Annotated in this window: 94 protein-coding genes and 2 pseudogenes (1 of these 96 only partly in view); 41 read left to right on the top strand and 55 right to left on the bottom strand. The window is 72.5% G+C overall.

Annotated features, from left to right (window positions below; translation table 11 throughout):
* Positions 1-52, top strand: partial view of a helix-turn-helix transcriptional regulator gene (locus tag ACIRQH_RS14460; protein WP_404226159.1) — the end only. The gene continues 758 nt to the left of window position 1, outside the view; the window shows 52 of its 810 coding nt (coding positions 759-810); the start codon falls outside the window, past its left edge; its stop codon occupies positions 50-52.
* Positions 49-267: a DUF397 domain-containing protein gene (locus ACIRQH_RS14455; protein WP_404225940.1), complete on the top strand. Its 219-nt coding sequence runs from the start codon at positions 49-51 to the stop codon at positions 265-267. Before ACIRQH_RS14460 ends, ACIRQH_RS14455 begins: the two co-directional genes overlap by 4 nt.
* Positions 268-270: 3 nt before the next feature.
* On the opposite strand, the gene ACIRQH_RS14450 is transcribed toward ACIRQH_RS14455, so the two are convergent.
* The 3 genes from ACIRQH_RS14450 to ACIRQH_RS14440 form a co-directional block, all read right to left on the bottom strand.
* Positions 271-2,664 carry a tetratricopeptide repeat protein gene (locus ACIRQH_RS14450; protein WP_404225938.1) on the bottom strand — a complete coding sequence of 798 codons (2,394 nt, stop codon included), beginning with the start codon at positions 2,662-2,664 and terminating at the stop codon, positions 271-273.
* A gap of 161 nt (positions 2,665-2,825) precedes the next feature.
* The gene (locus ACIRQH_RS14445) at positions 2,826-4,925 is read right to left on the bottom strand and encodes a LamG-like jellyroll fold domain-containing protein (protein WP_404226156.1); all 2,100 of its coding nucleotides are present in this window, start codon (positions 4,923-4,925) and stop codon (positions 2,826-2,828) included.
* Between the two features lie 131 nt (positions 4,926-5,056).
* Positions 5,057-7,651 carry a bifunctional FO biosynthesis protein CofGH gene (locus ACIRQH_RS14440; RefSeq protein WP_388930691.1) on the bottom strand — a complete coding sequence of 865 codons (2,595 nt, stop codon included), beginning with the start codon at positions 7,649-7,651 and terminating at the stop codon, positions 5,057-5,059.
* 198 nt (positions 7,652-7,849) lie between these two features.
* Here ACIRQH_RS14440 and ACIRQH_RS14435 point away from each other — a divergent pair, with 198 nt between their 5' ends.
* The gene (locus ACIRQH_RS14435) at positions 7,850-9,391 is read left to right on the top strand and encodes a CehA/McbA family metallohydrolase (RefSeq protein ID WP_388930689.1); all 1,542 of its coding nucleotides are present in this window, start codon (positions 7,850-7,852) and stop codon (positions 9,389-9,391) included.
* Positions 9,392-9,524: 133 nt separating this feature from the next.
* On the opposite strand, the gene ACIRQH_RS14430 is transcribed toward ACIRQH_RS14435, so the two are convergent.
* The 6 genes from ACIRQH_RS14430 to ACIRQH_RS14405 form a co-directional block, all read right to left on the bottom strand.
* Positions 9,525-10,994 carry an aldehyde dehydrogenase family protein gene (locus ACIRQH_RS14430; RefSeq protein WP_388872500.1) on the bottom strand — a complete coding sequence of 490 codons (1,470 nt, stop codon included), beginning with the start codon at positions 10,992-10,994 and terminating at the stop codon, positions 9,525-9,527.
* On the bottom strand, positions 10,991-12,721 hold the full coding sequence (locus tag ACIRQH_RS14425; protein ID WP_358817989.1) for a D-aminoacylase: 1,731 nt from the start codon (positions 12,719-12,721) through the stop codon (positions 10,991-10,993). The genes ACIRQH_RS14430 and ACIRQH_RS14425 overlap by 4 nt, the downstream gene beginning before the upstream one ends.
* Before the next feature lie 14 nt (positions 12,722-12,735).
* A complete protein-coding gene (locus tag ACIRQH_RS14420; protein ID WP_358817988.1) occupies positions 12,736-13,854 on the bottom strand; it encodes an LLM class flavin-dependent oxidoreductase in 1,119 nt (372 codons plus the stop codon).
* A 98-nt stretch (positions 13,855-13,952) separates the two neighbouring features.
* Entirely contained in the window at positions 13,953-14,729 is a 777-nt protein-coding gene (locus ACIRQH_RS14415) for an SDR family NAD(P)-dependent oxidoreductase (RefSeq protein WP_404225934.1), read from the bottom strand.
* Between the two features lie 10 nt (positions 14,730-14,739).
* Complete coding sequence (locus tag ACIRQH_RS14410) at positions 14,740-15,681, bottom strand: TIGR03619 family F420-dependent LLM class oxidoreductase (RefSeq protein ID WP_388930682.1); 942 nt, start codon at positions 15,679-15,681, stop codon at positions 14,740-14,742.
* A 110-nt stretch (positions 15,682-15,791) separates the two neighbouring features.
* Complete coding sequence (locus ACIRQH_RS14405; protein ID WP_404225932.1) at positions 15,792-17,051, bottom strand: amidohydrolase family protein; 1,260 nt, start codon at positions 17,049-17,051, stop codon at positions 15,792-15,794.
* Positions 17,052-17,298: 247 nt separating this feature from the next.
* Between ACIRQH_RS14405 and ACIRQH_RS14400 the strand changes: the two genes are divergently transcribed.
* On the top strand, positions 17,299-20,256 hold the full coding sequence (locus ACIRQH_RS14400; RefSeq protein ID WP_358817984.1) for a BTAD domain-containing putative transcriptional regulator: 2,958 nt from the start codon (positions 17,299-17,301) through the stop codon (positions 20,254-20,256).
* A 207-nt stretch (positions 20,257-20,463) separates the two neighbouring features.
* On the top strand, positions 20,464-20,643 hold the full coding sequence (locus tag ACIRQH_RS14395; protein ID WP_358817983.1) for a hypothetical protein: 180 nt from the start codon (positions 20,464-20,466) through the stop codon (positions 20,641-20,643).
* Between the two features lie 101 nt (positions 20,644-20,744).
* Here the strand turns inward: ACIRQH_RS14395 and ACIRQH_RS14390 are convergent, their stop codons facing one another.
* On the bottom strand, positions 20,745-22,343 hold the full coding sequence (locus ACIRQH_RS14390) for a FadD3 family acyl-CoA ligase (protein WP_404225929.1): 1,599 nt from the start codon (positions 22,341-22,343) through the stop codon (positions 20,745-20,747).
* A gap of 99 nt (positions 22,344-22,442) precedes the next feature.
* Here ACIRQH_RS14390 and ACIRQH_RS14385 point away from each other — a divergent pair, with 99 nt between their 5' ends.
* The 3 genes from ACIRQH_RS14385 to ACIRQH_RS14375 are packed head-to-tail and all read left to right on the top strand — an operon-like array spanning position 22,443 to position 24,860.
* A complete protein-coding gene (locus ACIRQH_RS14385) occupies positions 22,443-23,591 on the top strand; it encodes a lipid-transfer protein (RefSeq protein ID WP_358817981.1) in 1,149 nt (382 codons plus the stop codon).
* A gap of 1 nt (position 23,592) precedes the next feature.
* Positions 23,593-24,030: a zinc ribbon domain-containing protein gene (locus ACIRQH_RS14380; protein ID WP_358817980.1), complete on the top strand. Its 438-nt coding sequence runs from the start codon at positions 23,593-23,595 to the stop codon at positions 24,028-24,030.
* Complete coding sequence (locus ACIRQH_RS14375) at positions 24,027-24,860, top strand: enoyl-CoA hydratase/isomerase family protein (RefSeq protein ID WP_388872481.1); 834 nt, start codon at positions 24,027-24,029, stop codon at positions 24,858-24,860. Before ACIRQH_RS14380 ends, ACIRQH_RS14375 begins: the two co-directional genes overlap by 4 nt.
* A gap of 13 nt (positions 24,861-24,873) precedes the next feature.
* On the opposite strand, the gene ACIRQH_RS14370 is transcribed toward ACIRQH_RS14375, so the two are convergent.
* From ACIRQH_RS14370 to ACIRQH_RS14360, 3 genes are all read right to left on the bottom strand, one after another.
* Positions 24,874-25,485: a hypothetical protein gene (locus ACIRQH_RS14370; RefSeq protein ID WP_388872478.1), complete on the bottom strand. Its 612-nt coding sequence runs from the start codon at positions 25,483-25,485 to the stop codon at positions 24,874-24,876.
* 61 nt (positions 25,486-25,546) lie between these two features.
* On the bottom strand, positions 25,547-27,874 hold the full coding sequence (locus ACIRQH_RS14365; protein ID WP_358817977.1) for a serine/threonine-protein kinase: 2,328 nt from the start codon (positions 27,872-27,874) through the stop codon (positions 25,547-25,549).
* A 264-nt stretch (positions 27,875-28,138) separates the two neighbouring features.
* Positions 28,139-28,894 carry a VOC family protein gene (locus ACIRQH_RS14360; protein WP_358817976.1) on the bottom strand — a complete coding sequence of 252 codons (756 nt, stop codon included), beginning with the start codon at positions 28,892-28,894 and terminating at the stop codon, positions 28,139-28,141.
* 169 nt (positions 28,895-29,063) lie between these two features.
* On the opposite strand from ACIRQH_RS14360, the gene ACIRQH_RS14355 reads away from it, so the two are divergent.
* Positions 29,064-29,699: a TetR family transcriptional regulator gene (locus tag ACIRQH_RS14355; RefSeq protein WP_358818043.1), complete on the top strand. Its 636-nt coding sequence runs from the start codon at positions 29,064-29,066 to the stop codon at positions 29,697-29,699.
* A 141-nt stretch (positions 29,700-29,840) separates the two neighbouring features.
* On the opposite strand, the gene ACIRQH_RS14350 is transcribed toward ACIRQH_RS14355, so the two are convergent.
* Positions 29,841-30,407: a nitroreductase/quinone reductase family protein gene (locus ACIRQH_RS14350; RefSeq protein WP_404225925.1), complete on the bottom strand. Its 567-nt coding sequence runs from the start codon at positions 30,405-30,407 to the stop codon at positions 29,841-29,843.
* A 410-nt stretch (positions 30,408-30,817) separates the two neighbouring features.
* Positions 30,818-32,005 carry an acyl-CoA dehydrogenase family protein gene (locus tag ACIRQH_RS14345; protein WP_388872469.1) on the bottom strand — a complete coding sequence of 396 codons (1,188 nt, stop codon included), beginning with the start codon at positions 32,003-32,005 and terminating at the stop codon, positions 30,818-30,820.
* A gap of 141 nt (positions 32,006-32,146) precedes the next feature.
* Between ACIRQH_RS14345 and ACIRQH_RS14340 the strand changes: the two genes are divergently transcribed.
* Both ACIRQH_RS14340 and ACIRQH_RS14335 read left to right on the top strand, forming a co-directional pair.
* Positions 32,147-33,340: a thiolase C-terminal domain-containing protein gene (locus tag ACIRQH_RS14340; RefSeq protein WP_388872465.1), complete on the top strand. Its 1,194-nt coding sequence runs from the start codon at positions 32,147-32,149 to the stop codon at positions 33,338-33,340.
* A 54-nt stretch (positions 33,341-33,394) separates the two neighbouring features.
* Complete coding sequence (locus tag ACIRQH_RS14335; protein ID WP_388872462.1) at positions 33,395-34,051, top strand: pyridoxal 5'-phosphate synthase; 657 nt, start codon at positions 33,395-33,397, stop codon at positions 34,049-34,051.
* On the opposite strand, the gene ACIRQH_RS14330 is transcribed toward ACIRQH_RS14335, so the two are convergent.
* The 4 genes from ACIRQH_RS14330 to ACIRQH_RS14315 form a co-directional block, all read right to left on the bottom strand.
* Positions 33,999-34,991 carry a GNAT family N-acetyltransferase gene (locus ACIRQH_RS14330; RefSeq protein ID WP_388872459.1) on the bottom strand — a complete coding sequence of 331 codons (993 nt, stop codon included), beginning with the start codon at positions 34,989-34,991 and terminating at the stop codon, positions 33,999-34,001. The genes ACIRQH_RS14335 and ACIRQH_RS14330 overlap by 53 nt on opposite strands.
* Before the next feature lie 103 nt (positions 34,992-35,094).
* Positions 35,095-35,700 carry a GNAT family N-acetyltransferase gene (locus ACIRQH_RS14325; protein WP_388872456.1) on the bottom strand — a complete coding sequence of 202 codons (606 nt, stop codon included), beginning with the start codon at positions 35,698-35,700 and terminating at the stop codon, positions 35,095-35,097.
* 31 nt (positions 35,701-35,731) lie between these two features.
* Positions 35,732-36,133, bottom strand: coding sequence for a Zn-ribbon domain-containing OB-fold protein (locus ACIRQH_RS14320; RefSeq protein ID WP_358818042.1), 402 nt, complete (start codon positions 36,131-36,133; stop codon positions 35,732-35,734).
* A gap of 179 nt (positions 36,134-36,312) precedes the next feature.
* The gene (locus ACIRQH_RS14315) at positions 36,313-36,765 is read right to left on the bottom strand and encodes a DoxX family protein (protein ID WP_404225922.1); all 453 of its coding nucleotides are present in this window, start codon (positions 36,763-36,765) and stop codon (positions 36,313-36,315) included.
* 401 nt (positions 36,766-37,166) lie between these two features.
* On the opposite strand from ACIRQH_RS14315, the gene ACIRQH_RS14310 reads away from it, so the two are divergent.
* Both ACIRQH_RS14310 and ACIRQH_RS14305 read left to right on the top strand, forming a co-directional pair.
* Entirely contained in the window at positions 37,167-38,378 is a 1,212-nt protein-coding gene (locus ACIRQH_RS14310; protein ID WP_358817968.1) for an NAD(P)/FAD-dependent oxidoreductase, read from the top strand.
* Positions 38,379-38,484: 106 nt separating this feature from the next.
* Positions 38,485-38,619: pseudogene (locus tag ACIRQH_RS14305) on the top strand (FAD-dependent oxidoreductase); the annotation flags it as partial.
* Positions 38,620-38,677: 58 nt separating this feature from the next.
* On the opposite strand, the gene ACIRQH_RS14300 reads toward ACIRQH_RS14305, so the two are convergent.
* A complete protein-coding gene (locus tag ACIRQH_RS14300) occupies positions 38,678-39,103 on the bottom strand; it encodes an SRPBCC family protein (RefSeq protein ID WP_358817967.1) in 426 nt (141 codons plus the stop codon).
* Between the two features lie 516 nt (positions 39,104-39,619).
* On the opposite strand from ACIRQH_RS14300, the gene ACIRQH_RS14295 reads away from it, so the two are divergent.
* Positions 39,620-40,609, top strand: a complete 990-nt coding sequence (locus tag ACIRQH_RS14295; protein ID WP_388872451.1) for an alpha/beta fold hydrolase — start codon at positions 39,620-39,622, stop codon at positions 40,607-40,609.
* 52 nt (positions 40,610-40,661) lie between these two features.
* Complete coding sequence (locus ACIRQH_RS14290) at positions 40,662-40,841, top strand: Rieske 2Fe-2S domain-containing protein (protein ID WP_388872448.1); 180 nt, start codon at positions 40,662-40,664, stop codon at positions 40,839-40,841.
* A gap of 206 nt (positions 40,842-41,047) precedes the next feature.
* On the opposite strand, the gene ACIRQH_RS14285 is transcribed toward ACIRQH_RS14290, so the two are convergent.
* Positions 41,048-41,656, bottom strand: coding sequence for a DJ-1/PfpI family protein (locus ACIRQH_RS14285; protein ID WP_388872445.1), 609 nt, complete (start codon positions 41,654-41,656; stop codon positions 41,048-41,050).
* Between the two features lie 220 nt (positions 41,657-41,876).
* Between ACIRQH_RS14285 and ACIRQH_RS14280 the strand changes: the two genes are divergently transcribed.
* Positions 41,877-42,701 carry an MBL fold metallo-hydrolase gene (locus ACIRQH_RS14280; RefSeq protein ID WP_388930667.1) on the top strand — a complete coding sequence of 275 codons (825 nt, stop codon included), beginning with the start codon at positions 41,877-41,879 and terminating at the stop codon, positions 42,699-42,701.
* A gap of 19 nt (positions 42,702-42,720) precedes the next feature.
* Here the strand turns inward: ACIRQH_RS14280 and ACIRQH_RS14275 are convergent, their stop codons facing one another.
* The 3 genes from ACIRQH_RS14275 to ACIRQH_RS14265 all read right to left on the bottom strand — a co-directional run bounded on the left by ACIRQH_RS14275 (position 42,721) and on the right by ACIRQH_RS14265 (position 45,974).
* The gene (locus ACIRQH_RS14275) at positions 42,721-43,554 is read right to left on the bottom strand and encodes an enoyl-CoA hydratase/isomerase family protein (protein ID WP_388872439.1); all 834 of its coding nucleotides are present in this window, start codon (positions 43,552-43,554) and stop codon (positions 42,721-42,723) included.
* A 404-nt stretch (positions 43,555-43,958) separates the two neighbouring features.
* Positions 43,959-44,762: a hypothetical protein gene (locus ACIRQH_RS14270; protein ID WP_388872436.1), complete on the bottom strand. Its 804-nt coding sequence runs from the start codon at positions 44,760-44,762 to the stop codon at positions 43,959-43,961.
* A 615-nt stretch (positions 44,763-45,377) separates the two neighbouring features.
* Positions 45,378-45,974: a TetR family transcriptional regulator gene (locus ACIRQH_RS14265; RefSeq protein ID WP_388872434.1), complete on the bottom strand. Its 597-nt coding sequence runs from the start codon at positions 45,972-45,974 to the stop codon at positions 45,378-45,380.
* 247 nt (positions 45,975-46,221) lie between these two features.
* Here ACIRQH_RS14265 and ACIRQH_RS14260 point away from each other — a divergent pair, with 247 nt between their 5' ends.
* The 4 genes from ACIRQH_RS14260 to ACIRQH_RS14245 all read left to right on the top strand — a co-directional run bounded on the left by ACIRQH_RS14260 (position 46,222) and on the right by ACIRQH_RS14245 (position 49,722).
* Entirely contained in the window at positions 46,222-47,874 is a 1,653-nt protein-coding gene (locus tag ACIRQH_RS14260; protein WP_404225917.1) for an MFS transporter, read from the top strand.
* Positions 47,875-47,923: 49 nt separating this feature from the next.
* Positions 47,924-48,826 carry an NmrA family NAD(P)-binding protein gene (locus ACIRQH_RS14255; RefSeq protein ID WP_388872427.1) on the top strand — a complete coding sequence of 301 codons (903 nt, stop codon included), beginning with the start codon at positions 47,924-47,926 and terminating at the stop codon, positions 48,824-48,826.
* Between the two features lie 177 nt (positions 48,827-49,003).
* Positions 49,004-49,432: a hypothetical protein gene (locus tag ACIRQH_RS14250; protein ID WP_388872424.1), complete on the top strand. Its 429-nt coding sequence runs from the start codon at positions 49,004-49,006 to the stop codon at positions 49,430-49,432.
* 56 nt (positions 49,433-49,488) lie between these two features.
* Positions 49,489-49,722, top strand: coding sequence for a hypothetical protein (locus ACIRQH_RS14245; RefSeq protein WP_388872421.1), 234 nt, complete (start codon positions 49,489-49,491; stop codon positions 49,720-49,722).
* A gap of 158 nt (positions 49,723-49,880) precedes the next feature.
* Here ACIRQH_RS14245 and ACIRQH_RS14240 read toward each other — a convergent pair.
* Positions 49,881-50,030, bottom strand: a pseudogene (locus tag ACIRQH_RS14240) (PucR family transcriptional regulator); the annotation flags it as partial.
* A 243-nt stretch (positions 50,031-50,273) separates the two neighbouring features.
* On the opposite strand from ACIRQH_RS14240, the gene ACIRQH_RS14235 reads away from it, so the two are divergent.
* Together ACIRQH_RS14235 and ACIRQH_RS14230 are read left to right on the top strand one after the other, a co-directional pair.
* On the top strand, positions 50,274-52,499 hold the full coding sequence (locus ACIRQH_RS14235; RefSeq protein WP_404225914.1) for an acetate--CoA ligase family protein: 2,226 nt from the start codon (positions 50,274-50,276) through the stop codon (positions 52,497-52,499).
* Positions 52,500-53,035: 536 nt separating this feature from the next.
* Positions 53,036-53,926: an enoyl-CoA hydratase/isomerase family protein gene (locus tag ACIRQH_RS14230; RefSeq protein ID WP_388872632.1), complete on the top strand. Its 891-nt coding sequence runs from the start codon at positions 53,036-53,038 to the stop codon at positions 53,924-53,926.
* A gap of 47 nt (positions 53,927-53,973) precedes the next feature.
* Here ACIRQH_RS14230 and ACIRQH_RS14225 read toward each other — a convergent pair whose 3' ends face one another.
* Positions 53,974-54,942, bottom strand: a complete 969-nt coding sequence (locus ACIRQH_RS14225; RefSeq protein WP_388872415.1) for a hypothetical protein — start codon at positions 54,940-54,942, stop codon at positions 53,974-53,976.
* A 138-nt stretch (positions 54,943-55,080) separates the two neighbouring features.
* Here ACIRQH_RS14225 and ACIRQH_RS14220 point away from each other — a divergent pair, with 138 nt between their 5' ends.
* Complete coding sequence (locus ACIRQH_RS14220) at positions 55,081-55,692, top strand: flavin reductase family protein (RefSeq protein WP_388872412.1); 612 nt, start codon at positions 55,081-55,083, stop codon at positions 55,690-55,692.
* Positions 55,693-55,708: 16 nt separating this feature from the next.
* Here ACIRQH_RS14220 and ACIRQH_RS14215 read toward each other — a convergent pair whose 3' ends face one another.
* Positions 55,709-57,043, bottom strand: coding sequence for an MFS transporter (locus tag ACIRQH_RS14215; RefSeq protein WP_388872409.1), 1,335 nt, complete (start codon positions 57,041-57,043; stop codon positions 55,709-55,711).
* Between the two features lie 71 nt (positions 57,044-57,114).
* Between ACIRQH_RS14215 and ACIRQH_RS14210 the strand changes: the two genes are divergently transcribed.
* Positions 57,115-58,158, top strand: a complete 1,044-nt coding sequence (locus ACIRQH_RS14210; protein ID WP_388872406.1) for a GlxA family transcriptional regulator — start codon at positions 57,115-57,117, stop codon at positions 58,156-58,158.
* 81 nt (positions 58,159-58,239) lie between these two features.
* Here ACIRQH_RS14210 and ACIRQH_RS14205 read toward each other — a convergent pair whose 3' ends face one another.
* From ACIRQH_RS14205 to ACIRQH_RS14195, 3 genes are all read right to left on the bottom strand, one after another.
* The gene (locus ACIRQH_RS14205) at positions 58,240-59,289 is read right to left on the bottom strand and encodes a Zn-dependent alcohol dehydrogenase (RefSeq protein WP_358817962.1); all 1,050 of its coding nucleotides are present in this window, start codon (positions 59,287-59,289) and stop codon (positions 58,240-58,242) included.
* Positions 59,290-59,360: 71 nt separating this feature from the next.
* The gene (locus tag ACIRQH_RS14200; RefSeq protein ID WP_388872402.1) at positions 59,361-60,596 is read right to left on the bottom strand and encodes an acyl-CoA dehydrogenase family protein; all 1,236 of its coding nucleotides are present in this window, start codon (positions 60,594-60,596) and stop codon (positions 59,361-59,363) included.
* A 44-nt stretch (positions 60,597-60,640) separates the two neighbouring features.
* Positions 60,641-61,552: an SDR family NAD(P)-dependent oxidoreductase gene (locus ACIRQH_RS14195; RefSeq protein WP_388872399.1), complete on the bottom strand. Its 912-nt coding sequence runs from the start codon at positions 61,550-61,552 to the stop codon at positions 60,641-60,643.
* Positions 61,553-61,648: 96 nt separating this feature from the next.
* Here ACIRQH_RS14195 and ACIRQH_RS14190 point away from each other — a divergent pair, with 96 nt between their 5' ends.
* Positions 61,649-62,575, top strand: a complete 927-nt coding sequence (locus ACIRQH_RS14190) for a cyclase family protein (RefSeq protein WP_388872396.1) — start codon at positions 61,649-61,651, stop codon at positions 62,573-62,575.
* A gap of 586 nt (positions 62,576-63,161) precedes the next feature.
* Here the strand turns inward: ACIRQH_RS14190 and ACIRQH_RS14185 are convergent.
* The 4 genes from ACIRQH_RS14185 to ACIRQH_RS14170 form a co-directional block, all read right to left on the bottom strand.
* Entirely contained in the window at positions 63,162-63,623 is a 462-nt protein-coding gene (locus ACIRQH_RS14185) for an ATP-binding protein (protein ID WP_358817958.1), read from the bottom strand.
* 479 nt (positions 63,624-64,102) lie between these two features.
* Complete coding sequence (locus ACIRQH_RS14180; RefSeq protein WP_388872393.1) at positions 64,103-65,005, bottom strand: acyl-CoA dehydrogenase family protein; 903 nt, start codon at positions 65,003-65,005, stop codon at positions 64,103-64,105.
* An 8-nt stretch (positions 65,006-65,013) separates the two neighbouring features.
* A complete protein-coding gene (locus tag ACIRQH_RS14175; RefSeq protein ID WP_388872390.1) occupies positions 65,014-66,168 on the bottom strand; it encodes an acyl-CoA dehydrogenase family protein in 1,155 nt (384 codons plus the stop codon).
* On the bottom strand, positions 66,168-67,355 hold the full coding sequence (locus ACIRQH_RS14170) for an amidohydrolase family protein (RefSeq protein WP_358817955.1): 1,188 nt from the start codon (positions 67,353-67,355) through the stop codon (positions 66,168-66,170). The genes ACIRQH_RS14175 and ACIRQH_RS14170 overlap by 1 nt, the downstream gene beginning before the upstream one ends.
* 211 nt (positions 67,356-67,566) lie before the next feature.
* Between ACIRQH_RS14170 and ACIRQH_RS14165 the strand changes: the two genes are divergently transcribed.
* A complete protein-coding gene (locus ACIRQH_RS14165; protein WP_388872386.1) occupies positions 67,567-69,099 on the top strand; it encodes a class I adenylate-forming enzyme family protein in 1,533 nt (510 codons plus the stop codon).
* 138 nt (positions 69,100-69,237) lie between these two features.
* On the opposite strand, the gene ACIRQH_RS14160 is transcribed toward ACIRQH_RS14165, so the two are convergent.
* Together ACIRQH_RS14160 and ACIRQH_RS14155 are read right to left on the bottom strand one after the other, a co-directional pair.
* Positions 69,238-69,750, bottom strand: a complete 513-nt coding sequence (locus ACIRQH_RS14160) for an EF-hand domain-containing protein (protein WP_404225907.1) — start codon at positions 69,748-69,750, stop codon at positions 69,238-69,240.
* 224 nt (positions 69,751-69,974) lie between these two features.
* A complete protein-coding gene (locus ACIRQH_RS14155) occupies positions 69,975-70,343 on the bottom strand; it encodes an STAS domain-containing protein (protein WP_358818039.1) in 369 nt (122 codons plus the stop codon).
* Positions 70,344-70,883: 540 nt separating this feature from the next.
* On the opposite strand from ACIRQH_RS14155, the gene ACIRQH_RS14150 reads away from it, so the two are divergent.
* Positions 70,884-71,465, top strand: a complete 582-nt coding sequence (locus ACIRQH_RS14150; protein ID WP_358817952.1) for a sigma-70 family RNA polymerase sigma factor — start codon at positions 70,884-70,886, stop codon at positions 71,463-71,465.
* Complete coding sequence (locus ACIRQH_RS14145; protein WP_358817951.1) at positions 71,462-72,811, top strand: zf-HC2 domain-containing protein; 1,350 nt, start codon at positions 71,462-71,464, stop codon at positions 72,809-72,811. The genes ACIRQH_RS14150 and ACIRQH_RS14145 overlap by 4 nt, the downstream gene beginning before the upstream one ends.
* Positions 72,812-72,975: 164 nt before the next feature.
* On the opposite strand, the gene purU is transcribed toward ACIRQH_RS14145, so the two are convergent.
* Together purU and ACIRQH_RS14135 are read right to left on the bottom strand one after the other, a co-directional pair.
* Positions 72,976-73,860, bottom strand: coding sequence for a formyltetrahydrofolate deformylase (gene purU / locus ACIRQH_RS14140; RefSeq protein ID WP_358817950.1), 885 nt, complete (start codon positions 73,858-73,860; stop codon positions 72,976-72,978).
* 104 nt (positions 73,861-73,964) lie between these two features.
* A complete protein-coding gene (locus ACIRQH_RS14135) occupies positions 73,965-74,465 on the bottom strand; it encodes a hypothetical protein (protein WP_358817949.1) in 501 nt (166 codons plus the stop codon).
* A 117-nt stretch (positions 74,466-74,582) separates the two neighbouring features.
* Here ACIRQH_RS14135 and ACIRQH_RS14130 point away from each other — a divergent pair, with 117 nt between their 5' ends.
* Entirely contained in the window at positions 74,583-75,884 is a 1,302-nt protein-coding gene (locus ACIRQH_RS14130) for an ABC transporter substrate-binding protein (protein ID WP_358817948.1), read from the top strand.
* A gap of 133 nt (positions 75,885-76,017) precedes the next feature.
* Here ACIRQH_RS14130 and ACIRQH_RS14125 read toward each other — a convergent pair whose 3' ends face one another.
* Together ACIRQH_RS14125 and ACIRQH_RS14120 are read right to left on the bottom strand one after the other, a co-directional pair.
* Positions 76,018-77,742, bottom strand: a complete 1,725-nt coding sequence (locus tag ACIRQH_RS14125; protein WP_404225904.1) for a hypothetical protein — start codon at positions 77,740-77,742, stop codon at positions 76,018-76,020.
* Between the two features lie 368 nt (positions 77,743-78,110).
* The gene (locus ACIRQH_RS14120; RefSeq protein ID WP_358822585.1) at positions 78,111-79,496 is read right to left on the bottom strand and encodes a transcriptional regulator; all 1,386 of its coding nucleotides are present in this window, start codon (positions 79,494-79,496) and stop codon (positions 78,111-78,113) included.
* A gap of 305 nt (positions 79,497-79,801) precedes the next feature.
* Between ACIRQH_RS14120 and ACIRQH_RS14115 the strand changes: the two genes are divergently transcribed.
* From ACIRQH_RS14115 to ACIRQH_RS14105, 3 genes are all read left to right on the top strand, one after another.
* The gene (locus ACIRQH_RS14115) at positions 79,802-80,455 is read left to right on the top strand and encodes a bifunctional DNA primase/polymerase (RefSeq protein ID WP_358822586.1); all 654 of its coding nucleotides are present in this window, start codon (positions 79,802-79,804) and stop codon (positions 80,453-80,455) included.
* A 98-nt stretch (positions 80,456-80,553) separates the two neighbouring features.
* Positions 80,554-81,351 carry an ABC transporter ATP-binding protein gene (locus tag ACIRQH_RS14110; RefSeq protein ID WP_358822587.1) on the top strand — a complete coding sequence of 266 codons (798 nt, stop codon included), beginning with the start codon at positions 80,554-80,556 and terminating at the stop codon, positions 81,349-81,351.
* Positions 81,348-82,961, top strand: a complete 1,614-nt coding sequence (locus ACIRQH_RS14105) for a transporter (protein WP_388930643.1) — start codon at positions 81,348-81,350, stop codon at positions 82,959-82,961. Before ACIRQH_RS14110 ends, ACIRQH_RS14105 begins: the two co-directional genes overlap by 4 nt.
* Positions 82,962-83,050: 89 nt before the next feature.
* Here the strand turns inward: ACIRQH_RS14105 and ACIRQH_RS14100 are convergent, their stop codons facing one another.
* Both ACIRQH_RS14100 and ACIRQH_RS14095 read right to left on the bottom strand, forming a co-directional pair.
* Positions 83,051-83,917 carry an alpha/beta hydrolase gene (locus ACIRQH_RS14100; RefSeq protein WP_358822589.1) on the bottom strand — a complete coding sequence of 289 codons (867 nt, stop codon included), beginning with the start codon at positions 83,915-83,917 and terminating at the stop codon, positions 83,051-83,053.
* 770 nt (positions 83,918-84,687) lie between these two features.
* On the bottom strand, positions 84,688-85,380 hold the full coding sequence (locus ACIRQH_RS14095) for a metal-dependent transcriptional regulator (protein ID WP_358822590.1): 693 nt from the start codon (positions 85,378-85,380) through the stop codon (positions 84,688-84,690).
* 404 nt (positions 85,381-85,784) lie between these two features.
* On the opposite strand from ACIRQH_RS14095, the gene ACIRQH_RS14090 reads away from it, so the two are divergent.
* Entirely contained in the window at positions 85,785-86,540 is a 756-nt protein-coding gene (locus tag ACIRQH_RS14090; RefSeq protein WP_404225900.1) for an SIS domain-containing protein, read from the top strand.
* A gap of 54 nt (positions 86,541-86,594) precedes the next feature.
* Here ACIRQH_RS14090 and ACIRQH_RS14085 read toward each other — a convergent pair whose 3' ends face one another.
* The gene (locus ACIRQH_RS14085) at positions 86,595-87,977 is read right to left on the bottom strand and encodes a PAS domain-containing protein (protein ID WP_404225898.1); all 1,383 of its coding nucleotides are present in this window, start codon (positions 87,975-87,977) and stop codon (positions 86,595-86,597) included.
* A gap of 893 nt (positions 87,978-88,870) precedes the next feature.
* Here ACIRQH_RS14085 and ACIRQH_RS14080 point away from each other — a divergent pair.
* Entirely contained in the window at positions 88,871-89,935 is a 1,065-nt protein-coding gene (locus tag ACIRQH_RS14080; protein WP_388930640.1) for an isopenicillin N synthase family dioxygenase, read from the top strand.
* Between the two features lie 40 nt (positions 89,936-89,975).
* On the opposite strand, the gene ACIRQH_RS14075 is transcribed toward ACIRQH_RS14080, so the two are convergent.
* On the bottom strand, positions 89,976-91,076 hold the full coding sequence (locus ACIRQH_RS14075; protein WP_358819116.1) for a citrate synthase 2: 1,101 nt from the start codon (positions 91,074-91,076) through the stop codon (positions 89,976-89,978).
* Between the two features lie 435 nt (positions 91,077-91,511).
* Here ACIRQH_RS14075 and pdxH point away from each other — a divergent pair, with 435 nt between their 5' ends.
* Positions 91,512-92,150, top strand: coding sequence for a pyridoxamine 5'-phosphate oxidase (gene pdxH / locus ACIRQH_RS14070; protein WP_388872629.1), 639 nt, complete (start codon positions 91,512-91,514; stop codon positions 92,148-92,150).
* 65 nt (positions 92,151-92,215) lie between these two features.
* On the opposite strand, the gene ACIRQH_RS14065 is transcribed toward pdxH, so the two are convergent.
* The 11 genes from ACIRQH_RS14065 to ACIRQH_RS14015 form a co-directional block, all read right to left on the bottom strand.
* On the bottom strand, positions 92,216-92,833 hold the full coding sequence (locus ACIRQH_RS14065; protein WP_358819115.1) for a TetR/AcrR family transcriptional regulator: 618 nt from the start codon (positions 92,831-92,833) through the stop codon (positions 92,216-92,218).
* On the bottom strand, positions 92,821-93,555 hold the full coding sequence (locus tag ACIRQH_RS14060; RefSeq protein WP_404225894.1) for an enoyl-CoA hydratase family protein: 735 nt from the start codon (positions 93,553-93,555) through the stop codon (positions 92,821-92,823). The genes ACIRQH_RS14065 and ACIRQH_RS14060 overlap by 13 nt, the downstream gene beginning before the upstream one ends.
* Positions 93,552-95,117 carry a 4-coumarate--CoA ligase family protein gene (locus ACIRQH_RS14055; protein ID WP_388872353.1) on the bottom strand — a complete coding sequence of 522 codons (1,566 nt, stop codon included), beginning with the start codon at positions 95,115-95,117 and terminating at the stop codon, positions 93,552-93,554. Before ACIRQH_RS14055 ends, ACIRQH_RS14060 begins: the two co-directional genes overlap by 4 nt.
* Before the next feature lie 17 nt (positions 95,118-95,134).
* Positions 95,135-96,295, bottom strand: coding sequence for an acyl-CoA dehydrogenase family protein (locus tag ACIRQH_RS14050; protein WP_404225892.1), 1,161 nt, complete (start codon positions 96,293-96,295; stop codon positions 95,135-95,137).
* An 83-nt stretch (positions 96,296-96,378) separates the two neighbouring features.
* Positions 96,379-98,256: a biotin carboxylase N-terminal domain-containing protein gene (locus ACIRQH_RS14045; RefSeq protein ID WP_404225890.1), complete on the bottom strand. Its 1,878-nt coding sequence runs from the start codon at positions 98,254-98,256 to the stop codon at positions 96,379-96,381.
* A gap of 8 nt (positions 98,257-98,264) precedes the next feature.
* Positions 98,265-99,863 (bottom strand): carboxyl transferase domain-containing protein, encoded by a 1,599-nt coding sequence (locus ACIRQH_RS14040; protein ID WP_358819110.1) that lies wholly within the window; start codon positions 99,861-99,863, stop codon positions 98,265-98,267.
* Entirely contained in the window at positions 99,860-101,569 is a 1,710-nt protein-coding gene (locus ACIRQH_RS14035; protein WP_404225888.1) for an acyclic terpene utilization AtuA family protein, read from the bottom strand. Before ACIRQH_RS14035 ends, ACIRQH_RS14040 begins: the two co-directional genes overlap by 4 nt.
* Positions 101,566-102,369 carry a TIGR03084 family metal-binding protein gene (locus ACIRQH_RS14030; RefSeq protein ID WP_404225886.1) on the bottom strand — a complete coding sequence of 268 codons (804 nt, stop codon included), beginning with the start codon at positions 102,367-102,369 and terminating at the stop codon, positions 101,566-101,568. The genes ACIRQH_RS14035 and ACIRQH_RS14030 overlap by 4 nt, the downstream gene beginning before the upstream one ends.
* Before the next feature lie 348 nt (positions 102,370-102,717).
* Positions 102,718-103,683, bottom strand: a complete 966-nt coding sequence (locus ACIRQH_RS14025) for a DMT family transporter (RefSeq protein WP_388872335.1) — start codon at positions 103,681-103,683, stop codon at positions 102,718-102,720.
* A 185-nt stretch (positions 103,684-103,868) separates the two neighbouring features.
* Complete coding sequence (locus ACIRQH_RS14020; protein ID WP_388930632.1) at positions 103,869-104,993, bottom strand: lipid II:glycine glycyltransferase FemX; 1,125 nt, start codon at positions 104,991-104,993, stop codon at positions 103,869-103,871.
* A gap of 62 nt (positions 104,994-105,055) precedes the next feature.
* On the bottom strand, positions 105,056-107,965 hold the full coding sequence (locus ACIRQH_RS14015) for an FAD-binding and (Fe-S)-binding domain-containing protein (RefSeq protein ID WP_404226151.1): 2,910 nt from the start codon (positions 107,963-107,965) through the stop codon (positions 105,056-105,058).
* A gap of 655 nt (positions 107,966-108,620) precedes the next feature.
* Between ACIRQH_RS14015 and ACIRQH_RS14010 the strand changes: the two genes are divergently transcribed.
* From ACIRQH_RS14010 to ACIRQH_RS13985, 6 genes are all read left to right on the top strand, one after another.
* Positions 108,621-110,564 (top strand): ATP-binding protein, encoded by a 1,944-nt coding sequence (locus tag ACIRQH_RS14010; protein ID WP_404225884.1) that lies wholly within the window; start codon positions 108,621-108,623, stop codon positions 110,562-110,564.
* A complete protein-coding gene (locus ACIRQH_RS14005; protein ID WP_358819104.1) occupies positions 110,561-110,968 on the top strand; it encodes a roadblock/LC7 domain-containing protein in 408 nt (135 codons plus the stop codon). Before ACIRQH_RS14010 ends, ACIRQH_RS14005 begins: the two co-directional genes overlap by 4 nt.
* Complete coding sequence (locus ACIRQH_RS14000; RefSeq protein ID WP_358819103.1) at positions 110,965-111,321, top strand: DUF742 domain-containing protein; 357 nt, start codon at positions 110,965-110,967, stop codon at positions 111,319-111,321. The genes ACIRQH_RS14005 and ACIRQH_RS14000 overlap by 4 nt, the downstream gene beginning before the upstream one ends.
* The gene (locus ACIRQH_RS13995) at positions 111,302-111,940 is read left to right on the top strand and encodes an ATP/GTP-binding protein (RefSeq protein ID WP_355873809.1); all 639 of its coding nucleotides are present in this window, start codon (positions 111,302-111,304) and stop codon (positions 111,938-111,940) included. Before ACIRQH_RS14000 ends, ACIRQH_RS13995 begins: the two co-directional genes overlap by 20 nt.
* The gene (locus tag ACIRQH_RS13990) at positions 111,937-113,151 is read left to right on the top strand and encodes a cytochrome P450 (protein WP_388872324.1); all 1,215 of its coding nucleotides are present in this window, start codon (positions 111,937-111,939) and stop codon (positions 113,149-113,151) included. The genes ACIRQH_RS13995 and ACIRQH_RS13990 overlap by 4 nt, the downstream gene beginning before the upstream one ends.
* 101 nt (positions 113,152-113,252) lie before the next feature.
* Complete coding sequence (locus tag ACIRQH_RS13985) at positions 113,253-114,473, top strand: cytochrome P450 (RefSeq protein ID WP_358819101.1); 1,221 nt, start codon at positions 113,253-113,255, stop codon at positions 114,471-114,473.
* Positions 114,474-114,615 lie beyond the last annotated feature (142 nt).

Below are 114,615 nucleotides of genomic sequence, written 5' to 3'. Positions count from 1 at the left end.
CTCGCCCCGGGAGTCAACGACCCTCATCGAGAAGGCACTTGGAGAGACATGACCTTCGCGCATGCCAACGATCACGACTCCAACCTGGAGTGGTTCAAGAGCAGCTACAGCAGTAACGAGGGTCCGGACTGCGTCGAGGTCGCGATCACCGGCGAGACGGTCGGGGCCAACGTCCACGTCCGTGACTCCAAGGACGCACACCGCGCCCGCCTCACGTTCTCCGACGGCACCTGGTCGGACTTCCTGGCGTTCACCGCCGGGCACTGAGGCTCACTCCGCCGCGGCGGAACGGGCCAGGATCACCGTCCGCCGGCTCAGCGCCCACGCGTACCCGGGCCGCAGGCCGATGGCCCGGTCCAGGTCCGCGAGCGCCTCGGCATGGTGGCCCAGTTCGCTGCGGGAGACGGCCCGGCTCGCGTACGCCGACGCGTACTCCGGGTCGAGGGCGACGGCCCGGTCGTACTCGGCCAGCGCCTCCGCGTGCCGTCCCGCGACGCGCAGCGCGTCCCCCCGTTCGCACGCGCCCCACGCCCAGTCGGGCTGGAGGGCCACGGCCCGGTCGAGGTCCGCCATCTGCCGGGCCTCCTCGCCGAGCGCGCGCCACACCCGGGCCCGGCGGGCCAGCGCCCACCCGTACTCGGGCTTCAGCTCCACCGCCCGGCCCAGATCGGCGAGGGCCTCGTCGAGTTCGCCGCGGCTCAGCCGGGTGGCGCCGCGGGACGCCCAGGCGAAGTCGCGGGCGGGGTCGAGGGCGATGCCCCGGTCCAGGTCGGCGAGTGCCGCGTCGTAGTCGCCGAGGGCGCGGTGGTACTCGCCCCTGACGGACAGCGCCCGTCCGTCGTCGGGGGCCAGGGCGAGCGCCCGGTCCAGGTCGGCGATCCCGCCCGCGTAGTCCCCCGACTCGGCCCGCGTCATGGCTCTGCCGCGATAGGCGCGGACCAGCCCGGCATCGAGCGTGAGCGCCCGGTCGTACTCCGCCGTCGCCGCCTCGTACGCCCCGTCGTGCCGCAGGACACTGCCGCGCACCGAGCGCGCGACGGCCTCGGTGTCCGGGCCGAACCCTGCACGGTTCAGGAGGAGTTCGAGGGCGGCGGCCTGCCCTCCGTCGTCCAGGGCCCGCGACAGGTCGCTCCCCCAGCGGGCCGGCGCCTCGGCGTCGGCGTCCCGTCCGGCCTCCGCCAGCGCCCGCGCCCACTGCCGGGCGGGCACCTCACCGGCGTCGCAGGCGTGCACGACGTCGCGCAGCACCGCCGGCAGCGCGGGCCGGGGGGCGGCGCACAGCAGGTGGTACGACTCGGCGAGCCGCAGCTCGCGCCACCCGTCCCGGGTCCACAACTCGTCCTCGTTCTCGCCCGTCTCGGCCTCCTGCCGCCATCGGCCGAAGGTCTCCGCGAGCCTCCTGTGCCGGCCGGTCCAGCCGCGCGGCGACCGGAGCCGCTGGGAGCGGAGCATCGGGGCGCGGACGACGTCGTGGTACTGGATGCCGCCGCCGCGCTCGGTGACGAAGGGCAGGCCGCGCAGCCAGTCGTACAGGGCGTCGGCCTCGTCGTCGGGGCGTTCCGCGGCGGCCCGGAAGACGTCGGCGTCCAGGCGCCGGGGGAAGGCGCAGGTCAGGGCGACGGCGCGGTGCACGGGGTCGTGCTCCCACTTGAGGAAGCTGTCGACGGCGGTGGCGCTCGGGTCGCCGACGTCGTCGGGGTCGGCCGGACGGGTCTCGGCGAGGGTCGAGACGAGGACCGGCAGGCGCCCGGTGAGGCGGAGGATCTCCTCGACGACAGGCTCCGCGACCACGCCCCGGCCGGCGAGCACCTCGCGCGCCTCCTGCTCCGTGAACGGCAGCAGGGGCATCTCGGCCACCGAGTCCGAGCAGCCTCCCCAGCGGTCGAGGTCCAGCGGGTTACGGCCCGCCGTCACGACGACCACGTTCCCGGGCATGGCGCCGTGGCGTTCCAGGGCCATCGTCGCGTGCAGCCAGGCGTCGAGGAACGGACCGGTCCGCTCGTACGTGTCGAAGAACAGGACCTGGCGGGGGAACCGCCCGGCGGCGCGGGCCAGTTCCTCCAGCAGCACCGGGGTGAGGACCTCCTCGGGCGACATGACGAGCCGTACGTCGTCACGGCTGCGGAAGTGCGCGCTCAGCCCGGCCCGCATCCGGTCGGCGGCGCCCGCGAGCTGGCCCGGATCGACGGCCCCGGCGAAGGGCCCGGCACCGGGGACCATGCCGATGCCGACGAGGCCGGCCCGCGCCAGGGCCGTCCCGACGGCGGAGGGCTCGCCCGGGGCCGCCTCCCGGGTCAGTGAGTCGGCCTCGTGGCGCCGCTCGCGGTACCGGTCCAGCAGCCGCTCCAACTCCTTGAGCCGGCGTCCCTGGCGGGCGAACCCGGCGCAGACCGTCTCCAGGGCCGCGGGCACGCTGCCGGTGCTCTCGTCGACGTACGCGGTCAGCGCCCCGGCCTCCCGGGCGAGCTGCTCCAGCTCACGGACGAGGAACGTCTTCCCGACACCCGCGTTGCCGTGCACGTGGAACAGGAACCGCCGCCCCGGATCGCGCACCGGCACGTCGAAGTTCCGCAGGAACGCGGCCCGTTCGCCGCCCCGCCCGACGAACGAGAGCCGCCTGCGTTCCTCGATCAGCTCCTGCATCGACGGCTGCGCGCCCACCATGCGTCCCTTCTCTCCCCCGTCGGCCCGCCCGGGCCACCTCTCCAGTCTCGCCCAACTCGGCCACGCGGAGGGGTGATCGGCCGGTTCCGGAGGGGCGAAGGCCCGCCGGAACGGGGGTTCCGGCGGGCCGTCGTGAGGTCAGCAGTCCGTGATCGGTGGCATCAGGGGTCGATGCCCGCTCCCCAGCCCAGCTGGGCGATCTGCGGGCCGCTCAGAACCCCCGCGTACGCCTGCACCTCGTCCACGTCTCCGTGCAGGTACTCGCCCCAGCCGTCACCGGCCCCGCCCCGCCCGACCTGGAGCGCCCCGGCGCTGTGCCAGCCGTTCGGGAACTCGGTTGCCGCCTCGGCGCCGGCGCTGCCGTCCACGTACAGCTTGATCGTGTCGGACGCGTCGTCGTACACCACGGCGAGGCGGTGGCCCTGCCCTTCGCCGCCGTCCGCGCTCTCGACCTGGGACACCACCTTCTCCGGTGCTCCGGCCTCGTCCCGCACCGGCATCACCAGCTGCCAGGTGTGGTCGGCGGGCTGGTAACGCACCTTGAAGGCATCGGTGTGCTCACCGGCCTGCGAGAGCACGGTCATCGGGTGGGCGGGCTCGGAGTCCGCCAGGCGCGCGATCACTCCGAGGGTGAAGCTGTCGCCGGTGTCCACGACGGGCCCGTCCATGGCGGCGTAACCCGTCTCGCCGTCCAGACTCAGGTGTCCCTCACCGACCAGCGGCTCGGGCGCCGGCGGGCAGTCGGGGTCCAGCTCCGGGAGGCACGAACCGTCGGAGCCCCGGTAGACGGTCGCGCCGCCGCCGATCCGCAGGGGCGCACCACCCGTACCCTCGGAGCTCACCCCGTCCGTCGCGTCGTCCAGCGACCAGTGACCGAGCCGCTTCGGCGTGCGCTGCGCCAGTTCGGTCACCTCACCCGGCACCACGACCCGGTCGTGGACCTGGACGTCACCGACGTCGCCGTGCCAGCGGTCGCGGTAGCCGTCGGCCCCGCGGGCGCGGCCGATCTGGAAGGCCCCGGACGCCTCGGTGGGCGTCGCTTCCACCGCGGTGCCCACCTCGCGGCCGTTGACGTAGAGCCGTGCCTTGCCGGTCTCCGCGTCGTACAGGCCCAGCACGTGAGCCCATTCACCGGTCTCGGGCGCTCCGCCCGTGATCCGAGTGCCGCCGATCGCGAAGGACCAGGCGGGGCCGGAGTCCTGGGCCCGGAGGCCGAGGGTGAAGCCCGGCTTGCCGGCCGCGTCCTGGCTGGCGACCGTCATCGTCCGGCCGGTCTCGGCGGGGCGTACCCAGGCGCTCACCGCGAAGGACTTGCGGAGGTCGGCGGCCGGGGCGTCCGGGGTGAGGAAGCCGTGGCCGGTGCCGTCGAGGGCGACCGTGGCGGTGGCTCCGGTTCCCGTCGGGGACGGTCCGCCGAAGGTCGCACCAGTGCCGGCGCGGGCTGCGGACCCCGTCTCGGCGGCGGCGGACCGGGAGCCGGCCGGGTCGTCGAGCTTCCAGTGGGCGACGGGGGCGCGCCCGGACCGCACACGGATCCAGTACGTGGTCGTGGTGCTGACCCGGTCTGACCGGTCGATCGACTGAACGGTCAGGTAGTCCGTGCCGCTCCTCGCCGGCAGGAAGCGGATGGTGGCGGGGCCGCCCATCTCGTCCGGGCGGGCGGTCGCGTACGGCTGACCGATGAAGTTGTAGCGGTACGCGACCACGTCCGGGGAGGGGGAGTCCAGGGTGAACGAGCCGTAGACACCCACGCCGTCCTGGATCTGCTCCTCCGGATAGTCCGACGAGGTGACGACGGGCCGCTCCGGACTCACGTCGTCGTACACGAACGAGCAGACCGAGCCGTCCCCCTCGTCGCTCCACGCGGACGTCGCCTGGCCGTCGTTCGCGCGGACGTGCCAGGAGATGGTCGTGTCCGCCGGGATGTCGGCCGGCATCGGCCAGCTCCGCCGTGCCCCGGAAGAGGCCTCGTTCGTGGTGAGCGTCCGACGCTGCTCGACCCCGGCCGAGTCGGTCCACCAGGCCTCGAACTCCCCCTTGACCCGGTTCACCTCACCGGGCCGGTTGTCCTCCTCCGGGTCGTACAGCACCGCGGTGAGTGTCGGGGCCGACGCGACGTACACCGTGTCGTCCCCCGAAGCGCAGGCCTTGCCTCCCGTCTGGAGATCCTTCACCAGCGGCTGCTTCGGCGGCAGGTTGTCCACCGCGTTGGCCGTGCCGGCGGCGCCCGCCAGCAGCGCCGCGGCGCAGCAACCCACCAGCAGCCGTCTGCGTCTGCCGGTCCTTCGGAATCCGTTCAAGTGGCCCTCCCCTGTCGGCGCTTGCCGCCCGTGGATCACACGGGCGGCATGAAGCTAACAGGGGACACTGACAGCGCCGAAAGGGTTTTCTGTCACTCCAGTACCGGCAGCAGCTCCGGCAGGTGGCCGTCCGAGGCGGCCGCCGCGCGTTGCCGTTCCTCCGGGACGTCGCCGTAGGTCGTCGTGCGGGGCTTGGCCGGGCGGCCCGCCGCCTCGGCCACCGCGATCAGGTCCTTGACCGACTTGTAGGAGCCGTAACTGGAGCCCGCCATGCGGGAGATGGTCTCCTCCATGAGGGTGCCGCCGAGGTCGTTCGCGCCGGAGCGGAGCATCTCGGCCGCGCCCTCGGTGCCCAGCTTGACCCAGCTGGTCTGGATGTTGGGGATGTGCGGGTGCAGCAGGAGGCGGGCCATCGCCATGACCGCGCGGTTGTCGCGGGTCGTCGGGCCGGGGCGGGCGATGCCGGCCAGGTAGACGGGGGCGTTGGTGTGGATGAAGGGGAGCGTCACGAACTCCGTGAAACCGCCGGTCTGCTGCTGGATGCGGGAGAGCGTGCGGAAGTGGCCGAGCCAGTGCCGGGGCTGGTCGACATGGCCGTACATCATCGTGGAGGACGAGCGGATGCCGAGTTCGTGGGCCGTGGTGACGACCTCGATCCAGGTCGCCGCGGGCAGCTTGCCCTTGGTCAGGACCCAGCGCACCTCGTCGTCGAGGATCTCCGCGGCGGTGCCGGGGATGGTGTCGAGGCCGGCTTCCTTGGCGGCGGTCAGCCACTCGCGGATGGACAGGCCGGTGCGGGTCGCGCCGTTCACCACCTCCATCGGGGAGAAGGCGTGGACGTGCATGCCGGGGACCCGCTCCTTGACCGCCTTCGCGATGTCGAAGTAGGCGGTGCCGGGCAGGTCCGGGTGGATGCCGCCCTGCATGCACACCTCGACCGCGCCCACGTCCCACGCCTGGGCGGCACGGTCCGCGACCTGGTCCAGGGAGAGCGTGTACGCGTCTGCGTCGGTGCGGCGCTGGGCGAACGCGCAGAAACGGCAGCCGGTGTAGCAGACATTGGTGAAGTTGATGTTGCGGGTCACGATGTACGTGACGTCGTCGCCGACCGCCGCCCGGCGGACGTCGTCGGCGATGCCGCACAGGGCGTCCAGCGCGGGCCCGTCGGCGTGCAGCAGGGCGAGCGCCTCGTCGTCGGTCAGCTTCGTCGGGTCGTCGGCGGCGGTCGCCAGCGCGGCCCGTACGTCGGTGTCGATGCGGGACGGCACCATGCCGGGGGCCGCGGCCTCCCGCAGCGCCTCCCAGTCGCCGTACACCGCGTCGAAGTCGTCGCGGCGGTCGCCGGTGCGGCCCTCGGTGTCGATGGTGTGGTGCAGGTCGGTGCGGCCGGAGGACGTGAAGGCCTCCTCGGGCTCCTGCCAGGGGTGGCCCTCGACGACCGCGTCCGGGAGCGCGAGGCCCGTCTCGGGGTCCGCCAGCGCCCGGACGTGCGGCAGCAGACGCGGATCCAGCCAGGGCTCCCCGCGCTGTACGAACTCGGGGTAGACGCAGAGTCGTTCGCGCAGTTCGAAGCCCGCCTCGGCCGACTGCTCGCGCAGCAGCTCGATCTGCGGCCAGGGGCGTTCCGGGTTGACGTGGTCGATGGTCAGCGGCGAGACCCCGCCCCAGTCGTCGATGCCGGCGCCGATCAGCCGTCCGTACTCGCTGTCGACGAGGTTGGGCGGCGCCTGGAGGCAGGCGGCCGGGCCCATGATGTGCCGGGCGACGGCGACGGTGGCGATCAGTTCGTCCAGCTCCGCGTCCGGCATCCCGCGCATCGCGGTGTCCGGCTTGGCGCGGAAGTTCTGGATGATCAGTTCCTGGATGCCGTGGTAGGCGCGGGAGATCCGGCGCAGCGCGAACAGGGAGTCGGCGCGCTCCTCGTACGTCTCCCCGATGCCGATGAGCAGTCCGCTGGTGAAGGGGACGGAGGAGCGGCCGGCGTCCTCCAGGACCCGCAGCCGGACGGCGGGCTCCTTGTCCGGGGAGCCGTGGTGGGGGCCGCCGGGCTCGGACCACAACCGGGTCGCGGTGGTCTCCAGCATCATGCCCATCGACGGCGCGACGGGCTTCAGCCGCTGGAAGTCGGTCCACGACATGACACCCGGGTTGAGGTGCGGCAGCAGGCCGGTCTCCTCCAGGATGCGGATCGAGATGGCCCGTACGTAGGCGATCGTGTCGTCGTACCCGTGCGCGTCCAGCCACTCGCGGGCCTCGGGCCAGCGGTCCTCCGGCTTGTCGCCGAGGGTGATCAGGGCTTCCTTGCAGCCGAGTTCGGCGCCCCGGCGGGCGATGTCGAGGACCTCGTCGGGGGACATGAACATCCCGTGGCCGGCCCGGCGCAGTTTGCCGGGGACGGTGACGAAGGTGCAGTAGTGGCACTTGTCCCGGCACAGCCGGGTGAGCGGGATGAAGACGCTCTTGGAGTAGGTGATGACGCCGGCGCGGCCGGCCGCGTCCAGGCCCGCGTCACGCACCCGGGCGGCGGAGGCCGTCAGGTCGTCGAGGTCCGTGCCGCGGGCCTGGAGCAGCACCGCGGCCTCGGTCACGTCGAGCGCGACGCCGTCCCTTGCGCGCTTGAGCGCACGCCGCATGGAGTTCGCCGTCGGCCCGGATCCGGGAGTCGCGCCCGTCGCGGAGGTCGTCATCCTTCGAGCATACGATCGCGTTGATCAGGCGTTACAGGGCATGGCCGATTCCGTGCGCGCCGCACCTCGTTACGGAGGGGCACCGGTGCCGCTCACCTTCCCGTGCCCCGGCGTTCACGGCCCGGCATCAGTCTTGCCGGTGTCACCCCCCTGCCCCAAGATGTCATGTCACTGTCACGCTGATCCCGGGAGCGGCTCATGTGCGAGGACGACCACGGAAACGGTATGGCACGACGTGCCCTGTTCGTGACGGGAGCGGCCGCGGCCCTTACGTTGGGAAGCGTGACCTTCGCGAGCGGCGCCGACGCGGCCGGCGGATCCGGGACCCCGGCCTCCGGGACGGAGACCCGGACGGTGCGCGGCACCCTGCCCCCCGGTTCGCCGGACTTCGTGTACCTGCCGGTCGAAGTCCCGCGCGGGGTACGGGAGATCAAGGTCGCCTACACCTACGAGAAACCGCCGGTCCCGGCCGGCACCGCGGGCAACGCCCTGGACATCGGCGTCTTCGACGAGCGCGGCACCGACCTGGGCGGCCGGGGCTTCCGCGGCTGGTCGGGCGGCGCGCGCTCCGAGTTCTTCCTGCGCGGCGACGACGCGACGCCCGGCTACATCCCCGGCCCCGTCCGGCCCGGCACCTGGCACATCGCGCTCGGCCCGTACACGGTGGCCCCGCAGGGACTCACGTACGAGGTCACGGTCACCCTGACGTACGGGGAGCAGGCCGCGACGCCGAAGCCGGTGTACCCGCCCGCCCGGGCCGGGGGCCGTGGCCGCGCCTGGTACCGCGGCGACTGCCATCTGCACTCCTGGTACTCCGACGGCCGCCGCACCCCGGCGGAGATCGCCGCGCTGGCGCGCGCCGCGGGCCTGGACTTCATCAACTCCTCGGACCACAACACCCACTCCTCGCACCCGCACTGGGCGGACCAGGCCGGTGACGACCTGCTGATCCTGCTCGGTGAGGAGATCACCACCCGCAACGGCCACGTGCTGGCGCTCGGCACGGACCCGGGCACCTTCGTCGACTGGCGCTACCGGGCCCGCGACAACCGGTTCGGGAAGTTCGCCCGCCGTGTCCGGGAGGCGGGCGGACTCGTCGTGCCGGCCCATCCGCACGCCACGTGCATCGGCTGCGGCTGGAAGTTCGGCTTCGGGGAGGCGGACGCGGTCGAGGTGTGGAACGGCCCGTACACCCCCGACGACGAGATCGCCCTCGCCGACTGGGACAACATGCTCGTCGCCGCCGTCCGCGGCGGCCGCGGCTGGCTCCCGGCGATGGGCAACAGCGACGCCCACCGCGACCCGGACCAGGTCGGCACCCCGCAGACCGTCGTCCTCGCCGACGACCTGACCCGCGAGGCCGTCCAGGCGGGCCTGCGCGCGGGCCGCTCCTACGTCGCCGAGTCGAAGCTGGTGTCCCTCGCGTTCACCGCGTCCGGCGCCCGGGGAGAACACGCGGGCATCGGGGAGCGGCTGAAGGTGGCCGCGGACACCCCGGTCACCGTCCGCGTGGAGGCCGCCGGCGCCCCGCGCTGCACGGTCCGCCTCGTCACCGACGAGGGGCTGCTGTTCACCTCCGAGCCACTGCCGGTGTCCGGCTCGGGCACGGTGGAGTGGCGCACGACGGCGGCCTACGCGGCGTACGTACGCGCGGAACTGCGCCACGAGGCGGCGGCGGGCCCGCTGCCGGGTGCGCTGGCGGCGTTCACCAACCCGATCTTCCTGGGAGAGGCCCGGTAGAGGTCGTCCGGGGAACCGGCGGGCCCCTCGGACGCCTTCCGCCGAAGGGCCGGCGCACTCCCCCCGGTGCGGCGGCCGGTGCCGCCGTGCCGGGTGTCGCCGCACCCCGGGGAGGACCGCGGGCCCGGCCCCCTCACCCCGGCCAGACGATCGCCTGGGTCTCGCTGTACGCGTGCAGGGCGTAGGACCCCACGTCCCGGCCGACGCCGCTCCTCTTGAAGCCGCCGAAGGGGGCCTCCATGTTGCGGCCGACGGTGTTGACGCCGACACCTCCCGCGCGCAGCCGGCGGGCCACCCGGAAGGCGCGGGCCACGTCACCGGACCAGACGTAGTCGATCAGGCCGTAGTCCGAGTCGTTGGCGAGGGCGACCGCCTCGTCCTCGTCGTCGAAGGGCACGACCACGACGACCGGCCCGAAGATCTCCTCGCGGACCACCCGCATGTCGGGGGTGCAGTCGGCGAGCAGCGTCGGGGCGACATAGAACCCGGTGTCCAGAGGCGGCCGTTCGCCGCCCGCGACCACCCGGGCGCCCTCCTTGCGGCCGAGTTCGACGTAGGCCTCGACCCGGTCGCGGTGGGCCGCCGAGATGACCGGGCCGACCACCGTGGCCCTGTCCCGCGGATCGCCCACCTTCACGTGAGCGGCGTAGGCGGCCAATTGCTGCACGAGGAGGTCGTGCACACCGCGCTGGGCCAGGACCCGGGTCGGCGCGGTGCAGATCTGTCCGCTGTAGAAGGAGAAGGTCGTGCCGATGCCCGCGACCGCCGAGGCCAGGTCGGCGTCGTCGAAGACGACCGCTGCGCCCTTGCCGCCCAGCTCCATCAGCTGGCGCTTCATGCCGCGCCCGCACACCTCGGCGATCCGCTGTCCGACCGCGGTGGAGCCGGTGAAGCTGACCATGTCGACGTCCGGGGAGTCGACCGCGGCCTCGCCGGACTCGGGTGTGGAGCCGCTCACCACGTTCACCACGCCCGGCGGCACCCCCGCCGCCTCCAGCGCCTCCGCCATCCGGAAGACGGACAGCGGGTCCTGCGGCGCCGGTTTCACCACCACGGTGTTGCCCATCGCGAGCGCGGGGGCGATCTTGCCGGCCGGGTTGGCCCAGGGGTTGTTGTACGAGGTGATGCAGGTGACCACGCCGACGGGCTGGCGTACGGCGAGCGCGCCCATGACGGCGGCCGCGCCGAACGGCCCGGCCTCGTTGATCTGCGGCGGCAGGGGCTGCTCGACCGGTTCGGGCCGCGCGTAGCGCCGGAACCGGGCCGCCCCGACCCCGACCTGCATCCCGCGCGCCGTCCCCGTGGTGGCGCCGCTCTCGGCCTGCGCGAGGTCCGCGTACGGGACCAGGTGGCGCCCGATGTGGTCCGCCGCGCGGGCGAGGACGGCGCCCCGCTCCTCGGCGGGTGTGCGCGACCACGCCCCGAACGCCTCGCGGGCCGCCGCCGCGGCCGCGTGCACCTGGGCCCGGCTGGCCTCGGGGGCGAGCCCGACGACCCGCTCGGTCGCCGGGTCGGTCACCTCGTAGAACCCGAGCTCCGGTGTCACCCAGGAGCCGCCGATGAACAGGCGCTGCTCCCCGGGCCCTCTCCCGCCGCCCGTCACCGGGTACTCACCGTGCGGGTGTCGCGGCCCGACCGCAGCACCGTGCCGGGCACGGCGCCCGTCACGACGTCGTCCCGGATCGACTCGACACCGTTGACCCACACGGCCCGTACGCCGATCGCCCGGGAGTCGAGCCGGGGGCTGTCACCCGGCAGGTCGTGCACGAGGGTGGCCTTGCCTGCGTCGATGCGCTCCGGGTCGAACAGCACCAGGTCGGCGTGGAAGCCGACCTCGACGCGTCCGCGCTCGCGCAGTCCGAACAGCCGCGCCGGGTCGTCCGTCAGCATCTTCACCGCCTGTTCCAGGGAGGCGAGCCTGCGGCCGCGCAGACAGTCGCCGAGGAACCGGGTGGTGTACGGGGCCCCGCACATGCGGTCCAGATGGGCGCCGGCGTCGGACCCGCCGAGCAGGACGTCGGGGTGCTGCCAGGTCTCGGCCCGCAGCGCCCAGGAGTCGGGGTCGTTGTCGGTCGGCATCGGCCACAGGACCGTGCGCAGTTCGTCGGCCGCGCAGATCTCCACGAGGCAGGCGAAGGGCTCCTGGCCGCGTTCGGCGGCGATGTCGCGGACCACCCGCCCGGTCAGGCCCTCGTTGGCGGCGCTGTAGGTGTCGCCGACGACGTAGCGGCCGAAGTCGGCGAGCCGCCGGAAGACGCCCGCCTCCTTGCTGTTCGCGCGCCGCAGCATCTCCGCGCGGACCTCCGGGTCGCGGAGCCGCCCGATGCGTTCCGGGACGGGCAGTCCGAGGACCGGTCCCCAGCCGGGGATCAGGTTCAGCGCGCAGAAGGTGCCGAGCGACATGTTCATCGGGGTGAGGATCGGCATGGTGAGCGCGACGACCCGGCCGCCGGACTTGCGGGCGCGCTCGCTCGCCTCCAGCTGGCGCGGTACGCGCTCGGGGACGGCGGCGTCGATGGTCAGGACGTTCCAGTTGAGCGGACGGCCCGCCGCCGCGCTCATCTCCGCGAACAGGTCGATCTCGGCGTCGCTGAACTGGTCGAGGCAGCCCGCCACGATCGCCTCGATCTGCGTGCCCTCGTGCTCCCCCACGGCCCGGGCCAGGGCGATGAGTTCCTCCGGGCCCGCGTGCCGGGAGGCGACCGGGTGGCCGTCGCCGTCGGAGTGGGTGGAGGACTGGGTGGTGGACAGGCCCCAGGCGCCGGCGTCCATGGCCTGGTGGAACAGGCCGATCATGGCGTCGAGTTGCTCCGCCGTCGGCTGTCCGCCCACCGCTTCGGGGCCCATCACGTACCGGCGCAGCGCGCAGTGCCCCACCATGAAGCCGGCGTTGACGGCGATCCGGCCCTCCAGGGCGTCGAGGTACTCGCCGAACCCGTGCCACGTCCAGGGGGCGCCCTCCTCCAGGGCGACCAGGGACATGCCCTCGACCTTGGACATCATGCGGCGGGTGTAGTCGGCGTCCTCGGGGCGGTCGGGGTGCAGCGGGGCGAGGGTGAACCCGCAGTTGCCGCCCGCGACGGTGGTGACCCCGTGGTTGAGGGACGGGGTGGCGTAGGGGTCCCAGAAGAGCTGGGCGTCGTAGTGCGTGTGCGGGTCGACGAAGCCGGGGGCGAGGACGAGTCCGTGCGCGTCCTCGCTGGTCCGGGACGGCTCGGTGACCGAGCCGATCACGGCGATGCGGCCGTCCCGGATCCCGACGTCCGCCGTGTGGGCGGGCGCGCCCGTACCGTCCACGACGGTCGCGCCCTTGATCAGGTGGTCGAGCATCGCGGAAGTACCCCCTAGACGGCCTGACGGAACCGCGTCGTGCGGTGCACCGGGTCCGTGTCGATCTTCGGAATGACGTGTTCGCCGATCAGCCGGATCGTCTGGAGGGTCTCCTCCTTGGGGACGCCGACGGGCAGTCCGAAGCTGAGCTGGTCGGCGCCGGCCTGCTCCCAGCGCTTGCACTGGGTGAGCACCTCGCCGGGGTCGCCGCAGATCAACAGCTCCTCCTGGATGAGGAGTTCGACGAACTCGGCGTTGTACTCCGGGAGGGTCTCCGGCCAGACGGGGAAGCCCTCGGGGCGCGGGAAGGTGTCGTGGTACCGGAAGACGAGGGAGGGCAGGTAGTGCAGCCCGCCGGCGACCGCGATGCGGATCGCCTCGTCGTGGGTGGGGGCGCAGATCGCGGTGGTGGTGACCATCACGTTGTCGTTGACGAAGTCGCCGATGGGCTCGGCGTTCACGACGGCGGTCTTGTACTGCTCCAGGACCCACTCCATGTCGGAGACCTTCTGCACGCTGAAGCCCAGTACACCGAGCCCCTTGCGGGCGGCCATGGAGTACGAGGGCGGCGACCCTGCGGCGTACCACATGGCGGGGTGCGACTTCCCGTACGGCTTCGGCAGGATCTTGCGCGGCGGGAGCTGCCAGTGCTTGCCCTGGAAGCCGACGTACTCGTCCTGGAGCCACATCTTCGGGAACTCCGCGATGGTCTCCTCCCAGATCTCCTTCGTGTAGTTCATGTCGGTGATGCCGGGGAGGAAGCCGAGGATCTCGTGCGAGCCGGCGCCGCGCCCGGACCCGAACTCGAAGCGGTTGCCGGTGAGATGGTCGAGCATGGCGACCTTCTCGGCCACCTTCACCGGGTGGTTGACCTGGGCGAGCGGATTGAAGATGCCCGAGCCGAGGTGGATGCGGTCCGTGGCGTGTGCCAGATAGCCCAGGTAGACGTCGTTGGCCGAGAGGTGCGAGTACTCCTCCAGGAAGTGGTGCTCGGACGCCCAGGCGTACTTGAAGCCGGACTTGTCCGCCTGGATGACGTACTCGGTCTCCTCCATCAGCGCCTTGTGCTCCGCGAGCGGATCGGTCAAGGCCCGCTTGCCCACGTATCCCTGTACAAAGAGCCCGAATTCCAAGGAGGTTCACCGTCCCCATCCAGTTATCTGACGTACCGTCAGATTCTTTGAGCCGACTGTTCCACCGCGCGCATGGACCGTCAATAGCTGATACAGCGTCAGAGGACGCTGACGCCCGCGAGCCAGCCGCCGTCGACCACGAACGGCTGCCCGGTGATGTACGAGGAGTCCTCGCCCGTCAGGAACAGGGCGAGCCGTGCCACGTCCTCGGGCCTGCCGATCCGGCCGAGCGGCACGAGCTTGCCGTAGAACGCGTCCAGGGCCTGCGAGGCCTCCTCGGTGTCCGCGCCGGGCGAGAGCTGCGCCGGGTTGCTCATGGCCGTGTCGACGGCGCCCGGACAGACCGCGTTGACGCGGATCCCCTTCTCGGCGAGTTCGAGCGCCGCCACCCGCGTGAGGCCCACGATGGCGTGCTTGGTCGCCGCGTACGCGCCCACGTACGCCATGCCCGTGAGCCCGGTGAAGGACGCCGTGTTCACGATCGTGCCGCCGCCCGCGGCGGTGATCTCGGGCGCGAGGGTCTTGATGCCGAGGAACACCCCGATCTGGTTGACCTGCACGATCTGCACGAACTCGGCCAGCGGGGTGTCGACGAGCGCGTTGAAGCGCAGGATGCCGGCGTTGTTGACCAGCCCGTCGATCCGTCCGTACGCGGCCTTCGCCGAGCGCACCGCCTCCGCCCAGTCGGCCTCCTGGCTCACGTCCAGGTGGACGTAGTGCGCGCCGATCTCCTCGGCGAGCGCCTCCCCCTGCTCGTCGAGCACGTCCGCGACGACGACGCGCGCGCCCTCCGCCACGAAGAGCCGCGCCTCCTGTTCGCCCTGCCCGCGCGCCGCGCCGGTGATCACGACGACGCGGCCGTCCAGCTTGCCCATGACCGACTCCCTAGCTGAGGTGGGGTGCGACGTCCGAGCCGAACGCCGCCATCTGATCGAGGAGTTCGGCGCGGTCCCGGCTGCGGAACCGCACCTGGATCTGGTGCACGCCCATCGCGCCGTACGCCCGCAGCGACTCGGCGAGCGCCTCGGGCGCGCCGTGCAGCGTGCGGCGCCCGACCTCCCAGCCGGGCTCGCCGACGTAGAGCGGTTCGGTGATGGCGCCGACCGTGAGGGGTCCCTCGACGCCCGCCCCCTCGCGCAGCTCCTTCAGCCGGGCGATCTGGCCGGGCAGCCGGTCGCGCGGATCGCCCTGCGGCAGCCAGCCGTCGCCGCGCAGGGCGGCCCGGCGGACGGCGGCGGGCGAGGATCCGCCCACCCACAGGGGCACCCGCTCCTGGGCGGGCCGGGGCCGCTGGCCGAGCCCCTCGAAGTCGTACGTCTTGCCGTGGTGGACGGGGAACTCGTCCGGCCCGAGCGCGGCGCGCAGCGCGTCGATCGTCTCGTCGAGGACGGCTCCCCGGTGGGTGAAGTCCGCCCCGACCGCGGTGAACTCCTCCTCCACGTGACCGGCTCCGACCCCGAGGACGAGACGGCCGCCGGACAGGTGGTCGAGGGTCGCGTACTGCTTGGCGGTCACCAGCGGATGCCGGAGCCCGACGATCGCGACGTGACTGAGCAGCCGGACCCGTTCGGTCACCGCCGCGAGGTGGGCGAGGGTGGCGACCGGGTCGTACCAGACGGTGCTCATGGCGTCCGCGAGCCGGTGCGGGATGGCGACGTGGTCGCAGGCCGCCACGTAGGCGAAGCCGGCGCGGTCGGCGGCCCGGGCGATCTCGACGAGGTCCGCGGGACCGGCGCCCGCCTCCCACCGCTCCGCGTACATGGTGCTCTGCGACTGGACGGGGAGCTGCATCCCGTACGCCAGTCGCCCCTCGGGCAGTACCTGCATGGGCCCGCACCCCTTATCTGACGGTCCGTCACATGGCGGCTGTCGCCATCGTCGTAGCTGACGGCCCGTCAGACAAGGGGTCGGTGGACACCGGCCCGCCCAAGGGCGCCTCAGCCGGCCCAGAGTCCTTCGGGGGTGAGCCCGAGGAGGTCGATCGCGTTGCGCCGTACGATCCGGTCGACCACGTCGGCGTCCAGGTGGCCCATCTGGGCCTCGCCGACCTCCCGGGACTTCGGCCAGGTCGAGTCGGAGTGCGGGTAGTCGGTCTCGTAGAGGACGTTGCCGACGCCGATCGCGTCCAGGTTCTTCAGGCCGAAGGCGTCGTCGAAGAAGCAGCCGTAGACGTGCTCGGTGAAGAGTTCGGACGGCGGACGGTGGACCTTGTCCGCGACGCCGCCCCAGCCGCGGTTCTCCTCCCACACCACGTCGGCGCGTTCGAGGATGTAGGGGATCCAGCCGATCTGCCCCTCGGCGTACATCACCCTCAGGTTCGGGAAGCGCTCGAACTTGCCGCTCATCAGCCAGTCGACCATCGAGAAACAGCAGTTGGCGAAGGTGATGGTGGAGCCGACGGCGGGCGGCGCGTCGGCAGAGGTCGACGGCATCCTGCTGCTGGAACCGATGTGCATGGCGATGACGGTGCCCGTCTCGTCGCAGGCGGCGAGGAAGGGGTCCCAGTCGTCGGTGTGCACGGAGGGCAGCCCGAGGTGGGGCGGGATCTCGGAGAACGCGACCGCCCGGACGCCGCGCGCGGCGTTGCGACGCACCTCCTCCGCCGCGAGCCGGGCGTCCCAGAGCGGGACGAGCGTCAGGGGTATCAGGCGCCCCCGGGCCTTCGGCCCGCACCACTCCTCCACCATCCAGTCGTTGTACGCCTTCACCCCGAGAAGGCCCAACTCGCGGTCGGCCGCCTCGGTGAACGTCTGACCGCAGAAACGCGGAAAGGTGGGAAAACACAAGGCGGACTGGACGTGATTGACGTCCATGTCGGCGAGCCGCTCGGGCACGTCGTAGGAGCCGGGGCGCATCTGCTCGTAGGTGATGATCTCCAGCTTGATCTCGTCGCGGTCGTAGCCGACCGCCGTGTCGAGGCGGGTGAGGGGACGGTGCAGGTCCTCGTAGACCCACCAGTCGCCCACGGGCCCGTCGTCGCCCGGGGCGCCCATGACGGGCGCGAACTTCCCTCCCAGGAACGTCATTTCCTTCAGGGGCGCCCGGACGACGCGCGGCCCCGTGTCCTGGTACTTCGCGGGCAGCCTGTCCCGCCAGACGTGGGGCGGTTCGACCGTGTGGTCGTCCACCGAGATGATCCTCGGAAAGGCGGTCCCGTCGTCCGCCGAGGGGCTCTGCGGGGTTTCCGTGGTCTCCATACCGGCCACGGTAGCGCCGATCTGACGGCCCGTCAGCTCCTCGTCGGGCACGCTGTGGACGGACGCGGCCCGGCGCGTGATCGCGCGCGGAACAGCACGGATGACCGCGGGCGGGTGCGGAGGCCGTGTGAGGACCCTGTGGGGTACCCGTGCCCCGCCCTGTGACCGCTGTCTCGCACGGCTGACGCATCCCCTGAGAACAAGGCAAACTGGCCTCGTTGTACTGACGTTCGGCAGGGGGACAGCGATGGACGGTGTGCCGCGGGTACCGGAGCAGCGGCGCCCGGGCTCGGAGGAGCCCGCCGCGTTGCGCTTCAGCGTGCTCGGACCGGTGCGCGCCTGGCTCGGCGAGGACGCGTTGCCGGCCGGGTCCCCGCAGCAACGCGCGCTGCTCGCCGCGCTGCTGCTCCGCGACGGCCGCACGGCCACGGCCGCGGAACTGATCGACGCCCTGTGGGGCGACGAGCCGCCCTCCCAGGCCCTGGCCGCCGTCCGGACGTACGCCTCCCGGCTGCGCAAGGCGCTCGGCCCCGAGGTCCTGGTCAGCGAGTCCGGCGGGTACGCGATCCGCTCCCTCGGCGAGGGAGCCCTCGACCACACCCGCGCCCAGGAACTCGCCGGCCTCGCGGAGAAGGCACGCGCCGAGGGCGATCTGCCCCGGGCCCGCGAACTGCTCCGGAACACCCTCGCCCTGTGGGACGGCGAACCCCTCGCGAGCATCCCCGGCCCCTACGCGGAGACCCAGCGCGCGCGGCTGGAGGAGTGGCGGCTGCAACTCCTGGAATCCCGGCTCGACATGGACCTGGAGCAGGGCTGCCACGCGGAGGCCGTCTCCGAGCTCACCGCGCTGACCGCCGCGCACCCGCTGCGCGAGCGGCTGCGGGAGCTGCTGATGCTGGCCCTGTACCGCTCCGGCCGGCAGGCCGAGGCGCTCGCGGTGTTCGCCGACACCCGGCGGCTGCTCGCCGACGAACTCGGGGTGGACCCGCGGGCGGGCCTGCGGGAACTCCAGCAGCGCATCCTCCAGGCCGACCCCGGCCTCGCGGAACCCTCCGCCCCGGCCCCGGAACCCGCCGCCGCGCCCGTGCGCCCCGCGCAGCTCCCCGCCACGGTCCCCGACTTCACCGGACGCGCCTCCTTCGTCCAGGAACTGAGCGACGTCCTCGCCGCCGCCTCCTCCGAGGAGGGCCGCGTCATGGCCGTCTCCGCGCTGGCGGGCATCGGCGGCGTCGGCAAGACGACCCTCGCCGTGCACGTGGCGCACCGGTCGCGCGGCACCTTCCCCGACGGGCAGCTGTACGTCGATCTCCAGGGCGCCGGATCGCGGGCCGCCGAACCCGAGGCGGTGCTCGGCGCCTTCCTGCGGGCCCTCGGCACGGCGGACTCCGCCATCCCCGACTCGCTGGAGGAGCGCTCGGCGCTGTACCGCTCGGCCCTCGACGGCCGCCGCGTCCTCGTGCTGCTCGACAACGCCCGGGACGCCGCCCAGGTGCGCCCGCTGCTGCCCGGCACCGAGGGCTGCGCCGCGCTGGTGACCTCCCGGATAAGGATGGTGGACCTCGCGGGCGCCCATCTCGTCGACCTCGACGTGATGTCCCCCGAGGAGGCGCTCCAGCTCTTCACGAAGATCGTCGGCCGGGAGCGGGTGGCCTCCGAGCGGGAGGCGGCGCTCGACGTGGTCGCCGCGTGCGGGTTCCTGCCGCTGGCGATCCGCATCGCGGCGTCCCGGCTCGCCGCGCGGCGCACCTGGACGGTGTCGGTGCTCGCGGCGAAGCTCGCCGACGAGCGGCGCCGGCTGGACGAGCTCCAGGCCGGCGACCTGGCCGTCAAGGCCACCTTCGAACTCGGCTACGGCCAGCTGGAGCCCGCCCAGGCCCGCGCCTTCCGCCTGCTGGGCCTGGCCGACGGCCCCGACATCTCCCTCGCCGCCGCGGCGGCGGTGCTCGACCTCCCCGCCGAGGCCACCGAGGACCTCCTGGAGTCCCTCGTCGACACCTCCCTCCTGGAGTCCGCCGCCCCCGGCCGCTACCGCTACCACGACCTCGTCCGCCTCTACGCCCGTTCCTGCGCGGAACGCGACGAACAGCCCCCGACGGAAAGGGCGGCGGCACTGTCCCGCCTGCTGGACTTCTACCTGGCCACGGCGGCGGGCGTGTACGCCCTCGAACGCCCGGGAGACCGCCTGGTGGACCACCTGGAGCCCACGGAGTATCCGGGCCTCGTGTTCGACGACCGGCATCCGGCGCACGACTGGCTCTACGCGGAGGCCAACGCCCTTCTCTCCTGCGTCCGTCAGTCCGTCGCGGACGGCCGGCTCCCCCGAGCCGTCGATCTCCTCTGGGCGGCCAAGGACCTCGCCGAGTCGGGAGCCAACTCGCGTGAGTACGAGGTCGCCGCGAACACGGCGCTCGACCAGGCGCGCGCCGTGGGTGACGCGCGTGCCGCCGGGCGCGCGCTGACGACGCTCACCGACGTCCACCTGGTCGCGGGACGATTCGACCAGGCCGACGCGGCGGCGGTCGAGGCCATGGGCATGGCACAGAAGGCGGACGACCCCGTCGCCCGCTGCTGGGCCCCGAACACGCGCGGCATCATCGCGATCTACCAGGGCAGGCACGCCGACGGCGAGCAGTACCTGAACTCGGCCATCGAGAACTTCCGCAGTGACAGGAACAGGCCCGGCGAAGCCAGCGCCCTGTGCAACCTGTCCCGCATCCATCTGGCCATGGGGCGGATCGACAGCGCCGTCGCGCTCGCGCGGCAGGGCATCGACATCTACGACTCCATGGACAACGCCCTCCGGGGCGCGAACGGGCGCTACGCCTTGGGCCTGGCCCTCACCCGCAACGGCGACCTGGGCGCCGCGGCCAACAGCCTCGCCGAAGCCCTGGAGACCTTCCAGGACAGCCGTCAGCGGCTCTGGGAGGGGATGACCCTCTTCCGCCTGGCCGAAGTCGATCTCGCCGCCCGCCGGCCGGCCCAGGCCGCCTCGAACGCGGAGATGGCGCTGACGGTGCTGCGGGGCATCGGGGGCGAGTGGCGGCGCGGCCTGGTGCTCACCGTCCTCGGCCGCGCGCTCAGCGGTATCGGGCAGACCGGGCGCGCGCAGGTCTGCTGGCGCGACGCCCTCGCCATCCACGAGGAGTTGGGCTCGCCCGAAGCCGACGAGGTGCGCGGTCTGCTGACCCCGGCCGCCGCGGCGTAGGGAGTTCGGCGGGCCGTTCATCGAACGTTTATCGCCGCCCGACATGCTCACTCCTGTCGTTCCGTCGCGTCGGGGGGCAGGCGGATCGGTGACAGGGCCGTGGGGTTAGTCTGAGCGGCCGATCAGGGCCTGTCCGGCGTCCATCGGGGGAGCTGCCGGGCAGGCCCCCAGCCTCTTGCCTGCAACGAACATGGGGAGTTGAACGCTATGAGCGACAAGAAGAAGGAACCCGTCGTCAAGCCGCTGGACCAGCACGCGACCGGCGAAGAGGCCGTCGTCCTGGACCAGCACGCCACGGACGAAGAGGTCATCGCGCTGGACCAGCACGCCACCGGCGGCACGATCAAGCCGCTGGACCAGCACGCGACCACCGAACCGGCCAACTGACCGAACACAACGGGGAACGGCCGCGGCGGCGCGGAGGGGGAGCCGCCGCGGCCGACGCGTGTCCGGGCGTCGCCGCTGCCGCGGTGTCGCCCGCCGGCTCGTCACCGGCCCCGCAACTCCCCCTTCACCACCTTCCCGCTCGCGTTGCGCGGGAGTTCGTGGACGAAGTCGATCGTGCGGGGGACCTTGTAGTTGGCCATCTCCCGGCGGGACCAGGCGATCAGGTCGTCGGCTGTGAGGGTCGAGTGGGGGCGGCGGACGACGTAGGCGCGGCCGACCTCGCCGAGGCGGGTGTCCGGGGTGCCGACGACCGCGACGTCGGCGACGTCGGGGTGCAGGCCGAGGAGTTGTTCTATCTCGGCGGGATAGGCGTTGAAGCCGCCGACGATGAACATGTCCTTGATGCGGTCGGTGATGCGGAGATTCCCGCCGGAGTCCAGGACACCCACGTCGCCGGTGCGCAGCCAGCCGTCCGGTGACAGGACCTCCGCCGTCGCCGCCGCGTCCTCGAAGTAGCCGCTCATCACGTTGAATCCGCGCACCAGCACCTCGCCGGGCGCGCCCACCGGGGCGTCGGCGCCCGCGGAGTCCACCACCCGCACCTCGGTGTCCGGGACGGCGCGGCCCGAGGTCGTGGCGATCACCTCCGGCCGGTCGCCCCTGCGGCACATGGTGACGATCCCGCTCGCCTCGGAGAGGCCGTACGCCGTCAGGACCGTGGCCACGCCCAGTTCCGTCCGCAGGCGTTCCACCAGGCGCAGCGGCACCACCGCGGCGCCGGTGACGACCAGGCGCAGCGCGGAGAGGTCGTGCGCGTCCCGGGAGGGGTGGTCGAGCAGCGACTGGTGGAGGGTGGGCGGACCGGGCAGGACCGAGACGCGTTCCGCCGCCACGTTCGCGAGGACCGTGTCCACGTTGAACACCGGCTGCGGGATCATCGTCGCCCCGCGCATCAGGCAGGCGATGATCCCGGCCTTGTAGCCGAAGGTGTGGAAGAACGGGTTCACGATCAGGTAGCGGTCGCCCTCGCGCAGGCCGGCGAGGTCGCTCCAAATCTCGTAGCCGCGCAGGGTCTGGGCGTGGGTGATCAGGGCGCCCTTGGGGCGGCCGGTGGTGCCGGAGGTGAAGATGATGTCCGAGGGTTCGGCACCGGACACGGCGGCGGCCCTGCGGCGGGCGGCGTCGTCCCCCACTCCCTCCCCCGCCGCCAGGAAGTCCTTCCAGGAAAGGAAGTCGGCGGGGGCGTCGTCCGCGAGGACCACGACCCGTTCCAGGTGCGGGAGTCCGGGCAGTGGGCCGGGACCGGGACCCTCGCCGGCCGCCCGCCGCAGCGAGGCCACGTACGAGGTGCCGAGGAACGTGCCGGTGACGAAGAGCAGCTTCGCCCGGCTCCGGTCCAGTACGTACGCCGCCTCGGCGCCCTTGAACCGGGTGTTGAGCGGCACGAGGACCGCGCCCGCCGACACCGCGCCGAGGGCGGAGACGATCCAGTCGAGCGTGTTCGGGGCCCAGATGGCCACCCGGTCGCCGAGCCGGACCCCGCTCGCCATACAGGCCGCCGCCGCCCGCTCCACCCGGGCGCCCAGCTCCTCGTAGGAGACACGGGTCCGGCCCTCGACGACCGCCTCGCGGCCGGCGAAGCGTGTGGCCGCCGACCGCACCAGCCCCGGGACGCTTCCCCACTCCAGGTCACCGCGCATCGCGCACCTCCCGCTGCAGCACCACTAGCTGACTGACCGTCAGATTAGCTGTAGCCTGACGACCTGTCAGCAGCCGGGACCGTGCGCGGAGGTGCACCCATGCCAGGGATCAAGGACGCCACAGCCGTCGTCGGCATCGGTCAGACCCCTTTCGCGAAGCAACTGCCCGACTCCGAGAAGACCTTGGCCTGCCGCGCGATCCTCGCCGCGCTCGACGACGCGGGCATCGCACCCGCCGAGGTCGACGGCCTCGCCTCGTACACCATGGAGGAGACCGACGAGGTGGAGGTCGCCAAGGCCGTCGGGTTCGGCGACCTCTCCTTCTTCAGCAAGGTCGGCTACGGCGGCGGCGGTTCGTGCGCCACCGTCGCGCACTTGGCCGGCGCGATAGCCGCCGGTCAGGCGACGGTGGGGGTGGCCTGGCGGTCACGGAAGCGGGGTTCGGGGCCCCGGCCGTGGAAGAACACGGCCGTGCAGCTCCCCACCCCGGCCCAGTGGACCCGGCCCTTCGGACTGCTGCGGCCCGCCGACGAGATCGGGATGCTCGCCCGCCGCTACCTGCACGAGTTCGGCGCGACCCGCGACCACCTGTTCAACGTGGCACTGGCCTGCCGCAACCGCGCCAACCAGAACCCTGCCGCGATGATGTACGAGCGCCCGCTGACCCGCGAGATGTACATGACCTCCCGCTGGATCAGCGAGCCCCTCTGCCTCTTCGACAACTGCCTGGAGACGGACGGCGCGCTGGCCTGTGTGATCGTCTCCGCCGAGCGCGCCCGCGACTGCCGGCAGCGTCCCGTGTACGTCCACTCCGCCGCCCAGGGCCTGCCCGCCCAGCACCACGGCATGGTCAACTACTGGAACGACGACCCGCTCACCGGCCCCGCCTGGACCGCCGCCCGACACCTGTGGAAGAACGCGGACTTCACGCCCGAGGACGTGGACGTGGCCCAGATCTACGACGCGTTCACCCCCCTCATCCCGCTCTCCCTGGAGGGCTACGGCTTCTGCGGGCGGGGCGAGGGCGCGGCCTTCACGGAGGGCGGCGCCCTGGAGATCGGCGGCCGGCTGCCCCTGAACACCGGGGGCGGCGGCCTCAGTGAGGCCTACGTGCACGGCTTCAACCTCATCAACGAGGGCGTGAAGCAGTTGCGCGGCACGAGCACGGCGCAGGTGCCGGGTGCGGCGACCTGCCTGGTCACAGCGGGGGAAGGGGTCCCCACCTCCGCACTCCTGCTGAGGAGCTGAGATGGACGAGTCCCTGCTCTCCCCCGTCCTCGACGACGACGGCGCGCCTTTCTGGGAGTACGCCGCCCAGGGCGAACTGCGCGTCCAGGGCTGCGCCGACTGCGGTGAACTGCGCTTCCCGCCCCGGCCCTGCTGCCCGCACTGCCACTCCTTCGCGAGCGCGTGGCGCAGGATGAACGGGCGGGGCAGGATCTGGTCGTACGTGGTCCCGCATCCGCCGCTGCTGCCCGCCTACGCGGAACTGGCCGGCTACAACGCGATCGTGGTGGAACTGGCCGACGCGCCACGGATCCGGCTGGTCGGGAACCTGGTGAGCGGTCCGGACGCGGCCCTCAACTCCGTTTCCCCGGACCGGATCCGCATCGGGGCGCGGGTGCAGGCGGTGTTCGCCGAGGTGAACGGCGTGACCGTGCCGCGCTGGGTCCTGGAGCGGGCGTGAGCGGGGACGGGGCCGGGCCCACCGGCGCCGAGCGCCCGGAGGCCGCCGGGAACGGAGGGGGTCTCGAAGTCGTCGTCGACAAGGACACCGGTGTCGCCGTCCTCACCCTCGACCGGCCGCACCGGCTGAACGCGATCGACCTCGGCACCGCCGCCGGACTGGCGGCCGCCTGGCGGGCGTTGCGGCACGACGACACCGTACGGGCGGTGGTCGTCACCGGCTCGGGACCGCGGGCCTTCTGCACCGGCATCGACCGGGACGCCGAGGTGCCGCAGCCCTCCTCGCCGTACATGGTGGACGACCCGCTCGCCACGATCGGCCCGAAGGCCAACGACCTGTGGAAACCGGTGATCGCCGCCGTGAACGGGATGGCCTGCGGCGGCGCCTTCTACCTGCTCGGCGAGGCGGAGTTCGTCATCGCCGACGAGGAGGCGTCCTTCTTCGACCCGCACACGACGTACGGGATGGTGAGCGCGTACGAGTCGGTCTACCTCGCCCAGCGCATGCCGTTCGGGGAGGTGGCCCGGATGGCGCTGATGGGCACGGCCGAACGGATCTCCGCCCGGCGCGCGTACGAGGTCGGCCTGGTCTCCGAAGTCACGCCCCCGGGAGGTGCGTCGGCGGCGGCCGTGGCGTGCGCGACCGTCATCGCGTCCTATCCGGCCGCCGCCGTCCAGGGAACCGTGCGGGCGCTCTGGCAGGCCCAGGAGGCGACCCGGGCCGCAGCCCTCGCGCACGCCCCGCAACTGGTCTCCCTCGGCAACCTGCCCGGCGACCGTCAGGCGGAACTGTTCGCGGGGCGGCGCCCGGGCGGATTCCGGACGCGGTGAGTCCCGCGCGGGGTCACCGGTCCGCGGTGGCCCGCGGATCGACCGTGCAGTGATCGATCCGGTCCACGACCCCCGTGCCGGCGGCGGCCACCCGGAGGGTCGCCTTGTCCTTGGCGGGCACCGACACCTGACCGGTGGTGTCGGCCAGCGTGAAGCCGGTCCCGTCCTTGTAGCCGACCTTCACGGTGAAGAGGGCTTCGCGCCCGTTCGGATTCCTGACCTCGACGGTCGTGTACGGGTCCGCCGAGCTCGCGCAGTGCACCAGCACCGCGGTGCCGTCCTTCAGGGACCGGGCCGTGCCGGAGGAGGTCGCGGCGGGAGTGGAACGGTGGGTGGGCCGCGAACGGTAGGTGCCGCCCGTGCTGCCGTTGGTGCTGCTCGTCCCGGAGTCGTACGTGTCGTCGGACGAACCGCCGTACGGGTCGCTGCTGGACGAACCGCCGGCGTACGAACCGCCGCCCGACGTCGACGACGAACTGTCGTGGTCCTGGCGGGAACTGCTGCAGCCCCCGCCACCGCTGTGATGGCTGCGGCTCCCGTGACGTCCGGTCGAGAAGCCGGTCAGAGCCAGCACCACCATCGCCGACACCGCTGTGAACCTGAGTGTGCGCCCCCGCGTGTACATGACGTCACCCTACCCAGGGCGTCCGCACGCACTCCGCCGAGGGACGCACCGGCGGGGGACCTCAGGTCGTACGAGCCGTGCCGGTCCCCTTCTCCGCGTCCAGCGCGTACACGCAGCGGTCCTTGCTGCACGCGTACACCACACCGTCCTTGACGACGGGGGCGCCGGTGATCTCGCCCCCGGTCGCCAGCTTCCAGCGCAGCCGGCCGTCGTCGGCCTTCAGCGTGTACAGCAGGTGGTCCGTCGAGCCGAAGTGGATGCGGCCCTCGGCGACCGCGGGGGCGCCGACCAGGTCGCCGCCGGCCTGGAAGCGCCACTTGGGGGTGCCGGTCACCGCGTCCAGCGTGTACAGACCCTTGCCGCTGCCCACGTGGACGTGGCCCGCGGCGACGAGCACCGGCTCCACGGAGGCGCGGGACTCGGTCGCGATACGCCAGCGGTCGCGGCCGTCGGTGGCGTCGAGGGCGTACACCGTGCCCAGGTAGTCGGCCAGGTAGACCCCGCCGCCCGTCACGGCGGGACCCGGCGCGAAGGTGGGCGGGCTCAGGAAGACGGCCGGGGCCTCGAAGTGCCAGCGGACCCGGCCGCTCGCCACGTCGACGGCGAGGACGCGGGTGCCGGCGGAGATGTACACGTAGCCGTCGGGGGCGTGGGTGATCCGCACCGGTACGCCGCCGCAGGAGGCCGCGTCACCGATGGGGTAGGACCAGCGCTCCTCGCCCGTCCGGGCGTCAACGGCGCGCAGCCGGGCGTCCTTCCAGACGTACACCGTGCCGTCGTGGACCGCCGGGCCGGCCTCCGCCGACTCGAAGTCCGTCTGCGCCCCGCTGATCTCCCAGAGCTTCTGGCCGTTCGAGGCCTCCCAGGCCTGGACACCGCCGCCGCGCGTGCCGGTGACGACCGTTCCGCGATCGGCCTTGAGCGAGTAGACCCAGGCGTCCGTGGACAGCCGCCACAGGTCGGCGCCCTCGCGGGCGTCGAGGGCGAAGAGCGTCGGCCCGTCGGAGGCGTGGATCCGGCCGTCCGCGACGGCCATCGACCAGGCCACGTCCCGCGTCTTGAAGCGGCGGCGGCCGGTCGCCACATCGAGGGCGTGGACCTCGAAGGAGGTGACGTAGACCAGGTCGCCGGCGACCGAGGGGGTGCCCCAGACGTCGTTCGACATGCGGAAACGCCAGGGGCGCCAGCCGGCGGGCGCGTCGGTCGAGAGGGCGGGCGGGGCGGCCGTGGGCGCCGGGTCCGCGCCGTTCACCCCGGCGCGCGGCCGGGACCAGGACGCCGCGAGTCCGGCCTCCGGCGGGGGCGCCTTCACGGCGGCGGCGCGGGCGTCGACGACGCGCGGGCCGGGGCCGATGGGCACCCTGGCGCCCGCGAGGCGCACCGGACCGGTGTCGGGCGCGCCGACGGCGACCGGGGCGTGCGACGGGGGCGGCGGCACCGCGGGGCGTCCGCCGCCGCTGCGCGCGCCGCCGGACGCGGGCTTCACCGGCGGACGGCCGCCGCGGCGCGTCTCGATGAGGCCCACCGCCCGCTCGGGCAGCCACGCCGACGCCGTACCGCTGTCGTCGGAGCCGGAGCCGAAGAGGTGGGGGGCGAGCTGGGCCTGGAGGTCGGCGGGGTTGGGGCGGGCCGTGGCGTCCATCTGCATGCAGGACTCGATGAGCGGGCGCAGCTCGTCGGGGAGGCCTTCGAGGTCCGGTCCCTCGCGGAGCAGCATGAACACCGTCTCGACGGGGTTGGCGCCGTGGAAGGGCGCGTGTCCGGTCGCGGCGAAGACCAGCATCGAGCCGAGCGAGAAGACGTCGCTCGCGCCGGTGACGCTGCGCGAGTCCTTCGCCTGCTCGGGCGACATGTACGCGGGGGTGCCGACCGCGACGTTCGTCATGGTCAGACGGGTGTTCGAAACGCCGGACGCGATGCCGAAGTCGATCACACGAGGGCCGTCCTCGACCACCAGGACGTTCGACGGCTTCAGGTCACGGTGGACGAGTCCCGCGCCGTGGATCGACTGGAGCGCCTCCGCGACGCCCGCCGCGAGCCAGCGCACCGCCTGGGCCGGGAGCGGCCCGCACTCGTTCACTATTTCCTCGAGCGAGGGGGCGGGAACGTAGGCGGTGGCCAGCCAGGGCACCGCGGCGCGCGCGTCGGCGTCGACCACGGCCGCCGTGTAGAACCCCGACACGGCGCGGGCCGCCTCGACCTCGCGCGAGAAGCGGACCCGGAACAGCTGGTCCTCGGCGAGTTCCGTCCTGACCGTCTTGATCGCCACGCGCCGGCCGGAGGCCGAGCGCGCGAGATAGACCAGCCCCATGCCGCCGGCACCCAGCCGTCCCAGCACCTCGAACGGCCCGATCCGCCGCGGATCGTGCTGCGTCAGCTGATCCACCACTTGCCTGCCACCTCCCCGTACGGGTCGCGTCATCCACGTGTGAACGCGGCCCAGTGCAGCGTCTCACCACCGCACCGCCGTGGCGGCACGCACCCCGATTCTTCCTGGCCGAGCCACAGGTTGCGAACCCGGACGCGGATCGGGGTGTCTCGTGACAAAACACCCGCTCCAGGAGGAGTACGGGCGGTCGGGCCCGGCCGTTCACGGCCGAATGACGCCCGTCGTCCCGGATGTACCCCGTCCTCCGGCGCCGGATGTCCCTCCTCAGCGTTCGAGGACGGCGAACGACGCCCCCTGATTGTCCGTGACCACGGCCACCCGTCCGTACGACGCGTCGAAGGGCGGCACCTGGACACGGCCGCCGAGCCGGTTCACCGTCCGGAGCGCCTCGTCGCAGTCGCCGACCCCGAAGTGCACGAGGAAGTGGGGTGGCATCTCGGCGGGGAAGACGCCGGAGACGGGGACACGGCCGAAGTCGGGGGTCGCGTCGGGCCCGAAGAGCGCGTCGTGGAAGAGGGTGCCGTAGAAGCGGTCGACGGTCGTGGTGTCCCTCGCGTACAACTCCGCCCAGCAGAAGGTACGGCGCTCGTGGCGCCGGCCGAATCCGGTGTGGCTGCCGGGCTGCCACAGGCCGAACACGGCGCCCTCCGGGTCCGTGACGAGGGCCGCGCTGCCGAGGTCGCCGGAGGGGCCGGGCAACTCGGTCGGCGCGGTGATGATCTGGCCGCCCGCCGCCATGATGCGCCGGGACAGCGTCCACGCGTCCGGCGTCGCGAAGTACACCGTCCACACCGTGGGCATGCGGCCGTCCCGCTTGGGCGTGAGGCCGGCGACCGGCGCACCGTCCAGCTCCGCCAGGGACATCGGGCCGGCCCCCGCGGTCCCCTCGGACGCCTCCGGGAACGTCCAGCCGAACAGCTCGCCGTAGAAACGCTTGCCCGCCTCGACGTCGGGCAACTGGGCGTCGACCCAGCAGGGCACGCCCTCGGAGAACCCGGCGACAACGTCAGATTCGGCCATGCGATCAAGCTAACGGCGGCGCGCTCATCCCGCAGAGCGGGCGCATCCGCACCGGTGACACCCCATGGAGGACCTCCGGAACCCCTGTGACGGACGGCCGCACCCCATTTGCAGTCGGCCGAATCGCGCTCCGATCACCCCTCGGTAAGCTGACGGCATGACAGGACAAGTGCGTACCGTCGACGGCCGCGTGGCCGGACGGCGTGGGCAGGCGACCCGGCAGAAGCTGCTCGACTGCCTCAGCGAGATGCTCAGCTCGTCGCCCTACCGGGATGTCAAAGTCATCGACGTCGCCAGGAAGGCGGGCACGTCGCCGGCGACCTTCTACCAGTACTTCCCGGACGTCGAAGGCGCCGTCCTGGAGATCGCCGAACACATGGCCGCCGAGGGCGCCGGGCTGACCCAGCTGCTCGACGGGCGGTCCTGGGTCGGCAAGGCCGGCTGGCAGACCGCGCAGGAACTCGTGGACGGTTTCCTGGAGTTCTGGCGGAGGAACGACGCGATCCTGCGCGTGGTCGACCTCGGTGCGGCCGAGGGCGACAAGCGCTTCTACAAGATCCGCATGAAGATCCTGAACTCCGTGAACAACTCGCTCACGGACTCGGTGGCCGACCTCCAGGCCAAGGGCAAGGTCGACAAGGACGTGAACCCGGCGGCCATGGCCGGTTCCCTCGTCGCCATGCTCGCCGCGGTCGCCTCGCACCAGAAGGGCTTCCAGACGTGGGGTGTCAAGCAGGCTGAACTCAAGCCGAACCTTGCGCTGTTGGTGCATCTGGGCGTGACCGGGAAGAAGCCGACGAAGTAACTTATCCGACCTTTTCGCCCCCAACTCCTGTCATGCGGGCGGTAGTTCGTGCCGGAGTCACACTCCGGCGGGCTGCCGCCCGCTGCGCTGTACGGGCGCGGAAGCACCCGGGCCGCGGCCCCGGCACCCGGGCGGGACCTGCTACGCGGGCGGCGGTCCCTCCACGGCGTCCGGGGTCACCGCCGTCCGCCGCCGGACGATCCTGAAGAGCCGGATCTCCCGGTCCACCCGCGCCTGATAGGTGGCGTAGGGCGGCCAGAACGCCAACGCCGTGCGCCACACCGCGGCCCGCTCCTCCCCCGTGAGAAGCCGCGCGATCACGGGGATGTCCTCGCCCCTCCAGCTGATGACCGCGTCGGGATGGGCGAGGAGGTTCGCGGTCCAGGCGGGGTGGCCCGTACGGCCGAAGTTGGAGCCGACGAGGATCCAGCCGCCCTCCTGGGCGCCCGCGACCCCCTCGGCGGCCGCCTCGTCCCGGACCCGGGCCGCACCGGCCTCCGGCATGCAGGCCAGGGGCGTGCGGCGCTCCAGGCCGCTGCGGGCCCCGCGGGCGGTCAGGACGATCCCCGGCAGCATCTGGGCGCTGAGCAGCACCTTGCCGCGGGTCAGCCGGTGCACGGCCCGGTCGAGGGCCGGGATGAGGTGGGGCGCCACCTTGGCGAAGGTCCGCGTCGAGGAGACCCGCTGCACCAGCCGCACACCGGGCATCCTCCGCGCCCCGGTCCCGACCCCGGCCCCGTTCCCGACCCCGACCCCCGCACCGGGCGCCCTTCCGCCCGGGCTCTCGGCACCGCCCACCCCGGGCGACCCTCCGTCCGGACCCCCGTCACCGCCCACCCCGGGCGACCCTCCGCCCGCACCCCCGTCACCACCCACCCCGGGCGACCCTCCGCCCGGGCTGTCGGCGCCGCTCCCCGCGCCCGCTCCGCCATCGGGCCGCCCGCCGTCCCCGCTCCCCGCACCGTCCACTCCGTCGGCCTCCGCCCCGCCACCGCTCATCTTGTCGGCCTCCGCCCCCGCACCGCTCACCCCGTCCGCTCCGGCACCCGTGACACCGCTTCCCTCCCGGCCCGCACCGCTCCCCGGGTCCCCCGGGCGCGGGTGTCCGGCCGCCGCCATCAGACCCTCACCTCTCCGGCGTCGAAGAGGCGGGCGGTGTCGGCCGCATGGGCGCGCAGCCGGTGCACGGGGCCGAAGAGGAGTTCGTCGCCCGCGGCGCGCTTGAAGGAGAGGTGGGCGTCGTGCTCCCAGGTGAAGCCGACGCCGCCGTGCAACTGGATGCCCTCGGACGCGGCGGTGCGCAGCGCCTCCAGCGCCTGGGCCAACGCGAGTCCACCCACGCGCTCGGCGCCGGTTCCCGCGGCCCAGGCCGCGTAGTAGGCCGCCGAGCGGGCCGCCCGCACGCCCACGTACACGTCCGCGAGCCGGTGCTTGACCGCCTGGAAGGAGCCGATCGCGCGGCCGAACTGCTCGCGTGTCCGCACGTGTTCGACGGTGCGCTCCAGCGCGCGGTCGGCGGCGCCCACGGCCTCGACCGCGAGGACGGTGGCGGCGGCGTCCCCGGTGGCGGCGAGCGCGGCGGGCACGTCGGCACCCTCGTCGCCCAGCAACTCGGCCTTCACGTGGCGGAGTTCGATCCTGGCCTGCGGCCGGGTCGCGTCGAGCGCGGTCTGCCGCGCGCGGACCATGCCCGCGGCGTCGGCCCGTACCAGGAAGAGCAGAGTCCGGGACCGGGCGAAGCCGCCGGTGTGCGCGGCCACCACCAGCAGCCCGGCGCTGTGTCCGTCGAGGACCTGCGTCGCCTGCCCGTAGAGCCGCCAGCCGCCGTCCGCGCGGCGCGCCTGGACGCCTCCGGCACGGCCGCCGCCCGCCCAGTCGCCGTGGTTGTCGTCGACCAGCGCGAGGGCGGTGGCCAGGCCCGCGCCCGGTACCGCGAGCGCGGCGGTCAGTTCACCGGAGGCCAGCCGGGGCAGCAGGGCGGCACGCTGGGCCTCGTCGCCGAGGGCCAGGATCAGCGGGGCGGCGAGCGCGGCGGTGGCGAGGAGCGGCGTGGGGGCAAGGAAGCGCCCCGACTCCTCGCAGGCCAGGGCGAGTTCGGTCACCGAGCAGCCGATCCCGCCGTAGCGCTCGGGCAGAGCGAGGCCGGCCAGTCCCAACTGCCGGGACAGGGTCTCCCACAGTGCCCGGTCGTGACCCTCCGGGCCGTGTGCGGCGGCCCGGAGGTCGTCCGGGCCGCACCGTTTGGCCAGCACCTCCCGCAGGGTGCGCCGGATCTCCTCCTGCTCCGCGGTGAGACGGGCGTCCATGGGCGGGCTCCTCCCTGGGGCAGCCTGCGGGATCCGCCGATCCCCTGATCTGACGGGCCGTCATGTTAGGTCGGACGGTTCCAGATGCACAGGGGTGCGGCACCTCCCGGCGGACCGGTTATCTGATGTACCGTCAGATTCATGACGCATGCCACCCCGGGCCGGAACGGTCGCAAGGTCGCCGTGGTCGGCATATCCCTTTCCGACTGCGGTCGCGTGGACGAGGCGACTCCCTACGCGCTGCACGCCCAGGCGGCCCGGCGCGCGCTCGCCGACTCGGGCCTTGACCGCTCGGTGATCGACGGTCTCGCGTCGGCGGGCCTCGGCACCCTCGCCCCCGCCGAGGTGGCCGAGTACCTGGGACTGCGGCCCACCTGGGTCGACTCGACCTCCGTCGGCGGATCCACCTGGGAGGTCATGGCGGCGCACGCGGCCGACGCCATCGCGGCGGGTCACGCCAACGCCGTTCTGCTCGTCTACGGTTCCACCGCCCGCGCCGACATCAAGGCGGGCCGCCGCACCGGAAACCTGTCGTTCGGCGCCCGGGGACCGCTCCAGTTCGAGGTCCCGTACGGGCACACCCTGATCGCCAAGTACGCGATGGCCGCCCGCCGTCACATGCACACGTACGGCACCACGCTCGAACAGCTCGCCTCGGTCGCCGTCCAGGCCCGCGCGAACGCCGCCCACAACCCGGAGGCGATGTTCCGCTCCCCCGTCACCGTCGACGACGTCCTGTCGGGGCCGATGATCGCGGACCCCTTCACCAAGCTGCACTGCTGCCTCCGCTCCGACGGGGGCGCGGCGGTACTGCTGGCCGCCGAGGAGTACGTACGCGACTGCCGCACGGTCCCGGTGTGGGTGCTCGGCGCGGGGGAGCACGTCTCCCACACCACCATGTCCGAGTGGGCGGACTTCACCGTGTCCCCGGCGGCGGTGAGCGGCCGGCTCGCTTTCGAGCGCGCCGGGGTCCGGCCCGCGGAGATCGACGTCGCCGAGATCTACGACGCCTTCACCTACATGACCCTGGTGACCCTGGAGGACCTCGGCTTCTGCGCGAAGGGCGAGGGGGGCGCGTTCGTGGAGGCGGCGAAGGGGCGGCTGCTGGTGGGCGGGGAACTGCCGGTGAACACCGACGGGGGCGGACTGGCGGCCCAACACCCGGGAATGCGGGGCCTGTTCCTCCTGGTGGAGGCCGTACGGCAACTGCGCGGCGAGGTTCCCGAGGCGCGCCAGGTGCGCCGGGCCGACGGCACCCTGCCGCAGTTGGCGGTGGCGTCCGGGACGGGTGGCTGGTTCTGCTCGTCGGGAACGGTGGTGCTGGGCCGGGGGTGAGAGGGGCGCGTCCGGCGCAGGGGGTGTCCGCGCCACGGGGCGATACTCGACGGCATGGAACCGGATCTTCACGAGCTGCTGAGATCGCTGCGGGTGTGGGACACGGAGCTGCCGGTCTTCGAGCCGCTTGAGGCACCGGCGGACCCGCTGACCCTGTTCGCCCGGTGGCTCGCCCAGGCCGCGGCCGCGGGGCAGACCGAGCCGCACACGATGTCGCTGGCGACGACGGACGAGGACGGTCTGCCGGACGTCCGCACGGTGATGCTGCACGGCGCGGACGCCCGGGGCTGGGCGTTCGCCACCCACGCGACCAGCCGCAAGGGCCGCCAGCTCGCCGCCCGCCCGCACGCGGCCCTCGGCTTCTACTGGCCCGCGCAGGGACGCCAGGTCCGTCTCCGGGGCCCGGTCACCCTCGCCTCCGTGGAGGAGAGCCAGGCGGACCTGCACGCCCGCTCCACGGGGGCGCTGGCCGCGGCCCTGGTGGGCCGGCAGAGCGACGTCCTGCCCTCCCTGGCGGACCTGGACCGGGCCTCGGACGCGGCCTGGAAGCAGGCCGAGCGGTCCCCGGACACCCCGGCCCCCACCTGGACCCTCTACCGCCTCCACCCCACGGAGGCGGAGTTCTTCCAGGGCGACTCCCGCCGCCGCCACGTACGCCTCACGTACCACCGCACGGACCCGGGCTGGACGACGGACCTGCTGTGGCCGTGACGCGGCGGGGACGGGTCCCGTGCGCCGCCCCACCGCCCGCCGTGTGAGCCGTCCGTGCCGTTGTCCCGTCCCGGCCGCCCGTGAAGTCGTAGGCGGCGAAGTCCGCGACGGGACGGTAGCCGATGCGCTGGTAGAGGCCGTTGCTCGTCGGATTGGCGAGGTCGGCGAAGAGGAGCACCTCCTGGGCTCCGGCCGCCCGCGCGGCGCGGCTCACCTCGGCGGTGACGGCACCGGCGTAACCGCGCCCGCGCAGGGCGGCCGGGGTGTAGACGGGGGCGACGCGTACCTGGCCGGCGACCGGTGGTGTCGCGCCCGCCATGGCGACCGGGGTCCCGTCGGGCGCCTGCCAGAAGGAGACGCCGCCGTGGGAGATCCGGTCGTCGGCCCACGCCGCGCCGTCGCGGTGTGCGGTTCCGCCGATGGCGTCGGCGAAGTCCCGGTACCAGCGGGCCAGCAGATCCCGGTCGGCCCCGCGCGCGACCCTGGCCCGCCCGGCAGGCACGGGGCCGGGCGTTGTCAGGTCCACGAGCCGGTACAACCGTTCGCTGCGAACCTGTACGGCCGTCGCCCCCGTTCGTCGCCGCCAGGCCTCGGCGAAGGCGCCCGCCGTGTCCGGCTCCGCCATGGCGCCGGGCAGCGCGGTGTCCACGTCCGCGAGCAGTGCGGCGAGGGCGTCCGCGTCCCGCTCGTCCACGGCCGTGAGGTTCAGGCGGTACGGCGGGGTGCGGAAGAACGTCCCGCGGACGGCACCGCCCCGCTCCAGCACGCCGAAGAGCGGTGGCTCCTCGCCGTACCCGCCCATCCCCCGCCTGCGCAGGGCGTCCGTCACGGTCAGCGGAACCGTGTGCCGCACAGGTCCGGCCCGGAGGAAGTCACCGGCCCGGCCGAGGAAGTCGTCGAGGTCACGGGTGAGCTGCCAGGCGTTCGCGGCGGACGTCATGCGCGATGATCCCGCGAGCCCGTGGCAGGACGCCTCCGGTTTTCGGCGGTCGTCCGCCACGGGAGCCCGCACGCGCGGTCTCCGTGAGGCCGGCGTCGGATCCTCACCCCCCGGCCGCGGGCTCCGGGTCCGCCGCGACGCGGCCGTGCAGGTGGACGTCCCGGAACGCGTCGTGTCGGCCCGCCTCGAACATGGCGCCGCGGAGGGTTCCCTCGGCCTGGAAGCCGCAGCGTTCCGCGACGTGGCAGGAGACCTCGTGGCCCACGGCGTGGCCGAGTTCGAGGCGGTTCAGGGCGAGGTCGGTGAAGCCGTAGCGGGCGGCGAGGGTCAGGGCTCGGGTGGCGACCTGGCGGCCCCGCGCCTCCGGGAGGACCCAGTAGCCGACGCGGGCGCAGCTCATGACGTGGTCGATCTCGTTGACGCCGATGTGGCCCAGCGTCCCGCCGCTCTCCGCGTCCGTGACGCGGAACGAGACGTTGGTGCCGTTCGTGGCGCTCGCGATCCGGGACCGCAGCGCCTCCCGGGCGCCGTCGATGTCCCGGATGAACCGGAGCGGGGTGTTCCAGCGCTGGAACTCCGGGTCGGTCAGTCCGCGCAGATACGCCGAGACGTCGGCGTCCGACTCCGCGTCCCAGGGGCGCAGCCGAAGACCGAGCCCGCTCAGCTCGGGGAACGGGTGGACGGCGAACTGTTCGTGGACCTCGGCCATCCAGCCATTGAAACCCTTCCCGCCACCGGGGTCACGTCCGGAGCGGTCCGGACCCGCCCGCCCCGGCCGGCCGGAAGACGGGGATCCCGGACCGGAAGGCGACCTCCAGGTCCATGCCGATCCGCAGGTCCGCCTGCTCGCACCCGACCACCTCGGTCATCATCCGGGGCCCCTCCTCCAGGTCGACGACGGCGGCGACGTACGGCACACGGCTCCCGAAGGGCGGCAGGTCGTTGCGGTGGACGGTGGACCAGGTGTACAGCGCGGCGCGGCCGCTCGCGGGTCGCCAGCCCACGTCCTCGCTCCAGCAGAGCGGGCAGAACTCACGGGGGTAGTGGTGGGCGCGGTCGCAGGCCGCGCAGTGCCGGATCAGCAGCCGTCCCTCGGCCGCCGCGTCCCAGTACGGGCGGGTGAACGCGTCCGCCTCCGGCACGTCGAAGGCGGGGGCGGGGGGAACGGAGGCGGCGGGCGCGGCCGATCCGGCGTCCGCGCCCGGTGCGTACCGGGATCCCGCCGCGCGCCCGGCGCCAGGCGTGGCCGCGGGTGTCGGCGCCGCGGCGGCCGCCGCGGTCCCGCCGGTCCGCGTCCCGCCCTGCTCCGTCCCCGGCCCGCTCACCGGAACAGCCCCAGCGCGTCGTCCAGCGACCAGGTCTGCCAGGCCATCCCGAACAGCGCGACGACCGAGATCAGCGCCATCATCGCGTTCTGCCCCTGCTCCGCCCAGTCGTGGATCATCAGCGTGAAGTAGAGGAGGTTGAGGAACAGGCCCGCGATCAGGGCGACGGGGGTCAGGAGTCCGGCCACCAGCCCGAGGCCCAGGGCCAGTTCGGCGTACACGACGACGTAGGCCATCGTCCGCGGGCGCGGGGCGACGACGGTGTCGAAGCCCGAACGCACCACGTTCCACCGGTGTTTGTGCGCGACGTCCGCCGCCCACGCGATCCCGGTCCCCCGCTCGAACCAGCCCTTCCTGTCCTTGTGCCGCCAGCTCTCCAGCCACCACAGCCCGAGGCCGATCCGCAGCACGGCCAGCCACTCCGCCCCGCCGAGCCAGATCGTGTCCATGGAGCAACCTCCCGCGGAAAGCCGTAGCCGTAGCCGCCTGCAGCCGTATCTGACGGTACGTCAGTTTCGATGTTCCGGGTGCGTGCGCGCAAGAGGCCGGACATGGACGCCGGTACGGGCGGGGGGAGTTCGGCCGTACGGTCCGCCGTCCGGGCGGAGCGGCACACGGACGGACCCGTACTCCGGCGAAGGGACTTCGGACGCGCCCTCTCGCGCCCCGCGGCCGGCCCGTGGACCCCCGCCCCCACCTGCCACGATCGACCGCTCCCGCCCTCCCCCACCGCGATGAGGTGACCTACGCCACCGGCCGCACCCCCTCCTCCACCAGCCGTGATCAGTTCGCAACCGATTCCGGTCTTGACCGAGACCTATCAACCGAAGTCGTGATTACGCTCGCGCACATGGCCGACTCGACTGCTTCCACGACATCCCGCCCGGTGCCGTCCCACGAGGACCGCCCCGTGTACGTGATCGGGGGCGGCCCCGGCGGCCTCGCCGCGGCCCACGCGCTGCGCGCCCGGGGCGTACGGGCCGTCGTGCTGGAGAAGTCGGACCAGGTCGGCGCGTCCTGGCGGCGGCACTACGACCGGCTCCACCTGCACACCACCCGGCGGCTCTCGGCGCTTCCGGGACTCCCGATGCCGCGCAGGTTCGGACGCTGGGTGTCACGCGACAACGTGGTGCGCTACCTGGAGAAGTACGCCGAGCACCACCAGCTGGAGATCGTCACCGGCGTCGAGGTCTCGCGCATCGAGCCCGCCCCGGGCGGCGACGGCTGGCTGCTGCACGCCACCGGCGGCCGGGAGCTGACCGGCAGCGCCGTGGTCGTCGCGACCGGCTACAACCACACGCCGCGCATCCCCGACTGGCCCGGCCGCGACACGTACACCGGCGAGCTGCTGCACGCCGGCGAGTACCGCAACCCCGCGCCGCACGCCGGCCGCGACGTCCTCGTCGTCGGCGCCGGCAACACGGGCGCCGAGATCGCCGTGGACCTCATCGAGGGCGGGGCCTCGCGCGTACGGCTCTCGGTGCGCACCGCGCCGCACATCGTCCGGCGTTCCACCGCCGGCTGGGCGGCGCAGTTCACGGGGATCGCCGTACGGCGCCTCCCGGTGCGCCTGGTGGACGCGCTCGCCGGCCCGATGGCGAAGCTGAGCGTGCCCGACCTGGCCGCGCAGGGCCTGCCCCGGCCCGACACCGGGCTCTACTCCCGGGTCAACGAGGGATCCATCCCCGTGCAGGACGTCGGCCTCATCGACGCCGTCCGCAAGGGGAAGGTCGAGATCGTGGCCGCGGTGGAGGGGTTCGAGGACGGCAAGGTGGTCCTCGCGGACGGCAACCGGATCGGCCCGGACACCGTGATCGCCGCGACCGGCTACGACCGCGCCCTGGAGGGCCTCGTCGGACACCTCGGTGTGCTCGACGGCCGCGGGCGCCCGGCCGTGCACGGCGCGCGCACCCCGAAGAACGCGCCCGGCCTGTACTTCACCGGATTCACCAACCCGATCAGCGGCATGTTCCGCGAACTCGCCCTGGACGCCGAGAAGATCGCCAAGTCGGCCGCCCGGCACGCCTCCGGACGCCGGGACACGGCGGCCACCGAGGGCTGAGCCGCCCGCCCTTCCATCCGCACCCCGGTACGCGCCGCACCGTCCTGCACACCCCGCACGCCGCAGCGCGCCGCCATGGGTCGCGCCGGGCGTCCTCACCGAGTACGGGCCGGCCCCGCGCAGGCCCTGCGCCGGCATCCACTGGGCGGGTACCGCAACCTCCGCCTACCGGAACGGCTCCATGGACGGCGCCGTCAGCTCCGGCGCACGCGTCGCGAAGGAGATCCTGGCCGCCCTGTGACGGCCCACGGCCCCCGCCTGCCGTCGGCAGGCGGGGCGCCACCGGCGCGCGGGCCCGGTCAGGAGGCCGCTGTCAGCTCCGCCAGCTTCTGGAACTCGCCCAGGTCGTAGTTGGCGAGCGCCGAGTCCAGGTTCGTGAGCGCGCCGAGCCGCTCGACGAAGCCCTTGGGGTCGTACTCGATCTGCAGGGCGACGCGACTGGACGTGTCGCTCAGCCGGTGGAACGTGACCACTCCGGCGTGTTCGACGCCCTCCACGGTGCGCCAGGCGATGCGGTCCTCCGGAATCACCTCGGTGAGTTCCGCGACGAAGTTCTTGTCGGCGCCGGGCAGTTTGAGCTGCCAGGCGAAGCGCTGTCCGTCCAGCATGTCGACCCGGCCCACGTGACTCAGGAAGGCCGGCCACCGGGTGACGTCGCTCCAGAGTGCCCACGCGACGGAGACAGGGGCCTGAACATCGACGGTTTCGACCAAAGAGGCGGACAAAGCGACTCCTCACACATTCCGGGCTCCGGACGGAGCGTTCCAGCGGTGGCGAGTACCCGCACGGGAACCACGCATGCGGCCGAGGCCGCGCAGAGACCGGCACCACCGACCGCGAACCGGACACCAGGCCCGCAAGCCCGCCGACGCCTTCGCCCAGCGCGGTGACGCGGCCGTGCGCAGGTGCTGGTCGCGGTGCTGCCGCAGGTCGTCGCCAAGGCGTCCGAGCCGCTGAGCGCCCTCGACAGGATGCCGAGCCCTCCTTCGGGGCCGGGGGCACAGCCGCGAACAACTGAAGCTCCGCCGCGGCGACCGTCCCACGCTGATGGCGGGCGGCCTGTCCGGCCGGGGCCCATCGACCAGTCCGTCGAGGCGGGCCACCGATCACCGAACCGAAAATCCGTCGAGACGACCCGAACGGTCGAGGACATTCGCTCATGTGCTTCGCCGGGAATGCGGGTTCGATGCACGCCGGACACGCTGACGAGCATCCCGCCCGTCCTCCGAAGGAGATCAGCTATGACGTCGTCCCGTGTGGTGCGGCCTCACTCGCGTCGAATACGTGCAGCCATCGCCACGTTGGTGACCGCGACGGCTCTGTCGGTGTCGGCGCCGGCCTTCGCCGACGGGGGGTCCACGGCCCACGACAACGGAACCGATGCTGCCGGGGGCAAACCGACCGTCGTGCTGGTGCACGGAGCATTCGTCGACGCGTCCAGTTGGAACGCAGTTGTGGCACGCCTACAGGCGGATGGCTACCGTGTCATCGCTCCCGCCAATCCGCTCCGTGGCCTGCCCACCGACTCCGCCTACATCGCCAGCGTCCTGCGGAGTGTCAAAGGCCCCATCGTTCTGGTCGGCCAGTCGTACGGCGGCGCAGTGATCAGCGAGGCGGCTACCGGCAACCCCAACGTCAAGGCGCTCGTGTACGTTTCCGCCTTCATGCCGGACAAGGGCGAGGCCCTTGGCCAACTCGCCGCCAAATTCCCCGGCAGCGAGCTCAACCCCGCCCTGGTTCAGGTGCCCTTCAAGAACGCGGACGGCTCCACCGGAACAGATCTCTATGTCTCCCCGGACAAGTTCCGAGCCGTCGCCGCTGCGGACCTCCCGGAGATGGCCACATCGGTGGCGGCCGCGGCCCAGCGCCCCATCTCAGCCACGGCCTTCACCGACAAGGCGACCTCCGCCGCGTGGCGGACCATCCCGTCCTGGGCCGCCGTCGCCACCAACGACAAGGCCATAGCCCCCGACCTGGAGCGCTTCGAAGCCAAGCGCGCCGGCTCCCACACCGTCGAGATCGATTCCTCGCACAGCGTGATGATTTCCCACCCCGACGCCATCACCGATCTCATCCGCGATGCCGCCCGAGGGCAGTCCTCCACACCGGCCCTCGCCGAAACAGGACTCACCACCCTCGGGATCGCCGGCGCTGCCGCCGCCGGCGGCATGCTCATCGCGGGAGCAGGACTCGTCGTGGTCAGTCGGAAACGGTCGACCGGCGCGCGGTGATCGGCAGTGTCCCGGGTACGTCCCCGCGAGCCCGGGAAGTGGGTCTGGCGCGGTGGAGGTCTTCTACTCGTTCGACGATCTCTGCACGTGCGCCGACGACCCGTGCCCGCTCTCAGGAGGCTTGATCACCGAGAGGGTGATCATGTGCCAGTGCCACGGCTCGGAGTTCGACGTCACCACGGGCGTGGTGAAGAGGGGCCGGCTTCCCGGCAGCTCACGGTGTACACGCTGAAGGTCGTCGATGGCGACGTCCGTATCCAGGTATGACGTCGGCGCGAGTCCTGGCGAGTCTTCGGTGTGGACCGGCCTCCGAGCGGTGCGGCGGTAGCCCCTACGTCAGGGCATCCTCCGCGACGCGGCCGCAGGCACAGCCCAGGGCCTTCGCGGCGCGGCGCGCGGCGTCTACCGAGGTCGACCATTGCAGCGATGTGCGGGGCGTCAGCGCAGTGCAACCTCTCCGGCGTGGACGGCGCGCAGGGCGCGCTCGACGGTCTCCTGGCTTTCGCCGACCGGGGCCACGTAGCCGAGGACATCGCGCACGGCGTCCTCGCCGAGCGTGCGGGTCATCACCCACGTGGCGAGGTACTGGGAGGCCAGGCAGCCGCCCGCGGTGGCGATGTTGCCCTCGGCGTGGAACGGCGTGTCCAGCACCGTGACGTCGCAGGCTTCCACAAAGGGCCGGCTCTTCACGTCCGTGCTCACCGGCATGCCGTTCAGCAGTCCGAGCCGGGCGAGGACCAGCGCGCCGGAGCACTGGGCGCCGATCAGCTGTCGTGCCGGGTCGAGCGACAACCGGGAGATCAGCCGGTCGTCGGCGACCACCTCGCGCGCCTTCACCCCGCTGCCGATCAGCACGACGTCCGCCTCGGTCACGAACTCCATCGGGCGCTGCCCGGTCACCTCGACACCGTTCATCGACGTGACCACCGGCGTCGGCGTCGTGATGAAGGCCTCCAGGCCGTCCTTCCGGCACCGGTTGATCAACGCGGAGGCGATGAAGCTGTCCAGCTCGTTGAATCCGTCAAACGTGACCACGGCTACCTGCATGGCGTCTCGTCTCCTCACTGCACGGCACTGGAAATAGAGACTCTCATGCGCTCTGCGCCCGGGTCGCGGGCCAATGGGCGATCGGTGGCTTATCCCTCGGTGCTGCGGTTGTCGAGATCTGCCATGCCATGGAAGGTGGAAGGCGGTGGTGCGCGGCACAGGGGTGAAACGACCGCGAGGCCGGCGCAGGCCCCCTCGTCACGGAGAGGAACCGAGTGGCATGGCGCCCCCATTGAGTGTGAACGTGTTCACGGCACCGGAGAAGGAACTGGTGGCCGAGCGGTCCCGGCCCTTCGGGCCGCCACCGGCCTGGGATCCGATGACCTCGACCCTCGTCTTCGGCGAGCACGACGCTGTCCTGGTCGACGCCCTCACCACGGCCGCCGAGGCTGAGGCCCTGGCGGCCTGGGTAGGCCTGCATCACCGCAACTTGACCACGATCTACATCACCCACGGTCACCTGGACCATTTCGCCGGCCTCGGCGTGCTGTTGCATCACTTCCCCGGCGCCCGCGCCATCGCCACTGCGAAGACGGTCGAGTACGCGCTCAAGCAGGTCGGGCGGCTGCCGGTGTACCGCAAACTGTGGCCCGGACAGCTTCCGGCCGCCACCGCCGTGCCCGAACCCTGGAACGAGGAGACCTTCTCCCTGGAGGGCCACGAGCTGCGGATCATCGAGCAGGGCCAGACAGACGCCGTCGACTCCACCTCCCTGCACGTGCCGGTCCTGGACCTCGTCATCGGCGGAGACGTCCTCTACAACCGGTGCCACATGTTCGTCGCCGCCACCACACCCGAGAGCCGCGAGAACTGGATCGCCGCGCTGGACCGGCTCGCCGCCCTCAACCCGAAGATCGCGGTCGCGGGCCACAAGAAGCCGGGCGCTCCCGACACTCCCGACATCATCACGGCGACCAGGCAGTACCTCACCGACTTCGGCCGCCTCCAGCAGGAGACCAGGAGCGACCAGGAGCTCTACGACGCCATGACCGAGCTGTATCCCGACTGGGTCAGCCACCAGGCGTGGCTGATGTTCGGCTTTTAGCAGGCTTGCGGGTCAGCTGTCATGGGAAGTCCCCCACGGCCTTGCCGAGGTCGCGTTCGAGGTCGCCAGGAGTCTGCAGGCCCCGCCCGGCGAGGTGGTCCAGGCGCTCACGGCTTTCGGGCCGGGCGATCAGGCTCTGGAAGGTGGCGGCGTCGGATCGGATGTGCGCGGGGGACGCCAGGGTCAGGTCGTTGACGGCACGCTTGGCCACCCGCACCCCTTCGGGCGGGAAGCCGGCGATGCGTTTCGCCAGGCGCTCGACGAAGCCGTCCAGTTCGGTGTCGGGCAGGGCGCGGTTGATCCAGCCGTAGCGTTCGGCGGTGTCGGCGTCGAAGTCGTCGGCGCTGACGATGGCCTCGATGGCGCGGGTCCGACCGAGCCGCCGGGCCAGGTGCTGAACGCCACCCGCGCCGGGCAGGGCGCCGGTGCCGGACTCGAACTGCCCGAAGACCGCTTTCTCGCGCGAGGCGAAGATCATGTCGCACGCGAGCGCGAGTTCGTTGCCGCCGCCGCGGGCGCGCCCGCGGACCTTGGCGATGGTGATCACCGGAACTCTCGCCAGTTTGTACAGGAACATGCCGAGCGAGGCATCGCCCGGGCCACCCGCGTTCGCGGCCTCCGCGGTGTACTGCGGGACCGCCGTGAGGTCCACGTGCGCGGAGAAATAGTCCGGCGAAGCGCTGTCGATGACGACGACGCGCACGTCACCCGGGTCGGCGTACAACATGTCGACGAGGGAGACCAGGTCACGGACCAGGTCGACACCGAGGAGGTTCAGGGTGCCGGCGTCGAGGGTGGCGAACAGGACGCCGTCCTCCAGCCGGGTCCGGATCGACGGATGGTCGACGCTCATGATGGCTCCTGGACGTGAGGTGGACGCGAGGACCGAGCCCCTGTCCCAGGGTGCCCCCCTGTGCACCGCGGGCGCCTGCTGGGAGACGGAGAGAAGTCCCTTGCGCGTGGTTGTCGTAGGGGTACTGCGAGGTCCTCGTCCTCGGCCCGGTGTTCCGCAGTTCTTCGAAGGACCCCTGAAAACCACGCAGCTGGTTGCCGGCGACCAGCGGCTCCTGGTACTCCGCCTACGACGATCAAGTCATCCAACTCCGCCAAGTCCGCCTGGAAGCCCACCGCTCTGTCCTCGATGATCGACACCTGCACCAACTGAGAGCATCCCCGTAGGCCTGTCAGTCCACGTCCGCACGGTGTCGCGGGATGCCGCCAGGAGCCGGTCTCTGTTGTCCAGGCGTAGCCCTCAGGTCAGGGTGTGGGCAAGGGGCCCTCCGGGTCGGGCCCCTCCCAGAATTCGGCGCCGAGAGTTTCTTTCAGCAGGGCGTACATCCTCGTTCGGAAGTGGGCGGTCACGAGCCATGGGCGGGTGAAGATGCGGATCTCCTCAACCTCGCCTGCATCGTTGAGGGTGAACATCTCCACGAGTTGCTGTACGTGACCGTCCACGTATTCATCGATCACCACCGCGAATCCCGATCGGCCCTCGATGTCGAGGACGGCACGAACCTTGAGGTCGCTGAAACTTTGCGCCGCTGCTTCGAGGACAGGCCCGACGACAGCCTTCCCCGTCGGCTCTTCGCTCAGGATGGGGGAGTACAGGGTGACATCCTGCGCCAGGGGCGGGACGGCCGGATGGTCGACCCAAACCGGCGTCGGCCCATCCGGGGTATACGGTCCGGATCCGAGACTCGGGTCTGCGAGAGCGTGATCTGTCTTCGCGATCACTTCGCGCAGAGCGGCCATGAATGGCCACGGCCGACCGTAGACGTCGATGGTGGCAATCAGGCCCGCAGCGTTGTATCGGGCGAGGGCCACGATCTCTGTCGGTCGTCCGCCGGGGCTCGCGCTGAACACGACCCCCTCCACCTCGTCTCCCTTGAGCCGGGCTGTAGCTTCAGGCGCGGCGAGCGCCTGCTGGTACGTACCGAGCGCTGCCGAAACAGCGTCGCGACCGGCGATGCGACGCGCGACCAGCGGAGTCGCGAGAGAGACGTCCTCGGCAAGCGCTGTCGGGGCCTCTCCAGAAAGTGCAGCGTTCAACTGATCCGACATCGCGCGCTCCTTGGGGTCACGATCAAGGCGAGCCTCGGGTTTCGGGGAATACGCGCGTACGAGGTCACACGGGCGCGCTCGGCGCCGGCGCCCCAGGCCACCAAGAACCATCTGATGTGCCGCGGCTGTATCCCGAGCGGTGCCACAGAATTTCTGCGCCACAGCCGAGTTCGTCGCCGCCCTTCCAGCATGCGCCTGGAGCTTGACGCGGCGCATGCGGGAGGACACGGGCACTCGTTCACCTGGGAATCCGAGGCCAGGAGGTTCGGGTGCCAAGCCCGGCCGATGGGGAACGCTGCTCTCGCCGTCAACGAACTACGCGGTCATCACGACTACCGGCTTCGCGGGGTCCAGCGCCAGGAGTTCCGCGTGCTCGGCGGTGAGCAGGCGCGTTGATGCGGTGTCGATCCGACGAGTGAGCGGGACCAAGCCATCCTCACCCAGAACACCGAGGCACCGGCTGATCACGCATCTCGGTGGTGACGCACCTCCCCAACTGTGAACCGCCGCGGCCCCCGACCTCAATGCTCGGAGGGACAGCGAGCCTACGTCTCCTACCAGGGTCGGAATGAAGCCGCTCTGCGAGCCCAGGCCTCCACCGTCAACCGGCATTGGTCAGTCCGTGAGCTGCTGTGGTTCGCACTGCCCGGATCCGCTCCTGGTGAGCACCGTGCGCGCGGCCTGCAGCAGTTCTTCGGAGATCGGGTCACCCCGGGTGGCGCGGGCGAGGGCGAGGGCGCCGACCATGGTGCACAGCTGGGCCATGCCGTCGTCCTCGTCGGTGGCCAGCCGGGCGGCTCGGTTGCGTACCCCGTTGATGTAGACCTGCTGGGAGCGAGCGGCCTGGTCGGGCTCGCGCCCGAGATCGGCGGCGAATCCCGAGACGGGGCAGCCGTCCCCGGCGTGATCACGGTGCCAGACCGAGAGGTAGTGCTCGATCAGCGTGCTGCGGGCGGCTTCATGGTCCTCGGTGAGCGCCTCCGGCCCGGCCGGCGAGTGTGCCGCCGGATCCTCGAAGGCGTGGGCGATGGCCTTGTCGACCAGATCGTCCTTGGAGGCGAACTGCTTGTAGAACGCGCCGTGGGTGAGCCCGGACGCTTTCATCAGGTCGGCGATGCTGACCGTGGTGCCCTTCTCGCGGAACATCCGGGAGGCAGTGGCCACGACGTACTGCCGGTTCTCCTGCGCTTGTGCCTTGGACGCGCGGCCCACGGGATCACCCTCCTCCAATAGCTGTCACTTGTCATTTATTCTATCGCGTGTTTAGTCTTATGGCGACATCTATTCTGCTCCGGTGAGGCCATCCGCAGGGGTCAGGAGGGTCATGCGCTGCCTGCCGCCGTCCGAGACGACGGTCCCCTCTGGGTAATCCCAGAACCACCGACAGCACTGGAGACGTCCTGTGGCATCACCACCGATTCCCGCCGGGTCCTCGGCACCTGCGCCGTACACGCCACCCGTGCCGCCGGCGCAGCGGCGAAGGGTTTCCGAGGGGGTCCACCGCCGGCGCTGGGCCATCCTGGCCGTGCTCGCGTTCAGCCTCCTGGTGGTGATGCTGGACAACTCGATCCTCACCGTGGCGATGAAGACCATCGCCCAGCCTGCTCCCACCGGACTCGGCTCCACCCAGAGCCAGTTGGAGTGGGCAGTCAACTCCTACACGCTGGTCTTCGCCGGACTGCTGTTCACCGCGGGTCTGCTGGGTGACCGGCTCGGCCGCAAGAAGGTGCTGCTCTTCGGCATGGCCGTGTTCGGTGTGGCATCCGTGCTGTCCGCGCTGTCGGACTCCTCCGGGCAGCTCATCACCTTCCGCGCCGTGATGGGCTTCGGCGGCGCCTTCATCCTGCCCGCCACCCTCGCGATCATCATGAACGTCTTCGAGCCCGAGGAGCAGCCCAAGGCCATCGGCATCTGGACCGGCGCGGTCGGCTTTGCCATAGCCGCCGGCCCCATCGCCGGCGGCGTTCTGCTGGAGCACTTCTGGTGGGGCTCGGTCTTCCTGGTCAATGTGCCGATCGTGGGCGCAGCGATGGTCGCGATGCTGGTGATCGTCCCCGACTCCAAGGACCCCAGGCCCGGCAGGCTCGACCCGGTCGGCGTGCTGCTGTCGATCGTCGGTCTGGCGGGGCTGGTCTACGGCATCATCAAGGGCGGCCAGCTGGGCGACTTCACCCGGCCCGAGGCGTGGGCGACGATCCTGTGCGGCCTGGCGGTCCTTGCCGGTTTTGTGGTGTACGAGGCCCGCAGCGACCACCCGGCCCTCGATGTCGCCTACTTCCGCAACCGGCGGTTCTCCGCCTCCGTCGCCGCCATCGGCCTCGTCTTCTTCGCGCTCATGGGCGTCACGTTCTTCAGCGTCTTCTACAACCAGAGCGTGCGCGGCTACAGCGTCCTGGAGTCCGGACTGCTCGTGCTGCCGCTGGCCGCCTCCCAGATGTTCTTCGCCCCGCGGGCCCGGCTGGTCGTCAACCGCTTCGGCGCCCGAGCCGTGTGCGCCGCCGGCCTCGTCCTGACCGCCGCGGCCTTCGCCGGCTTCCTGCTGCTCGGCCAGGACACCCCCATCTGGGTACTGGAGGTGCTGTTCTTCCTGATGGGCACGGGGATGGCCCATGTGATGCCACCCGCCACCGTCATGATCATGTCGTCGCTGCCGCGCGAGAAGGCCGGCTCCGGATCCGCGGTCAACAACACCTTCCGGCAGGTCGGCGGGGCCATGGGCGTCGCCGTGCTGGGGTCGCTGCTGTCCACCACCTACCGCAGCGGCATCGACGGCCACCTGGACGTACTGCCCACCTCCGACCGGCACGCCGCAGGTGAATCCCTCCAGGCGACCCTTACCGTCGCCGAGAAGCTGGGGCCGGCCGGCAGGGTCCTGGTGCAGCCCGCGTACGACGCCTTCATCCACGCCATGCACATCACCGCCATAGGATCCGCAGCCGTCGCCCTGGCCGGCGCGGTCGTCGTGCTGGTGTTCCTGCCGGGCAAGGCTCCTGCCGCGGCCGCCGGCGCTACGAATCCCGGCGCCGGACCGTCTGAGCCCGACGGTGATCACGAACCATCCCGCCAGAGCCACGGTGACGCTGCGGGAGCCAACGCCTCACTGACGCTCTGATCACAGCTCAAGACAGATATTTTCCATCCCCTCGAAGGAGATCACCCTGATGACTGCTCACAATCTTGTTCTCATCCCCGGTGCCGGCGGCGTGGGCCGCACGATCTTCGAGCACCTGCGTGCTCAGGACGTGCCGGTGCGCTTCATGGTTCGCCACGATGACGAGAGGGCCGCTGAACTGCGGGCACAGGGCGCAGAGGTCGTCATCGGTGACCTGACCCGGCCTGAGACGGTGGCGGCCGCGCTGCAGGGCGCGACACGCATGTACTTCGGGATGGCCGTTTCACCCCATCACCTGTTGGCGGCCACCACGGTGGCCTCCGTGGCAAGGGAGTACGGACAGCTGGAAGCCCTGGTGGACCTGTCACAGATGACCGTGTCGCAGATGACCGCCACCAGCACCGAGGAGTCCCACCAACAGCGGCTGCACTGGCTGGCAGAGCAGGTGCTGGACTGGTCCGGCCTGCCCGTGGTGCACATCCGGCCGACGGTGTTCCTGAACACCCCGCTGTTCACGGATCTGGCAGCGCAGTCGATCAAGGAAAACGGCACGATCGCCCTGCCGTTCGGCACCGGACGCACCTCACCCGTCGCCGTGGACGATGTCGCCCGGGTCCTCGCCACAGTCCTCCGCGACCCGGCTCCGCACATCGGGCAGGTCTACGAGCTGACTGGGCCACGCTCGGTCGACATGACAGAACTGGCCACGGATTTCTCCCGGGCCCTGGGCCGAGAGGTCTCCTACGTCGACCTGCCCCCGCGGAGGTGGGAAGAGCAGCTCCCCAAATTGGGCCTGTCCCCGCACGTCGTTCAGCACATCATCACCATGGCCAAACTGCATCGCGGCAACCGCTACGACCGCGCGACCGACGGCGTGGAGCGCGTAACGGGCGTCCCTCCTCAGTCGATCGAGGCGTTCGTGGCCGCACGCAGGGATTTCTACCTGGGCTGAACCGCTCCGGACGACCGGCCGCCGACCCCACGCGCACCGAATGCGCATGACTGACCACGATGAGTTCCCGTCCTGCCTTGCGAGAGCTGAGCCGTGGTGGCAGGCGACCGTCGGTCTGCACAACGCTCGCGGGAGGCGCATCCTGAAGGGTGAAGGACGATGAGTAAGGAGCAGGTGATGTCAGTCCTGCGATTCCACATGGACTCCTCGATGAGCCCGTCAGAAGTCATGGGTGTACTGACCGACTTCAGCCCGGCGCGGGCGAAGGCGTGGCCGACGATCGACTCGGAGCACTTCACGGTTCACGAACGAGGCGACACCTGGGCCGAAGTGACCGAGGGCACGGAGAGCAGTTGGGAGCGCGCCCGCTACGAATGGGATCCTGCGGGGGACACGGTCAAGGTCACGACCCATGATTCGAAGGTCTTCGGCCCAGGTGGCGGCTGGGTTTTCCGGATGGCTCCGGAGGACCAGGGCACTCGCGTCGACATTCAGCTCGAACGGGAGCACCCGACGACGTTCAAGGGCAAGATGCTCGGCGCGATCTTGCCCTTCGCAGGACCGGTGTTCAAGAAGTCCTTCAAGGAACCCCTCAAAAGCGCGTAGAGACCTCTCGATGCGAGTCCCTCAACGGTCTTGCCAGCGGTGGACGTCTCGTGGTCGTGGGAGCGTCCGACCAACCGGTCAAGGTCACTCCGATACAGCTCGTCTTCGGCGACGTCCGGATCATGGGGTCCCTCACCGAAACCGCCATCCAGAACGAGAACAACCTGCGATTCGCCACCGACCAGGGAGTCCGGGCGATGATCGAGACCCGGCCGCCGAGCGAGGCGACCGAAGCGTACGAGCGGATGTTCAGCGGAGACGCCCGCGTTCGCATGGTGCTCACCATGTGACCGCACGGTCCGGCAGAAACAGGGGTGGCCATCGGGAGCGGTCCGTTCGGGCGTGCAGATCTCTGACTCGTGCATTTCCGTTCGGTGGTTCGTCGGTCCGGCAAGAGCAGGCTGGATGGACAACGGGCCGTACCGACAGCCACGTTCGAGGCGACTCTGTCCAGCAGCCGCGCGCCTGTCACCGCTGCCTGTAGCACGTGGCGGTGGGCGAGGTCGGTCGGGTTGGCGCCGGTCAGCTTGTGGACGCGTTCCAGACGGTAGGTCAGGGCGCGCACGCTCAGGCTCGGGCGGCGGTCGGACTCCGTCGCGTAGAGCAGGCTTCCATCTCAGCCCACGGCGCCGGATCTCGGCATCACTCACGCGGGTACACCTGACACTGCCGGTGGATCCTGGGCCGCCCGCCCTGAGAGGTGGACGAAGGCGCCGAGAACCTACACCTCGGACCCCGCTCCGAGCCTTTGCCTGCACAACTATTCCTGACACGGCGTCAGTTACGTAATCTGACAGTGCGTCAGTTATCAGTTGGCTGTCACACAGGAGCGGGCGGACCGATGCTTGGATCAACCCACGGCACCCTCACCACCGACTCCCGCCGGGCCCGGGTCATCGCCTGCGGCGAGCAACCTTCACCGGTCGTGCACGGACGGCCGGCCGAGGTCGACGACCTGGACGTCAGCGGGCGCCCGCTGTACGCCGACGCACCCGACCTGGATCGGTTCTTCCGGCCCGGGTCGGTGGCCGTGATCGGCGCCTCCGACGCGGAGGGGCGGCCGAACACCGGGATCACCCGGCAGCTGATCGGCTGGGCCGAGCGGGTCGGCGCCCGGCTGCACCCCGTGCATCCCACCCGCGGGTCCGTCTTCGGCATGCCCTGCCTCCCCTCCGTCGCGGACCTTCCCGAGCAGGTCGACCTGGCCGTACTGCTGGTGGCCGACCCTCTCCCGGTGATCGAGGAACTCGCCGAGGCGAAGGTGCGGTTCGCGGTCGCCTTCGCCTCCGGGTTCGCCGAGACCGGGGACGAGGGCGCCGCGGCGCAGACCCGGCTCGCCGCCGCCGTGCGCCGCTCCGGGATACGGCTGCTCGGGCCGAACACCAACCTCAACGCCTTCGAGCACTTCCGCGACGACCTGGAGGGCCCCGCGGTCGCACTGATCACCCAGTCCGGCCACCAGGGCCGCCCGGTGTTCGCGATGCAGCAGCTCGGCGTCCGCCTCTCCCACTGGGCGCCCACCGGCAACGAGGCCGACCTGGAGACCGCCGACTTCATCTCCTACTTCGCCGAGCGGCCCGAGGTCGGCGCCATCGCCTGTTACGTCGAGGGCCTCAAGGACGGCCGTTCCTTCCTCCTCGCCGCCGACCGTGCGGCCCGGCGCAAGGTGCCCGTCGTCGCCGTCAAGGTCGGCCGCACCGAGACCGGCTCCCGCACCGCCGCCTCGCACACCGGCAAACTGACCGGCGCCGACGCGGTGGTGGACGCGGCGATGCGGCAGTACGGCGTGATCCGCGTCGACGGACTCGACGAACTCCAGGACACCGCAGCCCTGTTGGCCCGCGCGCGGGCTCCGCGGGCCGACGGGGTCGTGGTCTATTCGATCTCCGGCGGCACCGGCGCGCACTTCGCGGACCTGGCCAGCGTGGCGGGCCTCGACCTGCCCGTGCTGTCCGACGCCAAACAGGCCGAACTGCACACGTGGATACCGGACTACCTGAACGTCGCCAACCCGGTCGACAACGGCGGCCACCCCGTCGGCGACTGGCGCGGCCGGAAGATCATCGACGCGATCCTCGCCGACCCGGCCGTCGGCGTGCTGATCTGCCCCATCACCGGGCCCTTCCCGCCGATGAGCGACAAGCTGGCGCAGGACCTGGTGGACGCGGCGGAGCAGACCGACAAGCTGGTGTGCGTGGTGTGGGGGTCGCCGGTGGGCACCGAGGACGCCTACCGCACGACGCTGCTCGGCTCGTCCCGGGTCGCGACGTTCCGCACCTTCGCCAACTGCATCACCGCCGTCCGCGCCCACCTGGACCACGCGCGGTTCACCGCCGCGTACCGCTCGCCCTTCGACGAGGCCCCGCGCACCCCCTCGCCCTCCTTCCGCAAGGCGCAGGCCCTGATGCGCCCGGGTCACCAGCTGAGCGAACACGCGGCGAAGCAGCTGCTGCGCGCGTACGGGATCCGGGTGCCGCGCGAGCAGTTGGTGACCAGCGCGGCGGCGGCCGTGCGCGCGGCGAGCCAGGTCGGCTACCCGGTGGTCATGAAGGCGTCCGGCGCGCAGCTCGCCCACAAGACGGAGCTCGGCCTCGTGAAGATCGGGCTGACCTCCGCCAGCCAGGTCCGTGACACCTATCGCGAGCTGACCGACATCGCCCGCTACGAGGGGCTGCCGCTGGACGGCGTCCTCGTGTGCCAGATGGTGGAGCGGGGAGTCGAGATGGTCGTCGGTGTGACGCACGACCAGCTCTTCGGGCCGACCGTGACCGTCGGGCTCGGCGGGGTGCTCGTCGAGGTGCTGCGCGACGCCGCCGTACGCGTGCCGCCCTTCGGTGACGACCAGGCGCGGGCCATGCTGTCGGAGCTGCGCGGCCGGGCCCTGCTCGACGGGGTGCGCGGAGCGCCGCCGGCGGACGCGGACGCGCTGGTCGAGGTCGTCGTCCGGGTGCAGCGGATGGCGCTCGAACTCGGCGACGAGATCTCCGAACTGGACATCAACCCGCTGATGGTGCTGCCCCGCGGGCAGGGGGCGGTGGCCCTGGACGCCCTGGTGGTGTGCCGCTGAACGCCGCCGGACCCCTCGGCGGCGCGGGAGCCGGGGAGCGTGCGGAAGCCGGGGACGCTCCCCGCCCTCCGCACGGCACCGGAGCCGACGGCGGGACCTGGGCGGCGGCTCGGCCACCGGGCGGGAGCACCCCTGCGGACCCCCCTCACGGCGGGGGCCGCACCCCGGCACCCCTGCCTCTCGGCGCGGAGTCCTCGGCCGTCCGGCCCGGCGGGCACTCCGCCGGATCGCACGGCGGAGCGGTCCCGGCGGATCGGCCTCCCGACGGGAGCGATCCGGCGGTCCGACTCCGGCGCTGTGGGTGCCCGGCGGCCCCGCCACCCCGCACGAGCCCGCGGGCCGACCGGGTTCCCCTCGCGGGCGCCCGCCCGGTCCCGGCCGACCGCGCGAACACCCTCGCGGCCCGGCTCCGCCCCCCTCGCGGCCCGGCTCCGCCCCCCGCGCGGCCCGGCGCGGCCGCTCCCCGCCCCCGTACGAAACGGAGCAGCCCCATGACCGACTCCCGTACGCCCGACCCCTTTGACCCCGGTTCCCTCATGCCCGTCTCCCCCCGTGCGTCCGACGCCGCGTCCCGTGCCTCCACGGAGTCCGCGGGCGCGCCCGAATCGGCCGATTCCCCCGAACCGGCCGAAAAGCCTCTCGACTCATTGATACGGCACACCACTGACAACGCGGTCTCGTGGATCACCCTGGACCGGCCCGAGGCGATGAACGCGCTCACCTGGGACCAGCGGGAGCGGGTGATCGCACTGCTCGCGGAGGCGTCCGCGGACCCGGGGGTGCGGGCGGTGGTGATCACGGCGACCGGTCGCGGGTTCTGCGCGGGCGCCGACCTGCGCGGCGGACCGCCTTCGGGGGCCCGCGTCCCCGGCGACGTCGCCCGCACCATCCGGCTGGGGGCGCAGCGTCTGATCGGCGCCGTCCTCGACTGCGAGAAGCCGGTGATCGCCGCGGTCAACGGCACGGCCGCCGGGATCGGCGCGCACCTCGCCTTCGCGTGCGACCTCGTTCTGGCGGCCGAACCGGCGCGGTTCATCGAGGTGTTCGTGCGCCGCGGCCTGGTACCGGACGGCGGTGGGGCCTACCTGCTGTCCCGGCTGATCGGTCCGCAGCGGGCCAAGGAGCTGATGTTCTTCGGCGACGCGCTCAGCGCCACGGACGCGGAGCGGATCGGGCTGGTCAACAGGGTCGTACCGGCACAAGAGTTGGAGAAGACCGCGCGCGCGTGGGCCGAGCGGCTCGCCGCCGGGCCGACCCGCGCCCTGGCGCTGACGAAGCAACTGGTCAACGCCTCCCTCGACACCGACCGCGGCGCCGCCTTCGCCGCGGAGGCGGCGGCCCAGGAGATCAACATGACGACGGCGGACGCCATCGAGGGCGTCGCGAGCTTCGTGGAACGGCGCACCCCGCGCTACGAGGGCCGCTGACCGCACCGCCCCCGCGCTCCCGAACCCGAACTGCGGCCCGGCGCCCGTCAGTTGCGTCGCAGGATGCGCAGGTCCCCCGAGTCGGGGTCGCCGAAGAGGACGAAGAGTTCGGGGCGGTCGGCGGTGCCGCCGATCGTCCAGTACGTGTCGTGGCCGCAGTCGGCGACGCGGACGACGACCCCGGCCCGCTGCCCGGAGGTGCCTCCGTCGGCGTACGGGTCGTAGCGGCCCCCGGTGTCGAGGAACCAGCTGCCGGCGCCGTCGCAGCGCGTGAACTCCCTGGTCGTGACGTCCTCGAACTCGGGCTGGGCGGGCACTCCGGTGAGCAGGGCCCGGCCGCCGGGGCGCAGCCGCAGCACGGCCCCGTGGTCGCCGCGCCAGACCCCGGTCAGCCGGTCGGCGCCGAGCTTCGGGGGCTCGTACTCCCGGATGAGTCCGGTGGCCAGGCCCACCGCGCCCGCACCGGCGATCAGGACGCACGCCCCGAGGGCGGCGAACGCGGCGCGGAGCCAGACGCGTCGGCCGCTGGGCGGGCGTCCGGTGCTCCGCTCGCGTCGCCGCACGTGGGCGACGGCCAGAGAGGGCAGGACACCGGACCCGGCGATCAGCAGCACCGGGGCGCGGGTGGGGGAGAGCCCGCCGAGCGCGACGGCGGGCACGGCCCAGAGCGTGCCGAGCGACAGGGCCAGCACCAGGTGCCAGGCGGCCTCGGGGACGGGCGTGCGGCGGGCCGCGAGCCGGGCGGCGGAGGCTGCCGGCATCGTGACGGCCGCGGCGTGCAGGGCGCCCAGGGCGGCGAGGAGCGCGGGGCCGAACACCAGCACGCACAGCAGGCCGACGGCGGCGAGGCCACCGCCCGACCCGGCGCCGTGGTCGTCGTCGTCGAACGTGCCGACCCAGAACACGGCGGTGACGGCCGCGGCCTGCGCCGCACAGACCGCCGCGGCGAGGTTCACCTCGGCGCCGTCCCATCGCGGCCGGGGACGCACGGGCGCCCCGGACTCTGCCCACCCCATGGGGCGAAAGATACGGGGCGGCCGACGTCCCGGCGACGGGCGGGCCTCACCCGCCCGCACCGGCCGGACCGGCCCCTGCGCGCCCCGGCTCCGCACCCCTTCCCATCTGACGCACCGTCAGCTTCAATGGCTGGTGTGATGGGACACGCAGGGATGGCCGCCGCCGCCGTCCGCTACCTCAGGTCGGCCGGGGCCCCCACCGTCGCGGGGCCCGTCGAGGCGTTGCCGCGCCCGGATCTGCGCGCGGTCGGCGACGACGAACGGGCGCCCGTCGACCCGGCGGAGTTCCGGCGGGTCCTCGGCCACTTCGCGACGGGCGTCACGGTGGTGACGGCACCGGCCGCCGGCGACGGGGACCCGGCGGGCTTCGCCTGCCAGTCCTTCGCCTCCCTCTCCCTCGACCCGCCGCTGATCTGCTTCATGGTCGGCCGTACGTCGGCGACCTGGCCGCGTATCGCGCGTGCTGGGGTCTTCTGCGTGAACGTCCTCGGGGCGCACCAGGGGGACCTGTGCCGGGGCTTCGCGGTGAGCGGCGCCGACAAGTTCGCCGGTGTCGCCCATGACGCCGCCCCCGTCTCCGGCTCCCCGCGCCTCGCGGGCGCGGCGGCGTGGATCGACTGCACGGTCCACGCGGTGCACACCGGCGGGGACCATCTGATCGTGGTGGGCCGGGTGGACGCGCTCGGCACGGGCGGGGGCGGCGACGGCGTACCGCCCCTGCTGTTCCACAAGGGGCGGTTCCTCGCCTGACCCGCCCCCGGCCCGGTCAGGCGGCCGCGGGCGCCACCCTCACCTTCCGCGCGGCGGCCGGGCGGCTGCGCCGGATCACCAGCGCCATCAGGGCCGCCACCGCGCACAGCGCGCCCGAGGCGTACCAGACCACGTCGTAGGAGCCGAAGCGGTCGCGGGCGACACCGCCGAGGAAGGCGACGAGGGCGGCGCCGACCTGGTGGGAGGCGAGGACCCAGCCGAAGACGATGGCGCTGTCCTCGCCGTACTGCTCGCGGCACAGGGCCAGGGTGGGCGGGACGGTGGCGACCCAGTCGAGGCCGTAGAAGACGATGAAGAAGATCATCGGCGGGTGCACGTTCGGGGCGAGCAGCATCGGCAGGAAGAGCAGCGAGACGCCGCGCAGGGCGTAGTACACGGCCAGCAGGCGGCGCGGCTCGAAGCGGTCGGTGAACCAGCCCGAGGCGATCGTGCCGACCACGTCGAAGACGCCGATGACCGCGAGGAGCGAGGCCGCCGCCGTGATGGGCATGCCGTGGTCGTGGGCGGCGGGCACGAAGTGCGTCTGGACGAGGCCGTTGGTCGAGGCGCCGCAGATCGCGAAGGTGCCGGCGAGGAGCCAGAAGGGGCCGGTGCGGACGGCGGAGAGCAGCACGCCGATCGTGCGCCGGGCGGCTCCCCGCACCGGCTCGGGCTTCGGCACGAACTCCGTGGCGCCGTAGGGCTTCTGGCCGACGTCGGCCGGGTGGTCGCGCAGCAGCAGCCAGACGAAGGGGACGACCGCGAGGGCGGCGAGGGCCACGGTGACCGCGGCCGGACGCCAGCTGTGCTCGGTGACGATCCAGGACAGCACCGGCAGGAAGATCAGCTGGCCGGAGGCCGAGGCCGCCGTGAGAATGCCCGTCACCAGGCCCTTGCGCTCGGTGAACCAGCGGTTGGTGACGGTCGCGGCGAAGGCGAGCGCCATCGAACCGGAGCCGAGGCCCACCAGCAGGCCCCAGCAGAGCAGCAGTTGCCAGGCCGCCGTCATCCACACGGTGAGCCCGGAGCCGACGGCGATCACGGTCAGGGCGACGGCGACGACGCGGCGGATGCCGAAGCGGTCCATCAGGGCCGCGGCGAACGGCGCGGTGAGGCCGTAGAGCGCGAGGTTGATGGAGACGGCGAGTCCGATCGTGCCGCGCGACCAGCCGAAGTCGGCGTGCAGCGGGTCGATCAGCAGCCCCGGCAGCGACCGGAAGGCCGCCGCTCCGATGATCGTCACGAAGGTGACGGCGGCGACGAACCACGCGCGGTGGATCCGGTGCGGGGCGGCGGGGCGGACGGGCCGGGCGTCCTCCGCGGCGGGTGCGGCTTCGCTTGTCTCTGTCACGTCCTTGAGCATCGGGCAACGGAACCGGCCGAACCACTGGCCCGAAGGACAGCATTCGCTAGGATCGGGCCATGGCTCCTTCGGGAACGTTCCGCCCGCACCGTGTCGTCGTCCTCGCCCTCGACGGCCTGCTCCCCTTCGAGCTGGGCATCCCCCAGCGCATCTTCGGCAAGGCGCGGGACACCTCCGGGCGGCCGCTGTACGAGGTGGTCACCTGCTCGGCCCGGCCGCCGGGCCCGGTCACCACCGACGCCGACTTCGAGATCCTGGTCGCCCACGGCCCCGAGGCACTGGCCACGGCCGACACCGTGGTCGTCCCGGCGTCGTACGAACTCGGCCCCGTCGAGCAGGACGGCATCCTCACGCCCGAGCTGGCCGCCGCCCTCGTCCGCATCCGCCCCGGCACCCGCCTGGTCTCCATCTGCACCGGGGGCTACGTGCTGGCCGCGGCGGGCCTTCTCGACGGCCGCCCGGCCACCACGCACTGGATGCACGCCGAGCACTTCCAGCGGCTCTTCCCGAAGATCCGGGTCGACGCGGACGTGCTGTTCATCGACGACGGGGACGTGCTGACGTCGGCCGGTGTCGCCGCCGGGATCGACCTGTGTCTGCACATCGTGCGCCGCGACCACGGCGCCGCCGTCGCCAACGACGTGGCCCGCCGCACCGTCGTACCGCCGCACCGGGACGGCGGCCAGGCGCAGTTCGTCCAGCGGCCCGTCCCGGAGGCGCAGTCGGCCGGCACGACCAACGCGCGTGCCTGGGCACTCGGCCGCCTGCACGAGCCGATCCAGCTCCGTGACATGGCCGGGCAGGAGTCCATGTCGGTGCGCACCTTCACCCGGCGGTTCCGCGAGGAGGTCGGCGTGAGCCCCGGCCAGTGGCTGACCCGGCAGCGCGTCGAACACGCCCGCCACCTGCTGGAGTCCAGCGGTCTGTCCATCGACCAGGTGGCCCGCGACGCCGGGTTCGGCACGGCCCAGTCGATGCGCCAGCACCTCCAGGCCACTCTCGGCGTCACCCCCACCGCCTACCGGCGCACGTTCCGGTCGGGCGCCGGCAGCGGGGACGAGGGCGAGGGCGGGGAGAGCGCCGTCGCCGCGGCACGGGTGTGAGGCGCACCCGCGGGCGGGCGGGCGTCCCGGGCGCCCCCCCGTGCGGGTGCGAGGCCCGGACGCCCTGCGCCGGGGCGCCGGTCAGAACGTGAGCACCGCGCGCGCCACCTTCCCGGCGTGCGCGTCCTCCGCGGCCCGCTCGAAGTCCTCGACCGGGTACGTCGCGGTCACCAGCTCGTCGAGCAGCAGGTGACCCGCGCGGTACAGGTCGGCGTACAGGGCGATGTCGCGCTGCGGGCGGGACGAGCCGTAGCGGCAGCCCAGGATCGACTTGTCCAGGTACATGGAGGAGACGAGGAAGGACGCCTCGGCCGTCGCCGGGGGCACACCCAGCAGGATGGCCTGGCCGTGCCGGTCGAGCAGGTCGATCGCCTGCCGGATCAGCTCGACGCGTCCCACGCACTCGAAGGCGTGCTGGGCGCCGGTGGGCAGGATGTCCTTCACTCCCTCGGCCGAGGTCAGGAAGTCGGTGGCGCCGAACTGGCGGGCCACCGCCTCCTTCGCCGGGTTGGAGTCGACGGCGACGATCCGCAGGGCGCCCGCGATCCGCGCCCCCTGGATGACGTTGAGGCCGATGCCGCCGGTACCGATGACGAGGACGGTGTCGCCGCGGTCGACCCGGGCCCGGTTGAGCACGGCCCCGACCCCGGTGAGAACCCCGCAGCCGATGAGCGCGGCCGACGTGAGGGGGATGTCCTCGGGGATCCGCACCGCCTGCACCGCCTTGACCACCGTCCGTTCGGCGAAGGAGGAGTTCGCGGCGAACTGGTACAGCGGCTGCCCGGCCCGGCTGAACGGCCGCTGCGGCATACCGATCGCCTTGCGGCACATCGTCGGCCTGCCCCGGTCGCACTCGGCGCAGGCCCCGCAGTTGGCGAGCGTGGACAGCGCCACGTGGTCGCCGGGCCCGACATGGGTGACGCCCGCGCCCACGGCCTCCACCACGCCCGCGCCCTCGTGGCCGAGGACCACGGGGACGGGGAAGGGGATGGTGCCGTCCACCACGGACAGGTCGCTGTGGCAGAGTCCGGCCGCGGAGACCGCCACCCGCACCTCCCCGGGCCCCGGGTCCCGCAGCTCCAGGTCGTCCACGACCTCGGTCCGCTTCCCGTCGAAGATCACGCCTCGCATCGCGCCAGCTCCCCTCTTCCCGGGCCGTCCCCGGGCTGTGCCGTTCGTGGGCCGTGCGGGGCGCGCCGTGGCTAACCCCTGGGTTCCTTCGGCAGGCCGAGCGCGCGCTCGGCGATGATCGTGCGCTGGATCTCGTCCGAGCCGCCGTAGATCGTGTCGGCCCGGCTGAACAGGAACAGGTGCTGTGCCGCGTCCAGTTCGTACGGAGCGTGCGGTGACCAGTCCGCCGGACCGACCGCCGCGCCCGCCCCCTTCACCCGCAGGGCCAGTTCACCGAGCCGGCGGTGCCAGCCGCCCCACAGGAGCTTCGCCGCGCTGGGCGCCGCCGTGTCCGCCGGATCACCCGAACCACCCAGCGTGCGGAGGGCGTTCCAGCGCATGGTGCGCAACTCGGCCCACAGGCGCACGAGCTGGTCGCGCACGACGGGGTCCGTGGCGGCGCCGGTCGCGACGGCGGTCCGCAGGACGACCCCCAACTCCTCGGCGAAGCCGATCTGCTGGGCGAGGGTGGAGACCCCGCGCTCGAAGCCGAGCAGGCTCATGGCGACCCGCCAGCCGTTGCCGGCCCCGCCCACCACGTGCTCGGCGCGGGCCACGGCGCCGTCGAAGAACACCTCGTTGAACTCGCTGGTGCCGGTCATCTGGCGGATCGGCCGGACCTCGACGCGGCCCGGCTGGTCCATGGGCAGGAGGAGGAAGGACAGGCCGTGGTGGCGGGTGGACGCCTGCTCGGTCCGGGCGAGCACGAAGCACCAGTCGGCCTCGTGGGCGAGCGAGGTCCAGATCTTCTGCCCTGTGACGCGGTACACGCCCGAGGGTGCCCCCGCCTCCCGCACGGCGTCCGGCGACGCGGAGCCCGCGGCGGGCGCCGGATACACGGAAGCCACCTCACCGGCCGTGTCCTGTACGGCGGTTGTGCGGATCCCGGCCAGGTCGGAGCCCGCCCCGGGTTCGCTGTACCCCTGGCACCACAGCTCCCGGCCCCGCGCGATCGGCGGCAGGAAGCGCTGCTTCTGTTCCGGCGTCCCGTGTGCCAGAAGGGTCGGGGCGAGGAGGTTCTCGCCGATGTGCCCGGACCGCGCGGGTGCCTTCGAGCGGGCGTACTCCTCGGCCCACACGACCTGCCGGGTCAGACCGGCGCGCCGGTTCCCGTACCCGTCGTCCACCCAGCCGAGCCCGATCCAGCCGGCCCGCCCGAGCTCCAGCTCCCACTCGCGGCGCCCCGGTGTACCGGCCAGGTGCTCCGCGAGCCAGGCCCGCACCTCGCGGCGGAACTCCTCGTCCTCGGGACCGAATGCGAAATCCACGCGCTCTCCTCCCACCGGGCCGCGGTTCGTGTCCGCGGGCGCACTCACGCGTTGGGGCGAGCCTTGTCGGCCGCCGCGCGCGCCATCGCCTCCACCTGTTCCAGCAGCGGCATCGGATCGACGCCGACGGTGCCGGGCAGGAAGTCGGCGATCCGCTCCGGGGTCCAGGCGCCCTCGGCGTACCCGGCGCGCAGTTCGCGGGGCTGGGCCCAGACGGCGATCTTGGGTCCGGCGATCGTGTAGACCTGCCCGGTGATGCGTTCCGCGCGAGCCCGTTCCGACAGCAGGTAGACCACGAGCGCGGCCACGTCCTCCGGCTCGCCGATCTCCTTCAGTTCCATGGGCACGTTCGCCGACATGCGCGTACGGGCCACCGGTGCCACCGCGTTGGCGGTGACCCCGTACTTGTGCAGGCCGAGGGCGGCGCTGCGCACCAGGGAGATGATGCCGCCCTTGGCCGCGCTGTAGTTGGCCTGTGCGACCGATCCCTGGTGGTTGCCGCTGGTGAAGCCGATGAGCGTGCCGGACCTCTGGGTGCGCATCACCGCGGAGGCGGCCCGGAACAGGGTGAACGTGCCTTTGAGGTGGGTGGCGACCACCGGGTCCCACTCCTGTTCCGACATGTTGAAGAGCATGCGTTCGCGCAGGATGCCGGCCACGCAGACCACGCCGTCGATCCGTCCGTAGGCGGCCAGCGCGGTGTCGACGACCCGTTGTCCGCCCGCCATCGTCGAGATGTCGTCGGCGACCGCGACCGCTTCGCCGCCCGCCGCCTCGATCTCCTTGACGACGGTGTCGGCGACCGAACTCGTGGGCTCCGCGCCCTCGACGGACACCCCGTAGTCGTTGACGACGACACGTGCCCCCTCGGCGGCCGCGGCCAGCGCGACCGCCCGGCCTATCCCCCGCCCCGCGCCCGTGACGGCGACGACCTTGCCCGCCAAGAAGTTCCCCACGCCCGGCCCCTTCCCGCAGTTTCTGACGGTCCGTTAGATTCAACTCGGATTCTACGACCCGTCGGATACCTGGAGACAAGCCCCCGGGGAGCACTCATGTCACTGCCTGCCGAGTTCCACGAGATCGCCAAGCGCGTGAACAACTGGGGGCGTTGGGGGGCCGACGACGAGATCGGGACCCTGAACCTGATCACCGACGAGGTGGTGCGCCGGGCGGCGGCGACCGTGCGCAGCGGACGCCGCGTGCCGCTCGCGCTGCCGCTCCGGCAGGACGGCGTGCAGACCGGGATGATCCCGGGCCGGGTCAATCCGCTGCACACGATGGTGCAGATCAACCAGGAGATCTTCGGGCCCGGCACGGTGGCGTGCAGCGACGACGCGGTGACCATGGGCCTGCAGGCGGGCACCCACTGGGACGCGCTGACCCATGTCTCGCACTCGGGGAAGCTCTACAACGGCCGCCCCGCCGGCACGGTCACCGCGCACGGCGGCGCCGAGTTCAGCGGGATCGACAAGCCGCGGCATGTCGTCTCGCGCGGTGTCCTGCTCGACGTGGCACGGGCGCACGGCGTGGACCGGCTGCCCGGCGGACACGCGGTCACCCCGGAAGACCTGGAGGCCGCCGAGGAGTTGGCGGGCACCCGGGTGCGGGCCGGCGACATCGTGCTCGTACGGACCGGGCAGATCCAGGTGTATCTGGCGGGCGACAAGCACGGGTACGGGTATCCCTCGCCGGGCCTGTCGGTGCGCACCCCGGAGTGGTTCCACGCGCGCGACGTGGCGGCGGTCGCCAACGACACCCTCACCTTCGAGATCTTTCCGCCCGAGATCGAGGACCTGTGGCTGCCCGTTCACGCGCTCGACCTGGTGGAGATGGGGATGCTGCAGGGCCAGAACTGGAATCTCGAAGAGTTGTCCACAGCCTGTGGACAAGAAAAGCGGTACGCCTTCCTGCTGTCGGCGATGCCGGAACCCTTCGTGGGCGGCACCGGCACCCCCGTGGCCCCGGTGGCCCTCCTGTAGACCGCACCGCCCACCCCTCCGCGACGCCCGGTTCCCGCACGAGGTCCGGCTGGCGGCGCGCTTCCCCCACTCTCGACTGCGCCCGTCCGCGAGGTCCCCACCCCGCTCCGGGCACGGCACGCGCGCCGCCATCCGCCTCCGGCGTACTCACCTCACTCCTCAGCCCCTTGAGAAGCCGACGCCGAATCGCGACCCGCACTCACCGAGGGCCCCCGTCACCGGAGCCCTCGCCGTCCCCTCGCGGCGAATCGCTGAACACAAGCGTGATCAAACGGACACGTCACGTCAACACCCGATCGGCGATTTGCCCCGGCGCATCCCTTATGAAACAGCGCGTACGGAAGCACGGCCCGGCGCATTCGGCCGCCGCCGTGGCCGTGTACAGCGCTTTCGTGCATACATGCACGAAAGCGCGCGCCCGCCGGGGTCGACCGGCGGGCCGTGAGGAGAGGTCGCGTGCGCCGAGACGGATCCCCCGCACGGCATGCGCGGGGGAGGGCGAACCAGGACCTGCCGTCCGGATCATGCGGCGGGGCGCGGCCGGCAGCACACCGCACGCGGGAGCCGCCTGATCCGGACGACGAGCCTAGACCGCCTCGTACGCGAAGTCCTCGAAGGCCGGGTAAGCGGATACGGCCGGGGCGCCCGAGACGCAGCGGTCCACCTCGCACCAGATGCGCTTGCCCGCGCCCTCGGGATTCCAGCCCCAGCGATCCGCGAGGCCGTCGACGAGCTCCAGGCCGCGGCCGTTGGTCTCGTCGCCCTCGGCGTGCCGGGGGATCGGCGGCCGGGCGCAGGAGTCGGTGACTTCGAGGCGCACCGTGGCGGCCTCACCGCCGCCCGGCAGGCACAGCCGCAGCACGGCCGGACAGCCGGTGTGCACCACGGCGTTGGTGACGAGCTCGGAGACGAGCAGGATCAGCGTCTCGGCGAGCGGTTCGTCGGCCCCTATCCCGGAACCCGCGAGCCGCGAACGGGCCCACCGCCGGGCTCGCCCCACCTCCGCGGGGTCGGGCCGGATCTCCAGCTGCACTTGAAGCACCTGCACCGCTCACACCATCCGAACCGGCGGACACATCGCCTCGCGCCTCACAAGGGCCACGATCGTAGCCATTTTCTGCATGGCCAGAACAAGGATCACGGAACGTGATTCCCTTGCGAGACAGCATGGTTGACGTACAGTCACCCCAACAAGCGCTTCGGGCATATTCCAGCGCGAAGGAGTACGCGTGCGGCATACTGTGCGACGCTCGCCACGGGGAGTCGAACAGGCAGGTACGGGGATTCGTCCTGCCTCGCGAGCGGCGCGCATCGCCGGGTCCGGCGCCGCCTCTGGGGCCACACCGGGCTGGCTCAGCCTCGGAACCACTCGCATCCCACACAAGGTACCGGAGCACGGCGCCGACTCCAGGCCGTGACGAGTCACGCATAGGACACAACCCGATCTCGACGCTCCGTGATCCCGGTGTGCCACGTTCCGCGACATCCCTGTCCGCCGTTCTCACGACACCGCAGGACAGGGGCCCGTCAGGCCGGTCCGGCGACCAGATCCTCCGCGAGCGCTTCCTCACTCTGTGTGCCCCCGCCCGCACGGTGGGTCCGTATCCAGGCCCTCTTCAGGTGCAGATGGACGTCGGACTCCCAGGTGAAGCCCATCCCGCCGTGCACCTGGAGGCAGTCGCGGGCGCCCCGCACGGCGGCCTCGTCGGCGAGCAGCCGGGCGGCCGCGACATCGGTGGGGTCGGCGGTGACGGCCGCGGCGTAGACGGCGGCGCGCGCCACCTCGACCCGGACGAGCATGTCCGCGCAGAGATGCTGCACCGCCTGGAAGGCCCCGATCGGCCGACCGAACTGTTCGCGTGTCCGGGCGTGTTGCACGGCCGCCTCACAGGTCCGGACGGCGCTGCCGAGCTGTTCGGCGGCGGTGAGGAGGGAGACGAGGAGGGTGTCCTCGGCGGGCCGGTGCGGGGAGGCGGGCAGCCGGTGCAGGGGGGTCAGCGGGTCCAGGACGGCCAGCGGCTCGGCACCGGCGGTGTCCCCGCGGACGACGTCGGACTCGTCCAGCCATTCGACGAGGCCCGGGCCGGCGGCCGTGACGACGGCCTCCCCGGTGGCCGCCCCGGCCACGGTGCCCGCTGCGAGGTGGGTGGCGATCAGGGGGCCGGGCAGCAGGACGCGACCCGCCTCCTCGAAGGCCAGCACGGCCTCCGGGAGCCCCTGTCCGACGCCGCCGGCCGCCTCGGGCAGGCGCAGGGCGAAGAAACCCGCCGCACCGAGTTCGCGCCACAGCGCCCGGTCGAGGACGGCTTCACCCGCCGTCTCGGCCCGGCCGGCCGCCGCGCGCAGCGCGTCCCGCCCGAACCGGCCCTCCAGCAGTTCCCGTACGCCCTGTCGCAAGGCCTTCTGGTCCGGGCTCAGTTGGAAGTCCATGGTCCGGCTCACCTTCCCCGGGGCAGGCCGAGGATCCGCTCGGCCACGATGTTTCGCTGGATCTGCGAGGTGCCGGCCGCGATGGTGTACGACAGGGACGACAGCCGGTCCAGGGTCCATTCGCGGCCGGGGTCGAGCGACTCGGGCCCGAGCACCTCGGCGGCGGCGTCGTACAGCTCCTGGCGTGCGTGCGAGTAGCCGAGCTTGAAGACCGAGCCCCCGACGCCGGGCACTCCCCCGGTCCGCTGGGCCTCGCCGACGTTCCACTGGGTCAGCCGCCACAGGGCGCGGAACTCGGCGTTCAGCCGGCCGAGGCGGCGGCGCAGTACGGCGTCGTCCCAGCGGCCGTTCTTCCGCGCCTCGCGCGCCACCTCGGCCAACACGCGGCGGCAGGCGACGACTTCGCCGACGAAGGCGGTCCCGCGTTCGTAGGACAAGGTCACCATGGTCACGCGCCAGCCGTCGTTCTCCGCGCCGACGCGGTGGGCGACCGGGACGCGCACCTCGTCGAGGAAGACCTCCGCGAACTCGGTGGAGCCCGCGAGGGTGCGCAGCGGGCGGACGGTGATGCCCGGCGCGTCCATGGGCATCGCGAGCCAGGTGATCCCGCGGTGCCGGGGGGCGTCGGGGTCGGTGCGCACCAGCAGTTCGCACCAGTCGGCGACCTCGGCGTGGGACGTCCAGATCTTCGACCCGCTCACCACGTAGTCGTCGCCGTCCCGCCGCGCGCGCGTGCGCAGCGCCGCGAGGTCGGACCCGGCGTCCGGCTCGCTGAAGCCCTGGCACCAGACCTCCTCACCGCGCAGCACGGGCGGCAGCCAGCGGGCCCGCTGTCCGGCGCTCCCCTCGGAGGCGATGGTCGGACCGGCGTGCAGCAGCCCGACGAAGTTGGCCCCGACATAGGGGGCGCCCGCCCTCTCCGTCTCCTCCAGGTAGATCAGGTGCTGGGTCGGCGTCGCCCCCTGTCCGCCGGCGTCGACGGGCCAGTGCAGACCCGCGTACCCGGCGTCGTACAGCCTGCGCTGCCAGCCGAGGTCGTAGGCGCGGCGGGCGGGCCAGTCGCCGGGGGACGGTTTCGGCGGCAGGGCGGGCAGGACTCCGGCGAGCCAGCTGCGCAGGCGGGCGCGGAACTCCTCCTCCTCGGGCGTGTACGTCAGGTCCACTACAGGTCCAGGTCCAGCATGCGGATCGCGTTGCCGCGCATCAACTTGTGGACGGTCTCGTCGTCGAGGCCCTTCACGTGGTCGAGGGCGACCTCCTTGGTGTGCGGGAAGGTCGAGTCGACGTGCGGGTAGTCGGTCTCGAAGGTGGCGTTGTCGCGGCCGACGACGTCCAGGGACGCGACGCCGTGCTTGTCGCGGAAGAAGCAGCAGAAGATCTGGCGGTAGTAGTACGTCGACGGCGGCTCGGGGATCAGGTCCTTCACGCCGCCCCAGGCGCGGTGCTCGGACCAGACGTCGTCGGCGCGCTCCAGGGCGTAGGGGATCCAGCCCATCTGGCCCTCGGAGTAGGCGAGTTTGAGGCGCGGGAACTTCACCAGGACGCCGCTGAACAGGAAGTCCATCATCGAGGCCATGGCGTTGTTGAAGGACAGCGAGGCCTGCACGGCGGGCGGGGCGTCGGGGGAGGCGGCGGGCATCTGCGAGGACGAGCCGATGTGCATGTTCACGACCGTGCCGGTCTCCTGGCAGACCGCGAAGAACGGGTCCCAGTAGCCGGAGTGGATGGACGGCAGGCCCAGGTGGGTGGGGATCTCGGAGAAGGTGACGGCCTTCACGCCGCGGGCGGCGTTGCGGCGGATCTCGGCGACCGCGAGGCCGATGTCCCACAGCGGGATCAGGCACAGCGGGATCAGCCGGCCGCCGCTGTCGCCGCACCACTCCTCGACCATCCAGTCGTTGTAGGCCCGCACGCAGGCCAGGGCGACCTCCTTGTCGTGGGCCTCGGCGAAGGTCTGTCCGCAGAACCGCGGGAAGGTGGGGAAGCAGAGGCTGGCCTCGACGTGGTTGAGGTCCATGTCCTTGAGCCGCTCGGCGGGGTCCCAGCAGCCGGGCCGCATCTCGGCGCGGGTGATGCCCTCCAGCGTCATCTCGTCACGGTCGAAGCCGACGGCGGCGATGTTGCGCTTGTACGGGAACTTGAGGTCCTCGTAGATCCACCAGTCGGTCGGCGGTCCCGCCGGGTCCATGGTGATCTGGTACTTGCCCGCGACGTACGCGAGTTCGCCGATGCCGGCGGTGAGCGGCCGCGGCCCGCGCTCCCGGTACTTCCGCGGCAGCCAGGTCTCGAAGAGGTGCGCGGGCTCGATCACGTGGTCGTCGACGCTGATGATGCGGGGCAGTTCGGTCATGGTCCCCTCCGCCTGGCGTACGGGTCCGTCCGCGGGTCTCCCCACCGACGACATATCTGATGGGTCGTCAGATCTTTGTCCACAAGCAGGCTAGCCCCGCGCCTATGGACCGACAAGGCGGTGAGCCCTACGCTCTGCGCACGATCTGACTGACCGTCAGCTCCGGCCCGTGCGTCGCGGGTGCCGAGGCGAACGCCCCCGGGGGGTCGAAGTGAACGACACCGCACACGCCCTGAGTTCCGCCCGCACGCTGTGGGAACTGGTCGACCGTCGCGCCGACCTCACCCCCGACCGGCCCGTCCTGCTCCAGGGCGACCGCTCGCTGACCTTCGGCGGGCTGCGCGACCGTTCCGAGCGGGTGGCGGCCGGCCTGTACGAGCGGGGCGTGCGCCCCGGCACGGTCGTCGCCTGGCAGCTGCCCACCCGGATCGAGACCGCCCTGCTGTCGTTCGCGCTGGCCCGCATCGGCGCGGTGCAGTCCCCGGTCATCCCCTTCTACCGGGACCGCGAGGTGGGCTTCGCGCTGCGCGAGTCGAAGGCCGTTCACTTCGCCGTGCCGGGCGAGTGGCGCGGCTTCGACCACACGGCGATGGCGCACCGGCTCGGGGCGCGGAACGTCTTCGAGGCGTACGACGACCTGCCGGACGGCGACCCCGCCGTGCTGCCCGCCCCGCCCTGCGACGGCACCACCGTCCGCTGGATCTACTGGACCTCGGGCACCACCTCCGACCCCAAGGGCGTGCTGCACACCGACCGCTCCCTGATCGCGGGCGGCTCCTGCCTCGCGCACGCCCTGCACCTGTCCGCCGACGACGTGGGCTCGATGGCCTTCCCGTACGCGCACATCGCCGGTCCCGACTACACGGTGATGCTGCTGCTGTACGGCTTCCCGGCCGTGATGTTCGAGCACTTCGCGCTGCCCGCCGCCCTGGAGGAGTACCGCAGGCACGGCGTGACGGTGGCGGGCGGGTCGACCGCCTTCTACGCGATGTTCCTCGCCGAGCAGCGCAAGCAGCCCGGAAAGCCGGTCCTGCCCGCCCTGCGGCTGCTCGCGGGCGGCGGAGCCCCGAAGCCGCCCGAGGTCTACCACGCGGTCGTCCGGGAGATGGACGTGCAGCTCACCCACGGGTACGGGATGACCGAGGTCCCGATGATCACGATGGGCGCGCCGGACGACACGGCCGAGAACCTCGCGACCACCGAGGGCCGGCCGCCGCACGGCATGGAGATACGGATCGTGGACGGGGCGGGGGCGCCCCGGCCTGCCGGTGTCGACGGGGACGTGCGGCTGCGGGGCGAGGCCGTGTGCCAGGGCTATCTGGACCCGGCGCAGACGGCGGAGGCCTTCGACGGGGACGGGTTCCTGGTCACCGGGGACGTCGGGCATCTGACGGAGAGCGGGCACCTGGTGCTCACCGGGCGGGTGAAGGACATCATCATCCGCAAGGGCGAGAACATCTCCGCGAAGGAGATCGAGGACCTGCTGCACCGGCATCCGGCCGTCGGGGACGTCGCGGTGATCGGCCTGCCCGACGCCGACCGCGGGGAGCGGGTCTGCGCGGTGGTCGAACAGCCCGCGGGCTCGCCGGAGTTGACGCTGGCCGCGATGACGTCGTACCTGCGCGGTGAAGGGCTCTCCGTGCACAAGCTGCCGGAGCAGCTGGAGGTGGTGGACGCCCTTCCGCGCAACGAGACCTTGCGCAAGGTCCTCAAGTACCGGCTCAGGGAGCGGTTCTCGGGGTGAGGAGGCCGGGACCACGTCGTCCGGACCGTCCCGCGCGGACAGGCGCGGCGCCGCGCGGTCGAGAGGTCGCGGCGGTGCCGTGGGTCCTGTGGGTCCTGTGGGTCCTGTGGGTCCTGTGGGTCCCGTGGGGCGAGCGAGCTACTCGGGCACCGTGAAGTAGCGGGCGAACGCGGCTACGACCTCCGTCTCGCCGATCCGTCCGTCGGTGTCGGCGTCGAGGGCGGCGGCGGCCTCGGCGGCGGTGTCCTCGTCCGCGCCGAGGGCCGTGATGACGCGACGGGTCTCGTCGAGCGTGGCCGTCCCGTCCCCGTCGGTGTCCGCCACCGCGAGGGCCGCGTGCAGGAAGGGGCGGGCGATCTCGGCGAACCGCTCGGGGTTGTCACGCAGCCGCTTCACCGCGCCGCTCACGAACTCCTCGCGGGTGATGCGCTGGTCGCCGTCCCGGTCCGCTATGCCTGCCATGCCCTGCCAGAACCCCTCGGCGCCGATGTACAGGGCCTGCCCCTTGTCGGACCGGGCCGCCGTACCGAACTCGGCGAGCACGGCCTTGGCCGCGGCGTTGAAGTCCTCCCGGTCGATGTAGCCGTTGCCGTCCTGGTCGAATCCGGCGAACCGGGCGGCAATCCTGCGCTCGTACTCGGTGCTGACCATGATGTGTTCGGACCGCCTCACTGCTCAGCCGGCCGTGGCCGGACTGCGGTTCATCTGGCACGGAGCGTACGTCGCGCGGGCCGCGGCGGGAGCCGAAAACGACGGTTGTGCCAAGACCGGGGGAATTCCGGGACAACGGTGTGGCAGTGCGTCGCGCGGTGCGCCGGGAGGATCACGGTGGGCGAGGCGGCGGACGTGACGGACCGCACGCCGGGCGGCCCCGATCAGGCCGACAGCGGGCGGGACTCCTCGTCGAGGGCCGCGTCGACGTCCGGGTACACGTCGAAGAGGCGGCGCACGCCGAGCGCCGCGAGGACCCGGTTGACGTGGGAGCCCTCCACCGCGCCCTGGGCGGGCAGGATCAGCCGCAGCCGGCCCTGGCAGGAACGCATCAGGCGGCGGGTGGCGATCAGGACGCCGACGCCGCTGGAGTCGCAGAACAGGACCTCGGAGAGGTCCAGGACGATGCTGTGCCGCCCCTCCGCCACCACGTCGTGCACGCCCTGACGCAGCGAGGGCGCCGTCACGAGGTCGAGTTCGCCCGACACCCGCAGCACGGCCCACTCGCCCTCGTCGCGGCTCACCGCGTTCAGGCCGTCCGCGCGGCCCGTACCCGCTCTGCCGCCCGCGCCGCCCTCGCCGTCGGTCACGTCGGTCACCTCGGTCACCTTGAGCGTCACCGCCACGCCTCTCGCTCGCCTCGTCCCGCAGAACCGGAAGCTCTTCGTACGCTTCCTTCCAGCGCGGCTGCCCAGCCGTCATGACGCGAAACACCGATCCGCGGTTCCGTGAATCGGGCTTCCATGAAACACGGATCCACCCCGGAAGAAACGCCGGTCTACGGTCGAAAATGCTCGATGAGGGGCCTGTTTCGGTCGCGTACGGACTCATGCGGTCATGTCCGGGGGTGGAAGCGGCGCGCTTCTACCATCGGTGGCTGGTTCGGGGGCGCACATTGACGCAAAGGGGCGTGCGCTGTCGGACGTGCCGACTACATTCAGGACAGCAGGAGCGCACAGGCTGGACAGCGGACCGCATGGCTGCCCGGCGAACGGGGACACGTCGGTACACGGGCCGGACACACGGACGGACGCCGGACACGACAGCGCACGATGAGGGGTCAGGGGGCAGACATGGCGAAGCAGGACGCACCGCCCCGCTGGGACCGCAAGATGCAGCAGCGGCTCGCACGCGGGGAGGCGGCGGCGCTCGGCGAGTTCTACGACCGGTTCGCCTCGCTCGTGCACGGCCTCGCCCACCGCGTGCTGGGGGACGAGCGGGCCGCCGACGGCATCACCCGCGAGGTCTTCACCCACGTCTGGGAGAACCCCGACGCGTACGACCCCAGGCAGGGGCCGCTGCGCTCCTGGGTGGCCGGTCTGACCCACCGCCTGGCCGTGCAGCGGCTGCGCGCCACCGAGACCGCCGCCCTCGCGCAGGGCGGCCACGGCACGGCCGAGGAGCTGGAGCGCAAGGTCCGCAGCGCCTCCGTCGCGGCCCGCGCGGACTACATCGTCACGTCCATGCCGGCCCCGCTGCGGGCCGCGCTGGACCTCGCCTACTTCCAGCGCCGGGACTACCGCCAGGCGGCGGCCGACCTCGGCGTCACCGAGGACGAGGCCCGCCGGCGGCTCCGTCTGGGCCTCCAGCTCCTGTCCACGGCCCACGACGCGGGACCCACCCGCCCGCCGTCGCCGTACGGGGGTGCGCGATGAGCGGAGAAGCGGACCGCTCCGGACCGCTCGGCCACGGCGACGATCCCCACGACGGCCACGGACGCCACCGGGAGCAGAGGGATCCGGAGAAACCGGAGGAGTACCCGGACCACCCGGAGGCGGGCATACCGCTGCCGCGTTCCTCCGTGGAGGACACCGGACTGCCGCTGCCCGAACCGGCCGCGGCGTCCCTCGCCGTCCCGGCGCCGCTCGTCCTCGAACACCACGTCCTGAAGTCACTGCTCGGCGCGTGGGCGCTGGCCGCCTGCTCGGCGGACGAGACGACCGCCGTCGAGGAGCACCTCGGGGAGTGCGGCGCGTGCGCGGACGAGGCACTGCGGCTACGCGGAGCGGTCGGCCTGCTGCACCCGGCGGAGAGCCTCGACCTGGACCCGACGCTGCGCACCCGGGTCCTGGCGGGCTGCCTCGACCGGCGGCCGCCACGCATCCCGGTTCCCGATTGGGCGGCTCCGTACGACGCGGAGAGCGCGCGGCTCGACGCGCTGCTGCAGGACATCGGCGGCGCCGAGTGGCATGCCCCGGTGCGGCTGCGCTGGTTCGACGGCGACGCTCCCACCAGCCGCCGTACGACGGTGGCGGGGGTGATCGCCCACCTGCTGAGCGTCGACGGTCTCGTGGCCGTCGCGCTGGGCCTGGACGATCCGCTCGGCGAAGCGGGCTCGGCGGGGCAGACCCCGCAGGGGCGCACCGAGACGTACTGGCGCGCCTCGCACTTCCCGCCCACCCGGTCCGTGCGCGGGCCCTGGCGGGCGCAGAGCCACAACATCGTGCGGACGGTGTCGTTCGTGGACGGCGCCGGCACCTCCCGCTCGGGCGGGGGCGGTTCCGGCGGCCTGACCGTGCCGTACGGCGGTTTCGAACTGCCGCTGGCCGACTCGATGCTGGACCGGGCCTTCGAGTGCTGGGTGCACGCCTGGGACATCGCGGACGCGGTGGACTACCCGTACGAGCCGCCCGCCGGCCGGCATCTCCACCGGATGATCGACCTGGCCGCGCGGATGCTGCCGGGTTCGCTGGCCGAGCGGCGCAGGGCGGGCCTCTCGGCCCCGCCGGTGCGGCATCTGGTCGCCGCGGGCGCCGGGGGGCGCAGTCTGCGCCTGGAGATCGAGGGGGCCGGGGGCGGCGAGTGGCTGATCCCGCTGGACTCCCCGGGTGCCGTCGGGTCCGCCGAGCACGAGGTGGCGCATGTCGCGCTGGACGGCGTGGAGTTCTGCCGGCTCGCGGCGGGCCACGTCTCCCCGGAGGAGGCGGCCGCCGGACAGGACGGCGACCGGGAGGCCATCAGGGACGTCCTCTTCGCGGCGGCGTCACTGAGCCGGATGTGACCGCGCGGGACCCGCCCGACCCGCGCCGGCCCGTGCACGCCCGAGTTCTGCGGGCGGGCGGGGGCCGGCGTCCGTACGCCCGGGGGCCCGAGACGGCGCGGGGCCCGAGACGGCGCGGGGCCCGTGACGGCGCGGGGCCCGTGACGGCGCGGCGTTCTGTCGCGCTACGCGAAGATGACCGTGCGGCGGCCGTTGAGCAGGATGCGGCGTTCCGCGTGCCACTTCACGGCGCGGGCCAGCGCCTGGCACTCGACGTCCCGGCCGATGGCGACGAGCTGGTCGGGGGTGACGTCGTGGCCGACGCGTTCGACCTCCTGCTCGATGATCGGGCCCTCGTCGAGGTCGGCGGTCACGTAGTGCGCGGTGGCGCCGATCAGCTTCACACCCCGGTCGTGCGCCTGGTGGTACGGCTTCGCGCCCTTGAAGCTCGGCAGGAACGAGTGGTGGATGTTGATGATGCGGCCGCTGAGCTGCTTGCACAGGTCGTCGGAGAGGACCTGCATGTAGCGGGCGAGGACGACCAGTTCGACGCCCTGCTCGCGCACCAGCTCCAGCAGCTGCGCCTCGGACTCCGCCTTGGTGTCCCTCGTCACCGCGATGTGGTGGAAGGGGACGTCGTAGGAGCCGACCAGCTCGGCGAAGTCCGTGTGGTTGGACACGACGGCCGCGATGTCGACGGGCAGGGCGCCGATCCGGGCACGGAAGAGCAGGTCGTTCAGGCAGTGGCCGAACTTGCTGACCATGAGCACGATCCGCATCCGGTCCTCGGCCCGGTGGATCTGCCAGTCCATGTGGAAGGCGTCGCCGATCGCCGCGAAACTCGCCCGCAGCTTCTCCACCGTCACCGGGGACTCCGCGGAGAAGTGCACGCGCATGAAGAACAGGCCGGTGTCGTGGTCGCCGAACTGCTGACTGTCCTCGATGTTGCAGCCGGTCATGAAGAGATAGCTCGACACGGCGTGCACGATGCCCTGCTTGTCGGGGCAGGACAGGGTCAGGACGTACTGCTCGGCGGCGGGCGCGCTCGCGCGGACGGACGGCTCATTCATGCGGGACAGGTTCCCATACCGGGCCCCCGCGGGGGACTGCCGTCCCGCACCGCGGACGTCCCACGGCGCGACGGGACCGCCACGGTTCCCTCCGGCCGGAGCCGCTAGGCGGAACGCGTCAGGATGCGCAGGACTTCCAGCGTGCGCGGCGGCACGTCGGAGTCCTCGCCGTCGCTGGTCGCGAGCCGGACGTGCGCGGCGCGCGCGGCGTGCACGGCGTCCGGCCACGCCTGGTGGTCGACGTAGGCGGAGACGGGGGCGTCGGGGCCGACCTGGTGCATGATCCGCAGGACGCGCAGGACGGCGGTGTCCACGAGGACCGCCTCCTCGGAGTCCCGGAAGATCGTGCCGACGTACTTCTCGGCGGACCAGTTGTCGAGCCAGGTGTCCTCGACCAGGCGGTACACGGCGTCGGTGACGTCGCCGTACCCGTCGACGCCGGCGAGCCAGACGTCGCGCTGGAAGGCGGGGTCGGAGAGCATGTGCAGCGCGGAGCGCACATTGCTGCGCCAGCGCCACCACGGCATGTCGTTCAGTGGCATGCCGCCCATGGTGGATGAGTGACGGCCGCGACGGGAAGAGTTCTCCGAACCTTGCACGGTCACCGATCGTACGTTCCCTGTGAAAAACACATCACCGACCCCCTTCCTTCACCTCTGTGTCATCTCCTCTTGACCCCGAGTCACTCAGGGGTTCGCGGTGTGAGGGAATCGTGCATGTGCATGACCGGTAGGCGACGTACGCGCACCACCTCCCCCGTTCCGCGCCGTCGGCCCCTCAAGGCCGTACTGCTGTCCGCGTGCGCGCTGGGGGCGTGTGCGTCGATCGCTGTCGGGTGCGGGGTCGTCCCCGGTGCCACGGGGGGCTCCGGGGACGGCTCGATCAAGGTGATGACCTGGGCGCCGGAGAAGACGGCCGCGACCAACAAGCCCGGCATGCCCGCCCTGGCCCGGGCCTACGCCCGCTGGGTCAACGCCCACGGCGGCATCAACGGCCACAAGCTGGAAGTCATCACCTGCAACGACCACAACGACTCCGTCGACGCCGCGCACTGCGCCGAGCGGGCCGTGGACGAGGGCGTCGTCGCGGTGGTCGGCTCCTACAGTCAGCACAGCACCTCCTTCTTCTCCCCGCTGGAGAGCGCGGGGATCCCGTACATCGGCGGCTACGGCGTCACCGACGACGAGTTCACCAGTCCGCTGTCCTATCCGGTCAACGGCGGCCAGCCCGCGCTGCTGGCCGGCCTCGGCGAGCAGCTCGCCAGGAACTGCGGTCCCGTGTCGCTGATCCGTCCCGACACCACGGCCGGTGACGAGCTCCCGGTGCTGCTCGACTCGGGCCTGAAGGCGCAGGGCCACCCGCAGGCCGCCGACCAGCGGGCCGCCGAGGACGCCACCGAGTACTCCCGTCCGACGCAGCAGGCACTGCAGCACGCGACCTCCGACCAGGCCAGGCGCGGCTGTGTGGTGCCGGCCCTCGGCGACCGCACCGACACCTTCATGGACTCCTTCCGGCGTGACAGCACGAAGTACCCGAAGGTCCGCACCGGCACGGTCGTCGGCAGCGTCGACCAGTCGCGGATCGACGCCACCGGCGGCAGCTCGGGGCCCTACGAGGGTTCGTACGTCACCGGCTGGTACCCGGCCGCGGACGACGCGCGCTGGTACGAGATGCGCTCGGTGATCAAGGAGCAGGCGTTCGGCGACAACCGGATCGACCCGGCCGACGTCGGGGTGCAGACCACCTGGATCGCCTACACCGTGCTGAAGAGGACCGTCGAGTCGCTCGGCTCGGGCGAGGTCACCCCGCTGGCCATCCGGCGGGCGCTCGACAACGGCCTCAAGGTGAGCACGGACGGCCTCACGCCGACGCTGCGCTGGCGCTTCGAGGACCTGATCGGCGCCATCGACTTCCCGCGCCTGGTCAACGGCGACGTCACCTTCCAGGTCGTCCGCGACGGCCGGCTGACACCCGCGCGCCGCGGATTCGTGAACATGTCGAAGACGCTGGAGAACGCCGGCTAGGACACCGGCCCCGTCACGACGAACGCCGGCCCGGCCCACCGTCGAGGGGGCCGGGCCGGCGTCCTGGTCGCCGGGTTCGGTCCCGCGGCCCCGTCGGAGCGGGGCGCGGGCCGTCGCTACCGGGTGCGGGGCCTCAGAGCTGGGTGCGGGTCCGCTGGGTCAGTCCGTACTTCGAGGCGATGGAGTTCCAGAGCCTCGCGGCCTTCTCCTTCTGGGCGGAGGCCGTGCCGCTGGCCTGGTTGCCCGCCACGGTCTGCCCGGTGGTGCGGGCGTGGCCCTTGTGGCAGCCCTTGCCGCCCTTGGCCTGGTCGGCCCAGGCCGCGTAGTGGTTGTCGGCCGACGCGGAGGCCTTCCAGCCGCTGGTGAGCGCGGCGGTCAGCCCGGCGTTGTTCGGCAGCTTGTCGACGGTCAGGGCGGAGAGCCGGGTGACCAGCTCACCGCGCTGCTTGGCGGCGTCGCGCAGACTGCCCGCCGCCTGGTCGAGGTTCTGGCACGCCTTCACGTCCCCGACGGCCTTGATCACGGAGTCGCGGCTGCTGGTGCTGTCGGCGAGCAGCTTGTCCAGCTCGACGGCCTGCGCCTTCACCGGGTCGGCGGCGGCGGGCGAGGAACCCTCCGTCGCCGGCGCCGTCGCGGACACCGTCTTGCTGGTGTCGCCCTTCGCGTCGTCGTCCCCGCCGCCGCTGAGCAGGGCACCCGCGCCGATACCGAGGACGACGATGCCGATGCCGACCGCGGCGATCAGCGGGACGCGCGAACGGCTCCTGCCACCGCCGCCCTGGCCGTCGTGGTCCGAGGGGCCGCCGCGACGGGCGGCGGCCCGGCCCGCGGGGGCGTACGCGCCCGGCGCGGGCGGCGCGGACTGGGTGCCGTACGGGTCGTGCGCGCCGTGCGGGGCCGGTGCGGCGGAGTCGAAGCGCGGCAGCTGCTGCGTCGAGGGGGGCGCGTCCGGTTCACTGCGGAAGAGGTTGTCGAACTCCGCGGGGGGCTGCCGCTCCTCCGGTGCGCCGGGGCGTACCCCGTAGGAGTCGGCCGGCTGGGCCGGCACGGGGGCCATGAACTGCGTGGGGTCGGCGTCGGAGCCGCCGGCCGGGGGCAGCGATCCGGGCCCGTTCTGCGGGGTGTGCCCGAGATAGTGCGTAGGGTCCGCGCCCTGGACCTCGGGCGGCAGCGCGCCCGGTCCGACGGGCGGTATGTACTGCGTGGCGCCCTCGTCCGGCGCCGCGGGGACGGGCGGAATGAACTGGGTCGCCCCCTCGTCACCACCGGGTCCGGCCGGTATGTACGGAATGTACTGAGTGGCGCCCTCGTCCGGTGTCGCGGCGGACGGCAGCGGCGCGGGCCGCGCGTCGGACCGGCCGTGCCGGGCGTGGGAGCCCTGCTGCTGGTCCGCGGCCCCGTACCCGTCGTACGCGCCGTAGCCCCCGGCCGCCTGGGCGCCGTGCGCACCGTGCGTGCCGTGGCCGTAGCCGCCCTGCTCGCCGTACGAGGACCGCGCGCCCTCGGGCGGCATCGGGCCCGCGCCGGACGGCTGCTGCTGCTGCCAGCTCTGCGCTCCGTGGGAGTCCGCGGACGTGGCGGTGCCCCACTCCTGGGCGGCGGGTGCGGGGCCGGACTGCTCGGGGGTGGCCCAGGTCCGGCCGTCGTCGCCCCGCGCTCCCCAGCCGTCGCCGGACTGCGGGGGCGGACCGGCCGGCTGGTCGGGGCCCCACGGGCGGCCCCAGGCCTGGCCGCCCGCCGGGACGGCACGGTCACCCGTGGTGCCCGGCAGCAGCGGTTCGCCACCGTCCGAGGGCAGCACGATGCCTTCGCGCGCGGGCCGCGCCGAGGGCTCCTCGCCCTGTCCACTCTGCGTCACCGGGACTCCTACGAATGGGGGACCTTCGGAATCGTCGGCTCACGCTACCGGGTCCCAACAGGCCGGTGCCACGCAGCACGGGACACGACCCGGGCACCCTGTGACACGGGTAACGAAACCGCCCCCGAATGCGCTGTATCTCACTCCCTTCCCGCACGACGCCCGCGTTCTCCCGCCGTTCACGCGGGCACGGCCCGAAAGTTCACGTGCGGGGCCCGCGCACGGGTGGCGTGACGCACACCGCACCGGACCTGGGCGGTACCCGCACACCGGACCGGGGGCGCACACGCCGTGCGCCCCCACCGCATCCGGCGCGGCACCGGCCCTTCGGGACGCGCTCCCCCAACCCACGCGCCCCACCCGTCCGTTCAGGCCGCCGACTGCAACTCCATGCGCGCCCCGAACTCCCGCACCACCGCCTCGTCCCGGAACGGCTCCAGGCGCTGCTGGAGGTCGTCCAGGTACTCGGCGCCGCGGTTGGAGCGGAGTGTGCCGAGGAGTTCGACGGCGCGCAGTCCGGTGGAGCAGGCCTGCTCGATCTCACGCTGCTGGACCTGTGCCGTGGCCAGCAGGACGTAGCCGATGGCACGGCGGCGGGCGCGCGACTCGGGGTGCCCGGCGAGGGACTGCTCGGCGCACCGCGCGGCGGCCTCGGCCTGGCCGAGGTCGCGATGGCAGTGGGCCAACTCGTCGGCCAGGTAGGCCTCGTCGAAGTGCGCGATCCACGTCGGGTCGTCCCCGGAGGCCGCGTCGGCGCCCTCCAGCGCGGTGACGGCCCGTCCGGACGCCGCCTGCGCGGCCCGCGCGTCGCCCAGCAGCGCGTGCCCGCGCGCCTCGGCCGCGAGGAACATCGCCTCGGCGCGCGGCGTCACCCGCCCGCGCGCGCCTTCCTGGGCCGCGCGCGCCAACTGCGCGATCTCCCGCGGGTTGCCGAGTTGGGCGGCCAGGTGGCTCATGGACGCGGCCAGCACGTATCCGCCGTAGCCGCGGTCGCCGGCCGCCTGCGCGAGCCGCAGTGCCTGGATGTAGTACCGCTGGGCGAGACCGGGTTGGCCGGTGTCGACCGCCATGTAGCCGGCGAGTTCCGTCAGCCGGGAGACGGCGGCGAACAGTTCGCGGCCGACCGCCTCGCGGTAGGAGCCGGCCAGCAGCCCGGAGACGACGCTGTTCAGGTAGTGCACGACGACCGGGCGCACGTGCCCGCTGCCGTACTGGTGGTCGAGTTCGACGAGGGCCTGGGTCATCGCGCGGACCGCCGCCACGTCGGAGTGCCCGACGCGCGGGCCCGCCGAGCGCGCGACCTGCGCGTCCGGTCCGGAGATCAGCCAGTCGCGGCTCGGCTCGACGAGCGCGGACGCGGCGACGGACGACCCGGACAGGAAGTCGCGCCGCCCGACGTCACTGCGCCACAGCTCGCAGACCTGCTCGATGGCGCCGAGCACGGTCGGCGAGAACTGGAGGCCGACGCCGGACGCCAGGTTCTTGCCGTTGGCCATGCCGATCTCGTCGATCGTGACCGTCCGGCCGAGCTTGCGGCCGAGGGCCTCGGCGATGATCGCCGGCGCCCGCCCCCGCGGCTGCTGGCCGCGCAGCCAGCGCGCGACCGACGTCTTGTCGTACCGCAGGTCGAGCCCGTGTTCGGCACCGCACATGTTGACGCGGCGGGCCAGCCCCGCGTTCGAGCAGCCCGCCTCCTGGATGAGTGCCTGGAGCCGTTCGTTCGGCTGCCTGGCGATGAGCGGCCTTGCGGCCATGGCGTACCCCCTGTGGCTGCGGTGCCTGCCCACGCACCGAGTTGACGTGTCTTCGCCGGCCCACCCACCGAAAGAAGTCGGCCAGGAAGATCAATGCCCCGCAGACATACCGAAGATGCGGGACATGTGAGGATTGCCGGGGTAAGGGCGGTTCCCCGACCCCACCCCTGGTTACCCACTCCCGGCTGCCGTTCCTCCCGCGCGCCCCCGCACGTGCATCCATGCGCCCCGGGCGGGGAATCGATGCCCGTCCCCCGCGCGCGTGTCCCCCGTAACCCGAGGTGGACCGGGGAGTTGAGTTCCACGTGGAAGAGACCATCGCAGGCACCGAGACCGCGCAGATCCCCCAGCAGCGCGGCGAGTCGCTGCAGGAAACCGCCGTGCGCTATGCCGAGGAGCGCCACTGGGACGTGTTCCCCGGCACTTGGCTGGAAGCCGTCGACGGGATGCAGCGCTGCTCCTGCGACGAGCCGGCCTGTGCCGTGCCCGGGGCGCATCCGGCGCGCGACGACTGGGCGACCCAGGCGACGGGCAGCGCGACCGTGGCGCGGCGGCTGTGGTCGAAGCAGCCGACGGCGTCGATCCTGCTGCCCACCGGGCGTACGTTCGACGCGATCGACGTGCCCGAGTCGGCCGGGTTCCTGGCGCTCGCCCGGATGGAGCGGATGGAGCTCACCCTCGGACCCGTGACGTGCACCCCGGACCGGCGGATGCACTTCTTCGTCCTTCCCGGTGCCACGGCGAAGGTCCCCGACCTGGTGCGCCGGCTGGGCTGGCCGCCCGCCTCCCTGGACCTGGTCGCCCTCGGCGAGGGCGCGTACGTGGCGGCGCCGCCCACCCGGTTCGGCTCCCGGGGCGCCGTGCAGTGGGCGTGCCGCCCGACGCCGGCGAACCGGTGGCTGCCGGACGCGGAGGAACTGATCTCCCCCCTGGCCTACGCCTGCGGCCGGGACCGCTAAGGGCCCTCCCGGCGCCGTCGGCGCGCCATCTCCCCATCGCGGCCGGCCGCCCGGCTCCCGTGGCCCCGGCTGGGGCGGATGGGCCCTAGGGTGCGTGTATGAGCGAGGCAGCGAAGGACGACGGGGTGCCCGCCGTGCGGGTGCGAGGGCTCTGGAAGCGGTTCGGGGAGCAGATCGCCGTCGCCGGCATCGATCTGGACCTGCCCGCAGGGCAGTTCATCGGGCTCGTCGGACCGAACGGGGCGGGCAAGACGACCACCCTGTCGATGGTGACCGGGCTGCTCAGGCCCGATCAGGGCGCCGTCGAGGTCGTCGGCCACGACGTGTGGCGCGACCCGGTGGCGGTGAAGGCGCGGATCGGCGTGCTGCCGGAGGGGCTGCGGCTCTTCGAGCGGCTCTCCGGACGCGAACTCCTCGCCTACACCGGCCGGTTGCGGGGACTGCCGGGCGCCGAGGTCGACAAGCGCGCGGGGCAGCTCCTCGACGTCCTCGACCTGGCGGGAGCCCAGCACAAACTCGTCGTCGACTACTCGACCGGCATGCGCAAGAAGATCGGCCTCGCCTGCGCCCTCCTGCACAATCCCGAAGTCCTCTTCCTGGACGAACCGTTCGAGGGCGTGGACCCGGTCTCCGCGCAGACCATCCGCGGCGTCCTGGAGCGGTACACCGCCTCCGGCGCGACCGTCGTCTTCTCGTCCCACGTGATGGAACTCGTCGAGTCGCTGTGCGACTGGGTCGCCGTCATGGCCGCCGGACGCATCCGCGCGCACGGACCCCTCGCGCAGGTGCGCGGCGACGCGCCCTCGCTGCAGCAGGCGTTCCTGGAGCTGGTCGGCGCCCACGGCCGCGGCACGGTGGCCGACCTGGACTGGCTGGGCGGCGGGGCCGCGCGATGACCACCGCCCCGGGCCCCTCCGCCGCGTCGATCACCCCGGTCGTCGTCCGTCTGAAGCTCTCCCTGCTGCGCAACGGACTGCGCCAGTCGGGCGGGCGGCGGGCCGCGTACATCGCCTCCGTCGTCGTCGCCCTGCTCTTCGCCGCGCTCCAGCTGATCGGCCTGATCGCGCTGCGCGGCAACACGCACGCCATCGCCGTCTCCCTGCTGCTGGTCGCGGTGCTGGCCCTCGGCTGGGCGGTGATGCCGCTGTTCTTCCCCAGCGGCGACGAGACCCTCGATCCGACGCGCCTGGTGATGCTGCCGCTGCGCCCGCAGCCGCTGGTCCGCGCGCTGCTGGCCGCGTCGCTGGTCGGCGTCGGACCGCTCTTCACCCTGTGTCTGCTGGCCGGTTCGGTGATCTCGGTCGCGCACGGGGCCACGGCCTGGGTGACGGCGGTCGTCGCCGTCGCCCTCGCGCTGCTGGTCTGCGTGGCCCTCGCGCGGGCGGTCGCCGCCGCCAACATCCGGCTGCTGTCGAGCCGCAAGGGCCGCGACCTGGCGGTGCTGAGCGGCCTGGTCGTCGCGGTCGGCGCGCAACTGGTCAACTTCGGCGCGCAGCGCCTCGGTTCGTCGGGCGGCCTGTCGACCCTCGATCCGGCGGCGGACGTGCTGCGCTGGGTGCCGCCCGCCTCGGCGATCGGCGCGGTGGACTCGGCGAGCGAGGGTTCGTACGGGGCCGCGGTCGTGCAGCTGGCGCTGTGCGGGGCCGCCCTGGCGGGGCTGCTGGCCCTGTGGTCCCGTCATCTGACGCGGTTGATGACGTCGCCGGACGGGTCCACGCTCCAGGCCGCGGAGCCCGCCGCGCGGGAGCGGGGTTCGTCGCGGCTCGGGCGGCTGCTGCCGGCCGGCCGGACCGGCACGGTCATGGAACGCAGCCTCCGATACGTGTGGCGCGACCCGAAGACCAAGGCGGCCTGGGTGACGTCGCTGGCCATCGGGCTGATCGTGCCGGTGTTCAACGCCCTTCAGGGCACCGGCTCCGCCTACTTCGCGTGCTTCGCGGCGGGCATGCTCGGGATCCAGATGTACAACCAGTTCGGGCAGGACACGTCCGCGTTCTGGATCGTCGCGATGACGATCTCCTCGACCCGGGACGCCTACGTCGAACTGCGCGGGCGTGCGCTGGCCCTGCTGGTGATCACCCTGCCGTACGCGACGCTGGTGACCGTCCTGACGACCGCGCTGCTCGGCGCCTGGCGGCAGCTGCCGGAGGTGCTCGGCCTGTCGTTCGCGCTGCTCGGGGCGATGCTGGCGACCGGGGCCTGGTCCTCGGCCCGTTTCCCGTACTCCATCCCGCAGGAGGGCTACAAGAACGTGGCTCCCGGGCAGGCCGGTCTCGCCTGGATCGCCATCTTCGGCGGGATGGTCTCGGCCGCCCTGCTGTCCGCCCCCGTCATCGCCCTCACGATCTGGCTGAACGTGAGCGCGGACGGGGACCGGTGGAGCTGGCTGCTGCTGCCCCTGGGGGCCCTGTACGGCGCCCTGATCACCCTGCTGGGGCTGCGCCTGGCGGCGCCCCGGACGGCCCGCCGGCTGCCGGAGATCCTGGCGGCCGTCAGCAAGGGGTAGCCCGCGGTCCGCACGTCGGGCCCCGGCCGGTCCGGACATCCGGCCTGGCTGCTCGGTACGCGTCGGGCCGGCCGGTGACGCCGTGGGGCCTAGCCGGTGAGGACGCCGTCCAGGAACGGCTCGATCGCGGCGCGCCACGCCTCGGGCTGGTCGTAGTGCACGAGGTGGCCGGCGTCGGCGACCTCCGCGTACTGGCCGCGGGGCAGGACGCGGACCATCTCCTGCGCCTCGGCCCGGCCCAGCTCGCCGTCGAGGCCGCGCACGACCAGCGCGGGGCACTGGACCTGGGCGAGCTCCTCCCAGTGCGCGTCGTACACCCAGGTCTGGCGGGACTTGAGCATCTGGCGGGGTTCGAAGACGGGGCGCCAGCCGTCCGGGGACTCGTGCATCACCTCGGCGTAGAACTCGCCGCGGGAGGGGGTGCGGCGCTCCACCCAGGGGTCGTCCTCGCCGAACCACTTCCGTACGTCGGCGAGGGTGGCGAAGGGGGCGGGCCAGGCTCTGAACCAGTCCTCCCACTCGCGCTGCGAGGCGGCACCCAGTGCCGAGGCCCGCATGTCGCAGATGATCAGGGCGCGGACGAGGTCGGGACGCTTGGCGGCGAGCTGCCAGCCGGTCAGGGCGCCCATCGCGTGGCCGATGACGACCGCCGGTCCGAGACCGAGCTGGTCGAGGGCGGCCTCGGCGTCCTCCACGTAGGCCTCACGGGTGTACTCGGCCTCCGGGGCCTTGTCGCTCTGGCCGTGTCCGCGCTGGTCGAGCGCGACGGCGCGGTGCCGCTCGGAGAGCCAGCGGGCGGTGGAGGCCCAGTGCGAGGCACGGCCCATCAGGCCGTGCAGTAACAGCACGCCGGGCGCCTCGGAGGCCCTCGGCTGGTCGGTCTTGGGAGGATCGGCGAACTCCCAGGCAGCGAGGCGTACACCGCCCGCTCCCGTCACGTCGATGCGCCGCACCATCGGTAAGGGCACCCCCCTAGCTCGCTCGGACCCGCCCGCTCCCGCTTCGAACCGGCCGGTCCACTCGTACCGCTTCCTGCCGCTGCTCCTGCTGGTGTGCTGCTCGGTGTGTCCCTGGGGTCTCTCCCGGTCCTCCCGCCACGACGCCACGTTATCGAATGGGGTTTCGAAGCTGGCCTTTCCGGCCGCAACACCCCTCGTTCGAGTGACCACCCCGGGGGGTTGGCCGCCGCCCTCGCGGGGAGATCTTCAGCGGGGGGCGGACCGCTCGGGGAAACCGGTCCGAAGGGAATGACCCTGGGAGCTCGGGGCTCCGGGTCAGTACGGGGGAGGACAGGCCCCGGCGCCATGCGGCGCCGGGGCCCTCTCCACGTCCACGGCACATCCTTGCGCCCCCTCCCCGACCGCACACCGTCGCTCTCGGACACGGTCAAGAGCCCTCAGGTCATATGCCTCACGCGACAGCCTTGCACGCAAACGGTCCCGGCGCTGCGATTCCGCACACTGAATCTTGGTTTCGGCCAGCTCACCCGGGCGCCACAACTGCCCCTGACGTCCCAGCAGTTGACATGCCGGGAGATGGTCCGGCAGGGGGACGTGGCGGGTCTCGCGGCGGGCACCCGGGTGCCGGCGTCGAGACCGGCGCACGCCGGCCCGTCGGCCGTCACCCGGGACCTGCCCCTCGCGGGTACCCGAAGCCCGGGAGCGCCGAAGGAGCGGCGCGGCCGGGAGGACGGTGGGCCGGCCCGGGGGCCGGCACGGGCGGGGTGTCAGCGCTTGGCGACGAACACGTGGGAGGCGACCTCGGCCTCCAGCTCCGCGGCCTCGCCGCCGCTGCCCACCAGCACGCCGCCCGCCGACTCGGTCACGCTGACCACGGAACCGGGCTGCACGCCCGCCCGCCGCAGCGTGTACATCAGCTGCGCGTCCGTCTGGATCGGCTCACCGATCCGCCGGACGACGACGGTCTTGCCGTCCAGACCCGGGTCCAGCTCGGCCAGGGAGACCATGCCGGCGTCCAGGAACGGGTCCGCGCCGTCCTTCTCGCCCAGCTCCTCCAGGCCCGGGATCGGGTTCCCGTACGGCGACTCGGTCGGGTGGCGCAGCAGCTCCAGGACGCGGCGCTCCACCGCCTCGCTCATCACGTGCTCCCAGCGGCAGGCCTCGGCGTGGACCTGCTCCCACTCCAGACCGATGACGTCGACCAGGAGGCACTCGGCGAGCCGGTGCTTGCGCATGACGCGTGTGGCCAGCCGTCGGCCCTCGTCGGTGAACTCCAGATGCCGGTCGCTGGCGACCGCGACCAGACCGTCGCGCTCCATGCGCGCCACCGTCTGGCTCACCGTCGGGCCGCTCTGGTCGAGCCGCTCCGCGATGCGGGCGCGCATGGGGACCACGCCTTCCTCCTCCAGCTCGAGGATGGTGCGGAGATACATCTCCGTGGTGTCGATCAGTCCGGACATTCGTGCCCCTTGATTAGCTCTGCCGGAGACTCGACATCCACCGGCGTGTGCGCTGGCCCTGAACTCAATTCTGACGCATAGCACTGACAAGCGTGCCTCGTCGTCGCAACCGCACGCCGCCGGTGTCCCACGACGGCCGCCGTCCCGGCATCCGGACGGCCCGTACGCACCCCGGCCGCGGCGCCCCGGGCGCCCCCAGGCCGTATTGACAGGGCACTGGTCCAGACCGCAACGTGATCCGCGACACGACGGGAGTACGGCCGCACCGGCGCACCGGTTGGGCCGCGCGCCCGCCCGGGGCCGATCCCGGGGTCGATCCCGAGCCGACACCGTCCGGCACCGGGCCGACGCCGGCGAGACGTCCGGGACTTCCGAGCCGACGAGACTTCTAAGGGGCTTCGCCGATGAGCGACAGCAAGCTGGCCGGGCAGTTCTTCGACGCCGCGATCGGTCTGCTGCAGCGGGTGCGTGACGAAAGCGCCGCCGACATCGAGGCGGCCGGGACGCTCGTCGCCGACACCGTCACCGAAGGCGGCCGGCTCTTCGCGTTCGGCGCCGGCCACTCCTCGCTGGCCGCGCAGGACATCGTCTACCGGGCCGGCGGGCTCGCCCTGATGAACCTGCTGACCGTGCCGGGCGTCGTCGGCGTCGACGTCATGCCCGCGACGCTGGGCTCCGCCCTGGAGCGGGTCGACGGTCTGGCGAGCGCCGTCCTCGACTCCAGCCCGCTGCGCTCCGGCGACCTGCTGGTGATCATCTCGTTGTCCGGCCGCAACGCGCTGCCCGTGGAGATGGCCATGAACGCCCGCGCCCTCGGGGTGAGGGTCGTCGGCGTCACCTCCGTCGCCTACGCCACCGAGACCAAGTCACGGCACGTCTCGGGCACCTACCTCAAGGACCACTGCGACATCGTCCTCGACTCGCGGATCCCCGTCGGTGACGCGGAGCTGACCCTGGACACCATCGAGGCGCCCTTCGCGCCCGCCTCCACCGTCGTCACCACCGCCCTCCTCCAGGCCGTCATGGCCACCGCCGCCGGCTCCCTCGCCGACCGCGGCATCGAACCGCCGCTGCTGCGCTCGGGCAACGTCGACGGCGGCCACGAGTGGAACGGCCGCGTCATGACCGAGTACGGCGACCGGATCTTCTACCGCCGCTGACCCCGATCCACCGGCCCGCGCGCCCCGGCCGCCCGAGGGGTAGGGGTCGCCGGTTCAGGGCCGTGCGGGCCGGTCCGCCAGGTCCAGGGCCGCCGCGATCCGCACGGCCACGTCCTCCGCGTACCTCGCGTCGGCGCGCTCGAAGCGGCCGCGGCCCGCGCTGCGCAGGAACGTCACGACACCCAGCGTCCGCCCGCGGCTGCGCAGCACCGTGCACAGGGAGTGGACCGCGTCCGGCGGCCACTGCCGGGCGAGCGCCCAGCCGCGGGCCTGCTCGGCCTCGTCGGTGCCCGCGCTGGCCCGCACCGAGCCGGCGCGCTCCGCGCACTGCAGCGCCGGGTGCCCGTCCGCGTACCGCACCGGCAGTCCGGCCTTGCCGGTCAGCAGGCTCGGCCCGGGCGCCCCGGCGGGGGTGGCGGCGGTGCGGACGAGCCGCACCGGCACGTCGTCGTCCTGAAGGAAGCCGCCGGCCACCCGGTCGACCAGGGCGTGGTCGGCGAAGCCCGCGAGGGAGAAGTCGAGATGGACGGTGGCGGCCTCGCCGGGATCCTCGCACTCGGCGGCGGCGCGCCCGGCGCGATGCAGCTGGTTGGCGCGGAAGCGCAGCAGCGCCGCCTCCTGCTCGGTCCGCTTGGCCTCCGTCACGTCCTGGAAGAGCCAGCCGACGCCGAGCGGTACGGGCTCCTCCGCGAGCGGCGAGGAGAGCCGCAGGAAGCCGCTGCGCCAGCAGCGGCGGGCGTCGCCCTCCGGGGTCCGCACGCTCACCCACATCTCCGCGGGGGCCGGGGGCGCACCCTCGGCCAGGACGTGCGTGAGGGCGCTCTCCAGCTCTTCCACGCCCTGGGAGAGCAGCTCCCCGAGGGGGCGGCCGAGGACGGAGGTGCGTCCGGTGCCCAGGGCCTGCGCGGCGTGCGCGTTGACCACGGCGGGCCGCAGGTCGGCGTCGACGAGGACGACGCCCCAGCTGGCGTTCTCGAACAGGGCCTCGCTCAGGGCTATGGACCGTTCGAGGTCGATCTGCGCGTGGACCTCGCTGAAGGCGCAGTACACCCCGGCGGGCTTGCCGTCCGGGCCGCGTACGGAGGCGGACTGGGTGCGCACGAGGACACGGCCGCCGTCCTTGGTGAGCAGCGCGAACTCGTGGACCTGACGGCCCGGGGCCTCCATCGCGGACAGCAGCCGGGCCTCGACCTCCTCGGCGTCCGCGGTCCGCACGGCCCAGCCCGCGAACCCGTGCCGGCCCACCGCCTCGGCGGCGGTCCAGCCGAGGATGCGTTCGGCCTCGCGGTTCCAGTGCGTCACGACACCGTCGGCGTCAAACGCGCACAGTGCCGCGTCCATGCCGTCCAGCAGCGCGGCCAGGAGATCCGAACCGTCCCGCTCGGGCTCGTCGGGCCCCAGCTCGTCGGTGGTCCCACTACGCCGGGAAGCACTCACCTGGACCCCCTGCAGGCTGCGTCCGCGTGTACGGCTCGACAGTTCGCTCGCCGACTCTCATTCAACTCGAACGTGACCCAGCCCACATCGACTTCCCCGAAGATTGGACGAAATCGTTGCACCCCGGATTCCCGCCCCGCCCGCCCCAACAGCCCCCGGCCCACCCCTCCAGGCAACCCGTGGAAACCCAGCTCACCACGCTGCACAGCACGCTCTGCCACAACCGTCCCCTCCTCGACGTCCCCGGCGCCTACCCACCGCGTCCGGGACTAACGGGACCTGTCCCGGACCCGTTCCGATAAATGGGTTGAGCCCCTCCCCGGGTGTTCCTAGAGTGGACGGCACGTAGGAGAGGAGGTGGTTCGGCTCATGACGGAAATCCGGACAGACGAGGTGGCTGCGGGCTAGAGGCCCGTTGTCGGACTCGGTTCGGCGCCGGACCCGCATGTGTGTCATGCATGCAACCGGCCCAATCCAACGCAGTCACCCGACCCGCGAACTCGCCGGTACGTCCGGCCCGGCTCCCCCCGCCGTCAGGCGCGGGGAACCAGAGTTCGCGGGTCGTTCGCGTTCACGGGACGACGCCTTTCGGCAGGTGCGGCACGCGCCGCGGCGCGCACGTACCGGCGGAGTGACGCGGGCCACAGGTGGATCGGATGGGGCGCAGTACGCTGTGGCCATGCTTCCGATGCTCGTCCGACGCCGCCACGTGGACTACGTGCGCGTCACGAGCATGGGCTGTCGGCCTTCCGCCTGACCCGGCCCCCGTTTCCCTCGCGCTGCTCGCGAGTCACGCGTTGCTCGCACCGCCTCTTCCTCCACCTGGCACCCGCGGCCCCCGCCCCACCCCCGGCGGCCCGCCCGGGCACCCGTACACCCCGCGGACGCATCCCATGACGACGAACACGTCTCTGCCGAACCCGACGCCCCGCCCCGGCCGGCCGGCGTTCCCCTCCTACCAGCAGCTCCCGATCATCGACCTGTCCGCCGCCGACCGCGGCCCACAGGCCCGGGCCCTGCTGCACGCCCAACTCCACAGCGCCGCCCACGACGTGGGCTTCTTCCAGCTCACCGGGCACGGCGTCACCGACACCGAGACGCGTGCGCTGCTCGACGCCACGCACCGGTTCTTCGCCCTGCCCGAAGCCCACCGGCTCGCCCTGGACAACACCGGCTCCCCGCACTTCCGCGGCTACACCCGCACCGGCGACGAACGCACCGGCGGCAGCCGCGACTGGCGCGACCAGCTCGACATCGGCGCCGAGCGGCCCGCCCGCGTGCCCCGCCCCGGCGAGCCCGCGTACTGGTGGCTGGAGGGCCCCAACCAGTGGCCCGCCGCCCTGCCCGAGCTGCGCACCGCCGCCCTCGCCTGGATCGACCGGCTCAGCTCCGTCGCCGCGCGGCTGCTGCGCGAACTGCTCACCGCGATCGGCGCCCCCGCCGGCTTCTACGACCCGGTCTTCGGCGACCACGCCCACCCGCACCTCAAGCTCGTCCGCTACCCCGGCAGCGCCTCCGACGGCGCCGACCAGGGGGTGGGCGCCCACAAGGACTACGGATTCCTCACCCTGCTCCTCCAGGACCAGGTCGGCGGCCTCCAGGTGCAGCGCGCGGACGGCCTCTTCCACGACGTGCCGCCCCTGCCGGGCGCCTTCGTCGTCAACCTCGGCGAGCTCCTCGAAGTCGCCACCGACGGCTACCTGCTCGCCACCAACCACCGCGTGGTCAGCCCGCCCGGCGCCACCGAACGGTTCTCCGTGCCGTTCTTCTACAACCCGCGCCTCGACGCCCGCGTCGAACCGCTGCCCTTCCCGCACGCCTCCACCGCCCCCGGCATCACCGACGACCCCTCGAACCCGCTCTTCGCCGAGTACGGCTTCAACGAACTCAAGGGCAAGCTGCGGGCACACCCGCTGGCCGCCGCCCGCCATCACGCGGAGCTCCTCACCCCCGCGTGACGGCCGGCGGCACCGGCGCACCGGCGACCGCGCCTGCGGGTCAGCGCGCGATGTCCCCGTAGCCCTCGATCTCCTGGGGGCCGCGCGTGCCGGGGCCCACATAGGTGGCGGAGGGCCGCACCAGGCGGCCGGTGCGCTTCTGCTCCAGGATGTGCGCCGACCAGCCCGCGGTACGGGCGCACGTGAACATCGACGTGAACATGTGCGCCGGAACCTCCGCGAAGTCCAGGACGATGGCCGCCCAGAACTCCACGTTCGTCGCGAGGACCCGGTCCGGACGGCGGGCGTGCAGCTCGGCCAAGGCGGCCTTCTCCAGCGCCTCGGCCACCTCGAAGCGGGGCGCGCCCAGCTCACGCGCCGTACGGCGCAGGACGCGGGCCCGCGGGTCCTCCGCCCGGTACACGCGGTGCCCGAAGCCCATCAGGCGCTCCCCCTTGTCGAGGGCCTGCCGGACATAGGCGTCGGCGTCGCCGGTGCGCTCGATCTCCTCGATCATGCCGAGGACCCGGGAGGGCGCGCCACCGTGCAGCGGACCCGACATGGCCCCCACCGCACCGGACAGCGCCGCCGCCACGTCCGCACCCGTCGAGGCGATCACCCGCGCGGTGAACGTCGACGCGTTCATGCCGTGCTCGGCGGCCGACGTCCAGTACGCGTCGACCGCGGCGACGTGCTTCGGGTCGGGCTCGCCGCGCCAGCGGATCATGAACCGCTCGACGACGGACTGCGCCTTGTCGATCTCGCTCTGCGGAACCATCGCGTTGCCCTGCCCGCGGGCCGACTGGGCGACGTACGACAGCGCCATCACGGCCGCGCGCGCGAGGTCCTCACGGGCCTGCCGCTCGTCGATGTCGAGGAGCGGTTTGAGGCCCCAGACGGGCGCGAGCATGGCCAGCGCGGACTGCACGTCGACACGGATGTCGCCGGAGTGGACGGGGATCGGGAACGGCTCGGCGGGCGGCAGGCCGGGGTTGAAGGCGCCGTCGACGAGGAGCCCCCACACGTTCCCGAAGGAGACGTTGCCGACCAGGTCCTCGATGTCGACGCCCCGGTACCGGAGTGCGCCGCCCTCCTTGTCCGGTTCGGCGATCTCCGTCTCGAACGCGACGACTCCTTCGAGTCCGGGTACGAAGTCGGACATCAGGCGGCTCCTCGTGACGTGTTCGGCAGATGGTGTTGTCGGGGCGCGCACGCCCCTGTCCCACCGGGTGGGTGCCGGTCGGCGGTCGTGCGGTCCGCGCAACGGATCCACGGTCGTCCCCGAAGACTCTCGAATGCTCTTCGAAGAGTCCTCGCCGACTCGCGGTCCGAAGCGGACACCCCGGTCATGCCCCGTGCGGCCGGTCATCCAACCGGAACGGCCCCAGCACGATATCTCCGGGTGCCTGCTTTGGGGAGAGCACGCGGCACTCAGTGCCACCACGTGACGAAGCACACCCACCCCCGGGGGAAGCCCCGCATACGGCAGGATGGCCGCGTGAACGATCGTTTCCCGGACGAATCCGCAGCCGAACCCCTCATCCGCCGCGCCGCCGAGACGGCCGAGGAGGACCTCGCCGCCCCCGACCCCGCCGCGATGCGCGCCCACTACCGCGCCGAGGGCCTCGACGAGAGTGACCTCGCCCCGCACCCCATGGAACAGTTCGCCCGCTGGTTCCGGCAGGCCGCCCAGGCCTCCCTGCACGGCTTCGTCCACGAACCCAACGCGATGATCGTCTCCACAGCCGACGCCGAGGGCCGCCCCAGCTCCCGCACCGTCCTGCTCAAGCAGTACGACGAACACGGCTTCGTCTTCTACACCAACTACGGCTCCCGCAAGGCCCGCGAGCTGGCCCAGAACCCGTACATCTCCCTGCTGTTCCCCTGGCACCCGCTCGCCCGGCAGGTCATCGTCACCGGCACCGCCCGCCGCACCGGACGCGACGAGACCGCCGCCTACTTCCGCACCCGCCCGCACGGCTCCCAGCTCGGCGCCTGGGCCAGCACCCAGTCCACCGTCATCACCTCACGCACCGAACTCGACTCCACCTACGATGAGTTGAGCGCCCGCTACCCCGAGGGCGAACAGGTGCCGGTGCCCCCGCACTGGGGCGGATTCCGGATCGCCCCGCAGAGCGTCGAGTTCTGGCAGGGCCGCGAGAACCGCCTCCACGACCGGCTCCGCTACGTCGCCGAAACCGACGGCGGCTGGCGCCGCGAACGCCTCAGCCCCTGAACCCGTACAACCCGACGGCCGCCCGACGACCGCCCACACCGGCTCCGGTCGCCCACCCCCGGACCTCAGCCCAGCGCCTCGTCCACGATCACGCCCCACTGCGCCACCACCCGCTCCCGACGCGCCCCGTCGTCCGTGAGCAGGTTCGCCAGACCGAGGCCCCGCGCCATGTCCAGCAAACCCTGCACCGTCTCCCGCACCCCCGGCCGCGACTCGTCCGCGCCCAGCAGATCCACCGCGATCCGGTGACTCTCCCGGCCGACCCGAGCCTCCAGCTCGGTCACCCGCGCCCGCAACTGCTCCTCGTCGGACGCCGCCACCCACAGATGCAGCGCCGCCCGGAACAACGGCCCCGTGTACAGGCCGACCAGCGCGGCGACCACGACCCGCCGGTCGGCCGCACCCTCCGGGAACAGGGCACGCAACGCCGTCGACCGCTCCTCCGCGACATACTCCACCGCCGCCGTGAACAGGTCCTCCCGCGTCGGGAAGTGATGCTGCGCCGCACCCCGCGACACACCCGCCCGCTCCGCGACGACGGACACCGTCGAACCCGCCCAGCCGTACTCGGCCAGACACGCCACCGCGGCCGCCAGCAGCCGCTGCCGGGTGGCCCGGCTGCGGTCCTGCTTCGGCTCGTGCGGCACCCGCGCCGCAGGCTCCGCCGCGCTCACACCACCCATGCGGGATCCCGTCGTTCGAGGAAGGCCGACATCCCCTCGCGCGCCTCGCCCGAGGAGAACAGCCGGGCCGAGAGCGCGGTCAGATCCGCCGCGTCCCGGTCGAAGGCCTCCAGCACCTTAGCCGTGAGCAGCGCCTTCGTCTCGGCGAGACCCTGCGGCGACGACCGGCGCAGCCCGTCCAGCAACGGCGCCAGCACCACGTCCACCTCGTCACCGGCCGCCGTCAGCAGCCCCGCACGCACCGCCTCCGCCGCATCGAACCGCTCACCCGTCAGGTAATAGCGGGCCAGCGCCCGCGGATCGCAGCGCGGCAGCAGCGGCAACGAGATGACCGCCGGAGCGACCCCGATCCGCACCTCCGTGAACGCGAACGTCGCCGCCCTGCCCGCCACCGCCAGATCACACGCCCCGAGCAGCCCCAGACCACCCGCCCGCACATGACCGGCCACCCGCGCCACCACCGGCTTGCGCAGCGCGACGATCTGCCGCAACAGCCCCACCAGGGCGTCCGGATCCGGCGGGTTCCGCAGATCGGCGCCCGCACAGAACGTGTTCCCGGTGTGCGTCAGCACCACCGCGCGCACCGCGTCGTCCTTCTCGCACCCCGCCAGCGCCCGCGCCAGTTCACCCACCAGCACCGCCGACAGCGCGTTCCGGTTCGCCGGCGCGTCCAGCGTCAGCGTGGCCACCGCCCGCTCGTACCCCACCTCGACCACCGTCATGACCGGCCCCGCAGCTCACGGCGCAGGATCTTCCCCGACGCCGCCCGCGGCACCCCGTCGACGAACGTCACCCGACGCACCCGCTTGTACGGCGCCACCTGCTCCGCGACGTACATCATCACCTCACCCTCCGACAGCTCCGGCGCCGACGGCTGCCGCACCACGAACGCGTGCGGAACCTCGTTGTGGTCCTCGTTGTACGCACCCACCACCGCCGCGTCCGCTATCCCCGGATGCGTCAGCAACAACGCCTCCAACTCCGCCGGAGCGACCTGGAAACCCTTGTACTTGATCAGTTCCTTCACCCGGTCCACCACGAACAGCCAGCCGTCCGCGTCCACATGACCGACATCCCCCGTGTGCAGCCAGCCGTCCGCGTCGATCATCGCCGCCGTCGCGTCCGGCCGCCCCAGATAGCCCTTCATCACCTGCGGACCCCGGATGACGATCTCCCCCGGCTCACCGACCCCCAGATCCCGGCCCGGATCCTCCAGCGACACGATCCGCATCTCCGTGCCCGCGATCAGCTTCCCCACCGTCCCCGCCGGAGGATCCACCGCGCCCAGCGGAACCACATGCGTCCCCGGCGACAACTCCGTCATCCCGTACGCCTGACCCACCGGCGGCAGCCCCAGCCGCGCCGAACACGCCGCCGCCAGACCGGCGTCCAGCGGAGCCGCCGAACAGATGATGTACCGCAACGACGACAGGTCGTACTCCGCGACCGCCGGATGCTTCGCCAACGCCAGCACGATCGGCGGCGCCACGTACAACGCCGTGATGCGATGCTCCTGGATCGCCCGCAGGAACTGGTCCAGCTCGAAACGCGGCAGCACCACCACCGTCGCACCCTGCCGCAGCGGCGCGTTCATCAACGCCGTCAGACCGTAGATGTGGAAGAACGGCAGCACCGCCAGCACCCGCTCCCCCGCCTCCATCGGGATCAGCGGCGACAACTGCGCCAGATTCGTCCCGATCGAACGGTGCGTGAGCATCACCCCCTTCGGCACACCCGTCGTCCCCGACGAGTACGGCAACGCCGCCACATCCACCGCCGTGTCGATCTCCACCCGCGGCTCCGGCGCCGAACCACCCAGCAGCTCGGCCAACGACCGCACCCCCGGCGCCTGATCGCACACGAAGATCTCCCGCACACCACCCGCCAGTTCGGCCGCCCGCCGCGCCACCTCCAGCAACGGCGACACCGTCACCACCCACCGCGCCGAACAGTCCCGCAACTGCTTCGCGAACTCCTCCGCCGTCGCCAGCGGATGCACCGTCGTCACCGACGCGCCCGCCCGCGTCGCCCCGTAGAACACCGTCGGGAACGCGATCGTGTTCGGACTGTGCAGAGCCAGCACATCCCCCTTGCACAGCCCCGCCTCCACCAACGCCGCCGCCAACCTGCGGTGGAACAGATCCAGTTGCCCGTACGTGAGAGTGGTGCCGTCGACACCGTCGACCAGCGCCGGCACCTCACCCCACTCACCGGCACGACCCAAGACCACCTCGTGGATCGGCTCCTCGACAGCCGGAACATCTGCGTACTCGCTACGGAACACAGTTCCTCCTAAGACGCTCAGTACGACTTGGGCAGACCCAGGGTCTGATGGGAGACGTAGTTGAGAATCATCTCCCTGCTGACCGGTGCGATACGAGACACCCGCGCCGCCGTAATCAGCGACGCCAGACCGAACTCCCGCGTCAGACCGTTCCCGCCCAGCGTGTGCACCGCCTGATCCACCGCCCGCACACACGCCTCAGCCGCCGCGTACTTCGCCATGTTCGCCGCCTCACCCGCCCCCACGTCGTCCCCCTCGTCGTACAGGAACGCCGCCTTCTGCATCATCAGCCGTGCCAGCTCCAGCTCGATGTGCGCCTGCGCCAACGGATGCGCGATCGCCTGATGCGCCCCGATCGGCGCCTTCCACACCGTCCGCTCCCGCGCGTACTCCACCGCCCGCGCCAGCGCGTGACGCCCCATACCGATCGCGAACGCCGCCGTCATCACCCGCTCCGGATTCAGCCCTGCGAACAACTGCAGCAGTCCCGCGTCCTCATGACCCACCAACGCGTCCGCCGGCAGCCGCACCTCGTCCAGCGTCAGCTCGAACTGCTTCTCCGCACCGTGCAGCTCCATATCGATCCGCCGCCGCCCGAACCCCTCCGTGTCCCGCGGCACGATGAACAGACACGGCTTCAGACTCCCCGTCCGCGCATCCTCCGTACGGCCCACGATCAACGTCGCGTCCGCGATGTCCACCCCCGAGATGAACACCTTCCGCCCGCTCAGCACCCAGTCCGCACCGTCCCGGCGGGCCGTCGTCGTGATCCGGTGCGAGTTCGACCCCGCATCCGGCTCCGTGATCCCGAACGCCATCGTCCGCGAACCGTCCGACAACCCCGGCAGCCACTCCCGCTTCTGCTCCTCCGTACCGAACCGCGCGATCACCGTCCCGCAGATCGCCGGCGACACCACCAGCATCAGCAGCGGACACCCCGCCGCCCCCAGCTCCTCCAGGACGATCGACAGCTCCGCTATGCCACCACCCCCACCGCCGTACTCCTCCGGCAGGTTCACCCCCAGATAGCCCAGCTTCCCCGCCTCCGACCACAGCTCGTCGGGATGACCCCCCTCCGCGACGACCTTCGCCAGATACTCCCGGCCGTACCGCCTGCCCAGCGCGGCGACCGCCGAGCGAAGCGCCTTGTGTTCATCGGTCTCGGTGACAGCACTCATGAGGGCTCCTCAGTACGATCGGTACGAAAAACGCAGCCTGTACGTGCCTGAAAATGCTTGAACGCGCCTGCCCCGCCCCACACTTACGAGGCCGGCCCCGACGAGGCCGCGTCCCCCGCCGCCTCCTCCCGCACCACGGCCAGCAGAGCACCCACCTCCACCTGCTGCCCCACCACCACCCGCAACGCGCTCAACGTCCCCGCCGCCGGCGCCGCGATCCGATGCTCCATCTTCATCGCCTCCAGCCACAACAAGGGCTGCCCCGCTCGCACTTCGGACCCCACCTCAAGGCCCTCCGCCACCCGGACCACCGTCCCCGGCATCGGCGCCAGCAACGACCCCGGAACCCGCTCCGCCGCCGCGTCCGGGAAACGCGGCACGACCGTCAGCACCACGTCGTTCACGAACACCCGGCCGTCCCCATACGTCGCCACCGCGAACGCCCGCCGCACACCGTCCACTTCGAGCACCACACGCCCCGCATCCACGTACAGCACCCGCACCCCCTCCGCCACCGGCCCGCCACGCGCATACCGGTACACGGCCTCGTGCTCCACACCCGCCATCCGGTACCGCTTCACCTGCGGCTGCGACACCACGTTCCGCCAGCCACCGAACCGCGACCGGCCGAACCCGTCCGCCAAAGCCGCCGCCAACGGCGCCAGCACATCCACCACCGGCTCCGTCAACACCCCCAGATGACGGTCGTAGAAACCCGTATCCATCCGGGCCCCCACGAACTCCTCGTGCCGCAACGACCGCACCAGCAGATCCCGGTTCGTCACCGGCCCGTGCACCACCGCCCGCTCCAACGCACCCGCCAGCTTCCGCACCGCCTCCGCCCGCGACCCCGCATGCGCCACCACCTTCGCCAGCATCGGGTCGTAGTGCACCCCCACCACGTCACCGTCGGCGAAACCCGTATCCAGCCGCACCCCCTCCGGAACCGCGAACCGGTGCACCGACCCCGTCTGCGGCGCCCAGCCCCCCGCCGGATCCTCCGCGTACAACCGCGCCTCCACCGCATGACCCCGCGCCACCGGAGGCCCACCCTCCAGCCGCTCCCCCTCCGCCACCCGCAACTGCAGCGCCACCAGATCGACCCCGAACACCGCCTCCGTCACCGGATGCTCCACCTGAAGCCGCGTGTTCATCTCCAGAAAATGCGCCCGCCCGTCCGCGACCAGGAACTCCACCGTCCCCGCACCCACGTAGTCCACCGCACGCGCCGCCCGCACCGACAACGCGTACAACGACTCCGTCAGACCACCCAACCCCGGAGCCGGCGCCTCCTCGATCACCTTCTGATGCCGCCGCTGCAGCGAACAGTCCCGCGTCCCCAACGGCCACACCGTCCCGTGCGCATCCGCCAGGATCTGCACCTCCACATGCCGCCCGCCCTCCACGAACGGCTCGACGAACACCTCCCCGTCCCCGAAAGCACTCAACGCCTCCGCCCGCGCGCCCTCCAACGCACCCTCGAGCTCCGCCAGATCACGCACGACCCGCATCCCCCGCCCGCCACCCCCCGACGCGGCCTTCACCAACACCGGCAGATCCGCCGCCGTCACCCGCTCCAACGGCGCGAGCCCCATCAGCTTCTTCGCCCGCGTCTTCGACGCCATCGCCTCGATCGCCTCCGGCGACGGACCCACCCACACCAGGCCCGCGTCCAGCACCGCCCGCGCGAACCCCGCGTTCTCCGACAGGAACCCGTACCCCGGATGCACCGCGTCCGCCCCCGCACGCAACGCCGCCGCCACGATCAGATCACCCCGCAGATACGTCTCCGCAGGCGAAGCACCCGGCAACCGCACCACCACATCCGCCTCACGCGCATGCAACGCACCCTCATCGGCGTCCGAACACACCGCCACCGTCCGCACCCCCACCTCACGGCACGTACGGAACACCCGACAGGCGATCTCGCCCCGGTTCGCCACCAACAGACTCGAAATCACGGGAACCCTCACATCCGAAAGACGCCGAAACCACCCCGCGCACCCTCGAAAGGCGCCGTGTGGATCGCGGACAGACACAGACCCAGCACCGTGCGGGTATCCCGCGGATCGATCACCCCGTCGTCGTACAACCGCCCCGACAAGAACATCGGCAACGACTCCGACTCGATCTGCTGCTCCACCATCGCCCGCAACGCCGCATCCGCGTCGTCGTCGTACGGACGCCCCTTCGCCGCCGCCGACTGCCGCGCCACGATCGACAGCACACCCGCCAACTGCTGCGGCCCCATCACCGCCGACTTCGCACTCGGCCACGCGAACAGGAACCGCGGATCATAGGCACGCCCGCACATCCCGTAATGCCCCGCCCCGTACGAGGCGCCCATCAGCACCGACAGATGCGGAACCCGCGAATTGCTCACCGCGTTGATCATCATCGCGCCGTGCTTGATGATCCCGCCCTGCTCGTACTCCCGGCCCACCATGTAGCCCGTCGTGTTGTGCAGGAACACCAGCGGAATGTCCCGCTGATTCGCCAACTGGATGAACTGCGCCGCCTTCTGCGACTCCGCGCTGAACAACACCCCCTGGGCGTTCGCCAGCACCCCCACCGGATAACCGTGCAACGACGCCCACCCGGTCACCAGACTCGCCCCGTACAGCGGCTTGAACTCATCGAAATCCGAACCGTCCACCACCCGCGCGATCACCTCCCGCGGATCGAACGGATGCCGCAGATCCCCCGGAACGATCCCCAGCAGCTCCTCCACGTCGTACTTCGGAGACTCCACCGCACCCGGATCCCCGTACGCCTTACGGTGATTGAGCCGCGCCACCACCCGCCGCGCCTGCCGCAGCGCATCGCGCTCGTCGACGGCGAAATAGTCCGCCAGACCCGACACACGCGCGTGCATCTCGGCACCGCCCAGCGACTCGTCGTCGCTCTCCTCACCCGTCGCCATCTTCACCAGCGGCGGCCCGCCCAGAAAGACCTTCGCCCGGTCCTTCACCATGATCACGTGGTCCGACATCCCGGGAACGTACGCACCCCCGGCCGTCGAGTTCCCGAACACCACCGCCACCGTCGGGATCCCCGCCGCCGACAACCGCGTGATGTCACGGAAGATCGCACCCCCGGGAATGAAGATCTCCTTCTGCGACGGCAGATCCGCACCCCCCGACTCCACCAAACTGATGCAGGGCAGCCGATTCGCCAGCGCGATGTCGTTCGCCCGCAGCGCCTTCCTCAGACTCCACGGATTGCTCGCACCACCCCGCACCGTCGGATCGTTCGCGGTGATCAGGCACTCGACGCCCTCCACCACCCCGATACCGGTGACGAGCGAAGCCCCCACCGCGTACTCACTCCCCCACGCCGCGAGCGGCGACAACTCCAGGAACGGGGTGTCATCATCGAGAAGCAGCTCGATCCGCTCACGGGCCGGCAACTTCCCCCGCCCCCGATGCCGCTCGACATACTTCTCCCCACCCCCCGCCAACGCCTTCGCATGCTCGGCATCCAACTCCGCGAGCTTGCCGAGCATGCTCGCCCGGTACTCCGCGTACTCGGCACTCTTCGGATCGAGCGCGGAGGAAAGCACACTCACAGCAGGGCCTCCGGAATATCCAGATGACGGGAACGGAGCCACTCGCCCAAAGCCTTGGCCTGAGGGTCGAAACGGGCCTGGGAGGCGACGCCCTCGCCGAGGATGCCCTCGACGACGAAGTTGAGGGCGCGGAGGTTGGGCAGCACATGTCTGACAACTGACAGATGACGGCTTTCAGATATCAGAGTCTGAAATCTGTCAGTTGTCAGTTCGTGGACCAGCCATCTCCAGGCGTCGTCCGTGCGGGCCCAGACGCCGACGTTCGCGTTCCCGCCCTTGTCCCCGCTGCGTGCGCCCGCGACCAGTCCCAATGGCGCGCGCCGGGTGGGCCCTTCGGGCAGCGGCAAGGGGAGAGACGGTTCTTCCGGTGGCTCCGGTACGAGCGTCTCGCCGGGCGGGGTCACCGGTATCCGGCGTCCGTCGTCGAGGACGGCGACGTGGTCCACCGCGTCCTGCGGGATGTACTCGTCCTCGAAGACACCGTACGGCGAGCCTGGTCCCGGGGGTGCCAGGACGTGGAATCCCGGGTAGCTGGCGAGCGCCAGTTCGATGGCGGCGCCGCTGAGGGTGCGGCCGACTGCTGCCTGGTCCGGGTCGCGGACGACGAGGCGGAGCAGGGCGCTGGCGGTCTCCTCGGTGGGCGCGTCGGGGTGGTCGGTGCGGGCGAGGTCCCAGCGGATGTCGGCCGGGCGGGTCTTGGCGGCGTCGAGGGCTGTCTGCATCTGGTCGCGGACGAGATCGGCCTTGCGTTCGATGTCGAGGCCGGTGAGGACGAAGGCGACCTCGTTGCGGAAGCCGCCGAGTTTGTTGAGGCCGACCTTGAGGGTGGGGGGTGGGGGTTCGCCGCGGGCGCCGGTGATGCGGACGCGGTCGGGGCCGTCCTGGGTGAGGGTGACGGTGTCGAGGCGGGCGGTGACGTCGGGTCCTGCGTAGCGGGCGCCCTGGGTCTCGTAGAGGAGTTGGGCGGTGACGGTGCCGAGGTCGATGATGCCGCCGGTGCCGTCGTGTTTGGTGATGACGCTGGTGCCGTCCTCGTGGAGTTCGGCGAGCGGGAAGCCGGGGCGGTGCAGGCGGGCGGGGTCGTGCTCGGTGAAGAAGGCGTAGTTGCCGCCGGTGGCCTGGGTGCCGCATTCGAGGACGTGTCCGGCGACGACGGCTCCGGCGAGGCGGTCGTGGTCGTGGGGTGTCCAGCCGAAGTGGGCGACGGCGGGTCCGGTGACGAGGGCGGCGTCGGTGACGCGTCCGGTGACGACGATGTCGGCGCCTTCGCGGAGGCAGGTGGCGATGCCGGCGCCGCCGAGGTAGGCGTGGGCGGCGAGGCTGCCGGGGTGGTGCGGGGTGCGGTCGTCGCCTTCGACGTGGGCGACGCGGGTGGGGATGCCGAGGCGGTCGGCGAGTTCGCGGACGGCGTCGGCGAGTGCGGCGGGGTTGAGGCCGCCGGCGTTGGTGACGATGCGTACGCCGTTGTCGTGGGCTAGGCCGAGGCATTCCTCGAGTTGGCGCAGGAAGGTCTTGGCGTACCCGCGGTGGGGGTCTTTGAGGCGGTCGCGGCCGAGGATGAGCATGGTGAGTTCGGCGAGGTAGTCGCCGGTGAGGATGTCGAGGGGGCCGCCGGTGAGCATGTCGCGCAGGGCGTCGAAGCGGTCGCCGTAGAAGCCGGAGGCGTTGCCGATGCGCAGGGGGCTCCGGGGGGCGGCGGGGGTCACCGGTGGGTTTCCTCGGGTCGGCGTCCGGGTCCGGGTGGGCCTGCGAAGGCTTGGGCGATGTCGAGCCAGTGGTCGGCGTCGGGGCCTTGGGCGTGGACGGCGAGGTCGGTGCGGTGGGCTCGTTGGGTGACGAGGAGGCAGAAGTCGAGGGCGGGGCCGGTGACGCGTTGGGGGGCGTCGGTGGGTCCGTGGGTCCAGAGGTCGCCGGTGGGGCTCTGGAGTTCGATGCGGAATTCTTCGGTGGGTGCGGGGAGGCCGTGGACGGCGAAGGCGAAGTCGCGGGCGCGTACGCCGATGCGGACGACGTGGCGGAGCCGGTCGGTGGGCTGCCGCTGTACGCCGAGGGTGTCGGCGATGTCCTGTCCGTGGGCCCAGGTTTCCATGAGGCGGCCGGTGGCCATGGAGGCGACGGACATGGGGGGTCCGTACCAGGGGAAGCGGGTGGCTGGTGGGGCTGCGCGGAGGGCGGTTTCGAGGGCGGTGCGTCCGGTGCGCCAGGCGGTGAGGAGGTGTGCGGGGGGTTGGGCGGCGCCTTCGTCGGCGCCTTGGTCGACGAAGGTGTCGGGGGCGGCGAGTGCTCTTTTGACCTCGTCGGCGAAGGCGTCGGGGTCGGTGACGGCGAGGAGGGCGGCCCGGTCGGTCCAGGCGAGGTGGGCGATCTGGTGGGCGATCGTCCAGCGGGGGGCGGGGGTGTCGCGGGCCCAGCGGGTGTCGTCGAGTTCGGCGACGAGCTGGTCGAGTTCTTCGCTCTCGTGGTGCAGGTCGTCGATCACTGCGGTCACGGGCGTCGGGTCGGACACGGTGCGCTCCCTCGGGACACGGCGGTGTGTGGCTGGGAGCATGGCAGCGTCCGAAGAAACAAGCAAGCGTGCTTGCATTAATCAGGCCGTTGCTGTGCCGCCGGTCCGTGGCCGGAGGGTGTGTGGGGTGCGTCGAGAGTGTGCGGCGCGCATCGGTGACGGTCCGCTGGGATGTGCACGCCGCGTCGTACGTAGGAGCCGCGTCGTACTCGCGGAGCGGTGCCCTACGTCAGAGCCGTGCCGTACGCCGGGACGGTGCCGTACGTCGGAGCGGTGCCATACGCCGGGTCCGTGCCCCTCGTCGGGTCCGTGCCCCTCGCCGCGGTCGTCCGTCCGTGGTGGTGGGGGTTACGCGTCCGGGGCCGGTTGGAGGGTCTTGGCTTTTCCTCGGCCGATCTGGGTGCGGACGGCGCCCATGCTCGCGGCGATGACGAGGGCGATGGCGAGGGATTCGATGAGGGAGAGGGCCTGGTCGAGGACGAGGAAGCCGGCGGTGGCGGCGACGGCGGGTTCGAGGCTCATGAGGATGGCGAAGGTGGAGGCGGGGAGGCGGCGCAGGGCGAGCAGTTCGAGGGTGTAGGGGAGGACGGAGGAGAGGATGGCGACGGCCCCGCCGAGGACGATGGTGGTGGGGACGAGGAGGCGGGTGCCGGATTCGGCGATGCCGAGGGGGAGGAAGGCGACGGCGGCGACGACCATGGCGAGGGCGAGGCCGTCGGCCTGGGGGAAGCGTCGGCCGGTGCGGGCGCTGAAGACGATGTAGGCGGCCCACATGGCGCCGGCGCCGAGGGCGAAGGCGACGCCTGCGGGGTCGAGGCTGGTGAAGCCTCCGCCGCCGAGGAGGAAGACGCCGCCGAGGGCGAGGCCGGCCCAGAGGAGGTTGACGGCGCGGCGGGAGGTGACGACGGAGAGGGCGAGGGGGCCGAGCACTTCGAGGGTGACGGCGGGGCCGAGGGGGATGCGGGCGACGGCTTGGTAGAAGAGGCCGTTCATGGCGGCCATGGTGAGGCCGAAGACGATGACGGTGTTCCAGTCGGCGCGGGAGTGTCCGCGGACGCTGGGGCGGCAGATGGCGATCAGCACGATGGCGGCGACGAGCAGGCGCAGGGTGACGACGCCGAGGGCGCCGACGCGGGGCATGAGGCTGACGGCGAGGGCGCCGCCGAACTGGACGGAGATGCCGCCCGCGAGGACGAGGCCGACGGGTCCGAGGGCGCCGCGCCGGCCGGGTCCGGCGGTGGGTGCCCCGGCCGCGGGTGCGGTGGCCGGGGCGGCCGGGGCCGGGGTGGTGGGGGCGGCGCTGGGGGTGTTCACGGGGCCTTCCAGGGGTTCGACTCAGGTTCGTTCATCGTGCTGTACCAGTCGGTCCAGAGTAGTGGACTGGGTCAGGCGTGTGAACCTGTTATGCAACTGTCGCAGAAGTGTCCTGGGAGTGCTTCCCGGGGGCGGTGTCGCGCGGTGGGGGTGGGCGCCGGCCGCGCGGCACCGTCGGGGGCTGGTCAGCGGCGGGTCATGTAGAGGTCGAGTGCCTTGTGGAGGAGGCGGTTGAGGGGGAAGTCCCATTCGCCGAGGTATTCGGCGGCCTCGCCGCCTGCGCCTGCTTTGAAGCGGAGGAGGCCGACGAGGTGGTCGGTCTCGTCGAGGGTGTCGGTGATGCCGCGGAAGTCGTAGACGGTGGCGCCGAGTTCGTGGGCGTCGGCCATCATGCGCCATTGGATGGCGTTGTTGGGCTGGACCTCGCGGCGGCGGCTGGTGGAGGCGCCGTAGGAGTACCAGACGTGCGTGCCGACGGTGATCATGGTGGCGGCGGCGAGGACGTCGCCGTCGTGGTGGGCGAGGTAGAGGCGCATGCGGTCGGGGTCCTCGGTGGTGAGGGCGGTCCACATGCGCTGGAAGTAGGGCAGCGGGCGGGGGATGAAGCGGTCGCGTTCGGCGGTCTCCGCGTACAGCTCGTAGAAGGCGGGGAGGTCGTCGTAGCCGCCGCGGACGACTTTGACGCCGGCTTTGTCGGCCTTCTTGATGTTGCGCCGCCACTGCTGGTTGAGGCCCTTGTGGATGTCGTCGAGGGTGCGGCCGGCGAAGGGGACCTGGAAGACGTAGCGGGGCTGGCCCGCGGCGAAGCCGTCCTCGCCGCCGGGTTCGGTCTGCTGCCAGCCCATGGCGCGCAGCCGCCCGGCGATGTCGGTGGCCGCGGGTTCCTCGGAGGTGGGGGGTACGTCGGCGAGGCGTCGTGCGGCGGGGTCGGCGATGGCGGTCTTGACGGTGTCGGCGCTCCAGCGGCGGGCGACGACGGGCGGTCCCATCTTGACGGTGAACGCGCCGCGTGACTTGAGGTGGGTGAGCAGGGGGCGGAGCCAGCGTTCGGCGAGGTCGGGGGCGTGCCAGTCGATGACGGGGCCCTCGGGGAGGTAGGCGAGGTAGCGCTTGATTCTGGGCAGGGGGCGCAGGAGGACGAGTCCGACGCCTTGGAGGTGTCCGTGTTCGTCGAACCAGCCGAGGCTCTCGGTCTGCCAGTCGGGTTTCACGTCGCCCCAGGACGGGACCTGCATGTGGCTGGCCGAGGAGCGGGCGCGGACGAACGTGAGGTGTTCGTCGCGGGTGATCGTCTGGAGGCGGAGGGTCATGCGGGGTGCTCCTCGGGGTCCTCGGTCCGGTGGGGTGTCCGGTGGAGTCGTCAGCGTACTGATCAGGGGGTGTCCGAGCCGGTGTCCTGGGGGCGGGTCCGCAGTGCCTCGGCGAGGACCTCCGCCAGGTGGCGGCCGGTGCGGTCGCCGAGGTGGGCCAGTTGGGTGCGGCAGGAGTAGCCGTCGGTGAGGATCACGGCGTCGGGTGCCGCGGCGCGTACGGCGGGCAGGAGTTGTTCTTCGGCGCAGGCTCTCGACACGTCTTCGTGGCCTTTTTCGAAGCCGAAGTTTCCGGCGAGGCCGCAGCAGCCGCCGGAGAGGGTGCCGGTGAGGCCGGCGGCGGCGCGCAGGCGTTGTTCGGCGTGGTCGCCGAGGACGGCGTGCTGGTGGCAGTGGGTCTGGCCGGCGACGGGGCGGTCGAGGCGGGGTGGTGTCCAGTGGGGTGCGTGGCGTTCGAGTGCTTCGGCGAAGGTGACGACGGCGGTGGCGAGGCGGTGGGCGCGGGGGTCGTCGGGGAGGAGTTCGGGGAGGTCGGTGCGCAGGGTGGCGGCGCAGCTCGGTTCGAGGACGACGACGGGGAGGCCGTCGATGGCGAGGTAGGGCTCGATGAGGTCGAGGGTGTGGCGCAGGACGGTGCGGGCGTGGTCGAGCTGGCCGGTGCTGATGTAGGTGAGTCCGCAGCAGGTGCGTCGGGTGGGGTGGGGCAGGAGGTGGCGGGGGTGGAGGGGGCCTCGGGTGGTGCCGTCGCCGATGGGTCCGTGGCGTTGGGGGGTGTGTGGGGGGAGGAGGACGGTGAGTCCGGCGGCTTCGAGGACGTGGACGGCGGCGCGTCCGACGGAGGGGGTGAGGTGTTCGGTGAAGGTGTCCGGCCACAGGAGGACGGTGGGGCCGGCGGAGCCGGGGAAGAGGCCGTGGGAGCTGGGGAGGCCGGGTCCGGGTCGGGGGGTGGTGCGGCGGCGGCGTTCGTGGGCGCGGGCCCGGTCGCGGAAGCGTTTGGTCCACCACTGGCTGAAGGTCTGGGGTGCGAGGCGGGGGATGGTGCGGTCGGGGGCGATGCCGGCGAGGCGTTTGGCGAGGGCGGCGGCGGGGGGCAGGGAGGCGAGGGCGTTGACGATGCGGGTGGTGCGGGTGCGGGTGACGGCGGCGAGCCAGAGGGGGAGGCGGCCGAGGGTGTAGTGGGTGCGGGGGCGGCGGCGGCCGGCGTAGTGGTGGTGGAGGAATTCGGCCTTGTAGGTGGCCATGTCGACGCCGACGGGGCAGTCGGAGCGGCAGCCCTTGCAGGAGAGGCACAGGTCGAGTGCGTCGCGGACCTCGGTGGAGCGCCATCCGTCGGTGATGATCTCGCCGGCGAGCATTTCGTGGAGGAGGCGGGCGCGGCCTCGGGTGGAGTGGGTGTCGTCTCCGGTGGCGCGGTAGGAGGGGCACATGACGTCCTGGCCGGGTGGGGTGGTGGTGCGGCATTTGGCGACGCCGACGCAGCGGCGGACGGCGGCGGTGAAGTCGCCGTCGTCGGCGGGGTAGCCGAAGGTGACGTCGACGGGGTGGTGCGGGAGGGGGGCGAAGCGGAGGTTCTCGTCGAGGCGGTGGGGGCGGACGAGGATGCCGGGGTTGAGGAGGTTGTGGGGGTCCCAGAGGTCTTTGGCGCGTTCGAAGAGGTGGACGAGGTCGGGGCCGTACATGGCGGGCAGGAGTTCGGCGCGGGCCTGTCCGTCGCCGTGTTCGCCGGAGAGGGAGCCGCCGTGGGAGACGACGAGGTGGGCGACGTCCTGGGAGAAGCGGCGGAAGTGGGCGATGCCGGGGGTGGTGATGAGGTCGAAGTCGATGCGGACGTGGATGCAGCCGTCGCCGAAGTGTCCGTAGGGGGTGCCGCGGAGGTGGTGGTCGGTGAGGAGGGCGCGGAAGTCGCGGAGGTAGGCGCCGAGCCGGGCGGGGGGTACGGCGCAGTCCTCCCAGCCGGGCCAGGCTTCGCCTGCGGGGCCGGTGGTGGCGGGGATGCGGGTGGCGGTGCCGGAGGCGTCCTCGCGTAGTCGCCACAGGGCGCGTTGGGCGGCGGGGTCGGTGACGACGAGGGAGTCGGTGACGTCTGCGGCGCGGATGATGGTGTCGGCGTGGGCGCGGGCTTCGGCGGGGGTGGTGCCGCCGGTCTCGACGAACAGCCAGGCTCCGCCGCGGGGCAGGGTGGTGTGGTCGGGGACGAGGTCGGCGGCCATGCCTTCGACGGTGAGGGGCCGGTGCGTCAGGAGTCCGGCCGCGGCGTCGGCGGCGTCGCTCTCGTCGGGGTAGGCGAGGACGGCGAGGGCGCGGGCGGGGGGTGTCCGGACGAGGTGGACCTCGGCTTCGGTGAGGATGCCCCAGGTGCCTTCGGTGCCGCAGTAGGCGCGGGCGACGTCGGTGCCGCGTTCGGGCAGGAGGGCGTCGAGGGCGTAGCCGGAGATGCGGCGTGGGAGGTCGGGGTATCCGGTGCGCAGCAGGGCGAGTTCGCCGGCGACGAGGTCGAGGAGGCCGTCGGGTGCGCCGGCTCCGTCGCGGCCGAGGCGGGCGGTGCGGCCGGTGGGGTCGATGACGGTGAGGGTGCCGACGTTGTCGGCGGTGGTGCCCCAGGCGACGGAGTGGGTGCCGCAGGAGTTGTTGCCGATCATGCCGCCGAGGGTGCAGCGGCTGTGGGTGGAGGGGTCGGGGCCGAAGCGCAGGCCGTGCGGGGCGGCGGCTTCCTGGAGGCGGTCGAGGACGGTGCCGGGCTGGACGCGGGCGGTGCGGGTGGCGGGGTCGAGGTCGAGGATCCGGTTCATGTGGCGGGTGAGGTCGAGGACGATGCCGGTGCCGGTGGCCTGTCCGGCGATGGAGGTGCCGCCGCCGCGGGGGACGACGGGGACGCCGTGGTCGCGGCAGAGGGCGAGGGTGGCGGCGATGTCGTCGGCGTCGCGGGGGGAGACGACGCCGAGGGGGACGCGGCGGTAGTTGGAGGCGTCCATGGTGGTGAGGGCGCGGGCGGTGGTGTCGAAGGCGACGTCGCCGCGGACGGCGCGGGTGAGGGCGGCCCGCAGGTCGCGGGAGGCTTCGTGCGGTGCGGTGCGGGCGGACGGGTTCGCCGGGGTGCCCCTCGCGGGGGCGCCCTTCGTCCCTTGCCCGTTCGCCGGGACGCCGCTCGCCGGAGCACCGCTCACGGGGTCGCCATTGGCCTCGCCACCGCCCGCCGGAGCACCACTCACGGGGTCGTCATTCGCCTCGCCACCACTCGCGGGGGCGCCGGAGGGTGGGCCGGGCGGTGAGGGCGGGTTCGTGGGCGCGGCCGGGGAGGTGCCGGGTGGTTGTGTGGGGTGTGCCCGGGGTCGTCGTTCCGGTCGTCGTTCCGGTCGTCGTTCCGGCTGTCCGTCGGGCCGTCCACCGAGATCCGTCATGTCACCAGGATGCCGCCGGGGGTCCGCCGGGGCCGCCCGGCGGCTACCCGAAAGGCCCCGTTTTGCCGGGCCGATCATGAGACCGCTTTCCGAACCTTCCCAATCCGATCACGAACTCTCATATAGTGACGGCCAGTTGAGCACCAGGTGTCGCTTCTCGCCCAGGATCCGACCGAGGACACGACCGAGGACACGTTCTTCCCCCAGGAACACGACCGAGGACCGATTGATGACCCCGCCCCTGACCTCCGGCGAACGACCCACCCTGCGCGCCATCGCACCCCCCGTGCTGACCGCAGCCGCACTGGCCGCGATCGCCGTGCTGGCCGCCGTCCTGCTCGCCCCCGCAGCCGCCCGCACCCCTCTGGCCTGGGGTCTCGGCACCGCCGCCGTGCTGCTGTGCGCGGCTGTCGCGGTGGCCGTCCGAGCCGTCCGGGCCACGAGGCTCCTGCGCCGCCGGCTCGACTCGGTGACCCAGGACGCGGGCCGGCTGCTGCACGAACGCGCCCGGCAGGCCGAGGAGTTCAGCGCGGAACGGGCCCGGCTGGCCGACGAGGCCGCCCGCGACCGCGCGCACGCCGCCGAGGCGGCCGACCGGGAACGGGCCCGGCTGACCGAGGACGCCGTACGCGAACGCGACCGGCTCACCGGGGAGTTCACCGCCGAACGCGACCGTCTCGCCGAGGAGTTCGGCGCGGAACGCGACCGGTTCGCCGCCGACCGCGCCCGCCTGACCGCCCGCAACACCGAACTCGACGCCCGCGCCCGGCAGGCCACCGGTGAGCGTGCCGCCGCGATCTCCGCGACCGCCAACGCGGCCGGACGCATGCAGGCGCTGTCCACCGGCATGCTCGCCGACCTGCGGGCCATGGAGGAGAAGCACTCCGACGAGGACGTCCTCGCCGACCTCCTCCACCTCGACCACCGCACCGCCCAGGCCGGCCGGCTCGCCGACTCCGTCGCCGTCCTGGCGGGCGCCCGCTCCGGACGCCGCTGGGCCCGCCCCATCGTCATGGAGTCGATCCTGCGCGGCGCCATGGGCCGCATCGGCGGCTACCAGCGGGTGCGCGTGCACTCCGCGAGCGAGGCCGCCGTCGCCGGACACGCCGCCGAGGGCGTCATGCACGCGCTCGCCGAACTCCTCGACAACGCCGCCTCGTTCTCCCCGCCGACCGCCGAGGTCCACGTGTACGTGGAGGAGGTCCCGGCTGGCGTCATCGTCTCCGTCGAGGACAGCGGCCTGGTGATGGGCGACGTCCAACTGCGCCGCGCGGAACGCGCCGTCTCCGGCGAGGCCGCGGACACCGGCGGCCTCGGCGGCCTCACCGGCACCCGCCTCGGCCTCGCGGTGGTCGGCAGGCTCGCCCGCAAGCACGGCCTGAAGGTGTCGTTCCGGCCCTCCGCGCGCGGCGGCACCGGCGTCCTCGTCCTCATCCCGCAGGACCTCCTCACCCCGCCGAGCACCGCGACCGGCGCCACGCCCGGCACGGCCACCGCGGCCACCGCGGCCACCGCAAGCGGCACACCCGCGCCCGCCGCCGTCGACGGCCACACCTCCGCGCCCGGCACCCGCGAGCGCCGGGAACCCGAGGCGCAGCACAGCCCGGACGGGCCGCGGGAGAAGGCCGGTCCGGTCGAGGGCCACGACGCCCGGACCTCCCGGCCCGCCGAGGACTCCCCCACCGCCCCCGTGTCGTACGCGGCGGGCCGCGCGGGTGGGGACCTCGACCCCGACCCCGTCCCGGCGCACGACTCGCCGCGGCACGAGCAGGGGCCCGCGGCCACCGGCGGGCTGCCCAAGCGGCGCCGCGGCCGCACCCTCGCCCACGCCGAGCGCAGCCGCTCCCACACGACGCCGCAGCCCGCCCCCGACGCCCGTGGCGGGGAGGATCCGAGGACCCGGTCCGCGGCCCGCTTCGGCAGCTTCCGGCAGGCGGTGCGCGGCACCGCTCCGGACGCCTCCGACGCCGTACGGGCCGAGGAGCCGCAGGTCGAGGAGCCCGGGCGGGCCCGCGCCGAGGACCAGGTCACCGGACAGCTGCCCGCACCCGGCACGGACGGCGCCGGTGGCACGGACGGCGTCCGCGACGAAGCCGACGCACGGGGCGCCGCCCCCCTCTTCACCACCACCCCCACCCAGCACGCGCTCCCGGAAGGCGACACCACCTCATGACCGGCACCATCACCGCCGACGAGAAGCTCTCCTGGCTCATCGAGGGCCTCCTTGAGCGCACCCCGGGCGCCCGGCACGCGCTCGTGCTCTCCCGCGACGGCCTGAAGCTGTGCCGCACCCCCGAACTGTCCGTCGACCAGGCCGACCAGCTCGCCGCGATCGCGGCCGGCATCCAGTCGCTCTCCCACGGGGCGTCCGTCGAGTTCGGCGACGGCTCCGGCGGCGTGCGCTCGGCGATGGCCGAGTTCTACGGCGGGGTGCTGTTCATCGTGGAGGCGGGCGACGGCGCGCACCTCGCCGTCGTCACCGCCGAGGACGCGGACGCCGGACTGGTCGGGCACAACATGAGCGAACTCGTGGAACAGCTGAGCGAGTACCTGAGTGCGCCGCCGCGGACGTCATGAGCCGTCCCGGCAGGGACGACGCGCCCGACCGGCTGTACACCCTCACCGGAGGCCGCAGCCGGTCCGGGCCCGACACCCCCTTCGACCTGGTGACCCTGGTGGTCGCCGAGTGCGAGCCGGTGACGGGAATGCAGTCCGAGCACACCGCGATCCTGCGGATGTGCGAACGGCCCACCGCGGTCGTGGAGATCGCGGCGGAGCTCGGGCTGCCGGTGTCGATCACCCGCATCCTGCTGTCCGACCTGCTCGCCGCGGGCCGGGTCAGTGCCCGCCACCCGTACACGACCGTTCCCTCCGGCCTTCCCGATCCCGACATCCTGGAGCAGGTGCTCGTTGGACTCCGTAACCTCTGACGCTCGTGCGCCCCTGTCGGCGTCGGCCGACAACGGCCTGAAGATCGTGGTCGTGGGCGGCTTCGGCGTCGGCAAGACGACCCTGGTCCGCTCGGTCAGCGAGATACGTCCCCTCAACACCGAGGAGACGATGACGCAGGCCGGCGAGGCCGTCGACGACATCAGCGAGGTGCGCGGCAAGTCCGCGACCACCGTCGCGTTCGACTTCGGCCGCATCACCCTCGACGCCCGCAACGTGCTCTACCTGTTCGGGGCGCCCGGCCAGGAACGGTTCTGGTTCCTGTGGGACCGGCTGTTCTCCGGCACGCTCGGCGCCGTCGTCCTCGTCGACACCCGCCGCATCGACGACTCCTGGTACGCCATCGACCGGCTGGAGCACCACGGCACCCCGTTCATCGTGGCGTGCAACGACTTCGGCGGACCAGCGCACACCCCCGCGCAGATCCGCGAGGCCCTCGACCTCGACCCGCACGTGCCGCTCCTCGACTGCGACGCCCGTTCCCGGGAGTCCAGCAAGCGCGTGCTGATCACGCTCGTGGAACACCTCCAGTCCCTGCACGCCCGCCACGGCGCCGCCACCGCGGAAGACGCCCTGACCGCACCGGAGCCCGCGCTGTGAGCCCCACCCCCGCCCCCGTCCCGCTCAGCGGCCCCCGGTTCCAGACCGAACCGGCGGAGCTGTACCGGGAGATGCGGCGCGACCACGGATCGGTCGTGCCCGTCGTCCTCGACGGCGACATCCCCGCCTTCCTCGTCGTCGGCTACCGCGAACTCCACCAGGTGACCGGCGACCCGCAGCTGTTCAGCCGCGACTCGGACCTGTGGAACCAGTGGGAGCGCATCCCCGACGACTGGCCGCTGCTGCCGATGATCGGCCGCAAGCAGCCCTCCATCCTCTACACCGTCGGTGAGCGACACCGCGAACGCGCCGCGATGATCAGCGACGCCCTCGAAGCCGTCGATCCCTTCGAACTGCGCTCCCACGCCGAGAAGTTCGCCGACGAACTGATCGACGCGGTCTGCGCCAAGGGCGAGACGGACATCATCGCCGACTACGCGGCCCTGCTCCCGGTCCGTGTCCTCGCCACGCTCTACGGCTTCTCCGACGAGCAGGGCCCCGGCCTGGTCACCGCGCTCAACGACATGGTCAACGGGCGGGAGGGTGCGCTCGCCGGACAGCGTCATCTCGCCGCCTCCATGGCGCAGTTGCTCGCCGACCGCAAGGAGACACCGGCCGACGACGTCGTGTCCCGGATGCTCGCCGACCCCTCCGGGTTCACCGACGAGGAGATCGCCCAGGACCTGATGGTCATGATGGCCGCCGGGCACCAGCCCAGCGCCGACTGGATCGGCAACTCGCTGCGCCTGATGCTCACCGACGACCGCTTCGCGGCCTCCCTGTTCGGCGGCCGGCACAGCGTGGCCGAGGCCATGAACGAGGTCCTGTGGGAGGACGCCCCCACCCAGAACGTCGCCGGACGGTGGGCGTCGCGCGACACCCAGCTCGGCGGGCGCCGCATCCGCACCGGCGACCTCCTGCTCCTCGGTCTGCAGGGCGCCAACTCCGACCCCCAGGTCCGTACCGACAGCTCCGCGCTCACCGGCGGGAACAACGCCCACTTCGCCTTCGGACACGGTGAGCACCGCTGCCCCTTCCCCGCGCAGGAGGTCGCCGAGGTCATCGCGCGGACCGGTATCGAGGTCGTCCTGGACCGGCTGCCCGACATCGACCTGGCCGTGCCCGCCGAGGCCCTGACCCGGCGCCCCTCCCCGTGGCTGCGGGGGCTGAACGAACTGCCCGTCACGTTCACGCCCGTTCCCGTCCTCTGAGACCCCGACGCACCCGGCCGGCCCACCCGCCGGCCGGGGTCCGGGGGCTGCCCCCGGAAAGACGCCGTACTCCTACCCCGCCCCCTTGGAGGGATCCCCGCATGACCACCGGTACCGAAGAGACCCGCATCGTCCTGGACCCCTTCGTCACCGATCTGGACGGCGAGAGCGAGGCGCTGCGCGCCGCGGGTCCCCTCGCCGCCGTCGAGCTGCCCGGCGGCGTCCCCGTGTGGGCGGTTACACGCCACGCCGAGGCGCGCGCCCTGCTCACCGACCCCCGCCTGGTCAAGGACATCAACGTGTGGGGTGCCTGGCAGCGCGGGGAGATCGCGCCCGACTGGCCGCTGATCGGGCTCGCCAACCCGGGCCGCTCCATGCTCACCGTGGACGGCGCCGACCACCGCAGGATGCGCACCCTGGTCGCGCAGGCGCTCACCCCGCGGCGGGTGGAGCAGATGCGGGAGCGGATAGCGAAGCTGACCGAGGGCCTGCTCGACGGTCTCGACGGCGATGTCGTCGATCTGAAGGCCGACTTCGCGTACCCGCTGCCGATGTACGTCGTCGCCGACCTCATGGGTATCGAGGAGGCGCGGCTGCCGCGCCTCAAGGAGCTGTTCGAGAAGTTCTTCTCCACGCAGACGCCGCCCGCCGAGGTCATCGCGACCCTGACCGAACTGGCCGGGATCATGGCGGCCACGGTCGCGGCGAAGCGGGCCGCGCCGGGTGACGACCTGACCAGCGCGCTCATCCTGGCCTCCGAGGACGGTGACCACCTCACCGACGAGGAGATCGTCTCCACCCTGCAGTTGATGGTCGCCGCCGGCCACGAGACGACGATCTCCCTGATCGTCAACGCGGTCGTCAACCTGTCCGCCCACCCCGAGCAGCGCGCCCGCGTGCTGTCCGGCGAGGCCGACTGGTCCGCGGTCGTCGAGGAGACCCTGCGCCACTCCACCCCGACCTCGCACGTCCTGATCCGTTTCGCGACCGAGGACGTCCCGGTCGGCGACAAGGTGATCCCGGCCGGCGACGCGCTGATCGTGTCGTACGGGGCGATCGGACGGGACGAGGAGGCGCACGGCCCGACGGCGGCCGACTTCGACATCAGCCGCTCGGACGGTCCCCGGCACATCTCCTTCGGGCACGGCCCGCACGTGTGCCCCGGCGCCGCCCTGTCCCGCCTGGAGGCGGGCGTCGCGCTGCCCGCCCTGTACGCGCGCTTCCCGGGCCTGGACCTCGCGGTCCCGGCGTCGGAGCTGCGGAACAAGCCCGTGGTGACGCAGAACGACCTGTTCGAACTGCCGGTGCGGCTGATCGGATGAGGTGACGGGGCGCCCTCCGCGGAAGGCGCCCCCGGGCGGGGGGGCGCGCCCCCCCCCCCCCCCCCCCCCCCCCCCCCCCCCCCCCCCCCCCCCCCCCGGGGCCGCCCCCCCCCCCCCCCCCCCCGCCCCCGCCCCCGCCGCA

Origin of the sequence: Streptomyces sp. NPDC102279, assembly GCF_044766365.1 — a bacterium.
In the GTDB taxonomy this organism is placed as follows: Bacteria; Actinomycetota; Actinomycetes; order Streptomycetales; family Streptomycetaceae; genus Streptomyces.
This window is presented reverse-complemented; position numbering and strand designations above follow the sequence as displayed.

What these genes read in the sequence shown, in the direction of transcription:
- ACIRQH_RS14455 (WP_404225940.1), top strand. Translation starts at nt 49, where the DNA reads ATGACCTTCGCGCATGCCAACGATCACGACTCCAACCTGGAGTGGTTC.
- ACIRQH_RS14450 (WP_404225938.1), bottom strand. Translation starts at nt 2,664, where the DNA reads ATGGTGGGCGCGCAGCCGTCGATGCAGGAGCTGATCGAGGAACGCAGG.
- ACIRQH_RS14440 (WP_388930691.1), bottom strand. Translation starts at nt 7,651, where the DNA reads ATGACGACCTCCGCGACGGGCGCGACTCCCGGATCCGGGCCGACGGCG.
- ACIRQH_RS14435 (WP_388930689.1), top strand. Translation starts at nt 7,850, where the DNA reads ATGTGCGAGGACGACCACGGAAACGGTATGGCACGACGTGCCCTGTTC.
- ACIRQH_RS14425 (WP_358817989.1), bottom strand. Translation starts at nt 12,721, where the DNA reads ATGCTCGACCACCTGATCAAGGGCGCGACCGTCGTGGACGGTACGGGC.
- ACIRQH_RS14415 (WP_404225934.1), bottom strand. Translation starts at nt 14,729, where the DNA reads ATGGGCAAGCTGGACGGCCGCGTCGTCGTGATCACCGGCGCGGCGCGC.
- ACIRQH_RS14410 (WP_388930682.1), bottom strand. Translation starts at nt 15,681, where the DNA reads ATGCAGGTACTGCCCGAGGGGCGACTGGCGTACGGGATGCAGCTCCCC.
- ACIRQH_RS14405 (WP_404225932.1), bottom strand. Translation starts at nt 17,051, where the DNA reads ATGGAGACCACGGAAACCCCGCAGAGCCCCTCGGCGGACGACGGGACC.
- ACIRQH_RS14400 (WP_358817984.1), top strand. Translation starts at nt 17,299, where the DNA reads ATGGACGGTGTGCCGCGGGTACCGGAGCAGCGGCGCCCGGGCTCGGAG.
- ACIRQH_RS14395 (WP_358817983.1), top strand. Translation starts at nt 20,464, where the DNA reads ATGAGCGACAAGAAGAAGGAACCCGTCGTCAAGCCGCTGGACCAGCAC.
- ACIRQH_RS14390 (WP_404225929.1), bottom strand. Translation starts at nt 22,343, where the DNA reads ATGCGCGGTGACCTGGAGTGGGGAAGCGTCCCGGGGCTGGTGCGGTCG.
- ACIRQH_RS14385 (WP_358817981.1), top strand. Translation starts at nt 22,443, where the DNA reads ATGCCAGGGATCAAGGACGCCACAGCCGTCGTCGGCATCGGTCAGACC.
- ACIRQH_RS14380 (WP_358817980.1), top strand. Translation starts at nt 23,593, where the DNA reads ATGGACGAGTCCCTGCTCTCCCCCGTCCTCGACGACGACGGCGCGCCT.
- ACIRQH_RS14370 (WP_388872478.1), bottom strand. Translation starts at nt 25,485, where the DNA reads ATGTACACGCGGGGGCGCACACTCAGGTTCACAGCGGTGTCGGCGATG.
- ACIRQH_RS14360 (WP_358817976.1), bottom strand. Translation starts at nt 28,894, where the DNA reads ATGGCCGAATCTGACGTTGTCGCCGGGTTCTCCGAGGGCGTGCCCTGC.
- ACIRQH_RS14350 (WP_404225925.1), bottom strand. Translation starts at nt 30,407, where the DNA reads ATGCCCGGTGTGCGGCTGGTGCAGCGGGTCTCCTCGACGCGGACCTTC.
- ACIRQH_RS14345 (WP_388872469.1), bottom strand. Translation starts at nt 32,005, where the DNA reads ATGGACGCCCGTCTCACCGCGGAGCAGGAGGAGATCCGGCGCACCCTG.
- ACIRQH_RS14340 (WP_388872465.1), top strand. Translation starts at nt 32,147, where the DNA reads ATGACGCATGCCACCCCGGGCCGGAACGGTCGCAAGGTCGCCGTGGTC.
- ACIRQH_RS14335 (WP_388872462.1), top strand. Translation starts at nt 33,395, where the DNA reads ATGGAACCGGATCTTCACGAGCTGCTGAGATCGCTGCGGGTGTGGGAC.
- ACIRQH_RS14330 (WP_388872459.1), bottom strand. Translation starts at nt 34,991, where the DNA reads ATGACGTCCGCCGCGAACGCCTGGCAGCTCACCCGTGACCTCGACGAC.
- ACIRQH_RS14325 (WP_388872456.1), bottom strand. Translation starts at nt 35,700, where the DNA reads ATGGCCGAGGTCCACGAACAGTTCGCCGTCCACCCGTTCCCCGAGCTG.
- ACIRQH_RS14315 (WP_404225922.1), bottom strand. Translation starts at nt 36,765, where the DNA reads ATGGACACGATCTGGCTCGGCGGGGCGGAGTGGCTGGCCGTGCTGCGG.
- ACIRQH_RS14310 (WP_358817968.1), top strand. Translation starts at nt 37,167, where the DNA reads ATGGCCGACTCGACTGCTTCCACGACATCCCGCCCGGTGCCGTCCCAC.
- ACIRQH_RS14295 (WP_388872451.1), top strand. Translation starts at nt 39,620, where the DNA reads ATGACGTCGTCCCGTGTGGTGCGGCCTCACTCGCGTCGAATACGTGCA.
- ACIRQH_RS14285 (WP_388872445.1), bottom strand. Translation starts at nt 41,656, where the DNA reads ATGCAGGTAGCCGTGGTCACGTTTGACGGATTCAACGAGCTGGACAGC.
- ACIRQH_RS14280 (WP_388930667.1), top strand. Translation starts at nt 41,877, where the DNA reads ATGGCGCCCCCATTGAGTGTGAACGTGTTCACGGCACCGGAGAAGGAA.
- ACIRQH_RS14275 (WP_388872439.1), bottom strand. Translation starts at nt 43,554, where the DNA reads ATGAGCGTCGACCATCCGTCGATCCGGACCCGGCTGGAGGACGGCGTC.
- ACIRQH_RS14270 (WP_388872436.1), bottom strand. Translation starts at nt 44,762, where the DNA reads ATGTCGGATCAGTTGAACGCTGCACTTTCTGGAGAGGCCCCGACAGCG.
- ACIRQH_RS14255 (WP_388872427.1), top strand. Translation starts at nt 47,924, where the DNA reads ATGACTGCTCACAATCTTGTTCTCATCCCCGGTGCCGGCGGCGTGGGC.
- ACIRQH_RS14250 (WP_388872424.1), top strand. Translation starts at nt 49,004, where the DNA reads ATGTCAGTCCTGCGATTCCACATGGACTCCTCGATGAGCCCGTCAGAA.
- ACIRQH_RS14235 (WP_404225914.1), top strand. Translation starts at nt 50,274, where the DNA reads ATGCTTGGATCAACCCACGGCACCCTCACCACCGACTCCCGCCGGGCC.
- ACIRQH_RS14230 (WP_388872632.1), top strand. Translation starts at nt 53,036, where the DNA reads ATGCCCGTCTCCCCCCGTGCGTCCGACGCCGCGTCCCGTGCCTCCACG.
- ACIRQH_RS14225 (WP_388872415.1), bottom strand. Translation starts at nt 54,942, where the DNA reads ATGGGGTGGGCAGAGTCCGGGGCGCCCGTGCGTCCCCGGCCGCGATGG.
- ACIRQH_RS14220 (WP_388872412.1), top strand. Translation starts at nt 55,081, where the DNA reads ATGGGACACGCAGGGATGGCCGCCGCCGCCGTCCGCTACCTCAGGTCG.
- ACIRQH_RS14210 (WP_388872406.1), top strand. Translation starts at nt 57,115, where the DNA reads ATGGCTCCTTCGGGAACGTTCCGCCCGCACCGTGTCGTCGTCCTCGCC.
- ACIRQH_RS14205 (WP_358817962.1), bottom strand. Translation starts at nt 59,289, where the DNA reads ATGCGAGGCGTGATCTTCGACGGGAAGCGGACCGAGGTCGTGGACGAC.
- ACIRQH_RS14190 (WP_388872396.1), top strand. Translation starts at nt 61,649, where the DNA reads ATGTCACTGCCTGCCGAGTTCCACGAGATCGCCAAGCGCGTGAACAAC.
- ACIRQH_RS14180 (WP_388872393.1), bottom strand. Translation starts at nt 65,005, where the DNA reads ATGGACTTCCAACTGAGCCCGGACCAGAAGGCCTTGCGACAGGGCGTA.
- ACIRQH_RS14170 (WP_358817955.1), bottom strand. Translation starts at nt 67,355, where the DNA reads ATGACCGAACTGCCCCGCATCATCAGCGTCGACGACCACGTGATCGAG.
- ACIRQH_RS14160 (WP_404225907.1), bottom strand. Translation starts at nt 69,750, where the DNA reads ATGGTCAGCACCGAGTACGAGCGCAGGATTGCCGCCCGGTTCGCCGGA.
- ACIRQH_RS14150 (WP_358817952.1), top strand. Translation starts at nt 70,884, where the DNA reads ATGGCGAAGCAGGACGCACCGCCCCGCTGGGACCGCAAGATGCAGCAG.
- ACIRQH_RS14145 (WP_358817951.1), top strand. Translation starts at nt 71,462, where the DNA reads ATGAGCGGAGAAGCGGACCGCTCCGGACCGCTCGGCCACGGCGACGAT.
- purU (WP_358817950.1), bottom strand. Translation starts at nt 73,860, where the DNA reads ATGAATGAGCCGTCCGTCCGCGCGAGCGCGCCCGCCGCCGAGCAGTAC.
- ACIRQH_RS14130 (WP_358817948.1), top strand. Translation starts at nt 74,583, where the DNA reads ATGACCGGTAGGCGACGTACGCGCACCACCTCCCCCGTTCCGCGCCGT.
- ACIRQH_RS14120 (WP_358822585.1), bottom strand. Translation starts at nt 79,496, where the DNA reads ATGGCCGCAAGGCCGCTCATCGCCAGGCAGCCGAACGAACGGCTCCAG.
- ACIRQH_RS14110 (WP_358822587.1), top strand. Translation starts at nt 80,554, where the DNA reads ATGAGCGAGGCAGCGAAGGACGACGGGGTGCCCGCCGTGCGGGTGCGA.
- ACIRQH_RS14105 (WP_388930643.1), top strand. Translation starts at nt 81,348, where the DNA reads ATGACCACCGCCCCGGGCCCCTCCGCCGCGTCGATCACCCCGGTCGTC.
- ACIRQH_RS14100 (WP_358822589.1), bottom strand. Translation starts at nt 83,917, where the DNA reads ATGGTGCGGCGCATCGACGTGACGGGAGCGGGCGGTGTACGCCTCGCT.
- ACIRQH_RS14095 (WP_358822590.1), bottom strand. Translation starts at nt 85,380, where the DNA reads ATGTCCGGACTGATCGACACCACGGAGATGTATCTCCGCACCATCCTC.
- ACIRQH_RS14090 (WP_404225900.1), top strand. Translation starts at nt 85,785, where the DNA reads ATGAGCGACAGCAAGCTGGCCGGGCAGTTCTTCGACGCCGCGATCGGT.
- ACIRQH_RS14080 (WP_388930640.1), top strand. Translation starts at nt 88,871, where the DNA reads ATGACGACGAACACGTCTCTGCCGAACCCGACGCCCCGCCCCGGCCGG.
- ACIRQH_RS14075 (WP_358819116.1), bottom strand. Translation starts at nt 91,076, where the DNA reads ATGTCCGACTTCGTACCCGGACTCGAAGGAGTCGTCGCGTTCGAGACG.
- pdxH (WP_388872629.1), top strand. Translation starts at nt 91,512, where the DNA reads ATGCGCGCCCACTACCGCGCCGAGGGCCTCGACGAGAGTGACCTCGCC.
- ACIRQH_RS14065 (WP_358819115.1), bottom strand. Translation starts at nt 92,833, where the DNA reads ATGGGTGGTGTGAGCGCGGCGGAGCCTGCGGCGCGGGTGCCGCACGAG.
- ACIRQH_RS14060 (WP_404225894.1), bottom strand. Translation starts at nt 93,555, where the DNA reads ATGACGGTGGTCGAGGTGGGGTACGAGCGGGCGGTGGCCACGCTGACG.
- ACIRQH_RS14050 (WP_404225892.1), bottom strand. Translation starts at nt 96,295, where the DNA reads ATGAGTGCTGTCACCGAGACCGATGAACACAAGGCGCTTCGCTCGGCG.
- ACIRQH_RS14020 (WP_388930632.1), bottom strand. Translation starts at nt 104,993, where the DNA reads ATGACCCTCCGCCTCCAGACGATCACCCGCGACGAACACCTCACGTTC.
- ACIRQH_RS14015 (WP_404226151.1), bottom strand. Translation starts at nt 107,965, where the DNA reads ATGGACGCCTCCAACTACCGCCGCGTCCCCCTCGGCGTCGTCTCCCCC.
- ACIRQH_RS14010 (WP_404225884.1), top strand. Translation starts at nt 108,621, where the DNA reads ATGACCCCGCCCCTGACCTCCGGCGAACGACCCACCCTGCGCGCCATC.
- ACIRQH_RS14005 (WP_358819104.1), top strand. Translation starts at nt 110,561, where the DNA reads ATGACCGGCACCATCACCGCCGACGAGAAGCTCTCCTGGCTCATCGAG.
- ACIRQH_RS14000 (WP_358819103.1), top strand. Translation starts at nt 110,965, where the DNA reads ATGAGCCGTCCCGGCAGGGACGACGCGCCCGACCGGCTGTACACCCTC.
- ACIRQH_RS13985 (WP_358819101.1), top strand. Translation starts at nt 113,253, where the DNA reads ATGACCACCGGTACCGAAGAGACCCGCATCGTCCTGGACCCCTTCGTC.